Source organism: Actinoplanes sp. SE50/110, assembly GCF_900119315.1.
Taxonomy (GTDB): domain Bacteria; phylum Actinomycetota; class Actinomycetes; order Mycobacteriales; family Micromonosporaceae; genus Actinoplanes.
The window spans coordinates 6,786,965-6,902,307 of sequence record NZ_LT827010.1 but is presented as its reverse complement, the minus strand read 5'-3'; the positions used below and the strand labels follow the sequence as shown (position 1 = coordinate 6,902,307).

Annotated in this window: 105 protein-coding genes, 1 pseudogene and 1 riboswitch (2 of these 107 running past the window's edge); of the genes and pseudogenes, 49 read left to right on the top strand and 57 right to left on the bottom strand. The window is 69.0% G+C overall.

Annotation, left to right across the window (positions count from 1 at the left end):
- Window positions 1–18: the 3' end of a hypothetical protein gene (locus ACSP50_RS44335; RefSeq protein ID WP_043512514.1), read on the top strand. The gene continues 513 nt to the left of window position 1, outside the view; the window shows 18 of its 531 coding nt (coding positions 514–531); its start codon lies off the left edge, out of view; the stop codon is at window positions 16–18.
- Window positions 19–162: 144 nt separating this feature from the next.
- On the opposite strand, the gene ACSP50_RS42645 is transcribed toward ACSP50_RS44335, so the two are convergent.
- The 3 genes from ACSP50_RS42645 to ACSP50_RS30805 are packed head-to-tail and all read right to left on the bottom strand — an operon-like array spanning window position 163 to window position 1,389.
- Window positions 163–309: a hypothetical protein gene (locus ACSP50_RS42645; RefSeq protein WP_014693220.1), complete on the bottom strand. Its 147-nt coding sequence runs from the start codon at window positions 307–309 to the stop codon at window positions 163–165.
- Window positions 310–368: 59 nt separating this feature from the next.
- Complete coding sequence (locus ACSP50_RS30810) at window positions 369–707, bottom strand: hypothetical protein (RefSeq protein WP_014693219.1); 339 nt, start codon at window positions 705–707, stop codon at window positions 369–371.
- A gap of 22 nt (window positions 708–729) precedes the next feature.
- Window positions 730–1,389 (bottom strand): Panacea domain-containing protein, encoded by a 660-nt coding sequence (locus ACSP50_RS30805; protein WP_014693218.1) that lies wholly within the window; start codon window positions 1,387–1,389, stop codon window positions 730–732.
- Window positions 1,390–1,494: 105 nt separating this feature from the next.
- Between ACSP50_RS30805 and ACSP50_RS42640 the strand changes: the two genes are divergently transcribed.
- Window positions 1,495–1,770, top strand: a complete 276-nt coding sequence (locus ACSP50_RS42640; protein WP_155123685.1) for a hypothetical protein — start codon at window positions 1,495–1,497, stop codon at window positions 1,768–1,770.
- A 28-nt stretch (window positions 1,771–1,798) separates the two neighbouring features.
- Here the strand turns inward: ACSP50_RS42640 and ACSP50_RS30800 are convergent, their stop codons facing one another.
- The 5 genes from ACSP50_RS30800 to ACSP50_RS30785 form a co-directional block, all read right to left on the bottom strand.
- Window positions 1,799–2,161, bottom strand: coding sequence for a transposase (locus ACSP50_RS30800; RefSeq protein ID WP_231957059.1), 363 nt, complete (start codon window positions 2,159–2,161; stop codon window positions 1,799–1,801).
- Window positions 2,133–2,474: a hypothetical protein gene (locus ACSP50_RS43585; protein ID WP_014693216.1), complete on the bottom strand. Its 342-nt coding sequence runs from the start codon at window positions 2,472–2,474 to the stop codon at window positions 2,133–2,135. The genes ACSP50_RS30800 and ACSP50_RS43585 overlap by 29 nt, the downstream gene beginning before the upstream one ends.
- Window positions 2,384–2,734, bottom strand: coding sequence for a LysR family transcriptional regulator (locus ACSP50_RS45235; RefSeq protein ID WP_369793968.1), 351 nt, complete (start codon window positions 2,732–2,734; stop codon window positions 2,384–2,386). Before ACSP50_RS45235 ends, ACSP50_RS43585 begins: the two co-directional genes overlap by 91 nt.
- Entirely contained in the window at window positions 2,656–3,936 is a 1,281-nt protein-coding gene (locus ACSP50_RS45230; RefSeq protein WP_014693215.1) for a hypothetical protein, read from the bottom strand. Before ACSP50_RS45230 ends, ACSP50_RS45235 begins: the two co-directional genes overlap by 79 nt.
- A gap of 73 nt (window positions 3,937–4,009) precedes the next feature.
- Complete coding sequence (locus tag ACSP50_RS30785) at window positions 4,010–4,315, bottom strand: hypothetical protein (protein ID WP_014693214.1); 306 nt, start codon at window positions 4,313–4,315, stop codon at window positions 4,010–4,012.
- A 502-nt stretch (window positions 4,316–4,817) separates the two neighbouring features.
- On the opposite strand from ACSP50_RS30785, the pseudogene ACSP50_RS30775 reads away from it, so the two are divergent.
- Window positions 4,818–5,071, top strand: a pseudogene (locus ACSP50_RS30775) (transposase family protein); the annotation flags it as partial.
- Window positions 5,072–5,954: 883 nt separating this feature from the next.
- On the opposite strand, the gene ACSP50_RS30770 reads toward ACSP50_RS30775, so the two are convergent.
- Window positions 5,955–6,578 (bottom strand): hypothetical protein, encoded by a 624-nt coding sequence (locus ACSP50_RS30770; RefSeq protein ID WP_052311962.1) that lies wholly within the window; start codon window positions 6,576–6,578, stop codon window positions 5,955–5,957.
- A 333-nt stretch (window positions 6,579–6,911) separates the two neighbouring features.
- Here ACSP50_RS30770 and ACSP50_RS42630 point away from each other — a divergent pair, with 333 nt between their 5' ends.
- The gene (locus tag ACSP50_RS42630; protein ID WP_155123684.1) at window positions 6,912–7,160 is read left to right on the top strand and encodes a hypothetical protein; all 249 of its coding nucleotides are present in this window, start codon (window positions 6,912–6,914) and stop codon (window positions 7,158–7,160) included.
- 29 nt (window positions 7,161–7,189) lie between these two features.
- The gene (locus tag ACSP50_RS30765; RefSeq protein ID WP_155123683.1) at window positions 7,190–7,693 is read left to right on the top strand and encodes a hypothetical protein; all 504 of its coding nucleotides are present in this window, start codon (window positions 7,190–7,192) and stop codon (window positions 7,691–7,693) included.
- 249 nt (window positions 7,694–7,942) lie between these two features.
- Here ACSP50_RS30765 and ACSP50_RS30760 read toward each other — a convergent pair whose 3' ends face one another.
- Entirely contained in the window at window positions 7,943–8,467 is a 525-nt protein-coding gene (locus tag ACSP50_RS30760; RefSeq protein WP_014693208.1) for a CGNR zinc finger domain-containing protein, read from the bottom strand.
- 246 nt (window positions 8,468–8,713) lie between these two features.
- On the opposite strand from ACSP50_RS30760, the gene ACSP50_RS30755 reads away from it, so the two are divergent.
- Together ACSP50_RS30755 and ACSP50_RS30750 are read left to right on the top strand one after the other, a co-directional pair.
- Window positions 8,714–9,388: a pyridoxamine 5'-phosphate oxidase family protein gene (locus ACSP50_RS30755; protein WP_014693207.1), complete on the top strand. Its 675-nt coding sequence runs from the start codon at window positions 8,714–8,716 to the stop codon at window positions 9,386–9,388.
- The gene (locus tag ACSP50_RS30750; RefSeq protein WP_014693206.1) at window positions 9,385–9,867 is read left to right on the top strand and encodes a nuclear transport factor 2 family protein; all 483 of its coding nucleotides are present in this window, start codon (window positions 9,385–9,387) and stop codon (window positions 9,865–9,867) included. The genes ACSP50_RS30755 and ACSP50_RS30750 overlap by 4 nt, the downstream gene beginning before the upstream one ends.
- Before the next feature lie 123 nt (window positions 9,868–9,990).
- Here ACSP50_RS30750 and ACSP50_RS44330 read toward each other — a convergent pair whose 3' ends face one another.
- The 9 genes from ACSP50_RS44330 to ACSP50_RS30710 form a co-directional block, all read right to left on the bottom strand.
- A complete protein-coding gene (locus ACSP50_RS44330; protein ID WP_231956752.1) occupies window positions 9,991–10,518 on the bottom strand; it encodes a C40 family peptidase in 528 nt (175 codons plus the stop codon).
- A 69-nt stretch (window positions 10,519–10,587) separates the two neighbouring features.
- Window positions 10,588–10,764: riboswitch (cyclic di-AMP (ydaO/yuaA leader) on the bottom strand.
- 172 nt (window positions 10,765–10,936) lie between these two features.
- A protein-coding gene (locus tag ACSP50_RS30740) for an IS5 family transposase (RefSeq protein WP_085945659.1) occupies window positions 10,937–11,754 on the bottom strand; the annotation gives its coding sequence in 2 pieces (ribosomal slippage) (window positions 10,937–11,424 and window positions 11,424–11,754; 819 coding nt in all).
- Between the two features lie 471 nt (window positions 11,755–12,225).
- Window positions 12,226–13,320, bottom strand: coding sequence for a zinc-binding dehydrogenase (locus ACSP50_RS30735; RefSeq protein WP_014693204.1), 1,095 nt, complete (start codon window positions 13,318–13,320; stop codon window positions 12,226–12,228).
- On the bottom strand, window positions 13,317–14,111 hold the full coding sequence (locus tag ACSP50_RS30730) for a sedoheptulose 7-phosphate cyclase (RefSeq protein WP_014693203.1): 795 nt from the start codon (window positions 14,109–14,111) through the stop codon (window positions 13,317–13,319). The genes ACSP50_RS30735 and ACSP50_RS30730 overlap by 4 nt, the downstream gene beginning before the upstream one ends.
- A 330-nt stretch (window positions 14,112–14,441) precedes the next feature.
- Window positions 14,442–15,428 (bottom strand): ROK family protein, encoded by a 987-nt coding sequence (locus tag ACSP50_RS30725; protein WP_197688101.1) that lies wholly within the window; start codon window positions 15,426–15,428, stop codon window positions 14,442–14,444.
- Complete coding sequence (locus ACSP50_RS42620) at window positions 15,425–16,411, bottom strand: hypothetical protein (protein ID WP_014693201.1); 987 nt, start codon at window positions 16,409–16,411, stop codon at window positions 15,425–15,427. Before ACSP50_RS42620 ends, ACSP50_RS30725 begins: the two co-directional genes overlap by 4 nt.
- On the bottom strand, window positions 16,383–18,017 hold the full coding sequence (locus ACSP50_RS30720) for a hypothetical protein (RefSeq protein ID WP_043512502.1): 1,635 nt from the start codon (window positions 18,015–18,017) through the stop codon (window positions 16,383–16,385). Before ACSP50_RS30720 ends, ACSP50_RS42620 begins: the two co-directional genes overlap by 29 nt.
- A gap of 4 nt (window positions 18,018–18,021) precedes the next feature.
- Entirely contained in the window at window positions 18,022–19,311 is a 1,290-nt protein-coding gene (locus tag ACSP50_RS30715) for a DegT/DnrJ/EryC1/StrS aminotransferase family protein (protein ID WP_014693199.1), read from the bottom strand.
- Window positions 19,312–20,196: 885 nt separating this feature from the next.
- Window positions 20,197–20,691, bottom strand: a complete 495-nt coding sequence (locus tag ACSP50_RS30710; RefSeq protein ID WP_231956751.1) for a flavin reductase family protein — start codon at window positions 20,689–20,691, stop codon at window positions 20,197–20,199.
- Between the two features lie 656 nt (window positions 20,692–21,347).
- On the opposite strand from ACSP50_RS30710, the gene ACSP50_RS30705 reads away from it, so the two are divergent.
- The 7 genes from ACSP50_RS30705 (at window position 21,348) to ACSP50_RS30680 (ending at window position 29,315) form a co-directional block, all read left to right on the top strand.
- Entirely contained in the window at window positions 21,348–22,910 is a 1,563-nt protein-coding gene (locus ACSP50_RS30705) for a class I adenylate-forming enzyme family protein (protein ID WP_014693197.1), read from the top strand.
- Entirely contained in the window at window positions 22,907–24,148 is a 1,242-nt protein-coding gene (locus tag ACSP50_RS30700; protein WP_014693196.1) for a diaminopimelate decarboxylase, read from the top strand. Before ACSP50_RS30705 ends, ACSP50_RS30700 begins: the two co-directional genes overlap by 4 nt.
- Complete coding sequence (locus ACSP50_RS43205) at window positions 24,138–24,404, top strand: phosphopantetheine-binding protein (protein ID WP_014693195.1); 267 nt, start codon at window positions 24,138–24,140, stop codon at window positions 24,402–24,404. The genes ACSP50_RS30700 and ACSP50_RS43205 overlap by 11 nt, the downstream gene beginning before the upstream one ends.
- 17 nt (window positions 24,405–24,421) lie before the next feature.
- Window positions 24,422–25,609, top strand: a complete 1,188-nt coding sequence (locus ACSP50_RS30695; RefSeq protein ID WP_014693194.1) for an acyl-CoA dehydrogenase family protein — start codon at window positions 24,422–24,424, stop codon at window positions 25,607–25,609.
- A 32-nt stretch (window positions 25,610–25,641) separates the two neighbouring features.
- Window positions 25,642–26,577, top strand: a complete 936-nt coding sequence (locus tag ACSP50_RS30690) for a GNAT family N-acetyltransferase (RefSeq protein ID WP_157432810.1) — start codon at window positions 25,642–25,644, stop codon at window positions 26,575–26,577.
- 190 nt (window positions 26,578–26,767) lie between these two features.
- On the top strand, window positions 26,768–27,910 hold the full coding sequence (locus tag ACSP50_RS30685; RefSeq protein WP_014693192.1) for a nucleotidyltransferase family protein: 1,143 nt from the start codon (window positions 26,768–26,770) through the stop codon (window positions 27,908–27,910).
- Window positions 27,911–28,124: 214 nt separating this feature from the next.
- Window positions 28,125–29,315, top strand: coding sequence for a condensation domain-containing protein (locus ACSP50_RS30680; RefSeq protein ID WP_155123682.1), 1,191 nt, complete (start codon window positions 28,125–28,127; stop codon window positions 29,313–29,315).
- Between the two features lie 11 nt (window positions 29,316–29,326).
- On the opposite strand, the gene ACSP50_RS30675 is transcribed toward ACSP50_RS30680, so the two are convergent.
- Window positions 29,327–30,556 (bottom strand): ATP-grasp domain-containing protein, encoded by a 1,230-nt coding sequence (locus tag ACSP50_RS30675; RefSeq protein WP_014693190.1) that lies wholly within the window; start codon window positions 30,554–30,556, stop codon window positions 29,327–29,329.
- Between the two features lie 415 nt (window positions 30,557–30,971).
- Here ACSP50_RS30675 and ACSP50_RS30670 point away from each other — a divergent pair, with 415 nt between their 5' ends.
- The 17 genes from ACSP50_RS30670 to ACSP50_RS30595 all read left to right on the top strand — a co-directional run bounded on the left by ACSP50_RS30670 (window position 30,972) and on the right by ACSP50_RS30595 (window position 47,032).
- A complete protein-coding gene (locus ACSP50_RS30670) occupies window positions 30,972–32,231 on the top strand; it encodes an MFS transporter (RefSeq protein WP_080128087.1) in 1,260 nt (419 codons plus the stop codon).
- Window positions 32,232–32,338: 107 nt separating this feature from the next.
- Window positions 32,339–32,701 (top strand): hypothetical protein, encoded by a 363-nt coding sequence (locus tag ACSP50_RS42615; RefSeq protein WP_155123681.1) that lies wholly within the window; start codon window positions 32,339–32,341, stop codon window positions 32,699–32,701.
- A gap of 656 nt (window positions 32,702–33,357) precedes the next feature.
- The gene (gene asnB / locus ACSP50_RS30665) at window positions 33,358–35,583 is read left to right on the top strand and encodes an asparagine synthase (glutamine-hydrolyzing) (RefSeq protein WP_369793881.1); all 2,226 of its coding nucleotides are present in this window, start codon (window positions 33,358–33,360) and stop codon (window positions 35,581–35,583) included.
- Window positions 35,580–36,368 (top strand): type II CAAX prenyl endopeptidase Rce1 family protein, encoded by a 789-nt coding sequence (locus tag ACSP50_RS30660; RefSeq protein ID WP_014693187.1) that lies wholly within the window; start codon window positions 35,580–35,582, stop codon window positions 36,366–36,368. Before asnB ends, ACSP50_RS30660 begins: the two co-directional genes overlap by 4 nt.
- A complete protein-coding gene (locus tag ACSP50_RS30655) occupies window positions 36,365–37,147 on the top strand; it encodes a hypothetical protein (protein WP_014693186.1) in 783 nt (260 codons plus the stop codon). Before ACSP50_RS30660 ends, ACSP50_RS30655 begins: the two co-directional genes overlap by 4 nt.
- Complete coding sequence (locus tag ACSP50_RS30650; protein ID WP_014693185.1) at window positions 37,147–37,431, top strand: PqqD family protein; 285 nt, start codon at window positions 37,147–37,149, stop codon at window positions 37,429–37,431. The genes ACSP50_RS30655 and ACSP50_RS30650 overlap by 1 nt, the downstream gene beginning before the upstream one ends.
- 3 nt (window positions 37,432–37,434) lie before the next feature.
- A complete protein-coding gene (locus ACSP50_RS30645) occupies window positions 37,435–38,511 on the top strand; it encodes a diiron oxygenase (RefSeq protein WP_231956750.1) in 1,077 nt (358 codons plus the stop codon).
- 54 nt (window positions 38,512–38,565) lie between these two features.
- Window positions 38,566–39,684, top strand: coding sequence for a hypothetical protein (locus ACSP50_RS30640; protein WP_014693183.1), 1,119 nt, complete (start codon window positions 38,566–38,568; stop codon window positions 39,682–39,684).
- A gap of 82 nt (window positions 39,685–39,766) precedes the next feature.
- Window positions 39,767–40,444, top strand: coding sequence for a hypothetical protein (locus ACSP50_RS30635; protein WP_014693182.1), 678 nt, complete (start codon window positions 39,767–39,769; stop codon window positions 40,442–40,444).
- Window positions 40,444–41,142, top strand: a complete 699-nt coding sequence (locus tag ACSP50_RS30630; protein ID WP_014693181.1) for a hypothetical protein — start codon at window positions 40,444–40,446, stop codon at window positions 41,140–41,142. The genes ACSP50_RS30635 and ACSP50_RS30630 overlap by 1 nt, the downstream gene beginning before the upstream one ends.
- On the top strand, window positions 41,139–41,879 hold the full coding sequence (locus tag ACSP50_RS30625) for an alpha/beta hydrolase (protein ID WP_014693180.1): 741 nt from the start codon (window positions 41,139–41,141) through the stop codon (window positions 41,877–41,879). The genes ACSP50_RS30630 and ACSP50_RS30625 overlap by 4 nt, the downstream gene beginning before the upstream one ends.
- Window positions 41,876–42,697, top strand: coding sequence for a formyltransferase family protein (locus ACSP50_RS30620; RefSeq protein ID WP_014693179.1), 822 nt, complete (start codon window positions 41,876–41,878; stop codon window positions 42,695–42,697). Before ACSP50_RS30625 ends, ACSP50_RS30620 begins: the two co-directional genes overlap by 4 nt.
- Window positions 42,694–43,698: a nucleoside-diphosphate kinase gene (locus ACSP50_RS30615; protein WP_014693178.1), complete on the top strand. Its 1,005-nt coding sequence runs from the start codon at window positions 42,694–42,696 to the stop codon at window positions 43,696–43,698. The genes ACSP50_RS30620 and ACSP50_RS30615 overlap by 4 nt, the downstream gene beginning before the upstream one ends.
- The gene (locus tag ACSP50_RS30610; protein ID WP_014693177.1) at window positions 43,686–45,023 is read left to right on the top strand and encodes an aminotransferase class III-fold pyridoxal phosphate-dependent enzyme; all 1,338 of its coding nucleotides are present in this window, start codon (window positions 43,686–43,688) and stop codon (window positions 45,021–45,023) included. The genes ACSP50_RS30615 and ACSP50_RS30610 overlap by 13 nt, the downstream gene beginning before the upstream one ends.
- Window positions 45,020–45,232, top strand: coding sequence for a bacterioferritin-associated ferredoxin (locus ACSP50_RS30605; protein WP_014693176.1), 213 nt, complete (start codon window positions 45,020–45,022; stop codon window positions 45,230–45,232). The genes ACSP50_RS30610 and ACSP50_RS30605 overlap by 4 nt, the downstream gene beginning before the upstream one ends.
- Window positions 45,229–46,365: an insulinase family protein gene (locus ACSP50_RS30600; protein WP_014693175.1), complete on the top strand. Its 1,137-nt coding sequence runs from the start codon at window positions 45,229–45,231 to the stop codon at window positions 46,363–46,365. The genes ACSP50_RS30605 and ACSP50_RS30600 overlap by 4 nt, the downstream gene beginning before the upstream one ends.
- Window positions 46,366–46,381: 16 nt before the next feature.
- A complete protein-coding gene (locus ACSP50_RS30595; RefSeq protein ID WP_014693174.1) occupies window positions 46,382–47,032 on the top strand; it encodes a hypothetical protein in 651 nt (216 codons plus the stop codon).
- Window positions 47,033–47,095: 63 nt separating this feature from the next.
- On the opposite strand, the gene manA is transcribed toward ACSP50_RS30595, so the two are convergent.
- Window positions 47,096–48,289, bottom strand: a complete 1,194-nt coding sequence (manA, locus tag ACSP50_RS30590) for a mannose-6-phosphate isomerase, class I (RefSeq protein WP_014693173.1) — start codon at window positions 48,287–48,289, stop codon at window positions 47,096–47,098.
- Between the two features lie 31 nt (window positions 48,290–48,320).
- Window positions 48,321–49,565: an MFS transporter gene (locus ACSP50_RS30585; protein ID WP_014693172.1), complete on the bottom strand. Its 1,245-nt coding sequence runs from the start codon at window positions 49,563–49,565 to the stop codon at window positions 48,321–48,323.
- A gap of 212 nt (window positions 49,566–49,777) precedes the next feature.
- Between ACSP50_RS30585 and ACSP50_RS30580 the strand changes: the two genes are divergently transcribed.
- Together ACSP50_RS30580 and ACSP50_RS30575 are read left to right on the top strand one after the other, a co-directional pair.
- A complete protein-coding gene (locus ACSP50_RS30580; RefSeq protein WP_231956749.1) occupies window positions 49,778–50,272 on the top strand; it encodes a chromosome partitioning protein in 495 nt (164 codons plus the stop codon).
- A gap of 116 nt (window positions 50,273–50,388) precedes the next feature.
- On the top strand, window positions 50,389–53,805 hold the full coding sequence (locus ACSP50_RS30575; RefSeq protein WP_080128083.1) for a hypothetical protein: 3,417 nt from the start codon (window positions 50,389–50,391) through the stop codon (window positions 53,803–53,805).
- Between the two features lie 152 nt (window positions 53,806–53,957).
- Here ACSP50_RS30575 and ACSP50_RS30570 read toward each other — a convergent pair whose 3' ends face one another.
- The 3 genes from ACSP50_RS30570 to ACSP50_RS30560 form a co-directional block, all read right to left on the bottom strand.
- On the bottom strand, window positions 53,958–56,444 hold the full coding sequence (locus tag ACSP50_RS30570) for a sigma-70 family RNA polymerase sigma factor (RefSeq protein WP_014693169.1): 2,487 nt from the start codon (window positions 56,442–56,444) through the stop codon (window positions 53,958–53,960).
- Between the two features lie 149 nt (window positions 56,445–56,593).
- On the bottom strand, window positions 56,594–58,918 hold the full coding sequence (locus ACSP50_RS30565) for a sigma-70 family RNA polymerase sigma factor (protein ID WP_014693168.1): 2,325 nt from the start codon (window positions 58,916–58,918) through the stop codon (window positions 56,594–56,596).
- 143 nt (window positions 58,919–59,061) lie between these two features.
- Window positions 59,062–59,412 (bottom strand): LysR family transcriptional regulator, encoded by a 351-nt coding sequence (locus tag ACSP50_RS30560; RefSeq protein WP_014693167.1) that lies wholly within the window; start codon window positions 59,410–59,412, stop codon window positions 59,062–59,064.
- Window positions 59,413–59,828: 416 nt separating this feature from the next.
- Here ACSP50_RS30560 and ACSP50_RS30555 point away from each other — a divergent pair, with 416 nt between their 5' ends.
- The 4 genes from ACSP50_RS30555 to ACSP50_RS30540 all read left to right on the top strand — a co-directional run bounded on the left by ACSP50_RS30555 (window position 59,829) and on the right by ACSP50_RS30540 (window position 63,573).
- A complete protein-coding gene (locus ACSP50_RS30555; RefSeq protein WP_014693166.1) occupies window positions 59,829–61,643 on the top strand; it encodes a right-handed parallel beta-helix repeat-containing protein in 1,815 nt (604 codons plus the stop codon).
- Window positions 61,644–61,953: 310 nt separating this feature from the next.
- Complete coding sequence (locus tag ACSP50_RS30550) at window positions 61,954–62,340, top strand: TipAS antibiotic-recognition domain-containing protein (RefSeq protein WP_014693165.1); 387 nt, start codon at window positions 61,954–61,956, stop codon at window positions 62,338–62,340.
- Window positions 62,341–62,692: 352 nt separating this feature from the next.
- Window positions 62,693–63,106, top strand: coding sequence for an SRPBCC family protein (locus ACSP50_RS30545; RefSeq protein WP_014693164.1), 414 nt, complete (start codon window positions 62,693–62,695; stop codon window positions 63,104–63,106).
- The gene (locus tag ACSP50_RS30540) at window positions 63,106–63,573 is read left to right on the top strand and encodes a hypothetical protein (RefSeq protein WP_014693163.1); all 468 of its coding nucleotides are present in this window, start codon (window positions 63,106–63,108) and stop codon (window positions 63,571–63,573) included. Before ACSP50_RS30545 ends, ACSP50_RS30540 begins: the two co-directional genes overlap by 1 nt.
- A gap of 74 nt (window positions 63,574–63,647) precedes the next feature.
- On the opposite strand, the gene ACSP50_RS30535 is transcribed toward ACSP50_RS30540, so the two are convergent.
- Window positions 63,648–64,382, bottom strand: coding sequence for a CPBP family intramembrane glutamic endopeptidase (locus ACSP50_RS30535; protein WP_014693162.1), 735 nt, complete (start codon window positions 64,380–64,382; stop codon window positions 63,648–63,650).
- Between the two features lie 152 nt (window positions 64,383–64,534).
- Between ACSP50_RS30535 and ACSP50_RS30530 the strand changes: the two genes are divergently transcribed.
- Window positions 64,535–65,728: a serine hydrolase gene (locus ACSP50_RS30530; RefSeq protein ID WP_014693161.1), complete on the top strand. Its 1,194-nt coding sequence runs from the start codon at window positions 64,535–64,537 to the stop codon at window positions 65,726–65,728.
- Window positions 65,729–65,749: 21 nt separating this feature from the next.
- On the opposite strand, the gene ACSP50_RS30525 is transcribed toward ACSP50_RS30530, so the two are convergent.
- From ACSP50_RS30525 to ACSP50_RS30500, 5 genes are all read right to left on the bottom strand, one after another.
- Window positions 65,750–66,412, bottom strand: a complete 663-nt coding sequence (locus tag ACSP50_RS30525; RefSeq protein WP_014693160.1) for a response regulator transcription factor — start codon at window positions 66,410–66,412, stop codon at window positions 65,750–65,752.
- On the bottom strand, window positions 66,409–67,596 hold the full coding sequence (locus ACSP50_RS30520) for a sensor histidine kinase (protein WP_043512489.1): 1,188 nt from the start codon (window positions 67,594–67,596) through the stop codon (window positions 66,409–66,411). Before ACSP50_RS30520 ends, ACSP50_RS30525 begins: the two co-directional genes overlap by 4 nt.
- A gap of 148 nt (window positions 67,597–67,744) precedes the next feature.
- Window positions 67,745–69,313: a GGDEF domain-containing protein gene (locus ACSP50_RS30515; RefSeq protein ID WP_014693158.1), complete on the bottom strand. Its 1,569-nt coding sequence runs from the start codon at window positions 69,311–69,313 to the stop codon at window positions 67,745–67,747.
- A 411-nt stretch (window positions 69,314–69,724) separates the two neighbouring features.
- Window positions 69,725–70,129, bottom strand: coding sequence for a hypothetical protein (locus ACSP50_RS30505; protein ID WP_014693157.1), 405 nt, complete (start codon window positions 70,127–70,129; stop codon window positions 69,725–69,727).
- A gap of 180 nt (window positions 70,130–70,309) precedes the next feature.
- Window positions 70,310–72,595 (bottom strand): bifunctional diguanylate cyclase/phosphodiesterase, encoded by a 2,286-nt coding sequence (locus ACSP50_RS30500; RefSeq protein ID WP_014693156.1) that lies wholly within the window; start codon window positions 72,593–72,595, stop codon window positions 70,310–70,312.
- Window positions 72,596–73,007: 412 nt separating this feature from the next.
- Between ACSP50_RS30500 and ACSP50_RS30495 the strand changes: the two genes are divergently transcribed.
- Complete coding sequence (locus ACSP50_RS30495; protein ID WP_014693155.1) at window positions 73,008–73,535, top strand: winged helix-turn-helix domain-containing protein; 528 nt, start codon at window positions 73,008–73,010, stop codon at window positions 73,533–73,535.
- Between the two features lie 222 nt (window positions 73,536–73,757).
- Here ACSP50_RS30495 and rsgA read toward each other — a convergent pair whose 3' ends face one another.
- The 15 genes from rsgA to ACSP50_RS30420 all read right to left on the bottom strand — a co-directional run bounded on the left by rsgA (window position 73,758) and on the right by ACSP50_RS30420 (window position 91,858).
- Window positions 73,758–74,801: a ribosome small subunit-dependent GTPase A gene (gene rsgA, locus ACSP50_RS30490; RefSeq protein ID WP_014693154.1), complete on the bottom strand. Its 1,044-nt coding sequence runs from the start codon at window positions 74,799–74,801 to the stop codon at window positions 73,758–73,760.
- 31 nt (window positions 74,802–74,832) lie between these two features.
- On the bottom strand, window positions 74,833–75,573 hold the full coding sequence (locus tag ACSP50_RS30485; protein ID WP_014693153.1) for a GNAT family N-acetyltransferase: 741 nt from the start codon (window positions 75,571–75,573) through the stop codon (window positions 74,833–74,835).
- A complete protein-coding gene (locus ACSP50_RS30480; protein ID WP_014693152.1) occupies window positions 75,570–76,853 on the bottom strand; it encodes an MFS transporter in 1,284 nt (427 codons plus the stop codon). Before ACSP50_RS30480 ends, ACSP50_RS30485 begins: the two co-directional genes overlap by 4 nt.
- Window positions 76,847–77,881: a histidinol-phosphate transaminase gene (locus ACSP50_RS30475; RefSeq protein ID WP_014693151.1), complete on the bottom strand. Its 1,035-nt coding sequence runs from the start codon at window positions 77,879–77,881 to the stop codon at window positions 76,847–76,849. Before ACSP50_RS30475 ends, ACSP50_RS30480 begins: the two co-directional genes overlap by 7 nt.
- Window positions 77,878–78,249 carry a hypothetical protein gene (locus tag ACSP50_RS30470; protein WP_014693150.1) on the bottom strand — a complete coding sequence of 124 codons (372 nt, stop codon included), beginning with the start codon at window positions 78,247–78,249 and terminating at the stop codon, window positions 77,878–77,880. The genes ACSP50_RS30475 and ACSP50_RS30470 overlap by 4 nt, the downstream gene beginning before the upstream one ends.
- Window positions 78,250–78,292: 43 nt before the next feature.
- Complete coding sequence (locus tag ACSP50_RS30465) at window positions 78,293–79,333, bottom strand: class I SAM-dependent methyltransferase (protein ID WP_014693149.1); 1,041 nt, start codon at window positions 79,331–79,333, stop codon at window positions 78,293–78,295.
- Window positions 79,330–80,877 (bottom strand): polyketide synthase, encoded by a 1,548-nt coding sequence (locus ACSP50_RS30460; protein WP_014693148.1) that lies wholly within the window; start codon window positions 80,875–80,877, stop codon window positions 79,330–79,332. Before ACSP50_RS30460 ends, ACSP50_RS30465 begins: the two co-directional genes overlap by 4 nt.
- A 61-nt stretch (window positions 80,878–80,938) precedes the next feature.
- Window positions 80,939–85,324: a non-ribosomal peptide synthetase gene (locus ACSP50_RS30455; protein WP_014693147.1), complete on the bottom strand. Its 4,386-nt coding sequence runs from the start codon at window positions 85,322–85,324 to the stop codon at window positions 80,939–80,941.
- Window positions 85,318–85,587: a phosphopantetheine-binding protein gene (locus tag ACSP50_RS30450; protein WP_014693146.1), complete on the bottom strand. Its 270-nt coding sequence runs from the start codon at window positions 85,585–85,587 to the stop codon at window positions 85,318–85,320. The genes ACSP50_RS30455 and ACSP50_RS30450 overlap by 7 nt, the downstream gene beginning before the upstream one ends.
- A complete protein-coding gene (locus ACSP50_RS30445; protein ID WP_014693145.1) occupies window positions 85,584–87,344 on the bottom strand; it encodes an amino acid adenylation domain-containing protein in 1,761 nt (586 codons plus the stop codon). The genes ACSP50_RS30450 and ACSP50_RS30445 overlap by 4 nt, the downstream gene beginning before the upstream one ends.
- Window positions 87,337–88,029, bottom strand: coding sequence for a thioesterase II family protein (locus tag ACSP50_RS30440; RefSeq protein WP_014693144.1), 693 nt, complete (start codon window positions 88,027–88,029; stop codon window positions 87,337–87,339). Before ACSP50_RS30440 ends, ACSP50_RS30445 begins: the two co-directional genes overlap by 8 nt.
- Window positions 88,026–89,339 (bottom strand): acetyl-CoA carboxylase biotin carboxylase subunit family protein, encoded by a 1,314-nt coding sequence (locus tag ACSP50_RS30435; RefSeq protein WP_014693143.1) that lies wholly within the window; start codon window positions 89,337–89,339, stop codon window positions 88,026–88,028. Before ACSP50_RS30435 ends, ACSP50_RS30440 begins: the two co-directional genes overlap by 4 nt.
- Entirely contained in the window at window positions 89,336–89,860 is a 525-nt protein-coding gene (locus ACSP50_RS30430) for a GNAT family N-acetyltransferase (RefSeq protein WP_014693142.1), read from the bottom strand. Before ACSP50_RS30430 ends, ACSP50_RS30435 begins: the two co-directional genes overlap by 4 nt.
- Window positions 89,857–90,681 (bottom strand): hypothetical protein, encoded by an 825-nt coding sequence (locus ACSP50_RS30425; protein ID WP_014693141.1) that lies wholly within the window; start codon window positions 90,679–90,681, stop codon window positions 89,857–89,859. The genes ACSP50_RS30430 and ACSP50_RS30425 overlap by 4 nt, the downstream gene beginning before the upstream one ends.
- Window positions 90,665–91,858, bottom strand: coding sequence for a hypothetical protein (locus tag ACSP50_RS30420; protein ID WP_080128080.1), 1,194 nt, complete (start codon window positions 91,856–91,858; stop codon window positions 90,665–90,667). The genes ACSP50_RS30425 and ACSP50_RS30420 overlap by 17 nt, the downstream gene beginning before the upstream one ends.
- Window positions 91,859–91,919: 61 nt before the next feature.
- Between ACSP50_RS30420 and ACSP50_RS42610 the strand changes: the two genes are divergently transcribed.
- On the top strand, window positions 91,920–92,138 hold the full coding sequence (locus tag ACSP50_RS42610; protein WP_155123679.1) for a hypothetical protein: 219 nt from the start codon (window positions 91,920–91,922) through the stop codon (window positions 92,136–92,138).
- Complete coding sequence (locus ACSP50_RS30415) at window positions 92,125–93,141, top strand: helix-turn-helix transcriptional regulator (RefSeq protein WP_014693139.1); 1,017 nt, start codon at window positions 92,125–92,127, stop codon at window positions 93,139–93,141. Before ACSP50_RS42610 ends, ACSP50_RS30415 begins: the two co-directional genes overlap by 14 nt.
- A 15-nt stretch (window positions 93,142–93,156) precedes the next feature.
- Here the strand turns inward: ACSP50_RS30415 and ACSP50_RS30410 are convergent, their stop codons facing one another.
- Window positions 93,157–93,450: a hypothetical protein gene (locus tag ACSP50_RS30410; protein WP_014693138.1), complete on the bottom strand. Its 294-nt coding sequence runs from the start codon at window positions 93,448–93,450 to the stop codon at window positions 93,157–93,159.
- A gap of 3 nt (window positions 93,451–93,453) precedes the next feature.
- The gene (locus ACSP50_RS30405) at window positions 93,454–93,648 is read right to left on the bottom strand and encodes a hypothetical protein (protein ID WP_014693137.1); all 195 of its coding nucleotides are present in this window, start codon (window positions 93,646–93,648) and stop codon (window positions 93,454–93,456) included.
- 267 nt (window positions 93,649–93,915) lie between these two features.
- Between ACSP50_RS30405 and ACSP50_RS30400 the strand changes: the two genes are divergently transcribed.
- Together ACSP50_RS30400 and ACSP50_RS30395 are read left to right on the top strand one after the other, a co-directional pair.
- Window positions 93,916–95,445, top strand: a complete 1,530-nt coding sequence (locus tag ACSP50_RS30400) for a GGDEF domain-containing protein (RefSeq protein ID WP_043512479.1) — start codon at window positions 93,916–93,918, stop codon at window positions 95,443–95,445.
- Window positions 95,446–95,764: 319 nt separating this feature from the next.
- Window positions 95,765–96,277, top strand: a complete 513-nt coding sequence (locus ACSP50_RS30395) for a hypothetical protein (protein ID WP_014693135.1) — start codon at window positions 95,765–95,767, stop codon at window positions 96,275–96,277.
- 94 nt (window positions 96,278–96,371) lie between these two features.
- On the opposite strand, the gene ACSP50_RS30390 is transcribed toward ACSP50_RS30395, so the two are convergent.
- Both ACSP50_RS30390 and ACSP50_RS30385 read right to left on the bottom strand, forming a co-directional pair.
- Window positions 96,372–97,802, bottom strand: coding sequence for a GGDEF domain-containing protein (locus ACSP50_RS30390; protein ID WP_014693134.1), 1,431 nt, complete (start codon window positions 97,800–97,802; stop codon window positions 96,372–96,374).
- A 70-nt stretch (window positions 97,803–97,872) separates the two neighbouring features.
- The gene (locus tag ACSP50_RS30385) at window positions 97,873–98,388 is read right to left on the bottom strand and encodes a GNAT family N-acetyltransferase (protein WP_014693133.1); all 516 of its coding nucleotides are present in this window, start codon (window positions 98,386–98,388) and stop codon (window positions 97,873–97,875) included.
- A 144-nt stretch (window positions 98,389–98,532) separates the two neighbouring features.
- Between ACSP50_RS30385 and ACSP50_RS30380 the strand changes: the two genes are divergently transcribed.
- Entirely contained in the window at window positions 98,533–98,712 is a 180-nt protein-coding gene (locus tag ACSP50_RS30380) for a hypothetical protein (RefSeq protein ID WP_043512476.1), read from the top strand.
- A 24-nt stretch (window positions 98,713–98,736) separates the two neighbouring features.
- Here ACSP50_RS30380 and ACSP50_RS30375 read toward each other — a convergent pair whose 3' ends face one another.
- The gene (locus ACSP50_RS30375) at window positions 98,737–98,961 is read right to left on the bottom strand and encodes a MepB family protein (RefSeq protein ID WP_014693132.1); all 225 of its coding nucleotides are present in this window, start codon (window positions 98,959–98,961) and stop codon (window positions 98,737–98,739) included.
- Window positions 98,962–99,471: 510 nt separating this feature from the next.
- Between ACSP50_RS30375 and ACSP50_RS30370 the strand changes: the two genes are divergently transcribed.
- Window positions 99,472–100,059, top strand: a complete 588-nt coding sequence (locus ACSP50_RS30370; RefSeq protein ID WP_014693131.1) for a hypothetical protein — start codon at window positions 99,472–99,474, stop codon at window positions 100,057–100,059.
- A gap of 232 nt (window positions 100,060–100,291) precedes the next feature.
- Window positions 100,292–101,797 carry a glycoside hydrolase family 5 protein gene (locus ACSP50_RS30365; protein ID WP_014693130.1) on the top strand — a complete coding sequence of 502 codons (1,506 nt, stop codon included), beginning with the start codon at window positions 100,292–100,294 and terminating at the stop codon, window positions 101,795–101,797.
- A 195-nt stretch (window positions 101,798–101,992) separates the two neighbouring features.
- Here the strand turns inward: ACSP50_RS30365 and ACSP50_RS30360 are convergent, their stop codons facing one another.
- Window positions 101,993–104,413 carry a ricin-type beta-trefoil lectin domain protein gene (locus tag ACSP50_RS30360; RefSeq protein WP_014693128.1) on the bottom strand — a complete coding sequence of 807 codons (2,421 nt, stop codon included), beginning with the start codon at window positions 104,411–104,413 and terminating at the stop codon, window positions 101,993–101,995.
- A gap of 343 nt (window positions 104,414–104,756) precedes the next feature.
- Here ACSP50_RS30360 and ACSP50_RS30355 point away from each other — a divergent pair, with 343 nt between their 5' ends.
- Both ACSP50_RS30355 and ACSP50_RS30345 read left to right on the top strand, forming a co-directional pair.
- On the top strand, window positions 104,757–106,088 hold the full coding sequence (locus ACSP50_RS30355; RefSeq protein WP_014693127.1) for an RICIN domain-containing protein: 1,332 nt from the start codon (window positions 104,757–104,759) through the stop codon (window positions 106,086–106,088).
- A 607-nt stretch (window positions 106,089–106,695) separates the two neighbouring features.
- On the top strand, window positions 106,696–107,490 hold the full coding sequence (locus tag ACSP50_RS30345; RefSeq protein ID WP_014693126.1) for an RNA polymerase sigma factor SigF: 795 nt from the start codon (window positions 106,696–106,698) through the stop codon (window positions 107,488–107,490).
- Window positions 107,491–107,522: 32 nt separating this feature from the next.
- Here ACSP50_RS30345 and ACSP50_RS30340 read toward each other — a convergent pair whose 3' ends face one another.
- Window positions 107,523–108,521: a sensor histidine kinase gene (locus ACSP50_RS30340; protein WP_014693125.1), complete on the bottom strand. Its 999-nt coding sequence runs from the start codon at window positions 108,519–108,521 to the stop codon at window positions 107,523–107,525.
- 257 nt (window positions 108,522–108,778) lie between these two features.
- Between ACSP50_RS30340 and ACSP50_RS30335 the strand changes: the two genes are divergently transcribed.
- A complete protein-coding gene (locus tag ACSP50_RS30335) occupies window positions 108,779–110,032 on the top strand; it encodes a PP2C family protein-serine/threonine phosphatase (RefSeq protein ID WP_014693124.1) in 1,254 nt (417 codons plus the stop codon).
- Between the two features lie 14 nt (window positions 110,033–110,046).
- On the opposite strand, the gene ACSP50_RS30330 is transcribed toward ACSP50_RS30335, so the two are convergent.
- The 4 genes from ACSP50_RS30330 to ACSP50_RS30315 form a co-directional block, all read right to left on the bottom strand.
- Window positions 110,047–110,400: an STAS domain-containing protein gene (locus ACSP50_RS30330; protein ID WP_014693123.1), complete on the bottom strand. Its 354-nt coding sequence runs from the start codon at window positions 110,398–110,400 to the stop codon at window positions 110,047–110,049.
- 189 nt (window positions 110,401–110,589) lie between these two features.
- The gene (locus ACSP50_RS30325) at window positions 110,590–111,489 is read right to left on the bottom strand and encodes an SDR family oxidoreductase (RefSeq protein ID WP_014693122.1); all 900 of its coding nucleotides are present in this window, start codon (window positions 111,487–111,489) and stop codon (window positions 110,590–110,592) included.
- A 1,297-nt stretch (window positions 111,490–112,786) separates the two neighbouring features.
- Window positions 112,787–114,286 carry an ATP-binding protein gene (locus tag ACSP50_RS30320; protein WP_014693120.1) on the bottom strand — a complete coding sequence of 500 codons (1,500 nt, stop codon included), beginning with the start codon at window positions 114,284–114,286 and terminating at the stop codon, window positions 112,787–112,789.
- Window positions 114,286–115,343 carry the 3' end of a cold-shock protein, DNA-binding protein gene (locus ACSP50_RS30315; protein ID WP_014693119.1) on the bottom strand. 3,331 nt of this gene lie beyond the right edge of the window, so 1,058 of the gene's 4,389 nt are visible here — the last part of the coding sequence; its start codon lies off the right edge, out of view — the gene reads right to left on this strand; the stop codon is at window positions 114,286–114,288. The genes ACSP50_RS30320 and ACSP50_RS30315 overlap by 1 nt, the downstream gene beginning before the upstream one ends.

Sequence of the window (115,343 nt, the reverse complement as noted above, 5' to 3'; positions counted from 1 at the left end):
GAGCACACGGTCGATTGACGCCTTCAGCGGCTCCCGTCCTGACCAAAATCCTGCGAGTTACTTCATCTTCAACGGCGAACCGGACTCCGTTGCTTGCCACTCAAAATGAGGCAGCTCAGCTCAGCGGCCCGCCGCTGCCTCAACTGTCCTGGCAAAGGACAATTACGCGCCGGACCAGCGGTCTTTCACGGCGATGCCGTTGCGCGGGAGTTCGGGGCCGCGGGAGAACACGCTGACCTCGGTGATATCGGGGTGTTCGGCTGCTTCGATGAGGCGCTTAAGCACGTCGAGTACTTCGGTCAGCTGCACAAGCGCCTCCTTAGGGGGTGGTCGGAACCCGCCGAGTCTAGATCACTTAGAGGGAGTGCTTACCTCGTCCGCTCGCTGCGGAACTCGTCACAGACCAGGCGTGGAGGATCGTCTTTCTCGTACACGCGGAAGTAGCACGAAAGCCGGAACCCTCGTCCGTGCTCGTCCTCCCATTCGACGTCGGGTACCCACATCCACCACAGGTTGCCCTCGGGATTGTTCTCCGGGCGGACCGGGACAGCCTCGATACGGGCGTCGACGCGTTTCAGCAGCCGCCACCATCTTTCGACCTTGATGTAAATCTCTGCAGGGGGATGCACGGCGTCACGCCAGCGTGGGGCTTCAACCTTGAACTGTTCGAGGTCCCATTCGACCGGAGTGCCAGCTTGACCAGCCACGCATACCCCCTGCTGTCAGTGATTACTTCCGGGCGCGAGACGCCAGGTAGGCCTCGGCTGCGGCCACCTCGGCACGGTTGGGTCGCTCATCGTCCGGGTCGTCGGTCTCGTCCGGGCGCTGGAACCAGTCGCGCAGGAGCGCCCACTCGATGCGGGATTCGGAGCCCGGTTTGGTGGCTGTCTGCCACGGCTGCGATGCCTGGATGAGGGTGCGTAGGTCGGCTGGTGACAGTGCGCTGTACCGGGCGATGACGTACCCGATGGTGTTCAGGGCTGCTTCGTCCGTGATCTGAGGCTCAGCGCTGTCCGCGCTGGCGTCGATCTCAACGGCTCGTTCGGTGGCGTGCATGGGCTCGTCGAACAGGGCCCGGTCGCGCCAGGCAAGGTGGTGGCCCTGCATAAAAAACATCAGCATGTGCTGTTTTGCGGGCTTCAGGCCCGGCCGTCGGGTGTTGATGGCGGTGATGACAGAGCTGGCGCTGGTGGTCATCGGCGCAACGTACGGCGGCGCGAGGTCGCGGCTCAAGCCGTCCGAGGGTGAGGTAGTTGGCACATCCACGGACGTGGAAGAGTCCGCGTTGGTGGCTTCGCCGGTGGTCGGCGCTGAACTCTTCACACCACGAAACGTATCGATGTCGTCACTCGACTGTTGTCGGATCACGGACTTGTCACGAAAGGTCATCATTCCTCCATGTGCGAACCCGGTGGTGTCGGGCTATGCCGGAAATCGGGCTGAAATCTGTGGGTGCTCACGGACGCGCAGGCTGACTTCCCAGCGGGTCCAGTCGTGTCCGTTCTTGTCGGCTTTGCGATCGGCTCGTCGGCGTGGACCGTGTGCTGCGCCCATACCGAGCCGAGTTGCTTCAGGAAGGGTGCCGTCTCCGATTCGCGGCAGCGAGAGATCAGGTTTCGGATCCAGGGGATCTCGCCCTCACGGTGGATCATCGGTGCGTCCACGGTCACGCCCCAGCATGCTGGTTGCGGTGAGCTGGCAGATCTCGTCGCGGGCTGCTTTCGCTTTCGCCAGCGCATCCTGTCGGCGGCGCGTGAAAACTGGATCTGACCTACTTTTCGTGATCGGGATTGACCCGTTAGGCGAGAAGGATTCGTTTGCGTAGCAGATCGAGGTTGGCGCGACCGTACATCTGGCGCTTGATCATCTTGATGCGGTTGACGTGCCCTTCGACTACTCCGGAGCTGTAGGTCATGGTCAGCCCGTTCACGACGGCGTCGTGGTCACGGCGCAGGCCGGCGGTGAAGGATCGCAGGTCAGGCTGGTCGTCGGCTACGACCGCGGCGATCCAGTCGTTGAGCCTCTGCCCGTCTCGGGCGGTCAAGATCTCGGCGAACGCCGAGACGTGGGTGGCCAGGGCGTCCAGATGTGGGCAGGCACCGCGCGCTCGTGCGAGTTGTTCGCGGTCGTCTTCAGCGAGTCGGTCGGGGTGGGTGAGCAGCCAGCTGGTCAGCTGACGGGTTTCGGCGGCCGACGTGGCGCCGGTGGTCGGCCGACGGCGGCCCGCAGCGGCCGTAGGTAGGTGCGCAGGTCCATGGGGTGCCGGCGGTCGCCTCCTGTTGCTCGACCTCGCGCAGCGACTCCAGGGCCTCGGCGATCGTGTCCTCGGCGGCCGGGTCGTGGGCCCGGATCGACGCGGTGACCGCCGCGGCGTGCGGGCCGCTCATCCACGGCAGGGTGCGCACCAGGGTCGGCACGGATCCGGAGGCCAGCACCACGGCGCGGCCTTTGGGCAGCGCGCCCAGGTCGGCCACATCGAGGATGTCGAGAAATTCGACGTCGTAGCTGGTGGAACGGCCATGCCGGGAATGCGACTGACGAAGACCCCACCGATGGTGGTGGGGGCTTTCGACGCGCGGCCAGCACTCGGTTGGGGCACCGAGGCGACGGCGCTACCATCTCCGCCGACAGGCATTACCACCGCGCCGGCCTTGGTCAGCCGGGCGCCGTGGTGGTCGCGGTCGAGCAGGGTGACGCCGAGCCGCCGTTCGAGCCGGCTGGTCGCGCGGGACAGGGGTGGCTGGGCGATCCCGAGGCGCTGGGGAGTGCTACGGCGTCGAGGGCCATCGTCTGCTCACCGGGCGCGGGCAGCGCTTGGCGGGGAGGGCTGAGTTGTCGGGTACGTTCTCGCAGCTCGCCGATGAAAGCGAGGTCGATATCGATGGCGGCCAGGGCCTGCTCCGGCTGCTCGCCCGCCTGAGCCGAACGTCGCGACGCCTCGGCGACTGCGAGCAGCCGCTGGGACTGGTCGGTCACCGCCTCGCTCAACCCGGCCTGCATCTGCCGCTCGATGGCGCGGATCCCGTCGCGTGCCCGCTTGCCGACGGCCATCCGGAAGGTGTCGATGAGCGACCTCAGCTCGGCGGCGCTCTCGCTGTTGCGCCGGCTGCGCTGCCGCTGCTTCTCCCCGGCTAGGGCGGTCCCGCCCAAGGCGATCGCACCGGACGCCGCAACGGCCGTGGACAGCCAGTACGGCATCGCGAGGCCGAGGAACCGGGGAACGATGAGGGCGATCATGATGCCGCTGTAGGCTGGCATGAGTACGCCGACCAGACGGGTGGCCATCGTCTGCCGCTCAGACAGCACCCGTGGGCCGCGGCGGATGTGGGCGACCAGCTCCGCCGGCGGTTCGAGGTCGAGATGCACCGGCGGCACGGCCTCGCTCACCCCGATCGAGGCGGCGACCCGCTCGCCGATCTCGCGCGCGGCCACGTGCAACGCCCGATGTACCGCTTCGGTCTCGACCACGAGGCGCTGTCGCAGCCAGCCGTCGAGGTCGGCGCCGGCCAGCCCTTGTGACTCGATCACCGCGATGCCCTCATCGAGCAGGGCTCGCAACCAGTTGTGCACGGCGAACTCGATGTCCGACATGGTCGCCGACAACGCGTCGCTGAGTGCCCGTGGCCATTTGCCGGCTTGTGCCTGAAACGCGCGAAGGCGGCCCTCGTCGTCACGCGCCTCGAAGGCGAGGCACGCCCGGCGGCGGGGGTCGGCCATCGCCGCACGCCGGCTCCGAAGATCGACTTCCAGCAACTGCAGGGCGTCCATCACCGCTTCCGCGACGATCATCGTGGAGCCCCCGCCGGCCAGCTCCGCGGCGGCCAGGCGCATCCGGCGTTCCAGATCGGGGCGTAGGTTGGCGGCGGCTCCCTGCAGCACCTTCTGGATCACGTCCAGAAGGTCGTCCTGAATGCTCAGGCCGCTCGGCGGGGTCATCGCAGCCTCCGTCAAGTGCCGGTGCCCGGCCGGCAGCCGGCGGCCCGTTGCCGCCGGCTGTCAGCGCACGTCGTCAGTGGCAGAACGGGATCATGTGGTGGTCGTGGCCCATCGAACCGTTGCCGCCCCGGCCCGGGTCGCAGTCGTCGGAGCTGCCCCGGCCCGGGTCGCAGTCGTCGAAGCTGCCCTGGCCCGGGTGGCCGCCGTGACCGACCCAGCCGTGGTCGCCGTCGGCGTCGTCGCCGCAGTCATCGGCGCCACCCCATCCTCCGTTGTGCTGCTGCCCGGGGCCGATGCTCGTGTCCCCGCCGCCGAACAAACCGCGACCGAGGTCGAGACATCCGCTGCCGCCTTCGAGGGAACTCTGCCAAATGCTCATTTCACGTCCTTGCTATCGGGGGGGTCTGACGTCTACGCCAACGACGGAACCGGCCCCAGGACACCGAGTCCATGCGGGCGACAAACCTCACCACCGGGGATCTCGCCCACCGGACATCAAGGGCCACCTGCCCAAAGCCGACCTCGTCGTCGACGCGCTGCCCTGGAAGCTCTGCGACACCGAAGCGCAGCGCAAGCGCGCCCGCGGCCGCGTCGCGTCCCTCGCTCACTAGGTCGCCGGGATGCTGGCCTCCGACGGCTGGACCGTCGAGGAGCTCCGGGAAGCCCTCGAAGCATCACCGGCTGCCGCCAACGCCTCGGACCCGGCCGCCCAGGATTCAGTACGGCCCCGGACCAAGAGGTGTTGGAGCAGCTGTGGCGGGAGCTGGCAGGCGTCTCCGTTCAGCGGGCCGCGGACCAGCTGGCGTCTCGGGCGCCCGAGACGGTGATCGCCCTGATGGAGCAGCTGAATCCCATGCTCCTGGCCGCTCTGACTCCATTAGGGCTATCAGAGCGCTCGCGGCAGCGTGCGCACTCCGTTCAAGCGGCGCCGATTCCGGCCGAAGCTGTCACGCCGGCAGAAGGCGGTCAACCGGGCACACGCGAAGATCCGCGCCCGCGGCGAGCGGGCGATCGCCACGCTCAAGACCTGGAAGATCTTGGCCAAGCTGCGCTGCTGCCCGCGCCGCGCGACCGCGATTGTGCAGGCCATCCTCGCGTCCTGCACCATGTCGAAGCCGGCCGCTACGCACGATGAAAAAGGCTCACTGATCCACTCAACGCGGACCCATTCGATGCGGCCGCCTTTGCCGTGCACCTTGGCGCGTTTGTTGGGCAGTTCGAGGTCGCCGATGTCGAGGGGTGAGGATCTCCTCGGCGCGGACGGCGGCGCCGTAGAGCACTCGCCACAGGATCTTCTCGAGCAGCTGCACGTCGAGGCGGAACAGGGCGGCGCCAGGGCGCTGAACCACCGGGTAAGGGCCCCTGCAGCTGGTCGGCGCCCGCCTCGCTGTCGAGGGCGGCAGTTCCATGCCGGCGGGCAGCACCCGCAGCAGGCCGTCGAGGGTCTGCGGGTATTTGACCGCGATGCCCGGCGACCAGGCGACGAGCCGTTCGCGTGGTGGTCCAGCTCGCCGAAGACGCGGGCGAGCGCCTGAGGTGTCGACGTCATCCCACGCCTTGTCTGCGGCATCGGTACGGCTACGCACCCATCGTGGTGTCGGACGCGAACGCGGCATCCGACGCCGTCTTGAAGTCGCCGCCCCCACCCTTACCCCTCAGGTCACCACGGGCGGCCTTACGACGGCGACGGTCCAACGCGCGGATGGCCTTGTCCCCGCGTCGGGCGCTGACCTCTTCGGCCGGCCGTGTTCCCGCGGCTCGCCGTCGCAGCAATAACAGGCTGAGCGGCCACCGCGATCAATGACGGCAGCGCGACCGCAACTACGATCCAGACGCCGTCGGTCATACGGTCAGCATGCACTCATCAAGCAAGCGTGCCAGGAGCGCTGAGGGCACATCGGTGGAAAGTCCCGAGCATCTGGTGCTCGAACTCAGCTCTCGCGCGACTGTGTGACGGCAGATGTACGAGAGGCTCGATTCGGCCTGCTCCGCCGAGGCGTCCCGTTGGGTGGTCGAGTTCAGGCGACTGGCGGCCGCTCCCTCGTCCAGACGGTGATGTCGCTGCTGGTGGCGACCACCAAGGTGCTACCGGAGGGCGAGAAGCCGGCCGCTCGAAGCTCCGAAAATCTCGAGTGGAAAATGTGCCACCACGTGGCGCCCTCCTCGCCGCTGAAGGGGTCACTCCTGTAGGAGAGCAGAACACGCTGGTTCGGCCAGTCGGGACTGACGACGTCGATCAGCCAGCCGTCACGGGTGCCGGTGTGCAACCCGCCGCCGTGCAATCCGGCGATCCGCACAGACGTCGCCGCGATCGGACCCAGCCCAGGACAGCACAGGTCTCCGTCCGGGCAGGGCACGCCGGGGTCGAGGTCCCGGTCTCGAGCCAGCTTCTGCCCGCTGACGGCATCGAACAAGCCGTGCCCGTCGGAGGAGGTCACCAGCAATAGATCCCTGCGGCTGGCCGGGTCCGCGGCGAAGCCGACGCCCTGCAGGCCCCCGACCGAGGTGCACGGCGTCTTCGCGGGCCGCCACGGTTGAGGCACGGAAACAACCCGTGACTGCAGGAAGCGTCTTCGTAGTCTTCGCTGGTGATCCGTGAGTTCCGCGAGCTGCGGCTCAGCGTCCGCCAAGTGATCACCCATCCACGTAGTCTGGACCATCCACCCACAGCGCGGCGAACGCAGCACGGGAAGTGGTGGCGAGGTGCCACGGATACTGAACTCCTAGATCAATCACGCTTTCGGCGCCAGAGCCGAGTCTTGGCCCACCCCGCGGCGGAGCGGTGAGGGGATCGGTTTGCTCCGACGTGAGCGAGCCTGCCATGGGCCGCGGCCGTCCGCCCGGACTCGCGGCTGGAAGGGCTGTCGATCCGGTCGCTCGCGGCCAAACACGGCGGGCACCGGCGGACAGTTCGCGAAGCGCCGAGTTCGGCCTGGCCGGCACCGCGGAGAAAGTTGCCGCCGCGTAAGTCGCGGTTGGACCCGTTCAAACCGGCGATCGACGTCATGCCGTTGACCGAATTCGATGCACCGCGCAAACAACGGCGCACGGTGAAGCGGATCTATGATCGGCTGCTGGCCGAGGAGGAGATGGAAGGCATCTCGTATGCCGCTGTCTGCGACTACGTGCACTGGCGACGCCCGCGGATCCGGGTCGAGGCCGGCCGGGACCCACCACAAATGTTCGTGCCTCCAAGTCGTAAGGGAAGGCCTTCATGCCGATGAGACGTCGCCCTAAGTCTTACGTCCGGACCATGCTCACGGTTGGCTCTGCGGCCGCGTTGTCCGCCGCCTGCGGGCAGGCCGGTGGCCCGGTAGCAACCTTGGCCGGCGCACCTCACGGCATCGTGGTGAACCGTGGTGGTGTCGTCGAGGTGCTCGATGACACCACCACCGGCACCGTCCGACAGGTCACCGAGCAAGACACGGGCGGTACCAGCGCGGACCCGCTCGCCATGACCAAGGTGCGGCAGCTCGCCGCACACACCATCGCCGGTCTGCGCGCAGGACGGTTGGTTGCCTTGGACCCCGCGCATGCCGACCGACCGCGGACCGTCGCGCCGGCCAGCGATTGGTTCCCCGACACTGCGCTGACCGGCGGCTGGGCCGTCACCGAATCGCTGAACCAGCCGCCGTGTCCCGCGATCGACGGCACCGCCGCAGGCACAACCCGCTACCGGCTGGAACGCCACGACCTGTCCACCGGCAAGACACTCAGGACGACATGCCGGCCGTGTGGTCCGGATCCCGGCTTCTGATCACCAACCCGCAGACCGGAACCCTCACCACCTATCAGGCCACCAACGGCAGCGTTCTCACTCGCAGCGGCCTGGACACTGGCGGCAGCCTGCAGGTCTGGGGCGCTGAAAGCTAGCTTCCTCGTCATGCGGCCTTGCGCGGGTACTCCAGGCGGTGAATCTTGGACCCGGTCGCGTATCCGTCGGGGGGCAGGTTGAGGTCTTGTCCAAGACGTGGCATGGCGTTATCCGGAGGGCGTGGCCGAGGGGTCAGCCGGGTGTTGTCCGGTGGCGTTGGTAGTGACGGGCGGCTTTGGCGCGGCTGCCGCAGCCGTCCATGGAGCACCAGCGGCGGGTGCCGTTGCGGGAGATGTCAAAGAAGTAGAGGACACAGGCGGGGTGGGCGCAGCGCCGGATCCGGGTGGGATCCTGGCGTATCAGGTCTAGGTAATTACGGACGGCGTGCCAGGCGGCAGACCAGTCGGCGTCGACGTCCGAGCCCTCACGCACGGCGCCCTGGTGCAGCGTGTACCGCACGACGCCGCGCGCCAGGATCGCGTTGAGCTGCTGTTCGGCGTGCTCGTCGGGTTGTTCAAGAGCTTGCCGCAGCGCCGATCGGGCCTGTCGCAGGGGTGCCGCGACGGTGGTGTGGTTGCCGGTCAGGTGCTGCTCGTGGAGCCATGCCAGCAGTCCGCCGGGCTCGTCGAAGAGGTCCACCGTGCGGCCATGGTCGACCCACTCAGTGTTCACCAGGTCCAGGGCCAGCGGTTCGCCGGTCAATGGTCGTGCCGTCACTCATCCATCTTACCGGCGTAGTGCAGTTGACAGGTAAGACGAAAGCGATCTAGCTTCTAACCACTAAAACCTATTTCAGTGGTTAGGGGTGGAGGATGCCGGACAGCTGGCCGGACCGCGGATGGTGACCGTGTCGGTGCCTCCTCCTCACCCGCACCCTGATCTGACCGGACGCGCCGCGCCGGCACGACCCGCTCCGCGGCTGCCGGGCGCCGCGTATCTGAACGGCCCGAGGGGACGCCGACGATGCCGCACCACTACCTTCAGCACCTGACGACCGCGCCGGTTGCCGCCGCCCAACAGCGCTACGGCAGCCGTGCCGCCATCGAGCGCATGATCGCCGGCTGGGACACCGACGCCCTGCTCGGCGCCGACGAGATCACGTTCATCACCGCCCGCGACGGCTTCTACCTCGCCACCGTCAACACCGACGGCTGGCCCTACCTGCAGTACCGCGGCGGCCCACCGGGCTTCCTGCACCCGCTTGACCCGGTCGCCGGGCACAGCGTCCTGGCCTGGGCCGACGTTCGCGGTAACCGGCAGTACCTGTCCGTCGGCAACCTGGGCTGCTCACCGCGGGTGTCCCTGTTCCTGATGGACTACGCCCACCGTCGACGACTCAAGATCCTGGGAACGGCAACCGTCCACGACATCCGCGACGGCATGCCGGCCCACCTCGCCGGCAGGTTCGGCACCCTCCGCACGCCCGGCGTGGTGGAACGGCTCATCACCGTCGAGGTCCACAGCTACGACTGGAACTGCCCGCAACACATCACGCCACGCTGGAACGAAGCCGAACTGCACGACGCTCTCGCGCCGATCCGTGACCAGCTCACCCAGCTCCAGGCGGAGAATGACGCCCTGCGCGACATGGTTCGCCGAAACCGCTTCCAGCAGCACCCGTCCCAGGAGACCTCATGACCAGAGACCCATCCAGCACGCCGCAACCCCCACGGCATCCGCTGCCACCCTTCACTGTCGACACCGCCCGCGCCAAAGTCCAGGCCGCCGAGGACGCCTGGAACACCCGTGACCCCCGACGCGTCGCCGCCGCGTACACCCCCGACAGCATGTGGCGCAACCGCGACACCTTTCTGACCGGCCGCGCCGAGATTGAAGCGTTCCTGACCCATAAGTGGAGACGCGAACTGGACTACGCCCTGCGCAAGCAACTTTGGGCCTTCCACGACAACCGCATCGCCGTGCGGTTCCAGTACGAATGGCACGACCCCAGCGGCCAATGGTGGCGCAGCTACGGCAACGAACAGTGGGAATTCGACGAGCATGGATACATGAGTCGTCGCGAAGCCAGCATCAACGACGTGGCGATCAACCCCGACCAGCGACGCATCCACGGCCCCAGGCCGGCCCACGACACCACCGACATCCCCTTGCGCTGAGCGCGGACTCACCAGCATCACGAATCAGGTCGTACGACAGCGCCGCCTGCGCCCGACCGAGACGGGTGCAGGCGGCGCTGTGTGATGCCCGGACGCGAAGCGCAGGCAGCCGGGTGGACCGACTCAGACCAGGCGCCGGACCACGTAGTTCCTACTCCAGATCTTCTGCTTGGTGACCGTCTTGCCGGCCCGCGGGGCGGCCCACATCATGCCGCCACCGGCGTAGATGCCGGCGTGCGTGCCGTACGAGCCGTCACGGATGATGATCAGGTCACCGGGGCGGGCCCGGGACTTGGCGATGGCCTTGCCGTACCGCTGCTGCAGGTTCGCCTTGTGCGGCAGCTTCTTGCCCGCCGCCTTCTTGTAGACGTACATGGTGTAGCCCGAGCAGTCGAACCGCTTGGGCCCGGCGGCGCCGAACTTGTACAGCTTGCCCTTGTGCTTGGCCGCTTCGATCATGATCCGGTTCGCGGCCGCCCGGGACACTGCCGCCTTGGACTGGGACGCCACCGCCTTGAGGGTGAGGCCGCTCTGGCTGAATGGCACGCTTGTCTGTGAGAACACCTGCGTGGTGGTGACGGCCGGCGACCTGGTCGCGGCGGAGGCCGACTGCGGTGTGTCGAGGAGACCGGTGAGAAGACCGAGACCCACGGACAGGGCGATAGTGCCGGCTCCCAGGGTACGGGCGGGTCGGCTCGAAGTGCTTACGCGCACGGTGAAGGAATCCCTCCGGCACGCCTGCGAGGTTAGCTGTCGGATTCGGGCGCGAAGGTTGCCCGGCCGCACACTGGCGGCTTCACCCCAAGGTCCTCACGTCCCGGGCGCCGCAGTACGGCGTGCCGGTCGAGGACCGATGATGGTTCCCCCGTCCCTGCCCCCGATTGCCTCATGACTCGTCATGCGGGTTCGTGCGGCCGGACCGGGGCAGGGCTCGGCGTGGTCCGATCGACACGACCGGCGAGCACGTGCCCGCCGCTCTTCCTTAATAGCCCAGCCCACCGGGTTGTTCCGGAATCCGGTCGGTCACGTTGAGTGAATGTTGCGGTCATGGCTGCCTGATTTAAAACTCCTAACACGATCTCTGATCGGTCCAATTGATCAATCTGCGCCAGCAGATCAGGACGCAGGCAAGGCTGACGAAGCCGTCGTGGATGTCGAGGCGGCGCTCCCAGCGAACAGCCAATCGGCGGAACTGATGCAGCAGAGCGAAGGTCTGCTCGACGACGTACCGGAGCTTGCCGAGGCCCTTGATCCCGGTGGCCTTCGGTTTGGGGATGAGGGGTTCGGTGCCACGTTCACGGCAGGCCTGGCGGAACGCCGCACTGCTGTAGGCCTTGTCAGCCAGCAGCGCCGCGAACCGGCGCCGAGGCCGGCCCAGCCTGCCGGCGATCGGCGGGTAGCAGTCGAGCAGATCCAGGGCACGTTTGATGTCAGGTACGTTCGCGCCGCTGGTCAGCACGTAGATCGGGGTGCCGTTGCCGTCGCAGATCAGGTGGTGCTTGGAGCCGGGCTTGCCCCGGTTGACCGGCGACGGGCCTGTCCCGGCACCCCCTTTTTAGCGTCGATGTGACTGGCGTCAATCGCCGCTCTCGACCAGTCGATCCGGTTCGCCGCGTTCAGCTTGTCCAGCAGTATCTGGTGGACCTGGTCGAACACGCCTGCCTCGGTCCACCGCTGCAGCCTGCGCCAGCAGGTCATCCCCGAGCCGAACCCGAGCTCCTGCGGCAGGTCCTCCCAGCCGATCCCGGTGTGCAGGACGAACAGGATGCCCTGCAAGCACAGCCGGTCCGGCACCGGCCGCGGTCCCGGCGCCCTCGCTGGCCAAGCAGGCAGCACCGGCTCGATCAGCTTCCACAACTCGTCATCGACGACCCAGGCCTTGCTCACGAAGACCGGAACGAGACTGATCCTCACTCCGCAACGCTGATGAACATCGATTCAACAGATCGTGTTAGGTGCTTTTAGAAGGCCGGTGCCGGAATATCCAACGCCCGCTGTGTACATACAGTAACGGAAAGCTGATATTGATCTGTGAAAGGGAACACGAGGAAATTTGAGCCGCTGGTCTGCGTCACCTCGTAGCGATCCTCCGGTCCGCTACGACAGGCCAACCGCCGGTCCGGCGATTTCGGCCGATCGGCCGGTCGCCGTCGCCCTAACCGGGGCCGCCCGGGTGGCGACCTGACGACCGCCCGCCGGAAGACACATAGGCCCGCGGCGATTGCAAGCACAGCAGCGACACCGAACATGTCCACGGTGAGCAACCCGGCGCTCAGGCCGAACGCGCTGTACTCAGATGTCACCTATCGGTGCAGCAGAGCCGTTCGCTCGGCTTACTGGCAGGTGTCGTCATGCCACCTACTTCAAATCCTCGATGGTCGTTGTCCAGTCTGGCCTCCGACGAGAGCCGTCGGGCATCGTCGGATCAATTGCCACCTTGATGTACTCGGCGCGGCCGCTTGGGCGCGTCCCGCCACGAGCCATGCGCTCGACTTCGAGGCCTGCGACGTCCAGTGCGAGCACGTGTGTAATCAATGCGCCGAACCGTTCGGCGTGTTCGATGAGCAGGTCCTGAGCCTCAGCCATGTGTGCCGCTGACGTTCCTCGATGGCCGGTAAGCGACACCTGCTTACCACCACGAGTCCGTGCAGGGGTCACAGCGCCGAGTACCGGCGAGCCACACACGTTGGATCGGCGGATCTGACCCAGATCCACACCGGGCAGGTCGGGGTGCCGGTCGTTGGTGCCGAACCCGCCCAGTAGGTCAATCGTGGCGTTGTCCCCGACAGCGTCCAATGCGTCGGCCAGCGCGCCGTGAGCACCTTCTCTCGGTAGGCAGATGAACGCACCGTCAAGGCGGGCCGCACGACGTTGATCCAACTTCGTCGACGTCTGTGTGGACAGCAGCTGCACAGTGGAGCGCAGAAAGGCCAGCCGGTCGGTACGGCGATGAATTAGGTGAGCACGGACGCCACGAATCTCTGCGACCAGGGCGACAAGCACTCCGGTCGTGCCAGCGCCCCAGATCCCTACCGAGGAGCGGGGTGCCGCGAGTTCCCACCCATAAAGCACTGCCGCCAGCGGTTCCACGAGGACGGCTAGATCGGCAGGCAGGTTCGGCGCAGCCGACACCAGAGGCGGCCTCCCCGGGGCATCGAGATAACGCTGGTGGATACCATCGTAGCTGTGCCCGAGGATGCGATCCTGGTCATCGGGGTCAACCGGATTGAACAAGACGTAGCGTCGCTCGTCCGGGAGTATTCCGAGCCCTTCATGACCAAGGATCCGGGCAGCGTCGGGCCGCGCATTCCGTAGTATCTGCAGGTCTGTTCCGCATACGCCGGCTCGGAGGATCTGAATCGCTTCAGGATTGCACGAGCCAGCGAATCGCAGGGTTAAGCCTCCGTTTTCGCGGACAAGCGCTGCGTTCTCATGCCGTCCGTCGCCGGTCATACCTGGGCCTCTTCCGCCTGGGCGAACATGGCGAGCAACTCGCCCGCGCGCGCGAGCTCGGCATTGGTCACACCCTCAACGAATTCGGCGGCGCCGATGCCGACGGGAAGCGGGCAGTACTGATTACCGTTTCGGTGCCGGGTCGACTCTTCAAGACCTTCCTGAAGTAGGTCGACATCGCATGTCGGGTGCGTGATCGGAAGGGAGTACCGGTGCAGCAGGTTCAGTATGCGCTTCACGTCGGTGGCCGAGATCAGACCGCGTCCGTATGCCAGTGCGCAGCAAAGTGCCATGTCGATGGCAACAGCTTCGCCGTGCAGCAGTGGAGGTTTGGCGCACATCTCCAGCCGCGGGCTGAAGGTATGACCGAAATCGACGAGTCGTCGCAGCTCGTTCTCCCAGAGATTCGGCTCGAGCTCCTCCAGCATACTGGTGATGGCTCGGTTCATGATCTCTTGGCCGTCATCGCTGACCAACTGCGCGGCGATCAAACCCTCTGGATCGCTTTCGAGAAGCTTGAACAGGACGGGCTCCTTCACGATCGCCATCTTGATGATCTCGGCCATGCCATTGCGCACATGCCGAGCCGGCAACGTTCGGAGGAACTGGGGGTCTACCAACGTGTTCGTAGCCGGGTAGTACGTTCCGAGGCGATTCTTGTGCTCACCCACGTTGATGCCGGTCTTCGCTCCGATGGCAGCGTCGATCATCCCGACCAGCGTGGTCGGAATCCGGACATATGGGGTTCCTCGGCGGTAGAGGCTCGCCGCCAGACCCACGGTGTCGGTCACGACCCCCCCCACCGACCGCGATGATGGGATCCCGACGCCTGATGCCGACCTCGTCCGCGGCCGCTGCGACGGCAAGTGCCGTCGCGCTGGTCTTCGCATCCTCTCCCGCCTGCATGCGGAAGACCGTGGCAGCAACTCCTCGCGCGGAGAAATATGCCCGGATCTGCTCTCCCCAAAGGTCTTGCACATTCGCGTCAACCACAACGAGTCGGCGCGCGTCGCCGCGGAGGCCGGCGGCGTCCGCCAAGGCCTCGTTGCGCGGCGAGAACACGTCGCTCGTGACGGCCACCCGATAGCTCACCTCATGGGTGTACTTGACGTCCCAGGTTTTCATTGAATCGCCCTCCCGTTCCTTCGGGCGTATAACCCCGCCCCTTTCAATGCCTCGAGTCCGTCGCCATTTCCGATTTTGATACGTCGATCAAAATATCCAGAGTCACGGGACGTGACCTCGTACAACCCCAGCCGTGCAAGGTTCTTCAGAACGCTGTCCCGGTAGATTTCGCCGAGTTCGTCGACTACGCCGCCGAGCAGTACCGTGTGCCGAACCTGTGGATTCAGCGTGGCCTGATACAGCAGGACCGTGCTGAGCGGGAGAGTGAAGGCGTCAAGCAGCTCCAGGGCCAGTGCGTCACCGCTTCGACACGCTTCCCCGAAGGCGGCGATGTTCCAGTCGGGTCCAGCCAGTCGAGGCAACAACTGCTCGATCGCCCGGCCGGAGGAAAACGCGCTCACATGGTCCTGAACGCCGCATTCGCACACGGCGCTGAGATAGGTCCCACGCCAAGGGAAAGCGCTCGGCAGGTGCCCGATCTCGCCTTGAACCCCGTGGTCGGGATCGAGAGGGATATGGCCGGAGGCGAGATCTATCGTGCGGTATGCGATGCCGGAGCTGACGGTGAGCGCTGCCGCCATGGAGTCACTTGAGGCCGTTTCGTCCAGCAGCGACAGTGCCTGTGCCGAAACGTCGTTGACCACCGAGTACCGAACCGCGGGAAGCGCTTCACACAGCTTCTGCGTCAGCGGCAGCTCCCAGGTACCGGGCCCCCACAGGGGCGCGCTGCTCAGGACCAGGCCGGTGTGACCGTTGACTGCGGCGCCGATGGAGATTCCCACGTCAGTCGACGCATGTCGGACACATTCGTCGACGATGAACGAGACCATTCGTTGCTGCAGTTCGGCCACCGGCAGTTCCGGATGTGTCGCACGACTGATGGCAGGATACCTGCCCAGCAGAGTGACGCTTCCGTCGATGTGCGAAAGGCCGACTCGAAACCACGTTCCGCCTAGATCGAAGACAAGCACCGGTGTTGTCAACGCTGATCCGTCCCATCCCCCAGGGCAGTTGCTGTCAGCCACTTGTCCCGATCTGCGAGCAGCCCGACACGGTTCCACCATCCGTCAGAGCCTGCCTGCCAGATGGTGGGCCGACCTGGTCCGCTGTACATCTCGCACGCGGCGCCGAAATGCCTGATGATCTGCCAGGTGTCGACTCGCCGGCTTTTGGCAAGGTCGATCTCCACGAGGGGATCTGGATCTACGATGCCGGGCGAGACGGTCGCGTCGGATGTGGCCTCCGCCGCACGAGCATCGGTGGCGATCGTCGAGGCGAGGCGGGCGATGGCGCCTGCGACGTCGCGCGCTTCATCGCAGGGTTCGGCCAGCATTTCTGCGAACCTTCGCGCGCCGAGGAGAAGTCCGCCGTCGCGCACCACGTCCGCCGGTTCGTCGGCGGTGTGGAAGTAGGTCTCCACCCGACTGGGGCTGGCAAGGTGTGCGCGGAGTTCCCAGCCTTCGCGGTTCACCGGATCCGCAGGCCCCTTGACGTCTGCCATCAGCACGGTGACCGGTACGTCTATCACCGCCGCGGTGCGGCGGAACTGGACCAGGATGGACTGCGACCACGAGAACATCAGATCGAGTAGCGCCAGTCGCTCACCGGATGCCACGTTGAGCTGGTATCTCCAGATCTCCTCGTACTCCTTCGCGGTGATCTGAACCGGGAAGTATGCGTACGGGTGGCAGTCGAACCGACGCAGATACTCGAGAGTGGGTACGGCCTTCCCGGCGGCGATCGCGTCTGGCCGGAACATGCCGAGGCCGACTTGACGGATCTGCATACCCAGCCCGCTGTCGTCGGCATGGGTGGCTTGGGCGCAGGCGTAAAGCGTCTGACGGAAGCGAGCCTCTACGGCATAAGCGTCAGCCTTACCATCAACGGTGGTCAGCTCTTCACGAAGGAACCGGCGTGTATAGGCCGCATCAAAGAACCTACGGCTGTCCAGTCTGCCGGGCGACATACACCACTCCTCTCATGAAGTCCGGGACATACAGGAAGTCCGCCGTGGCGAACAGCGCCCGTGGCGGTTCTGCCATGTGGACCGGCCGGGGCGAGTCCGCGGGGTGGACCGCGAGCTGGGCACGGTGCCGCCATTTCGAGTCAAAGGTCGAAAGGCAACCCGGACTTTCTGAGGAAAGAAGCCAGCCATCGGGGATGGGGAGCAGGAAACGAGGGTATTCGATCGCCTCTTCTGCGTCGTCTCCGAGCACTGCCCGGAACGCCCCCGTGCTCGGTGCAGCCTGGAGCACCCGATGGTTCAGCGAGTCGACGACGAGTATTTCGTCCGTTCCCGTCAGCGGGAGGGTCTGGTGCGGGTCGGACAGTGGCGCCAGGTCTGCCAACGGGCTTTCGGTCCAGCGCCATGACACGGTGCCGTCAAGCGTGATCAACAACACGTCATTGAGGGAGCTGTCCGTCAACCAGAAGCTGTTCGCGTCGTGGTGAGCAAGATGGTGTGGATCAGCCAGAGCGACGGGACGACCCTGCCGATCGCGCACCTCCAGAGGGATCCCCGGCGTGTCCGCTGACAGGTGTCGCGGATGTTTACGAAGGACGCTGCCGAGGCCGTCGGCAACCAGCACGGCGTCGTCCACCACGATGGCGGAACGGGGCCAGCCGGGCACGGGCAGCGCCAGCGGCGGATCACCGGGAAAGCACAGAAGGCGGCTGTTGTTCGTGTCCGCGATCAGCAGCCGCTCGTCGACGGACAGGATTGCACGAGGGAACGAGAATTCGCCGGTGGCAGGCGTCGGCTCCGGGTGGGCGACGTTCTCGAGCGTCCACCTGTCCCTGTTCGCGGTCAGCAGGTGGAGGCTGCCCGCATACGCATCGGAGATCAGGGCATGTTTGTCATCCAAGGCTGTCATCGCACTCGCCGAACGCACGTGCGCGCCGGGAATGCTCGCCTGAATGACGTTTCCATCGAGATCGAGCGTGATCAGGTCTGAGGACCGCCGATTGGCGATCACGATCGTGCCGTCGAGAGCACAGCAGGCGATCGGCGTGAACAGCGCTGCTATGTCGGCACCCGGCTTGCCGCGTTCGCCTCGGCGCCAGAGGATCCTGCCGGAGAGGTCGAGACACTGAACCAGATGAAGATAGTCGTCGGTGACGACTATGCGCTCTGGTGAGGCGAAACAGGCGTCGCCCACGTGTGCCGCGTACTCTCGGTCGAGGGTCACCACGTGGCTGATCCGGTCGCCGATGAAAAGGACCAGGCTCGGTGGGTCGACCTCGTCATAGTCGTTCAGCGCGACAAGGCTGAGGTTCTCCGTCCACGCGGCGACCGCACTCACCCGCGTCCGAGCCCCGTTCGGCAGGCCGGCCAGGTGACGTTGAAGGTGCGCGGCGCGCGTCCGTCCCAGCTGCAGCGCCCACCAAGCTTCCTGCGAGTGCCAGTGACCGAACCGGAGCACAGGCTCGTCGCCGTGCGCGAGGTGTGCCTCGTGGACGCCGTCCGTAGCCTGGTCATGAAGAAAGACACTGGGGCCTTGGGACCAGAGCCTGTCCGGCGTCCACAACGGCGCGGCGCCGCCGGCCGGACGCACCGTGGCATCGAGTAGCACGACCTCAGGACCCCGTCGCCACCGAAGAGAGCACGGCGCCGTTGCGAAGGACCTTGGCGAACGCCGCGGCAATGTCGTGCATATCCGCCTCGTCGCCGAGCAATGCGGCGTGGTGGAAGGTAAGCACACGGCCGTTCGCCGCGTCACATTCGGGCAGCTCGAACCGGGATGTGTCCAACCTGCGGAGGTGGTCTGCGCCTAGTGCGAAACGACGCCTCGTCTCTGGACGGTAGAGCTTGCTTCGCGACAGCGTCAGGTAAGGCGGCTTCACCGGGAAACCCAGCTCAGCACTGATCGCCTCGCCTACCAGCTCACGCGGCACGCCCGGCAGCGCACCCTCCGGAAGCGAAACAGCGTACGCGTAATAGGTACGCGCCGTCGTACCTGAAGAAGTCTGCTGAGGGCGGCAACCGTCGTCGGCGAGAAGCTTGTCGAGCAGCATCGCGTTGCGTGCTCGAGTCGCGTTCTGTGCATCCAGCGCAGTGAGCTGTGCGACCAGAACGGCAGCCTGAAATTCCGAAAGGCAACGATTGCTGCCCATCTGCTCGCCGACCTGCTCCAGCTCCATCCATCCCGGCCTCGGAGGGACTTTTGCCAAGCACCGACCGTCGGCACGCAGTTGCTCCATCCGCCGGGCGAGTCCTCCGTCGGAGGTAATCGTCGCTCCGCCTTCGCCGCTGGTCAGGACCTTGCTGTGCTGCATGCTGAACGCCCCGACGGCACCGATCGTGCCGACCTTGCGGTCGCGATGGGCAGCGCCGTGAGCCTGCGCCGCATCCTCGATCAGGGTGATGTCGTACTTGTCCGCGATCGCGCTCAAGCGGTCCAGGTCGGCAACCGCGCTATATAGATGTACGGCGATAATCGCCTTCGTCCGGGGTGTTATCGCGGCCTCGACCGCGTCCGGGTCGATACACAGCGTGTCAGGGTTCACGTCGACGATGACCGGGATCGCGTTGACCGCCGTGATGGTGGACAGCGACGCCACCCACGAGATGCCTGGCGTAATGACCTCATCGCCGGCGCCGACACCGCAGGCCTCCAGCGCGATCATCAGGCTCGCCGTGCCGCTGGCTGTTGGAATGCAGTGCGCTGAGTCGTTATAGGCCGCAAACGCGCGAGCGAACTGCCGCTCAAACGACTCCGTGCCACGGTACGGGCCGCTGATGGCCCATCGGCCGGAGTGGAGCACGGTTTCCAGCGCCTGACTCGCGCCTTCTGCGGGACGTGGCCACACCGGCCAGGGCGCAGTTCGGACGGCCTCTCCGCCCCTGATGGCGAGCCTGTTCATCATTACCTCTCCTCACCAACGCACGCGCGGTACAGAAATGCCGCGCCGTCAAGACATGAAGGTGCATTAGCACCTGATCGCACGATTCGTAGATCGGCAGAATTTCGCAATCCGGCAGCGGAGTCCGACGCATCGGCCGCACGCCGGCGAATTGCATGCCGAAGGACACGCGATTCGCGCTGCGTTAGCGCTCAGTCAGACAGGCGACTGGCGCTGCAAAACCCCCGGCGCGTCGCCCCTTGGGCATACCGCCAAGGTTCTAACGCAATCTCGACAGAGCGAGAGCGTCGCCCTGCGCTTGGCCCGAAAGAGAATGCTCGCCATGGCCGTACACGGACGGTGACACGCTGCACTGCTTTGGCTCGCTCGGCGGACATGGGGGAGGCCAGAGACGGCCTGTACCGTTGCGATGAGTTTATGTTCGGGATCCCCGACCGCATTCTCCGGCCGTGCGGGGAAGCACGCGACGACGCCCTGGGCTCGCGACGTGACTCTGTTCCTGACGACGGCGACATTCACGTCCACCGAATGATAGCCCCGTGGTGACGCACACAAGCAAGAGCCCCCCGTTACGGAATACCGAATCCACGCCCGACTGATCCAGGCGCTCGGAGCAACCTACAGCAGAGATCAACCATCCTCCACCCGGTGGGGCCAAAGGGCGATAGGTGCGCCTCGGCCTGGACCACTGTGGAGGCCGGACCTGGATCGGTCTCGGCCGCCCGAGCCTCCTGCATCCTGCAGGGACTGGACACAAGAACCGTTGCGCCGCAATGACCCTCTACGGTGTACGCCGATGCCTGCCGCACCTGCTCGGCACCTGCCCGACCTGCCAAGCCCACCGCACGCAACCGAAATGCAGACGCCGTCGAAGACCGTGACAAGGCACTAGTAGGCAAGTGCCGTGTAGGTGCCGCCGTGCCGCATCAGCGGGCGCCCCTCCCGCCAGGCGAGACTGGTGGGCGTGGCCAGCACGATCGCGTGTCGGCCGGCCTCCACATAATGGGCGACCTTGCACTCCAGGTGCGCCAGGACTGACCCCAGCAACGGGCATCCCTGTTCACCCGGTCGCCAGTCGCCATGGATGGCAAGCCTGTCGATGCCGGGTGTGGCGAAGAGTCGAGCCACATCCTCCTGATCTTCAGAGAGAACATTGACGGCGATGTGCGAGGCGTCCCGTAAGGTCGGCCATGCTGATCCATCTTGACTCACACACACGGAAATCAGCGGTGGATCGATCTCCACAGAAGTGAACGACGTTGCGGTGAAGGCACGCGGTGAGTGCCCGGCAACAGTGACTACGCTCACAGAAAATGCCACCTGGCGCATAAGGTCGCGCAACTCACGCGTGCTGCCGTCGTGGTGAGGCTCGCTTCCGGACAACGTCGCATCGTCTCCTTGGTGTCGATGGCTGGGAGCATGGGCTTCGAGGCGTCCGGCCGGCACGGCGAGCGTGCTCTTCAGTGGACGGCGGCCGGCGATGCGGCCGGCGGGTCGACACACGACTGTCGTCGTAGGTCACCGGAACGGGTGCCATTCAAGCATCCCGGCGCGAGTGACGGCGCCCAGAGGGGTCGCGGTCGCGAGGCGACCGAGCTCAACGCCGACGGGCCCGGCGCCGATTCAAGCGACGTTTCGCCGGGATCTGCCGGCTTCCGCGGAGAGATGCGCCTGTGTCGGCCGCGCCGCGGTGGTGAACTTCAGCCGGCCGCGTTGACCGCATGTCGCGACGAAGGCCATCAAGCCCGCTGGGACCTCGGCGAACGGACCTCCCGCGCCCGGGCCGCTCGACACCGGCGCTCGGGAATCGATCCGTCGGGATTGGAGCGTGGTCGATGCGCCGCTGAGTCTTTTGTGTCGGGCGGGCGGCACCGGCTGGCCCGTGGTTGATATGATCTATATCGGTGCGAGCTCGCTGCGCCATTCGTCCGGCCCCACATTCATCATCGCGATGACGGCCCGTCCCCACGGACCGGCGGGTCGACCGACGATTCCGGTGACGGGGTCACCGGTACGCATATCCGATAGTCAGGACGGTTGTGGGGAACATACAGATCGATGAACACGCTGACCTCGGCTGCCCGCCGGGCCGCAGCGGGGACAATGGCGAGGACGCCTTATTGCACAGCGCTCTCGATGCGGCGGTCGCCAATAACGCTGAAGCTTCCGCCATCAACAACGGCACGGAGCGCTGGAGCTACTCGGAGCTGCAGCGGCAGAGCTTTCGCTTCGCGAACTGGCTGATCCAGCTCGGCGTGCAGCGCGGCGACCGCGTATTGGTACGGTTGACAAATACGCGCGAGTTCGCGGCGATCCTTTTTGGTTGCTCCCGCATCGGGGCTGTCATGGTGCCGATCAGCACAGAAATGAGACAGTTCCATCTGCGCGCGGTGATCGGGGACGCGGACCCGCGACTCGTGGTCACCACGGATTCCGATGTGCCGCTGATGAGCCAGGTCACCGAGCGACCGGTTCACGCGCTCAGCGCGGTCGTCGAGCAGATGCGGAAGCTCCCGATGACGGCGCCCGCGGTACCGACACCCGCACCGAATGACCTTGCGCTGCTCATCTACACGTCCGGTAGCACCGCGTTGCCGAAGGCAGTGGTGTGCCCGCACGCGCAGGTCGCCTTCGCCGCACATGCCATCGCAGCGGAGCTGGGCTACCAGACAGACGATGTCGTCCTGTGCCGCCTCCCGTTCTCCTTCGATTACGGCCTCTACCAACTCCTCCTGGCTTCCATAGCCGGGTGTGAGGTGTTCGTGCCGCCGGCGGACAGCCCGGACCTCCAGCTCCTGCAGTGGATCCGCCGACACGGGGTGACGGTCGTCCCCATCGTCCCGTCGCTCGGTCAGATGCTGGTCCGGCTTGCCGGACGGACCTCAGACCAGACGAGCCTTCGCATGATCACCAACACCGGCGCCGCCCTGAACGAGGACCTCATTCGACAGCTTCAAAAGGCGTTCCCGAACGTCACGATCAGGTTGATGTTCGGTATCACCGAGTGCAAGCGCGTCTCGATCCTGGAGGGCGACGGAGTGCTGCTCCGGCCGACCTCCGTAGGTCGCCCGCTCGGCGGTACGAGCGTCACGATCGTCGACGACGACGACCAGCCCCTGCCGCCTGGGCGGACGGGGCAGATCGTCGTCCGGGGGCCCCATGTCATGGCCGGCTACTGGAACGCGCCGGAGCTCACCATGCAGCGCTTCCGTCTCGACCGCGAGACCGGCACGGTCGCCCTTTACACCGGGGACTACGGGTACCTGGACGCGGAGGGATATCTCTACTTCGCGGGTCGGCGCGACGACCTCTTCAAACGTCGGGGTACCCGAGTCAGCGTTCTCGAGATCGAGGCCGCTGCGGTGGACATCCCGGGCGTGCGCGCGGCAGCGGTCCTGCCGCCCACCGCCGATGGTGACCTGGTCATGTTCGTGGACGCCGCACTGACGGGCCCGGAGGTCCTCCGGGAGATGTCGGTCCGGTTGGAGCCCGCGAAGGTGCCGTCGCACTGCCACGTCGTCGCCTCGCTGCCGTTGACCCCCAATGGCAAGACCGACAAGAAGTCGCTGGCTGACCACCTGCTGAAGGGCGCGACATCGTGAACCGTCGTGAGTTTGTCGAGCGGTTCGGCAGTCCGCTCTACGTCTACGACCTCGACCGGGTCGACGCTGCACTCGTGGATCTGCGGGCGAGCGTTCCTGAGCAGGCGACGCTGTTCTTCTCGCAGAAGGCGAACCCACATCCCGCTGTCGTCGAACGGCTCATCGCCGCCGGCTGCCGGGCCGAGGTGAGCTCCTCCGGCGAGCTGGCCACCGCGCTGGGTGTGGGCGCCGATCCGCGCGAGTGTCTTTACACCGGCCCCGGGAAGACGGCGTCAGAGATCGCCAACGCTCTGGGAAGCGGGGTGCGCCGCTTCTCCGTCGAATCCGAGGCGGACCTTGAGCGCGTGGCGTCAGTCGCGCTGGCGCACGGCGTGACCGCGGAGTGCATCGTACGGATCAACGGCCTGAGCCCCGCCGGAGCAAGCGGCCTGCGGATGACCGGCATGCCGTCGCAGTTCGGATTCGATCTGGCGACGTCGCCGCCGGACTGGAACCGCCTGCTCGCCACCCCGGGCGCCCGCATCGTCGGACTGCACTTCTTTCCGCTGACCAACGCCGTCGACCAGGAGAGCCTCTTCCGCGAGTTCGCCGCCAGCATCGACATGGCGGCGCAGCTACGCGACGAGCACCAGTTGGCGCTGGAGTTCCTCGACATCGGTGGAGGCTTCGGTTGCCCGTATGCCCAGCCGGGTGAACGCCCTACGTTCCCGGACCTGCGAGCCCAGCTCATCGAAGTCCTGGACGAGCGCATGCGCGGTTGGCGGGACGGTAGGCCGGAGGTCGCGTTCGAATCCGGACGGTACCTCGTGGGCGATGCCGGCACTCTCTTGTGCACGGTCACGGACGTCAAGGTGAGTAAGGGAAAGACGTATGCGGTGCTGGACGCCGGCATCAACCATCTGGGTGGGCTGTCCGGTATCGGTCGGGTGCTGCCCATGGCCCGCCCAGAGGTGGTCGACGGCAGCCAGGGCGGTCGACCGGAGAGAGCCGTCAACCTGGTCGGGCCGCTGTGCACGTCGGCGGACCTCATCGGCCGCGAAGTTCGAACCGCGGTACCGGAGCCGGGCGACATCCTGGCCATCCCGAACGTCGGCGCGTACGGCCTCACCGCGAGCCTCATGGGATTCCTGAGCCGGCCGGTCGCCACCGAGGTGGTGGTGCGGCGCGGCCATGAGCCGACTGCCTCACGTCTCGAGCTGCGCCGCACATCTATAGAGGAAGAGAACAATGACGCCTGACCTTGACCCGTCTTTCGTGCGGCTCCTACAACGCAGTCTCGGCGGTGCCGCCGAAGCGGAGCCGCTCCACCCGGACGCCGACCTCCGTGCGCTCGGACTGGACTCGATGGGAATCATCGGCCTCCTGGTCGACCTCGAGGAGGAGTTCGGCGTCAGCTTCCCGGATCACGCACTGACGTTCGCGACGTTCGCGACGCCGCGCACGCTGTGGAGTGCCCTCGCCGAACTCCGGTCACCCGTCGACGGGCTGGCGTAGACATGGCGACGCCTACCATGGAGCACACCCTGCGGTCCGACGTACGGCAGCGAGCCGAAGCGGTCCTGCCGACCCTCGCCGCGCACGCGACCCGGATCGACGCCGAGGCGTTGTTTCCGGTGGAGAGTCTGGACTGCCTCCGGTCGAGCGGTCTCATGGGTCTCCTCGTGCCCGTGGAACACGGCGGACTGGGCGGTGGCATTCCCGACCTCATCGAGGTGGCCGGCCTACTCGCCTCCCGGTGCCTGTCCACGGCCATGATCTGGGCGATGCACTGCCAACAGGTGGATGCCGTCGTCCAGTTCGCGGGCCCGCAGCTGCGCGCCGAGCTGCTGCCGCGGATCGCGGGTGGTGAGGTCTATCTGGGTTCCATCACTTCAGAGCGGACCAAAGGCGGCCATCTGTTCACCAGCGCGTCCCCGCTGGAGCCGGCAGGTGATGACTTCCTGCTGGACAGGGACGCGCCCATTGTCACCGGCGGCGCGTACGCGGACGGCTTCCTCACCACGATGCTCGCCGCGCCGGACGCGCCACCAACCGAGGTGACGCTCGTCTATGCCGATCGTTCACAGATGGCCATCGACCAACGCGGCACATGGAATCCACTGGGCATGCGTGGAACGCACAGCGTCGGCCTTCACCTCCGGGGACAGGTACCCGGCACCCAGGTGGTGGGGGAGCCTGGGGGGTTCCGCCACGTAGCGGCCAACAGCCTGGTGCCCCTCGCGCACCTCGGGTGGTCGGCCTGCTGGCTGGGCACGGCAAAGGGGGCTCTCCGGGAGCTGCTCGCGCTCCGAGCCCCCCACCGACCGCGTGGCCTCGATCCGAAGTCGGAACTCGTGGCCGCGCGCGTCGCCCGGGTCCGGATGGAGCTCGAGGTGGTGAGCACGTACCTCACCCGGGTGTGCCAGGAGGTGATGGAGCGTCGAGCAAACAGCCGAGACCTCGACGAGCCCGCCACGCAGATCCACCTCAATACCCTCAAGGTCATAGCGTCGGAGTCCTGCTTCCGCGCCATCGACGGCATCGTCGAGATCGCGGGCCTGGCCCAAGGGTACCGGCGCGATGCAGCAGTGCCTTTCGAGCGCTACTTCCGAGACCTCCGCTCGGCGAGCCTCAACTACGCCAACGACCGACTCCTGGTGGCCACCGGGGTACTGAGTATGCTGGACCGCTCGGTGCGCCTCAGCGGAGAGCAGACATGAGGGCGCAGTCCGAGGTACGGCATGGGCTGTCGATGCTCCTCGTCGACGTCGATACCGCCATCGAGACCGACTGGCACGGGTACGAGGGCCACGAGGACCTTGTACGGGTCGAGGATCCACCGGTCGAGGCGTGGGAGGCACTCGCCGGTGCGGGTCTCCTGCCCAAGCCTGAGTGGCTGACCTGGGTTGCCGACTGCCAGTCGAGCGAGGACGAGTTCCTCGGACGCATGCCGCGCAAGGAACGGCAAAGCATAGCCGCGGCCCGCCGGCGCGCCGCCGCCGACGGAGTGCGGCTCAGGCTCGGCGACCTCGACTCCACCTATCTGGATGCCTTTCTGCCTCTCTACGAGGCGAGGACTGCCGAGAAGCGCCATGGCTGGTCCGTCGTCAGCGACATCAGAGGCGACCTGTTGGCCGACGCGGCCGACTACTTCGTGGTCTCTGCGTGGAGGGGCGATGAGTTCGTGGGCGGATGCATCAACCTGGCACCTTCCGAGGGAGCCATGCGGATCCGGTTCTCCGCGGTCGACCAGTCCGGCCGGTATGCCAGTCTGGCTCGGGCGCTGTACCTGGAAGCCATTCGGGAAGCGCGCGTGCGCGGCTACCGGTCGGTCAGTCTCGGTACCGACCCGAACCTCTACGGGCACGTGGTCGAGCCCGGCCTGCTGCGCTTCAAGTCTCGGCTGGGCTTCGAGCCCAAGCCGTCGCATCAGGTAACCGGCAAGCCCGCCAGTGACTGCGCCGACCTGGTGCTCGGGTTCGCCGCGCTCATGGACCCGACGATCATGTTCAGTTACCGCACCAACGCGGTATCGTCCACGGCATCGGAGCTGCAGGCGGAGATCTACAGCTACAGCGCGGACGTCGCCGTGGACCAGCACACGGCAGCGTTGTCGTTCCCGGTTCGTAGACACGTGGTCGACAGGCGCCCGACCGCGTGCGCGACCGGCAATACGGCGCCCAGGTAACAACCGAATCGGCGGAAAGTGCCGCGTCACATTTTGGCTCACTCGGTCTCGCAAGCGACTGAGGGGCGTGGACCCACGCGCTTTCGCGGAGGTTCCTCCAACGAACGGCACTGAGAAATGCGCTGGGGGTATCGCCTCGGCCGACCCTTTGCGGGCCAGTCGCGCCTCGCTGACATGAAGTGGAGTAGAAGTGGTGCTTGCCCCCGTTCATCAACGCGCGCAGGAGTGGTCATTCCTGCAGGCTCTGTCGGTACTCGACGGGCGCCCCGGCGCACACGACGCCGCCCGTGCGCTCGCGGAGACCGAGCTGGACTTCGATTACCTGACCGTGCAGGCGCTCCGGCACCACCTTGCTCCCGCCATGTGGCGGTTTCTCGTCGACAACGGGATCGAGAACCGGTTGAGCGATCCGGTACTCGCGTCGTTCGGGAGCCTCGCGCAGATCTGCGACTACCGGACGGAGGAGCTGATCGACGAGGCGTCTCGCGTCGCGGACGCGATGGCCGCCGCCGGCGCTCGCCTCGCGTTCACCAAGGGCGTCGTGAACCAGTCCACCCTGTATGACAACTCCGGCACGCGGGTCATGGCCGACATCGATCTGATGATCCCGCCGGACAGCACCGCGATCATCACGGAAACCCTTACGAGCCTCGGGTACTCCGTCGCGAAGGAGTACGACGCGCGTACGAACAGCCTCGTGGACCTGCCCCGGTCCCGCCGCATGGTGTATCGGATGTACCCCGACCACCTGCCGCACTTCACGAAGCTGACGGGCAATCGGGCGCAGCCGCTGATCGAGATCGACGTCGCGTTCAGCCTCACCTGGTTCTCCAGCGCGTGGCAGATCCCGATGGACGCGGTACTACGCGATCTGGACTCGGTGTTGGTACGGCCGGGACGGTCCGACCGCACCCTTCCGACACTGACGCCGGCATATTCACTGCTGTTCATCGTGCTGCATCTCTTCCGCGAGGCGTGGTTCATCACGAAGAAGCCCGTGCGGCTGAACCAGTTCGCGGATGTCGTGCGCCTCTGGCGTCGGATCGGGGCGAACCACGCCTCCGAGATCATCAAGGTGGTGGAGGACAACGGCGTCGGCCCGGCGGTGGGCTGGGTCTGCCACCACGTCGACGCGATGTTCGATACCGATATGGCGGCGACGTTGGGTACGGAGCGGTATGCCGAACCGCGCTGGCTGACCAGCGGCGTCGCGGAGGACGGCAGCTTCGTGCAATGGCACGGCGACATGCGCGCGAGGCTCGCCGGCGGTGAGCCCGTCATCTTCACGCCGGCCGGGGAGCCGCCGTTCGGGGCGGCGGCGCGCGGGCGTTAGCGGTGCCCCTTCCACGTGGCGGGCGCCGTGCCGCCCGCCACGTGAACCCACCGGAGCGCCGTGGGGCAGCCCCACGGCCACCAACCACAATGCTCATCTGAGTCGGGTGTTCGGTGCGGACCGGACGGCGAATACACCGGGAGAAGCAGTGCGTGAGGTTGCGGTCGCCCCGCTGACACTGGGCCAGCTGTCGTGTCTGCGCACCCTCGAGCGGATGCCTGCCGGCTCCCCCGATGGCCTCAACCTGGTGCGGTCGTGGGACGTCCCGCCGGGCCAGACGGTCACCAGCGTGCTGAACGCACTGGACCTGCTCGAGGCCCGACACGAGTCGCTTCGGACGATCTTCCCGGACACCCCTTCACTCGCGGTACGTCAGGTGATCCTCGCGCCGCGGGGCGTATCGGTCGAGGTGCTGGAGGTGACCGACGCCGCAGACGCCGACCGGCACGCGCAGGAGCTTCGTCGACGCACCTTCTCGCTGGACTCGGAGAAACCCCTGCGCGGCATGGTGTTCACCATCGGCGGCGTGCCCGTGCGGGCGGCGCTGTGCTGGCACCACATCGCCGTGGACGGTTGGGCGATCCAGCGGCTGCACCGCGAGTTCGCCGACATTCTGGCCGGCCGCACTCTGACGGACCCCGCGGTGAGCTGTCGTGAACTGGCATGGGAGGAGCAGTCGGACCCGGCAGTCGAGCGGACCGCGCGGGCGGTGGAGTACTGGACACGAACCGTTGGTGACGTGCCCAGCGGCCGAGCGGCCTCGCTGGGCACCCTCCGTACCCGGTGGGCGACGCTGCGCTCGTCCACGATGCGCGAGGCGGCGAGGCTACTCGCGGCAGAGTGTGGGGCGTCGTTGCACAGCGTTGTCCTGGCCGCCTACTGCCATGCGATCGCCGAGCGGGACGACACCGATTCACCGTTGGTGGCGCTGATCTCCGGCAACCGGGCCGGCACCCGCATGAAGCAGGTGGTGGGCACGGTGGAGCAGGTATCGCCGGTGCGCGTGCAAGTCGATCCGGCGGAGAGCTTCTCGGCCCTGGTGCGGCGGGTGCACTGGGACACGATCACGGCGTATCGCCACGGAAGGCACAATGTGGATGTCGTGTCGCGCGAGGTGGGATCGCTGGGGTACGAGGGGTCCGGTTTCGGTTTCACGTATTTCTACAACTACATGCCGCGCCCCGCGCGGAGTACCGTCGCCGCACCAGCACACCCGCCGACACGGATAACGACGCGGGACGCGGGCCGGGACAACGGCTATCCCGTCTACCTCGTCGTCGATGACGACACTGAGCTGACCTGCGACCTGCGCGATGCGCCACCCACCCCGGGGTACGAACCGCTGGAGCGGCTCCTGTCCTGCATCCAGCAGGTCGTCGCAGCCGAGGCGGACGGCGGAAGCTGACCCTCGGCCGCCTACTCGACGACGGCGGAGATGCCCCGCGCCGCAGCCATGGCAGCATTGAACGACAGATTGCTGGATTCGGCGACGGTGCGAATCTGGCAGAGAGCGCCGCGGTAGTCGGTCGGCGGTTGGACCCAATCCCCTGGGGCGGCGGAGGGCAGCGCCTGCACGACGAACGGTGCCGCACCCACCTCGTCCAAGCCGCGCATCTGAACGAGTCGACCGGCCACCTGCGGATACACGGTGACCGTTGTCGACGCCTTTCCGTTGTGGCTGAGATCCGGCAGCGGCATCTGCAACGCGGACAAGCTCAGGATTTCCGAGACGGAACTGTTCAGGCAGTCGCTCATCATCATCGTCAGCAGTCCACCCGGATGGCGCACATTCAGCTCCACGATGGCCGCGCCGTGGCTTGTCACGATGAATTCCGTGTGCAGCATTCCCTGCCTGATGCCGTACGCCTGGACGCACGCCTCGACGGCCCGCCGCATCTCATTCTCGTACTGCCACGGCACCTGGACGGGGAAAGTGTAAGAAACCTCGCAGAAACCCGGGTTGGGGCCGATCTGACGGTCGGTCACTCCCAGGTGGTGACACGTTCCGTCGGAGACAATCGTTTCGAGACTGTATAGCGGCCCGGTGAGGTATTCCTCGGCCATCAGATCGCCGTCGAGGTACCGCTCAGCGTTGCTGAGCTCGAGGTACCGCTCGCGCGCCTCGGTGGACGACTCCACCAGTCGCACATCCATACTGCCGGTGCCGCGGCAGTTCTTGAGTACGACCGGGCCGCCAATCTCCTCGGTGAACGCCACGAATTCGTCGGCGTCTGCCGGCGCCGCCCATCGGGCAGAGGTAATCCCGAGTTTGTCGTACAGGCGGCGTGCCGCCCGCTTGTCACGGAAAGTCTGCATGGCCGGCACAGACGGGTATGGGGCGCCCACCGCCTCCGCCAGCGCGGCCGCGAAAGGCAGACTGCGGTCCAGTCCGCACACCACGCCGGACGGGCCGGCGGCCTGCTCGATGCTGCTGACGAGCCACGCGGGCACCTCGGTGACCTCGGAGGACGGCACCTTGAAGACACGACCACGACTTTCGAGCGTTTCCATCACCTCGCCCCCCAGGCGCTCCGGCGCCCACTCGGGGTTGGCGCTCACATATGCGGCGTCGAAGCCGTGATCGACGGCCCACCGAACATGTGACATTCCGGCTCCGGTGGGGGCCGACTCAACGAAGAGAAGCATGGTGTACTCCCGGTTGCGTTTGGTGCTGGCCGAACTGCAGCGGCCGTGATGTTATCTTGCGCGGAGATCGGTGGCGCCTCGGATCGACGATCGCCGACAGGCCGACGGTCCGAAGTGAAGAGTGCCACGTGGTAGCCTGAACGCGGCTCCCACCCGGCGCAGTCGGGCTGCGGCGAATGGTTCCCACCATTCTGCCGGATCGCAACGCACTCCACCCGCTCCCGCGGACGGCGAGCGGTCGGAAAGCCCTTGGTCCCCCCGCTCCGGCGACCATTATGGAGCTTCGCCGACGCTCTCGCGCATGCGCGAGTGGCGCAGGCCGCCGGGGCCGTGCCGGGGCCACGTCTCACGAGTCCGAACTAGCGGAGGCAGCCGCTGCCTGTGCTTCCAACTGGCGATGGTGCGGTGACAGATCATGTCGAGTAACGGTCGATTCGGCGCGCTGGTGGAGCGTCCATTCCGACTGTTGTGGAGCGGACGCACCGCATCGGCGGTCGGTGATTCGCTAATGCCGGTCACGGTGACGTTCACCGTGCTGTCCGTCGGCGGATCCGCCAGTGATATCGGATTGGTTCTGGCCACCACGATGGTGGCCCGCATGGTGCTTCTGATCTTCGGCGGGGTTCTTGCCGACCGGCTACCGCGGCGGCTGCTGCTCATGGGCAGCGACGTGTTCCTGTTCTGCGTGCAGACGGTAGTCGGAATCCTTCTCCTGCAAGGCCACAAAAGCGTCGGGATGCTCCTGGTGGCGGCGCTCTGTTATGGCGCGGCGTCGGCGATCTCGAAGCCGGCACTCATCGGTATCGTGCCGCAGACCGTCAGCAATGCGCGGCTGCAGCAGGCAAACGCGCTCATGGAGCTGTCCAAGAGCGGTGCGGAGATCCTCGGCCCCGCCGTCGCGGGTGCCACGGTCGCCCTGGCCTCGCCGGGGTGGGTTTACCTGCTCGACGCCGCCACGTTCCTGGTCAGCGCGGTGACCGTCATCGGTCTCCAACTCGCGCCCATGGCGGACAGGGAGCCGGAGAGCTTCCTCAAGAACATCGTCGGCGGCTGGCGAGAGATGGCCGCGCGCACCTGGTACTGGGGTGCGGTGTGCTGCCACGGGGTGTGGAACGTCGGCTCCTGCGCGTTCTACGTGCTGGGGCCGGCCATCGTGGCAACCCAGACCGGCGGTGCCGCAAGCTGGGGTCTCGTCAGCGCCAGCATGGCTGGTGGCGCCGTGGTCGGCTCGGCGGTGGCGCTGCGAGTCCAGCCCCGGCGGCCCCTCGTGGCGGCACATGTCGCTCTCCTGCTGGTAGTGCTGCAGTTGTCCGCACTCATCGGCCCCTCTCCGACCGGTGTGATCATGGCAGCGGGGTTCGTGAGCGCCGCGGGCATCGCCTACGCCAACAATCTGTGGACGACCTCCGTTCAGCGGTTGATTCCCGAGAAGGTGCTGTCGCGGGTGAACTCCTACGACTGGCTCGTCTCCTTCGCGGTGGCGCCGCTGGGGTACGGCGCAGTCGGACCGCTCTCGGAGAAGATCGGCAACGCGGCGACTCTCGAGATCGCGCTCGTCATCGTCATCGCCGCCGCCACCGCGATCATGTTGGTACCCGGCATTCGGGCACTACAGCAGACCCGAAGCGGCGCGTTGGAGGGATGGCCCGAGCTCGCGGCGCGAGGCGATGCCTGACGGGATGTTCCTTCGCCCGGATGAGGTTCGGACGGGTCGGCTTCAGCCCACGGGTTCTCCCCTCCGGCCTCTCGCGGTTCGCTGTGTCACCCGCGGTGGAGTGGGACGTGGACGGTCTGTCGGCCGCAATGTTCCCTCGGGGGAGGGGAATGCCGTTGCGGAAGGCTGATGCCGAGGCGTTGCGCGGTATCGGGCGGGACGTGGCGAAGGCCGCCACGACGTTGCAGGAAGCGGCGAAGGCGGTCGGCTCCGGTCTGGTGCCCGCGCCGCGTCATGGCCGGAATTGCCTGATTGCCAACCGTGAACGTGATTCTCACAGGGCTTGCCGCGGAAACGAGTGCGGGCGGGAGCATTTTTCTTGCTCGGGAAATCCGCTGCAAGGCGGCGGGCGCCGGAACCTCTTAAGTCTGTTTTCATTTGCGACGGCAGGTTGGTCGGTCCCAGAAGAAATTGTGCGCGCAAGCAATTAGCCGTCGATGGCGTGCGTCCGTGCCGCGAGTGTCTGTTGTGAAGGTTGCCACGATCTATCGGGATCGACCGCCGGCGAAGCTGTGTCGGAGACGCCCACCGCGCCTGAACGTCCTGTCAGGAACCGCTGTGAGCTGCTCATATGACGTCAAGGCGCGACGACTTCTCCGGTTTCGCCGGTCCACTGTGTAGGATCTGAGGCGACAGCATGTTGCAATAGATGATCTTGACAGGCTGCCGACCTGGTGATCTAATCTGGATCTATTACGGGGTTGCAACAACGGGGATAACACGTTTCTGTGCCATTCCGGGTGTCGTCTTCGCCATACGACGGGCGATTTTCGTGCACCTGGGATGCCGTGCATAGTCGCGTGGAAAGACTGAGCAGTTCGGCATTGTAGAGTGTTCGGCGCTGAGTTTTGCTTCCATCTTCGTGTCGCGTATCCCGACCCAAGGAAGGAGGCGATCTACATGCGCAAGTACACCAAGCCCGTGGCTAAGAAGGTTGTGTTCGGCACCGTTCTCTCGAACGTCTGCTGATTGACGAGGATATGCCGCGTAGTCGTATGCGCGGCATATCCTCTCCAGTTCTTCTGGCCGTCGCCCGCACCCGGGCGCGGGCCCGACGTCACGTGACCACGAGTCTCTCGTCTCATCAATGTCGTACGCCAGTGAGGGAAACATGTGTGGATTGGCCGGATGCGCCGCTCTGGGTGGAGCATCGCTCGGCGGCGATGCCGAGGCCCTGCTCCAGCGGATGACCGCAGCGGTCTCCCATCGAGGTCCGGACGGGCGTGCGTTCCACCGCTCGGAGTCCGTCAATCTGGGGTTCACCCGGCTCTCCCTGGTCGACCCGGTCGGTGGCGGACAGCCGCTGAGCACCGACGACGGATCACTGGTGCTGATCGCCAACGGTGAGGTCTACAACCATCGTGAGCTGATCGCCGGCCTGCCGACCGGGACCAAGATGCGTACCGGCTCGGACTGTGAGGTGCTGCTGCATCTCTACCGCCGCGACGGGCTGAACTTCCTTGACGCCGTACGCGGCATGTTCGCGGTGGTGCTCTGGGACCGCAACCGGAATCGGCTGATTTTCGCGCGGGACCGCTTCGGCATCAAGCCGCTCTACTACCACCGCAACCAGGAACGGATCATCTTCGCCTCCGAGATCAAGGCGCTGTTCGAGGATCCGTCCTGTCCCCGCGAGATTGACTGGCTGGGCGCGCTCTCCGACCAGATGATGACCGGTGCCATGGTGCTGGACGACAGCCAGCCGAGGTCCTGGTTCAAGGAGATCGAACTTGCTCCGGCTGCCTCCATCGTCACCATCGACTTGCTCACCGGCGACACGAAGACCCATCAGTACTGGTCGTTCCCGACCTTCGACGGCGCCCGGACCGGCTCAGAGGCCGAACTGATCGACCGCTACCGGGATGCCCTCGCGTCCTCGGTGGCCGAGTGCGGTGTGGCGGACGTCGAGGTCGGCCTGTTCCTCAGCGGCGGCATCGACTCCGCCGCCGTTGCCGCGTTCGCGCCTGAGAAGCCTCGGACATTCACCGCCCTCAACGGCAGCACGCTGCTCAACGGGGACGCCGAATACGGTGACCGCATCGCACGCCACGTCGGCCTGGTCAATCATCAGGTGCTCTTCGACACCACCGTCACGCCCAGCGCGGATGAATGGAAGCGGCTGCTCTGGCTGCTCGAGACGCCGCTGGCCGGGCCCGAAGCCTTCTACAAGTATGAGCTCTACCGGTACGTCGGCGCGTATGCGCCGGAAATCAAGGCGATGCTGCTGGGCGGCGGCGCGGACGAGTTCAACGGCGGATACTCGGTGTCCTTCGCGGGTGGAGGAGACTGGACCGACTTCGAGTCCAACGTCCGCCGGATGGAGCTGCGTACGGCCCAGTGGACCCGGCCCGACCTGGGCACCTGGTGGGAGCAGTCGGACCGGTCGCTGGTCCGGGAGTCCGTCCTGCGTGACGCCGCCGGCGGAACCGGCCGGGACGCCTACGACATGTTGTTCCGATGGAAGTACCGGGACGTGCAGCAGTACAACTGCTGGCACGAGGACCGTACGGCCGCGGGCAACGGCATCGAGGCCCGGGTCCCGTTCCTCGATCACCGGCTTGTCGAACTGGTCGCCGCGGTTCCGAAGCAACTGCGCCCGGCGCTCGTCTGGGACAAACAAATCTTGCGGCGCGCCATGGCGGGCCTGCTTCCGCAAGACGTCGTCAACCGGCCCAAGGTTCCGTTCTTCTACGGCGACGGTGTGCTGCACACCTACCGGACGTTCGTCCGGATGCTCGCGCAGAACGGTGGCGTCCTGCTCGACGAGGCCTTGAGCGGCGCCGGAGCCAGGCAATTCCTCGACGCGGACAACATTCGGACGGCTCTGCACGGGCTGCAGCAGGATCCCGCCTCAGGCCACGTCGAGTTTCTGCTGCACGCGGTGAACCTTGGTCTGCTGGAGCAGATGACGCACAGCCTTCCGGCCCGGCCCGCCGAGGCGGTCACCGCAGCGGTGCCCGAGAGCATCACCGTCCACGATTGGGACGAGCAGCGGAGCTCGATCGAGGAGGCGGTGCTTCAGCGCCCGGCCATCGACGACGAGACGGTTGTCGGTCTCGCGGACGGGGCGCTGCTGCTGCATTCCCCCGACGACCCGGCGACCTGGTACGTAGTCGTCGACGGCGCCATCGAGTATGTGATCGACGAGGATGACAACCCGCACTGGCCGGCTCTGCTCCGTGCACTGGGCGAGGAGACACCGCTGGGTGTGGTCCGAGAGACTCTCGGCATCACCCTCGCCGTCGCACGTGACCTGGTGGTCGAAGGTCTGGAGTCCGGTGTGCTCACGCTGTCCGCCGAGGTCGTGGGATGACCGTCACCAACGTGCGCGCTGGTCGAGTCCGTCGGCCGTACGCCACCTCATTCGATCGACCGGGTTGGACGCTGGACTCACGGCGGCTCATCGCCATGTCCTGTGTGGCGGCGTTCAGTGTCGGCTTGTGGAGCGTCGGCGGCGACTGGGCCAGAGTGATGGCCATCGTCGTGATCGTCGAGGCTCTGCTGATGTGTCTGCCGTGGCGGGTACCGCGCACCATGCGCAGTGGTGTGAGCTTCTGGGCGGAGACGCTGTGCGGTCTCCTCGCCCCGATCGTGGCGGTCACCATGACGGTCGTCACCCGGCCGGCCTGGCTGACCGCAGGAGCCGACTGGTGGTGGTTCGGGGCCGCCGTTGCGGTGGCGGCCGGACTCATCGCCCTCAGTGACCTGCGTCTGCCGTCACTGCTGTCCGGAGAGTTGGCCTTCGTCTTCGGCCCGACGCCGCGGGCACACGGCGCGGCGCGCGCGTTCGCCACCACGGTCTGCGCGGTGGGTGAGGAGGCGGTGTTCCGGGTGCCGGCGTTGCTGGTCAGCCCAGCCGCGCCCGTCGGCCTGCTGGGTGCGATCGCGTTCGTCGCGAGGCACCACATTCAGCCCGGCACGAACCGGCGCGGCACGATCCGCTCAACCATGGTGGAGATTGCCGCGGGAGTGCTGCTCCTCGGTTTGACAGTGGCGTCCGGGTCGATCTATCCGGCGCTCCTCGCGCACATTCTCAACAACATTCCCAACGTGATCCTGGAGCTTCAGCGGGAGAACGACGACAGGGGCTGGACATGATCATCGATCGCGAGCACATCTTGGCCGAGATGAAGGTTCGTGCCCTGGTGCCCGACGACTGCCTCGCTGTTTTCGCGGTGGGCTCGATCGCCCGCGGCTGGGCAAATCCGGGCAGCGACTTCGACTTCATCGCGATCACCGCGCGGCCGTGGTCGGTGCAGGGCGCCCGAAGTGTTCCGGTGCCGCTGGAACCCAATGCGGTTCAGGCGCTGGAACTCCAGGTGGGGGAGCGTCGGTGGGAGATCGCCTACTGGCTCGACGGACAGATCGACCAGATGTTGGCCAAGGCGAGTTGGCAACAGTTCGACGCCGGGATCTCCTCGCTGAAGGTGCTGACCGATCCCGAGGAACTGCTGTTGGGCCGCTTCCCCACCGCGGTGCCGCTGCTCGGCGCGGACTGGCTCGAACGCCGCCGCGCGCAGCTCGCGGAGTCGGCATACAAGGCGTTCATGACCACCCGCTCGCTTGCCGAGGCCGACGGCAATGTGGAGGACGTTTTCGGGATGCTGGCCGCGGGTGACGCGCACAGCGCCGTGCTGGCGGCCCGCAAGGCGTTCGGGCACATCGTTGATGCCCTACTGGAGAGCAACAACGACTTCGCATCGCGGTCACCGAAGTGGCGCGCCCGCCGGATGCGCGACGCCGGCCTGCCCGTTCTCCCGTTCGAGCGGTACTGGGCGGTCGAGACCATGGCCGACTTCGACGAGCAGGACCCGGCGGCATGGGCCGCGCGGGTCGCCCACCTGTGCAAAGACCTTTCCGTGGAGATCGAGATCTGATGGCTACCGCCGGCACCCTCACCGCCCAGTCCGTTGTCCAGCGTGCCTCCGGCGCCCGGTTTCGGAAATTCCGCGGCAAGCTGTTCGTCGCCAACGCCTCGCTGGCCTTCGAGCTGGACGAGATCGCCGAGTTCATCTTCCGGCAGGTCGACGGCGAGTCGTCGGTGGAAGCGATCGGTGCGAAGGTAGCCGCCGAGTACGACGTCGACGTGGCCGAAGCCGTCGCCGACAGCCTCGAACTACTCAGCCAGTTGGCCCAGAACGACATGGTGCATTCCGTGTGAGGGGTGGTCATCGCGCCAGATCGTCATGCGTCCATCGGGGTTAGCGTTCAGGAGGCTCGTATGTGTGGAACCGTTGGCCTGTTCATCGGCTGTGCCGCGCTGTCGTACTGCCCCAAAGAACTGCTGCTACAGACCGCACAGCAGGCGGTCGGCAACGAGCCCGAATATCGCAGTCCGTTTCGCAACTGGCACGAGCGCGCGAGCGTCCGTCAGGCACCGCGTCGTCTCCTCACCGAGGGGGCCATCCGGCCGTACTTCCCGGCCGAACTCGTACCGGTGACCCGCCATCCCCTGATCAAGGGGCTGGCCCCGGAAACCTTCGATGAGGTGCTCATCCAGCACCTGTATCGATATCTGAACTTCACCGCACGCTTGGAATATTCGGTGGTGAACCGCACGGTCCTCGGCATCGCGTCCGGCTCGGTGGGTGTCACCCTGCCCGAAGAGATGCGGTTCGACGCCTACAAGATGTACTGCGACGAGGCCTACCACACGCTCTTCTCCGTCGACCTCGCGCGCCAGGTTCAGCAGCGTTCCGGCGTGGTCGCCCGGCTACCGGATGAGCCGTACTTCATCGTCCGGCTCAAACAGCTGATAGCGGAACTCCCCGAGCGTGATCGAGCGCTTGCCGAGCTCTTGTTCGTCATCGTTTCCGAGACTCTCATCTCGGCAACGTTGGCGGACGTTCCGGAATGGGACGGGGTCTCCGCGGCGGTCCGCGGCACAGTTCGGGACCACGCCGCCGATGAGGGCCGGCATCACGCCTATTTCGCGGCTTTCCTGAGATTCCTCTGGGGCCAGCTGTCATCCGACGATCGTCGTCGGGCAGCCGTGCTGGTGCCCCGGCTGATCGACATCTTCCTCAGACCGGATGTGCCGGCGCTGCGGGCAGAGATGGTCGGCTACGGGCTCACCGCGGAGGAGGCCGAGTGTGTCGTCGATGAAACCTACACGCCGGATGTCGTCCGAGAGCACGTAGCGGCGACCTCACGACAAACCGTCCGTTACTTCGAGTCTCTCGGGGCATTCGACGACCCGCTTGCCGCGGACGAATTGCACCGTTACGGGATGGCATCTTGAACCCGTCGCAGCCCGGGTGACAGGCCCTGCGGCGGCAGCAGTGAAAGGCTGACATTGAACACGTACACCGACCAGCTAGCACTTCCGATCGAAGTGCACTGCCACGGTTTCGGCCGGGTGGATTTCTCCGAGTTCGCCACACTTGACCTCGAAGAGCTAGACCGCCAGTGCGCCGAGGAGGGCGTGCTGAGCATCCCGACGCTTTACCTGCACCGGGACCGGTTGACCGACTTCGAGCAGTTCATGCACCGCTATCACGCGTTGCGCCGGGCCGGTCGGTTGCCCCATGTCGCGGGGGTCGCTCTGGAAGGCCCGCTGCTGGCCAGCCACGGTGGCACGCCGAAGGCCACGGTGTGGGCGCCGACCCGGCACGAGTGGGAGCGGCTGGCGAAGCTGGGCTCGCTAGGCCTCGTCTACACCGTCGTGTCGCCCGATGCCTTCACCGCGGCCTCCGGTCTCTACGAGGCTCTCGACGATCGGCACCCGCGCCTGGACTGGATCGTCCCCCTGCTCATGGAGCACGGAGTTCGTCCCGCACTGGGACACTTCACCCGGGCCGACGAGCTGGCCAGCGCCGAATTGGTACATGACATCGTGGAAATGGCCTGGCAGAGCGAGTGGACCGGGCAGGGGGCCCGGGTGGTCACCGATCACCTCTTCAACGACATGCCGTTGCGCATCCGGCACGCTTTCCGGACCTCGGCGGCCCGCAAAGTCAGAGACAGTACGCTCGCCGCGTACGACCTGCCGAACTGGACTTTGGCGGACATGGGCGAGATCGCCGGCCCGGTTCCCGCGGTGATCATGCGGGAAGCGGCCGCGGGTCGGCTGTCGGCCTGTATCAATTTCGATGGCGAGCACGTCGATCTGGCGATCGCCACCCGCGCGGTCGAACTGATGGGTTACTCCAACGCGATGATGATGACCGATCGCTGCGACTCGGCTCGCATCGGCGGCCAGGCTCTGCATCAGACCGAGGAGAACGGACTGTGGTACCAGGACGGCGGTATTGTCGCCGCGGGTTCCCAGCCGCTCGCCAAGCAGATGCGTAACGCGCAGGTCAACGGCATCAGCGACGCCGATCTTTGGCAGCTCGCCACGTCGACCGCGCACCGGGCGTTCGGCACCGGCGTGCGGACCGACCTGGCCGCCCTCAGCGTCGATTCGCAGTGAGCTCTGACCACGACAAGGAATTCGGCATGCGGGGCTGTCGCGCCGCTGTGCCTGCCATTGACGAAACGCGGAGGAACGACGGATGTTGGACGCGCTGAATCGCCTGACAGTGGACTGGTCCGACCTGCCCAAGGCGCGGCAGCAGACCAAGGAGATCCTCACCGCCCTGGCCGAGGACAAGAACGCGCTTGAGGAGCTGCTGGCCCGGGCTCGGGAGGAGGAAGACCTCTTCGACAAGTGCGAGCACCATCGGCTGCTCGACAAGTTGGTGATCTACGATGCGCTGGACCGCGGGTTCCGCATCCGGGTCCACGTCTCGACCGAGGACCACCGGGACCGGCCGCACGACCACCGATTCTCCTTCACCTCGCTGATTCTGCGAGGCAACTACCGGCACGTGCGTCACGAGTTGGTGGGCAACCTGGGAGACGTGCCGAACGACGTTCAGGACGACTTCGACGCGCGCGAGTCCGACCTGCGTGTGGTCCCGCGCTTCGTGACGACTGAGCGGGCCGGCAACTGCTACACCCTGCACCACAGCGAGATCCACACCACCTACACCACCCCGAAGACGGTGTCGCTGTTCCTCCGGGGTCCGGCGGAGAAGGAACGCTCGCTGATCACCGAACGGGAGACCGGCCGGGTGTGGTGGCGGTTCGGCGAAGACCAGGAGAAGGCGTCGCGCCGGGGAAGTAAACGGATCAGCAAGCAGTACTTCGATGACCTGACCGGCCGGCTGCGAGCCATGGAGGTGCTCTGATGACCGAAACGATGACGAGTGGTGCGGTGATCAGTGCGCAGGAGCGGGCCGCCGTGGAATTCATGGCGTCGCTGCCGACCGTGCGGTGGGATGACATCGAGGCCGCGGCTGAGGTGACCGAGCGGATCGCGCGTCGTCTCGGCGACGACCGGGAGATGCTGGGCGCCCTCGTCGACCGGGTCCGCCGGACGCCGGAGCTGCGTAAGAAGTGTGAATGCCACGCCCTCGACGACAAGATTGTGATCTGGGACGATCCGGAGAAGGGTCTGCGGATCCGGTTGCGGCTGGCGAATACCAATCAGTACGAACGGGTGCACAATCACCGGTACAGCTTCACCGCATACATCCTGCGCGGGGCCTACCAGCACACGCTGTACGCGACCGACCAACCGTTGGACGACACCGCGGACGTCGACCGGTTCTGGCCGCACTTCATCCGTGAGGAGCCGGCGGGCCGCTGCATCACGCTGCACCATGATCAGCTGCACACCACGATCACCGAGCCCGAGACCATCTCGCTGATGATCCAAAGTCCGGCTCAGAAGCGCCGCGCTTTCATGATCCGGCGCTCGGACGGTCACGTCTGGTGGCGTGAGGGGGCCGCCGACGAAACGGCGGAGCGGCGGGCCGAGGTTCAGATGTCGGACGAGCGTTTCGAGCACTGGGTCACTCGGCTGAAGGCGTTCGGCGTGCTGTGAGCATCACTCAGAAGGTTCTCCGCTACGGCGACTCGTCGTGGCAGCGCATCGACATCTACGAACCGGGTGACAGCGCACCGCGCTGCCGGGCGGTACTGATCCACGGTGGTTTCTGGCGGCACGACCGCACCGCGCTCGACCTGGAGCCACTCGCGTGTGCTCTGGTCGCCCGCGGATGCGGCGTGGCGGTCCTGGAGTACCGCCCGGTGTGGGACGGCGGCGCGTTCCCGGCCTCCGTGCAGGATTGCGTCGCGGCCATGGCCGCGCTCGAGGGGAGCGACGAGCGGTGGCGGGACGCCGTCGTGACCGGCCACTCCGCCGGCGGGCACCTCGCCCTGAGCGCGTTGGCCGGACGAGCCGGAAAGCGCCGGGTCGTGCTGCTCGCTCCGGTGACCGATCTGGAGTCGGCTGCCGAACTGGAGGTGGGCGACGGCGCGATCGGCCACTTTTTGGCGAAGCATCATGCTGTCGGCGGCCGTACCGTCGAGGCGGTTCCGGTGATCGGATCCGCCGACGTCACGGAACTGGTGGTCGTTCAGGCCGAGAACGATCAAGCGGTCCCGTCCGCGCTGATGGACCGTCAGGTCGCCCGGTGGCGGCACGACGGTCTGCCGGTGACCCACCACCTGGTCGCGGGGGCCCGGCACATGCACCTGGTCAACCCGCAGCGAGGCGGTAGCGATGTGACCATGGCCTTGCTGACCGGCGCCGAGTTGTCGACAGGGAATCCGCGGTGACCGATGCCGTGACGGTTCGTACGGTCGGGTTGGATCAGGCGACGACTCCGCTCCGGATCGGGGTGCTGGTCTCGGCGACCGGCGCCAATCTGCGCACCTTGCTGGACATGGCGGCGGCTGACCCGGATACGTACGAGGTGGCGCTGGTCGCATCACACGCGCCAGGGGTGCCCGCCATCGACGTTGCCCGCAGCGCCGGAGTACCGGCGTGGCCCGGCGACTTCGACGACTACTGTGGGCTGTCCTCCCAGGCGAGCACCGACGCGGACCGTGCGCGGTACCGCACTCGCGCACGGGAGTGGCATGACCGGCTGAACGCACGCATCGGCGCATGGGAGGCCGTCCACGGACGCCTGGACCTGATCGTCCTGGCTTACCACCGATGGATCGAGGGCGATCTGCTTCAGCGTTTCGCCGGCCGCATGATCAATCAGCATCCCGGGGATCTGAGTCTGCTCGGCTCCGCCGGCGAGCGGTTGTTGATCGGCAAGGACCCGGTGCGCCTGGCCATGAAACTCGGACATCGGTCGACGCGTACCTCGTGCTTCCTGGTCGACGGCACCCGCGACGGCGGCGCCGTGCTCTGCCTCGGGCCGTCGGTACCCGTGGAAGATCGTCGTCCCACGGCGGCCGAGGCGCACGAGCAGGAGATGCGGCAGAAAGCGGCGAGCGATCAGGTGGCGCTGCGCTGGACCGTACGGGCCATCGCAGAAAAGCGCCTGGCGATCGACACGGCCGCGACGCACCGGGACGGCAGCCCGGTGGTGCTCATCGATGGAACGCCCACGCCGCTGGGCGGAAGGAGATTCGGGCTATGAGCCACCCGGCGACCGAGACGGTTCGGCGGTCTGCGGTGCCCGCCACGGCCCTCCAACGGCTGACCGTCGATGCGGCGAAGGATGCGGCATACCGCCACGACACCTACTTCCGGGAGGGGCTGTGGTCCTTCGAGCGGCATGCCCGCCCGGAGCGCCACCACGACGTCACGTTCGTCGTGCTCAAGCCCGACGCCATCGCCGGCCGTCGTGGTGAGCAGGTACTCGGCATTCTGCGGGAGCGTGGTTGGGCGGCGGTCGCGGCGACGACCGTCCGCTTCGATCCCCTGCTCACCCGGGAGATCTGGCGTTACCAGTTCAACGCGGCATCGGCCCAGCGGATCGCGGTCGTCGACCACCTCCTGGGCTCCGGCCCGTCGTTGCTCGTTCTGCTGTACGACACCAGTTCCGCGGACCTGCCGGCCAGTGTGCGCCTGACGGCGGCGAAGGGGTCGGCGGAACCGCGTGCCGCCCGTGAGGGCGACCTGCGTACCCGGATCGGCCGGGTCAACGGCCTGTTCAACTTCATGCACACCGCCGATGAGCCGGCCGACGTGGTGCGGGAACTACAGCTCTTCTCCTACCAGGCAGGCTGGGACTGGTGCCGGGACGCACTGCGGGACCCTGCGGCCGTACTCGCCTCGGCGAATCCGGCAGCGTCGATGCGTGCGCTGCTGAACCAGGTGACGACCGAAATTCCGGCTCACGACCTCGATCTGCCGGCCGCGCTGCGCCGGCTCGCCGCCGGTCAGGATCGATGGTCGGAGCTGGCGCTCGATCACGCACGCGTGGACGAGGTCGACCTGTGGCTGGCTGAGCTTCGTCGCACGCCGCTGCCCTCCGGCACCGGCCGATGGGACGTGTTGACCGTGCTGACCGGCTGGATCGAGTGCAACGAGCCCGATGTCGCCGCGCTGCTGGACACCCCTCTGCCAGCACGGTGGGCCGCCATCACCGGCCACCGGCCGGTCGACATGCCGAGGAGTGCGAGATGCCCCAGCTGAATGCGACCGTGCCGGTACCGCCATTTGTGGGCACCGGGAATCTGATCTATCGGTCGGCGGTGGTGCCCCGATTCGTCGGCGCGGCCGGCTGCTTCCTGGAGGCTGAAGACGGCCGCCGATACCTCGACGCGGAGGCCGCGAACGGCACCGCTGCCTGGGGATATGACAAGTCCCTGTTGGCTGAGGCGTTGCTGCGCTGCGCCGAGTTGCCGGCCCTGCCGTCATTCTGCGAGTCGTCGCTGCGAGTGCGTGTCCTGAGCCGCCTGGAGCGGCTGTTCTCCGAGGTCATCGGTGCACCCGGACGCGTTGAGCTGGACCTTGGTGGGGCTCAGGGCATGGAGACCGCGCTGCGGATCGCCTTCAGCTCCCGGGGACCCGGCACGGTCATCGTCTTCGAAGGAGCGTTCCACGGCCGCTCCGGTGTGACCAGCATGCTCAGCTCCAGCCCGCGCTATCGTGAGTTGCTGGCGGCCTGGGGGCTGGAAGTCGTCCGGCTGCCGAGTCCGGACTGCCGGAGCTGTCCGCACAACATCACGGCAGACTCCTGCACGCCCGGGTGCATCACGGCGGTCTCGCGATGGGGATCGGAGCTGTCCGGCGTGGGCGGACCAGGCTTCCGGCGGAAGGCCTCGGCGTTCATCTTCGAGGCGGTCCAGAATGTCGGTGGCATGGTCCAGCCGGATCCCGTCCTGCTGCGAGCCGCCGCCGAGCACGCCCGGAGCCAGGGTGCCTTGGTCATCGCTGACGAGATCTTCACCGGCATGCACCGGGTCGGGCCACGCTGGGGCTTTCAGCTGGCCGGCATCGAGCCGGACATCGTGGTCACCAGCAAGGGACTGACCAACGGCGCGGCGGCACTGAGTGCGGTGTGGGCTCGCGAGCCGCTGGCAGACGCGGCCCACTACCCGCCGGGAAGCCACTCGTCCACCTATGTCGGCATCCCGCATGCGCTCGCGGTGGTCGACACCATGCTCGACCGCTGGGAGGCGTGGGCCGAGGTCGAGCACGACGTCGCGAACCTGGAATTGGCCATGCGCGGCCGCCTCGAGGAACTGGCGAAGCGGCACCCGTGGGCGATCGATCAGGTGGACGCCCTCGGCGCGACCGCGCGAATCGTGCTCACCGGACCCCATGCCGCCGACCTCCGGCGACTGTGCGGAACGGTCCACCCTCAGCACGGCTTGCTGGTGGCCTCCACGGGAATGGCTCCCGACGTCATCAACATCCACCCGCCGTTGGTGTTCGGCGCTGCCGAACTGGACCTGATGGCCGAAATCCTCGACCTGGCCCTCGACGCGTTGCGGACCGAGGGAGAGCCGGCATGAACGAAATGGACGACCCGCTGATCTGCATCTGCCAGCAGGTGAGTGAGAAGGAGATCGAAGCGGCACTGGCTCAGGGCCACTGTTCGCTTGAGGCGATTCGCGCGGCGACCGGGGCCAACACCGGATGTGGCGACTGCGCACCGGATATCGAAGAGCTGCTGTTGGCCGCGCGGGCCGATCTGGGACACGAAGAGGTGCGGTGCACATGACCGACAGTCAGCCCGTTCTGGTGGGCGCGATCCTGGAGAACGGCATTCCCCTCGTTCTCGAGCCGACCGCAGCGTCCGAGGCGCTGGTCGCCGTCGTGTTTCCGGTAGCGGGCGACGATCTTGCGGAACGGGTGGTCGCTCAGCAACTGGCCGACGCGTTCCACCGGGCGGTCCGGGCGGACGGGTCATCCGGTGTCGTGCTGGCTGACGGACTTCTGACCGCGTGGTGCCGGACACCGCCGGAGCGGGTAGCCGAGATGCTGCCCCGCTTTGCCGACGCGCTGCTGCGACCAGACTGGGACGCGGAGGCCTGCCGATCGGCCGGCGCCGCGGCTGCGAAGAAGCCGCACGACACCCGGGACCGGGCGGTGAATCAGCTCCGGAGCCTGCTGTTCCCCGACAATCTGGCCGCCCCGGGCAACGCTGGGCAGTGTTGCGATCTAGAAACCCTGGTTGAACGGCACCAGAAAATGCTGACCCGCCGGCCCGTGATCGTGGCCTCTGGTCCGTCGGTGGCGCTGGACGCGCTCCCCGCGGCACTCGGCCTTCTCGGCGAGCCGCGACAGTTCGGCCACGGACCCGGCCGGGCCCCGGGGTGGGCGGCGGTGTCCGTCGGTGGCGTGAACCTGGGATCCGGGACCGGCGACACTCCCACCTGGCTGGTGCTCGGCGCCCGCAGCGTCGACGCCGAAGGAGTCCGGCCGGATGCGTTGATCGTGCTTGCCGAGCTCTTCGGCTCCGGTCCGGCATCGCTGCTGCGGCGGACGTTGACCGACATCGGCATCACCGGCCAGCTCCACAGTGCCTACGTTGCCGGCGATGCGCCCTGGTGGTACGTCGCGCTGGAAGTCCCGGCCGGCCAGGTCGCCGAGCTGGAGTCGATCGTTCGGGAGACCTTCGAGGTCATCATCGATCGGCGCCTGTCCGAATCCGCCTTCGAGGCGGCGCGCCGGGCCGCATGGGCTCCCCGGCCGGACCACGTCCGCGAACTCACCCGCCTGATTCATCGGGCCGCCGCCGAGCTGGACCAGCCGGGCGCTGCTGCGGCGCCAACCCCGGAAACGCTGACCGCGCACGATGTCGCGGTGGCGGCCCGCCGGGTCCTGGCCGGCTACGCCGTTACCGTCGCCTGACATTGAGGAGTGTTGGATGGACCGCGTTCTTGACCGCCTGCAGAGACTTGACTGGTCACGGATCGAGGTTGCCGAACGGGTTGCCGGTCAGGTCACCGATGTCGTCACGACTCCGGGCGCGTTACGCGAACTGATCGACAATGCGCTCGGCGACAAAGATCTGCTGACCATGTCAGAATGTCAATGGTGGGGCGACCGCATTGTGTTGTTCGACGACCCGGACAGCATGGTTCGCATTCGTTTGCATCGTTTCGACCAGGGTACCCATTTTCCGCACAGTCACCGTTGGCCCTTTCACACGAAAGTGTTGAAAGGCAAGTACATTCATCGCCTTTACGGTCCTGAATCGTATGTCAGGCAGCAGGTGGAATCCGGGGTGACCACGCTGACGCCCAGCACGATCCGTACGGAGACCGAAGGCTGCTCCTATGCGATCGATCAGCACATGGTGCATTCAGTGACGTCGGCGACAAATACGTTTTCCTTGGTGGTGCAGGGGCCACGGCTCAAGGAACAGTCGTTGCGTACGGCGCAGGACGGGTCGCTCATCTGGAAGGGCGGCCGGGCGACCGAGACCACAGCCGCGGTGAAGCAGGTATTGATGGGCGCGGACCGGCTGCAGGAGGTTCGCGAGCTGGCGCTCCGTTCCGGACTGATCGACAAGTAGGCGAGATGGACTGAAGCCGTGGCGGCCCGATGGCCGCCACGGCTTCATCTGTCAGAACAGCGGTTATCCGACGCTCGCCATGACCACCCGGGCGTCACCGGTCACGGTGACCGCACCATCGCGGGCCGCCACAAAGCAGCTCTCGCCGCGATGGAGCTCCACGGAGTCACCGGCGGCGACACGCACGACCGCCCGGCCCTCGAGACACAGCAGGATGCGCGGGCCAATGGCGGACGGCTCGCTCCGGCCGCCGCGCGGCTCGATCACGTACAGGCGGAATTCCGGCGCCGGGACGTCGTACGCGGTCACGCCCGGACTCACCGTGGTCGCCTGAACCTGCGGAATCGGCACGCTGGGCTGGGCGATCCGGGCCAGCTCGGCCACGTCGATGTGCTTACCGGTCAGCCCGGCGCGTAGGACATTGTCGGAGTTCGCCAGCACTTCCACGCCGACACCCTTGAGATAGGCGTGCACCCCGCCGGCCGGCATGTAGAGGGCCGCACCCGGCGGCAACTCCACGTACTCCAGCAGGAGCCCGGCGACCAGACCGAGGTCGCCGGGATGGTCCACGGCCACCTGCGCCATCGCCGCGCACGCCGGCGCGTATCGGCCGCCGCCCGCGGCGACCCGCCCAAAAGCCGCCACCACCGCGTCGAGCAGGGCGGCTCGCTCCTCAGTCGGCCAGGTGAGGATCCGCACGAGTGCATCGCTGCGGGCATCGCCGGCCGGGCTCTGCCGAAGCGTCTCAGCGATCGGCGCGAGCTGGGGCACGCCCAGTTCATCGAGCAGGGCGGCGGCGTCCGGCGCGGACCGGAAACCAGCCAGTGCCTGGAACGGCGTCAGGGAGTAGACGATCTCGGGTTTGGGCCAGTCGTCGACATAGGTGCGGGTCGACGTCGCGCCGGCGAGGATCCTCTCATTCTCCTCCCGGAATCCGGCCTCGGCCTGCTGGCGGTCCGGGTGCACCTGAATCGACAGGGCCTTTTCCGCCGCGATCACCTTGAGCAGGAAGGGCAGCCGGGGGCCGAATTGTTTGACCGCCGACTCACCGATCTCACCTTCCGGGTCGGCGGCCACGACCTTTTCCAAATCAGTGACCGCGCCGTCGCGATCGAGGCCCGATGGACCACCGGGATGCGCACCCATCCATAATTCCGCTTCCGGGCCCAGGCTCGGGGTCGACCGGCCCTGAAGCTCGGCGACAGCGTATCGCGAACCCCACTCATACGGCTTCACGACTGGCTTGAGAAGATCCATGTGCGTATCCTAATAACTCGTCAAAACCAGGTTAGGCGAGGTCACGCTTTCCGCGCAGCGAACTGCCCCACAACACCGCCGGGGTGAGGAAGGCCGCGCCCACGATGACCCAGAGCGCCTCCCGGTTACCGAACGAGGTGGCGAGCACGCCCGCGGTCACCGCACCGACCGGGACCGCACCCCAGGAGATGAAACGGACCGTCGCCATGACCCGGGCCAGCAACTCGGGCGGCGTGGTTGCCTGCCGATGGGTCCGGGTGAGGATGCTGAGGACGACGATCCCGATCGCGAATCCGATGTTGCCGACGGCGAAGAGCACCAGTCCCCACTTGGCGGTGGCAAGCGGCAGGAGGAGCGCGAAACAGGCACCGACCAGAGTGGCCCACCGGATCGCCGGCGAACTGCCGAGCACCTTGGACAGCCGGGTCGTCACGGCGGCGCCGATCAGGCTGCCGACCCCTTCCGCGGCGAAGAGCAGGCCCACCACACCGACCGGCGCCCCCAGCGTCCGGACCAGAAACACCGGGGTGAGAGCCATCAACCCGCCCGCGACAAAGTTGATCGTCGTGGCGGCGGCCACGCATGGCCGGACGACCTCGTGATGGACGACGTACCGCCAGCCGTCCCTGATCATTCGCCCGGCGGACGCGTTGCGGGTGACGGGCGCTGCCGCCTGCGGGCGGGGCAGGCTCGCCAGGAGCACCGCCGACGCGAGGTAGCTGATGACGTCGACCACCAAGCTGGTCACCGCACCCAGAAGCTGCACCAGGATGCCGCCGAGGGACGGGCCGGCCACCTGGGTCACCGCCTGGGAACCGGAGGTGAGGCTGTTGCGGGAGGTGAGTTCCTCCTTGGTCACGATGGCCGGGAGGAAGGTGGAGTTGCCGACATCGAAGATGACGCCCGCAAAACTGATCACCAAGGCCACCGCGACGACCTGTGCCAGGGTGAGTATCCCGGCCAGATGTGCGAGCGGGATGGATAGCAGTGCGGCGGCCCGGGCGACATCCATGGCGATCTGCGTGCCGCGCAGCGGGAATCGATGCACGATGACACCAGCGGGCAGTCCGATCACGATCCAGGCGATGAAGCTGGCGGCGGTGATCAGGCTGATCTCGAACGTCGAAGCGTGCAGCACCTGCACCGCGACCAGTGGCAACGCCATCGCGGTAACCGCATCGCCGGCCGAACTGACCGTTGATGCCGTCCAATAGCGCCAAAACAGACTGGATTGTCGTCCGCCGACCGGTGTGGTCTTCTCATCGGTCGAAGTCATGGACAAGCCTCCACAAATGCGTGTCAGGTCGATGGATGTGGATCACCATACACACCGATAGACGGCGGCCGGTCCATCGAATCGGGCTACCCGGCGGCGGCTCCTTCCGCGGGCGTACGGTCCGCTCGGGCGAGGGTGGCGTACGGGTGGAGCGTTACGGTGGTGTGGGCGGTGTCCACACTGGTGGGCTCCCGGGGGAGGTGGCAGGACTCGTGCCGGTGGTGGAGGCGTCGGTGGTCGCCGGGATGGTGATCGCGTGGGCGGTGCGCAAGGCTCGTAAGGCTGCTGGCCGCGCGGATGAGACGGTGGACGCGGCGATCGACGCGGGCGCGGGCCGGTTGCATGATCTTGTCTTGTCGCGGCTTGGTGGTCCGGTGCAGGAGGATTTGGCCGAGGAAGCGGCGAGTGAGTCGGGGCAGGTCAGTGAGTTGACTCGGCAGCAGGTCGAGTTGGCGGTGGCTGCGGCGGCGCGCCGGGACGAGACGTTCGCCGAGACGGTGACTGATCTGTTGGAGCAGCTGCGTCAGGCGGACCGGGCGGCGGGTACGCACATTTCGGCGGCGCCGGGGTCGGCGGTGTTCATCGGTGACGTGACCGCGACCGCGTACGACGATGCGACGGCGATCGGGCAGGCCGGCACCGTGAACATCGGTGATCGGCTCGGGGAGCGGCCGGACCCTACCCAGCCGGGTCCGTCCGGCCACTGACCGGGCTCGGTGACGGTGGCGCCCTGACCGGGGCGCCGGGGTGGCGCAGCATGCCGGGAGCGGGAGTGCTCGGGCATGGTCAGCAGGGCGGGGTCAGGGTCGGTACGGCCACGACGGTGAACGTGTTCCTGTCCGCGGCAGGCCCGTTGGTGACAGCACGGTCGGCGTATCTGGCGCAGTTGCGCCGGATCGCGCCGCCGGTGTTGGAGGGCCGCGAAGCCGAGTTGGCGGAACTGGCCCGGTTCTGCGTGGAGCCTGGGCGGGGTTCGTATGTGTGGTGGCAGGCGGACGCGTGGGCAGGCAAGTCGGCGTTGTTGTCGACATTCGTGCTCAATCCGCCGGATGAGCTCAGTGCGCGGGTGCAGGTGGTGGCCTTCTTCATCACCGCCCGGCTGGCCGGGCAGGACACGCGGGAGGCGTTCGTTGCGGCGGTGACCGAGCAGATGGGCGGGTTGACCGGCCGGCAGCCGCCGACCGTGCCCGACGAGGGGCTACGGGAGGCGTGGCTGCTGGATCTGCTCGACCAGGCCGCCGCTGCCTGCACCGCGCGGGGGGTGCGCCTGGTGTTGCTGGTCGACGGCCTGGATGAGGACCGCAGCAGCGCCGCCGGCGTCCACGCGCACAGCATCGCCGGGCTATTGCCCGGCGACCCGCCGGCGGGGATGCGGGTGATCGTGGCGGGGCGGCCGAACCCGCCGGTGCCCGACGACGTGCCGGACTGGCACCCGCTGCGGGATCCCGGCATCGTGCGCCGGCTGTCCCCGTCGCAGCATGCACGCGATCTGCGGCGGCTCGGCCAGGCAGAACTCAAACGCCTGATCAAAGGCACCGCAGTCGAGCAGGACCTGCTCGGCCTGCTCACCGCGGCGCGTGGTGGCCTGTCCGGGCCCGATCTGCGGGAGTTGACCGGCGCCGGGCTGGCCGAGATCGAGGACGTGTTGCACACCGTGGCCGGGCGGACCTTCACCCGCCGCACCGCCGAATGGGATCCCGACAGCGGACCCGAGGTGTATCTGCTCGGCCACGAGGAACTGCAGCATGCCGCTACCGCCTACCTCGGCGAACCCCGGCTGGCCGGCTACCGTGCCCGCCTGCACGCCTGGGCCGACACCTACCGCACCACCACCACCACCGACGGCCGCCCGCCGTGGCCGGCAGGCACCCCGGAATACCTGCTGCGCGGCTACCCTCGCATGCTGACCACCACCGGGGATGTGCCGAGACTGGTCGCGTTGGCCACCGATCCGGAGCGCCACGACCGGATGCGGGATGTCAGTGGCGGCGACAACGCCGCTTTGACCGAGCTGGCTGCGGCCGCCGCGCTGCTGCGACGGGAGGCCCATCCCGATCTGCGTGCGTTGCTGCGCCTGGCCGTGCACCGCGACCGCCTGCTCCGCCGCAACGAGCGGATGCCGGATGAGCTCCCAGCAGTGTGGGCGGCGCTCGGCAACCGCAACCGCGCCGAGGCGCTGGCCCGCGCGATCCTCCGTAGCGACCGCGGCGCGGACGAGGCCCTGACCCTGCTGGCGGAGGAGGTCGCGCGGAACGGCGACTACGACGAGGCACGGCAGCTCGTGGCAGAGACCCATCTGTACGCACGCGCCGGAGCGTTCTGCCGCTTGGCCATGCTGGCCCATACGGGCGGAGGCGACGAGCAGCCCGAGGGGCTGTTGGCGGCCGCCGAGAGGGCCGCCGCGGCTGTGACGACCGACGTGGAGGTTCGCAGTTTCGCGTTCGGGCACGTCGCGGTCGTGCGCGCCGCAGTCGGCGACCTCGCCGGCGCGCTCGAGACGATCGACAGGATCGAAGTCCTGGATCGCGGCTTCGGTGAAGTACTGATTCGCGTCGCGGAGCTCGCCGCGGCCATGGACGACGAGCCGGCCGTCCGCGCGATCGTCGATTACTGGCGACCGGACGGCTTCGAAGACCCGCCGCAGTGGTTGCTCGCGCAGTCGGTGATGCTGGCGGAGCTGGTCGGTGATCTCGAGCGAGCCGAGGCCAAATCAGCCCTGATCACGTCGGAGACAAGCCGGTGTGCGGCACTTGCGTTCCGGGTACGCGCGGCCGAGGCTCAGCTTGCCGCGGACTACGCCCGCTCGGCGGGGGACATCGCTCTGTCAGCGCCGGACGAGAATCGCGTCACGGCGCAACTCCACGTCGTGCGCGCCTGGATCGCGGCACGGGACCTCGAGGCGAGCGTCCAGACGCTGCACGAGATGTCGGTCCGCGAGGACCACCATTTTCCTGATCGATCCGCACTCGAGCGTGCCCTTGAGGCGGTCGCGGAACAGGCGTTGGCGAACGGCGAGGTGGAGCTGGCGGCGGGCCTCGCGGTGGTCGCCGCGGAGCGTGGTCTGCGCCGGGCGAACGCTGACATGATCCTGATCCGTGCCCTCGTGGACCACGGGGAGTTGTCACGGGCCGAGCGCATCGCGCGGGCGGGCACGGACTTCGCGGCGAACGCGAACGCCTTGGCGGTCGTCGCATACGCCCGCGCCCGCGCGGGCGACCACGAACGGGCGGCCGAAATCGCCATCGAGATCGAGCAGTCGGTCCGCACCGCCGCCGGCCTCGATTCGCCGGTCGCGCTCGCCGAACTCGCCCTCGTCCTGCTGAAAACGGGCTCACACGAGCATGTCGGCCGGCTTGTCGCACAGATCCTCGGCGGCATCATGTCCGATGCGCAGGACGACTACGACCGCGAACTGGTGGCGGTGAGACTTGTCGGCGAACTGGTTCGGTGCGAGCGGTTCGCCGAGGCGCAGGCGCTGACGAACGCGCTGGACCCGGACGGCGACTCGTGGATCACCGACGTGTACACCTACGCCCGGCGCAACGACGGTCAACGCGGGCAGGTCATCGCCGAGCCGGAGGCTGCGGAGCCGGTCGAGGTCCGTATCGGCGTGTCGATCCAGGGAAGCAGTGACCAAGAGATCCGCGACCTGTTCGAGGCGGCGGAGCGAAGGGAGCGGCCGTACTACACGGCGGCCTTGGCCGAGGCCGGACGCGTCGAACTCGCGGAGTCGCTGGCCCTCGGTCTCGACGATCTCAACGAGCGGACCGGGGCGCTGGCGCCGATCGTGCGGCCGGCCTGCGAGCGTGGCGACGTCGAACTCGCCGAACGGGTCAGCTTGGCGATCCCGCAGGACCATGAGCGCGCGAAGGCACTGGCGACGATCGCTGGGCAGGTGCCGGACGATAAGGAGCGGGCGGATCGCGCGGAGGCGGAAGCGCGCGGCGTGCGATTTGCGGAGGAACGGTCCGAGGCGCTGGCGGCGTTCTCGGCCGCGATGTTCGCCGTCGGCGACGTCGACCGGGCGCTGTCGGTCGCCCGCAGCATCGACCGTCCGCCCGAACGGGCCAAGGCTCTCCTGGCGATCGCAGATCAGCTGTCGCCACCGGCCCGGCGGCGATTGATCGCGGAGGCGCTGTCCTTCGCCGCCTGGGACGTCGTCCTACCGTGGCTCGTCGCGCATGAGCCGGCTGCGTTGGACGTCGTGGTCGAGGAGCTCGGCGTGACCGGCGACGCCTGATCGGCAGCGCTGGCGGGGTTTGCCGGTCAGCCTGAAGCGCTTCCCCGGTCATCACCGAAGTGCCGGCAGTCACGCCGGCGACGCCGCGCCCGGCACCGGGGCGGCCGCGCTACGGCAGAACCGATCAGCCGGCCGGCGTGCGTCCGCCGGCGTCAACCGACCTCGAAGGGGACGTCCGCACCGACCGGCCGGCCCCCGACTCCGGCTCGGGCGGCTACTCCCGACCCGGCCACCCGGTACGGGCTCAGGTCCGCCGCCCGGCGGGGAAGTTGGACGTCGGCCCGGCTCGGGAAGGGGTCGCCGGTCGACACCCGGGTACCCACCGGCCCGACGTTCGTGAAGAGATTGTGGTCGGCGGTCACTTGGAGACCCGGACCGTCAAGGCCGAGCGACGGCCGCTGGGCGGCACTGCGCGAGAGGAAGATGTTGTCCCGCAGGGTGATCGAGGACTTCCTCGTATCGCCCAGGTTGAAAATGCGAATCTTCGAGATGACCGTGTTGCCGGTGAAGGTGGCATTCTCCATGCCCTGTGGCATCCAGAAGACGCCAGGCCCGCTGGCGCCGTCGATGACGTTGTTCTCGATCCGGAAGCGTTGCGAGATGTCGCGGCCTTCCTCGCTGTAGAGGGTGTACAGCCCGCAGTAGACGTAGTTGTCGTGGAAGTAGAGACCGTTCATGCCGGCTTCGACGGCGTACATGTTGCGCCGGCTGTCACAGGGCAGGTCGAAAAAGGAGTTCGAGACCTCGAACGTTGAGTCGAATGATCCCAGCTGTCCCAGGGAGAGCGGCGCGTTGATGCGTAGCCGGGTCATTTTCGTGCCGATCGAGCGGACGTTCCAGAACTCCGCGCCGAGCGTGTTCCATTTGGCGCACCGGGCTTGACTGACGGCGATGTCGATGTCGGCCCACACCACGTTGGTCATCGTGACGCGACTGTTGCGCAGATCGCCGCTGGTGTTGCCGGCTCCGTCGTCGATGGGCGACGCCTTGATGCCGTAGCCGATGTTGTCCCTGGCTGTCAGGTTGGTGATCGTCGTGTCGGTCAGGTTGCCGACCGTGAAGTTGCCGGAGCAACCGTTGCCCCGGTCTTCGGCGTTGTTGTTCAAGGTCAGATCGTGGAACTTCGACCCGACGATGTCCGCCAGCTTGATGCCGTTGGCGCGAAAATTCTGGACCGTCAGGTGATGGACATCCAGACCGTACAGGCGATTGAGCCATAGCCCCGTTTCGGCCGGGCCGCGTTGCGTGGCCGAGACGCCCCCGCGCAACGCGAACCGGGCGATCTGCTGCCGGTTGGTCCTCTCGGTGGCATTCTGCACCCGGATCAGAATCGGGGCGCTGCCGGTGATCGTCGATCCTCCGGCATTCTGCCCCGCACCGATCAGGCTTGCCCCCTTGGCGAGGTCACACGTCTTGTCACCCAGGTCGTAAGCCCCTGCTGCGAGGCGCAGAGTGCCGTTCACCGGCACCGCGGCACAGGCCTGGGACAGGGAGTTGAAGGGGCGGCCGAAGGAACCGTTCCCGCCGTTCGGCGCCTTGGCGGACACATAGCGGGTCAGTGGCGAGTCGGCGGGGCTGCTGACGGGTGGCGCGGACACCGACCCGACCGGCGACGGGCCCAAGCTGGTCGTCGGTGCTGCCACGACCGTCTGCGACGTGGTGCTCTCCCGGGGCGCGGGGGCCTGCGCCCGGGAGTACGCGTACACCGAACTCAATGTCAGGATGGTTGCCGTGGCGGCCGCCACGGCGGCGGGCTTACCGGCAAGCACCTTGCCCACGTGGCCCGGCTTGGGGCGGGCACCGATGGAAGCCTTCGAAGCGGCCATCTGCGCCGTCGCGGTGCCGACCGCGTCGGCGAGGGCCGGCGGCGCTACCAGCAACGGAACCCCACTGAGCAGCCGGTCGGCCGGCACCAAACCGTGCCGGGCGCGACCGCAGCCCTCACACTCATCAAGGTGCCGGGCCAGTCGCTTGCGCCACAGCGGCGCTGCGGTTCCGTTCCAGCCGGCCGCCACGTCGGCCAATACGGCGCACCCGTGTGCGGTGCCTTGGAGCCGAAGGACACGAATGATGGCACGGGACAGGTCCAAGCGTTCCCGTAGCCGCTGCAGCCGGACCCGCAGGTGGCCAGGGGCGAGCTCGGCAGCCGCGGCAAGCTGTTCGCGATCGAGCTCACCTGCCAGTTCCAACCACCAGAGAGCGAGCAGATCCCGATCGTCAGAGTCCAGCCAGCCGGTCGCCTCGGCGATCTCGCGGCGCTGTTCGCTCAGTGCCATCCGGGCCAGGATCCGCCTCTCCTGGTCAACCGTATCCGCGACGCCCTCGATGTCCTCGTCCACCGACTGGTCGAACTCCCAGCTGTGCATGCAATGGCGCCGGTTGCTCTCGCGTACCGCGATGGCCAGAACCCAGGACCGGAACCTGGCCGGGTCCTGCACGGAGCTGATGTGGCGAACGGCCCGGAGAAACGTCTCCTGCACGACGTCGTCCGCATCGGGCCCTGAGGTTCGCCGGCGCACGACCGAATACACCACGGGCAGGCACCGGCGGATCAGTTCGCTGAGCGCGGCACGGTCGCCACGCTTCGCCGCCTCGGCGAGGGTGGCCTCGTCGGCCGCCCTTACGGCTCGTTGTTCCACCGGTTAAGCCCCTTCTGTAGCGCCAGCAGGGCCTGTGTCTCAGCCCGTCGCCAAGTGGACCCTGCCGACGGCGGCGCGTAACACAAATCCGATCTGCGCTGTGCAGGACACCCTGTCGTCGAAACGCCGTTCATGGTCGACCTGGCCGCCTACCGCACCTCGTACGCTCCGCGATCCACTGGTCGAGTCCGAGGCATGCGGTCCGCGTCGATGCCGGGAGCAGCCTTCGCGGTACCGCTGTCGATGGCCGGATCGCCCGCGCGCAGCCGGAAGTCGCCGTCCGCCGCATCCCGAAAATGCGGAGCCGACGTCAGCAGGTTCGGATCCGGCGGGGTGGAGCGACTGCCGGCAAGCAGATTGTGGTCGAACGAGACCCGGGAGGAGCCGGACACCTCGGCGGCGGGGACACCCCGGCCCGCGACCACGATGTTGTTGACCACACGAACGTCGTCGGCGAGGGTGATCGCAAGATCGGTGGTGATGGCCGGATGGGTGGCGTCGTGGTAGAGAGTGTTGTTCACGATGTCTATGTGGGCACCCTTGAAGACATTGATGCCGCGTCCGCCGTTGTTGTAGGAAACGTTGTTCTCCACCAGGACCCGGCCGGTGTAAGGAGCTTGGAACAGCGGTGCGCCGTGCACGTCCTCGTTGGTCAATGACTCGATGATGATGCCGTTGCCGTCGGTGATTTTGCGGGTGGTGCCGCTGCATAGGCATGGGACGAGGTTCTGATTTTCCGAACTCACGTTTCCCCGTACGACCATCTTCACATCGGTCCGGCCGTCGGAGTTCCAGAGGTTCGAGAACGAGATCCCGCTGCCGCCGTACGGTGAGTACCAGCCGTTACGGCGGGTCACGTTGTACGCCGCTGTCACATGGTCGGCGTACTGCACGGAGATCCCGGCCAGGGTGCAGTCGGTGAGAGTGTTACCCCATACCACCACGTGCGTGGGCCGCCGGGGCGGATCCGCGCGGGCCTGCTCGGTGACCGCGATGCAACTGTTGGACACGGCCGGATCGGAGACGTCACCGTTCTTCGCCGCCGCGATCTGTTGCGGACTCAGTTTCGCGCGCATCCCGGTCACCGTGAGGCCGGCGACGGTGATGTAGGAGGCGTGTACCCAGATGCCCTGCCACTGCGCGGCGTGGACCACCGGGTGGGCACCGGGGAACGCAGCCCAGGTGATCCACCGGTCCGGCGTACCGGAGCGCTCGATCGTCACCACGCTGTTGCGGCCCGGGTCGCTGTACTCGCCGTCGTCGACCAGCACCGTGTCACCCGGCTCGGTCAGCTCGCCGGCCCGGCGCAGCGTCCGCAGTGCCTCGTCACGTGTCCGACCCGAGTTGCCGTCGTCGCCCCGACCCGAGACGTAGAGGTAGCGGCCACCGTCGGTGGGCGGCAGCTGTCGCGCCGACCAGGAGGGCCCACCGGAACCGGCACCCGCGCCAATGGCCACCGTCGATGTCGGGGCCGGCGGCGACGGCGAGGGACCGGCCGAGTGGGCCGGTGCCGAGGTGGCCGGCGGCGGTGCGGTGACGACCACGGGCGCCGGCGAACGGTCGACGACGAACAGACCCACCGCCAGCGCGACGGCGAGTACAGCCGCGGCGGCGACGACACCGCGCCGTCCGCGTCCGCGGTGCTGCGGCCCGTCAGCCGAGGACGGCACCATCTCGTGACCGGCGACGATCGTGTCGAACAGGCGCTCGGGCGGCACCAGCAACGGCACGGTGAGCAGCAGCCGCTCCGGCGGCAACAAGGCCGGGAAGGGCGCGCCACACCGAGCACAATCGTCGACGTGCCTGGTCAGCCGTTTGCGCCAGACAGGCGCAGGGCTGCCGTCCCAACCCTTGACGAGGGCCCGCAAATCGTCGCACTTGTGCGGTGTGTCCAGCGCGGCGACCGCCTCGGCGATCAGGCGGCCGGCATGCAGCCGGGTACGCAATCGTTGCAGCCGGACGCGGGCATGGGCCGCGGAGATGCCCAGCGCTGAGGCCATCTCAGCGCTCGACATCGTGCCGACCTGCGTCAGCCACCACAGGCCCAGCAGTTCCCGGTCATCCGGGTCGAGCCAGGAGGTGGCGGCGGTGAGCATGCGGCGCTGCCGGGCGACGTCCACCCGGTGTACCACGTGGTCCTCGACGCCGGCCTCGACGGCGACCAGGTCATCGGTGTCGGCGAAGGTGATCCGCTGCTGATCGGCGCCGAGCCGATTGCCGCGACGCCGGGTCTCGCGTACCGCGATGGCTACCAGCCAGGACCGGAAGCTGTTGGGGTCGCGCAGACCGGGCAGGCCGGCCACCGCTCGGATCATGGTCTCCTGGGTGACGTCATCGGCATCAGCCCGGGGGAGCGTACGGGCGGCGATGTTGAAGACCAGGCCCAGATGATCACGTATCAGCCGGTCGAGCGCCGACTGGTCGCCACCCCGTGCCGCCAGGATCAGATCAGCGGCGACGCTTGGCGGGGTCAACGGCGTACTCCCTTCAGAACGACCGGGTGGAATCGTCACCGTGCCGTCGGCGGCATGTGCGGGCCAACCTGACCATGAGCCATCCCGTCGTCGCCGTGCTGTCGTCGCCCTGCCCGGGACTGACCGATCGTGTTGATGATCTTTCATACGGCACGGCAGGGCAGCCGGTTCACCGCTGTGGCGGTACCGGAAGCAGGTTCCGGCGGGTCCACCATCATCTTCTGGACCTCCGTCCAGCTGCGGGCGGCGTGATCGGTCCAGGCTTTGAGCAAGCGACCCGCCGTCGTCAACCGCACCACCCGGGTACTGCGGTCGAGCAGCCGAGCTCCGACGCTCTGCTCCAGCCGACGTATCCGTACCGACAGGGCCGGCTGGGTGATGCTCAGGCGGGCTGCCGCGCGAGTGAAGTTGAGCTCCGCGGCGAGCCTCTGGAAGGCCATCAGATCGCCCCAGTTCAGCGCGACATGCTCGGGCTCGCCACCATCCGGTCGCATCACAGTTCTCCCTTCCGCCAGCACGAGGTACTGGACTTTGCGGCGGAGACCCGTGGGGGTCAGCGGGGGTAACAGGATTCGAGGAAATTTCTGCCCCGCTCTCGAGGAGCACGCGGACCACGACGCGACCCGGCGAGCCAGTCGCGCGCCGTGCATCTCCGGAGACCTCACCGAACGGGTCGGCGTAACACGAAATCCGGAGCGGAATATTTTTCGTAGAAAATCGCAAACGTCGATTCATAAGCAATTCGATATTACTGCGGCATCAGCACCTGGAGATCGAGCTCTTTCACCCTTAAGTTTTCTTGAAATGACTGATGCGGGTTCGCATTAGAAAGGTGCTGTGGCTAGTTTGGGGGAGCCGCCGAACGAATCCTGGCGAGCATTCTGTGAACGAACAATCCCTCGGAGTAGTCGTGCCTCAGTCCTTGCATGTCGCCTGGCCCGCCGCCGGGTCGCGCCGCCGCCGGACACTTCTCATCGCCGTTTCCGCCGCGGTCACTGTCGCGGCAGTCGGCGTCACCGCCCGTATCGGAGCCTTCGCCGACGACAAACCGGCGATCCGCGATCTGACCCTGCTCGACGCCGTCGGCAATCGACCGGTGTCCGGCCGGAAGCCGCTGAGCGGTGATGAGACCGTGGACCTGGCGGCGTTGGGCACCCGCGAGCTGAGTGTTCAAGCGAATCCCGTGGGGAAGGTCGGCAGTATTCGGTTCCAGGTCGACGGCCGGACCACCAGGGTCGAGAATCACCAGCCATACCTGCTCAGCGGGGACGCCGAGAACGGTAAGGACGTCCTCCCGTGGACGCCCGCCGCCGGCAAGCACACCGTGGTGGTCACTCCGTACAGCCGCGCCGACGGCAAGGGGACCACCGGGGTCCCGATCCGGATCACCCTCACCGTGATCGACTCCGCGGGCACCGGAGCGCCGGCGCGATCGGCCGGGCGCACCGCCGGAGCGGGAATCGGTGGACCTACGTGGGCGGCCGGCACTCTCGCACCTACCCAGGGCGGCCGTCATCTGTACGTCAGCGCCACCGGCGACGACAAGCAGTCGGGTCTCACCGCCGCCACCGCCCTGCGCACTCTGCAGCGAGCAGCCGACATGACCCGGCCGGGCGACACCGTGGTGATCGGCAACGGAACCTACTCCGCCCCCGGAAGACAGTTCGTTCTCGGCATCAGGCACTCCGGCACGCCGGACAAATGGATCACGTACGCGAGTGCGCCGGGAGCCGATCCGCGGATCGAGGCCGCCGGCTGGCAAGGCGTCGCCGTGAACGCCCGGTACATCATCGTCACCGGGCTCACCGTGCACGGTGCCACGGACCGGCTGACCGCAAAACAGAAAGACGCGGCCCGCAACGGCGACGAGAAAGACCCGATGATCAACACCAGCTGCATCGCCGTGTCCGAGCCGTTCGGCGGCGGCGAGTCGACGTACCCACACCACGTGCGCATCCACGGCAACACCGTCTACGGCTGCCCGCTCGTCGGCATCAGTGCCATGCACTCCGACTACGTCCAGGTGACGAATAATCTGAGCTTCGGCAACAGCAACTGGTCGCCGTTCGGCGGCAGCGGCATCTCCCTCTTCGAGGCCTGGAACAGCGACGGCACCACCGGCGCCAAGCTCGTCGTCCACGGCAACGTGGTGCGGGACAATGCCTCGTTCGTGAAGTGTGGCTGCAGCGGCTTCAAGACCATCACAGACGGCGGCGGCATCATCGTCGACTCGTTCGACAACCGGGACGCCAGGATCAAAACTCCGTACCAAGGCCGCACCTTGGTGGAGAACAACCTGTCCTATGACAATGGCGCCCGTGGGATCAACGTCTTCCGCAGCGCCCACGTCGACGTCGTCAACAACACCGTCTACCACAACGGCGCACAGCCGTCGATCCAGGACAACATGAGCGTTATCCGGGCCACCGACGTACGTGTCACCAACAACATCCTGGTCAGCCGGGGCGCTGTCACCGCGGCCACCCGATCGGCGGTCACCGACGTGACTTTCGACTCCAACCTCATCGTCGGCACAAGCACCGTCAGCGACCCGCACCGGCGCACCGGCGACCCTCAGTTCGTCGACCCGGCCAACGGCGACTTCCGACTCGAGAGCGCCAGCCCCGCCATCAACTCCGCGGTGGGCTTCCCCGTCGCGCCGGTGGACGCCACCGGAGCGGCGCGCACCGGCAAACGGGATCTGGGAGCTTTGGAGACCCATTGATCGCGATCCCGGAGATTCCGGTGGCCCGGCCGTAGGACCGGACCACCGCGTCCTGAATCGATGGGTGGCGCCACAGTGGCGGCCATCATGGTCTTGTCCGCAGCCGGAGGTCCTGCGGCGGCGTACGCGGCCGTCGGTGCGATCGGCGCCGGCGCGACGGCCGCAGTGGGCGTCTACTTCCGCAAGAATTGATCCGGGTACGGAAAACCGCTTGCCGGGGCCGGGTGGACGTGCGACGGTTCGCTGCCGTTCGCGCCCACCGGCCGGGCGGCGGGTCCGTACCCCCTCACGACAGGGCATGACACCACAGATGAGCATTTCCACGATCGACACCGAGGATGCCGACCGCTGCCGGCGCGCGCTCGCCGAGGAGCAGGCCGCCAGCCTCGCCGCGACCGCCAACTGGGCGCACGTCGACAAGGACCGGGTCCATCGCGACTGGCACGACCTGTACGGCGAGATCGCCGCCGCCATCACCGCAGGCGCCCAGCCGCGGGACGAGGCGGTCCAGGAACTGATCGCCCGGCACCACGCCGTCGTCAGCCGGTTCTACACCCCCAGCATGGACGCCTACCTCGGGATGGCACTGCTCTACGCCGAGGATGAGGACATGCGCACCTGGCACACCTCCTACCACCCCCGGATGGTCGAGTTCCTCGGCGCGGCGATCCGGCACTACACCGACACGCGCCGCTGATCCGATGCGGCGTCGTCGCTTCCGGGGTGGGAAGCTCCGGGCGGCGTCCTCTTGAGGATCGGATGGGGCAGGACCTGGCGTACCTGGTTCGGTGTCCTGCCATCAGCGTCGGCCAGAACACCGCCACCTGTGCCGATGATCCGTCGGCGCGTACCGTGATGGACGGATCCGGCGAGGGCCGAAAGGACGCCGCTCGGAGGGAATCGTGTTCGCGGACAGCCGCCGGGCGAGTCCCACGCGCAGGATTTCCGGGACCGCGCTGCAGAAACGACGAAGCCGCCTGATCACGGCTGCCGGGGTTGCTGACGCTGTCATGACCAGAGCCACCGGGCCGGGAGAGAGGCGGGGGACTGTGCTGGATCGGTTGTCCGTGCGCCGCACCGTGGTGGTGTACGGGCCGCGCGCCGCGGACCACGTGTGGGACAGCTACGTACGGCCGCAGCGCTGGCCGGAGTGGTCGCCGCAGATCCGGTCGGTGGATTACCCCGCCGAGACACTCCGCCCGCACACCGGCGGCGTCGTGCACGGGCCGGTCGGGCTCCGGGCCGGATTCCGGATCACCGGCGTCGACCCGGCCGGTCCGGTGCGCAGCTGGACGTGGTCGGTGTCGATGCTCGGCGTCCGGCTCGTTCTGCGGCACACCGTCGAGCCGGTCGCCGGCGGCACCCGGACCGGGCTCACCGTGGACGGACCCGCTCCGCTGGTGATCGGTTACCTGCCGGTCGCCCGGTCGGCGCTGCGTCGCCTGGTCAGCCGGGACCGGTGATGGCGCAACGGCGATACAACTGCGGGTGCGGCAAGAAGCGGTACCGCGACGAGCCGGCCGCGCTGGCCGCCGCGGCCGCCGACGAGCGGGCCCATCAGGTCCCGGCCACCACCTACCGGTGCCCCGGCGGACTCGCCTGGCATGTGACCGCGCACGGTTTCCTGCCGGAGGCGTTGCGGTCGGTGGGGCGGCGGCTGGCGTACGAACTGGCCGAGCACGGCCGGGTCGACCTGGACGACTTCGGCACGCGGGTGCTTCGGCTGGACACGCGCCCGGACCAGCGGCAGCGCGACCGGGTCCGGCAGTGCGCGGAACAGATGGCCGGGCTCGGCCTGGCCCGGCCGGACGACGGCAGGCCGGCGCCGGGCAGTCACCTGGTGGCCGTGAACCTGCCCGGGTTGCGCCGGGTCGTTCAGGTCGGACTCGACGCGTACCGGCAGGAGCGGACCCCGCCCGGGCAACCCTGAGCCCCACCGTTCCGGTCGCCTTGGCGACGACGGACAACCAGGTCCTGCACCGGTGTCCATGAATGGCGATGCGTTCAGCTCGCCGCCGGCGGCGTGGCGCTTCCGGGCTGCCTCAGCAACCAACCGCCGTAGCCGACGAAGACCAGGACCACGGCGGCCTGCCACCACAGGGGCGCCGCCCCCGGGCTGCGCAACTGGAAGAAGTCGTCCATGGCGTGCAGCACCACCAACGGCCAGATCGAACCCAGGTGCCAGCGCAGCGCGGCATAGGCGAAGCCGAATGCCGTGGTGGTCACCACCTGGACGACCGAGTCATCCCAGGGCCGGCTGAACCACACCGCGCTCAGCGCGTGGCCGAGGCCGAACAGCACAGCGACGCCCACCGTGGCGCGGGTCCGGCCGAGCGGCCACAGCATGCGCTGCACCACCCCGCGGCTGAGCATCTCCTCGCTGACCCCGACGGCCAGGCACAGCGACGCGGTGGCGGCGTACCGCGCCGCACCGCCGGTGAGTCCGGGAGCGGCATAGGTCAGGTTCACCAGCAGGACCGGCACCGTCAGCCGGAGGCGACGGGTCACCGGCCGGCCGAGGCCGGCCTGCCGCCACCAGCGCAGCAGCGCCACCGCGGCCAGGGGCACCCCGGCCGCGACGAGGTTCGCGACGGTCGCGACGAGGTCGGCCGACGGCTCCGGCACGGTGCGGGGCAGCACTTGCACCGCGGCGTAGAGCGCCGCGTGCCACAGCACCGTCACCACCACGGCGGAGAGGACCGGATGAGCGCGCACGACAGCCTTCACATCGAGAATCATGGATCACCTCAGCTGCCTCCGGTATATCCCTGCGGGCGCATTCCTCCCTGCCCCCATGCCTACGGGCAGAGGGACGCCTGGTCCTCGGCGGCGATGACGACGGGGCCCGGCAACCGACACGCTGTCGTCGAACCCGTCGATCAGGAGGACACGTGAGATCACATCAGGGGAAGCGGCGTCTGCTTTTGCTCGCATCGGTCGTCGCGCTGACCGCGAGTCTGCTCGCCGGCACGCCCGGCGCCGCCGCACCGGCCGGTCACTCCGCCCAGGCCACTCTGGACAGCGTGCTGGCCGCTCAATATGCCAAGTCGCCACTGGTGCCGGGAATCGGCGCCCGGGTCGACGCGCCGGGCCTGCACTGGACGGCGGCGGTCGGCCACGACGATCGGGCGGCCGGCACCCCGCTGCGCACCGACGTCACCTTCCGGATCGCCTCGGTCACCAAGACCTTCACCGCGGCGGCCGTCCTCGCTCTGGCCGACCGGCACCGGCTGGACCTCGACGCACCCGTCGCCAGGTATCTGCCCCGCCCGTATCCGCAGCTGCTGCGCCGCGGGGGCTACCGCCCGGACCTGATCACGGTGCGGCACCTGCTCGCCCACACCAGCGGCCTCTACGACTACGGCGAGGACGCCGGCTACCAGGAGGCCGTGCTGAGCGACCTGCACCGCCACTGGACCCCGGCCGAGCAGATCCGATGGGCGATGGACCACGGCGCACCGTACGGCCGCCCGGGCGAGCGTTACCACTACGCGGACACCGGCTACGTTCTCCTGGCCCGCATCATCGAGTCCGTCACCGGCATGGCTCAGGCCACCGCGTACCGCCACCTGCTGCCCTTCTCCCGGCTCGGCCTGACGGCGACCTGGTTCGAGACGCTGGAGCCGGCCCCCGGCCACGCTGCGGACCGGCGCGAGCACCAGTACTACATCGACCCCACCTCCGGCACCGCCCTGGACGCCTACTCCGCCGACCCGTCCTTCGACCTGTACGGCGGTGGCGGGCTGGTCTCCAGCCTGGCGGATCTCGACCGTTTCTACCGCGGGCTGCTGGAGGGCCGGGTCATCAGCCGGTCCTCGCTGGCCACCATGCTGGCCGTCACGCCGGGCGCTGAGGGTGACCGGGCGGGCATGGGCATCTTCTCCCGCACCCTCGACGGCGTCACCTGCTGGTGGCACAACGGGTTCTGGGGCGCCGCCGCACTGTACTGCCCGCGATACCGGCTGGCCGTGTCCGTCACCACCGGCGCCTTCGTCGCCGATCCCGAGCACGCGACACCCGGCGCCATCACCGACGCGGCCGCCCTCGCGGACGCGGCGATCGGCCTGCTGCGGGCCAAGGGCTGACCGACGGACCGCGCTTCGCCGTCACCGCAGCGGCACCAGGCCGCCGCGATAGGCCAGGACGACCAGCTGGACGCGGTCACGGGCGTCCAGTTTGGTCAGCAGGCTTCCGACGTGTGTCTTCGCGGTGCCCGCCGTGATGTGCAGGCGGGCCCCGATCTCGGCGTTGGACAAGCCCTCAGCGACCAGCGCCAGCACCTGTCGTTCCCGGCCGGTGACCGCAGCCCACCCGGGCGGGACCCCGGCGCCCGGCGCCACCGGGCCGGGCCGGGCCGCGAACTCGGCGATGAGGCGGCGGGTGACACCGGGAGCGAGCAGCGCGTCGCCCGCCGCGACCACGCGGATGGCCGTGTGCAGGTCAGCCGGCGCGGTGTCCTTGAGAAGGAAGCCGCTGGCACCCGCCCGGAGCGCGGCGTACACGTACTCGTCGAGGTCGAAGGTGGTCAGCACCAGCACCCGCGCGGGGGTGTCCCCGGTGATGACGCGCGTGGCCTCGATCCCGTCCAGCTCCGGCATCCGGATGTCCATCAGCACGACGTCCGGGCAGTGGCGCCGGGCCAGGGTCACGGCCTGCAGTCCGTTCGCCGCCTCCGCCACGACGGTCAGACCGGCGGCGGCGTCGACGATCCCGCGCAGTCCCGCCCGCATCAGATGCTGGTCGTCGGCGACGAGGACCCGGATCGTCACGCGCCGCCCCCGGCGGACAGCGGCAGCCGGGCCACGACTCGGAAGCCCCGGCCGGGCAGCGGCTGAGCGCTGCACTCGCCGCCGTACACCGCCGCCCGTTCCCGCATGCCGGCCAGCCCCAACCCGCCGGCCGGGTTGCCCGCCGCGGCCGCGCCGACGCCCTCGTCGATCACCTCGACGGCCACGTCGTCCCGGCCGTACCGGACGACGACCCGCGCCACGTCGGTGCCGGCGTGCCGGACCACGTTCGTCAGCGCCTCCTGAATGATCCGGTACGCCGAGAGGTCCACGCCGGGCGCCAGCGTCCGTATCGGGCCCTCGACGCGCACCTCGACCCGGACACCTGCCTGCGCGGTCCGGGCCACGAGCCCGTCCAGATCCGCGAGCCCCGGCATCGGCGACACAGCCACCGCGCCGTCGTCCGTCTCGTCGCTGCGCAGCACCTTGAGCAGCCGGCGCAGATCGGCGAGCGCCTCACGTCCGGTGCGCTGGATGACGCCGAGCGCGGCGCCGGCCTCGGCGGGCCGCTCGGCGATGACGAGCTCGCCGAGAGCCGCCTGCACCGTGATCACGCTCATGCTGTGGGCCACCACGTCGTGCAGCTCCCGCGCGATCCGCATCCGCTCCCGGGCGGCCGCACGCCGGGCCCGGTCCGCCTCGACCTCACCGAGCAGGGCGTGGTAGCGCACCAGTTCCCTGTCGTAGCGCCGCTGCCGGCCCACCGCGAGCCCGACGGCCCACGCCGTGCAGAAGAGCAGCGCGTACACCAGAACCCCGCCGCGCAGGCCCGGCCGCGGCTGCGCGGTGCCCGCGGCGCCGGCCAGCGCCAGCAGCAGACTCCCGGCGACGACCACGCGCCCGCCCCGGAGCGCGGAGCTGAAGAGCAGGAACAGCATCGGAACGGCGGCGAGCATGGCCAGGGTGCCGGCGGCCGGCCGGAAGGCCGAGCTGAGCCAGCACCCGGTTGCCAGAAGCCCCAGCGCCACCAAGGGAAGACGCCGGCCGAGGACGATCGCCACCACGCCGAGCGAGCCGGCGCCGAGCGACGCGACGCCGGAACGGGCCGGGTGAGTCGCCACGGCCCCGATGATCAGGCCGTAGCAGGCGGCGAGGCCGCAGTCGATCACCACGCGGTGTCCCGGGCGCAGGGCCCGGGGCGCGGGTGGACGCGTTGGTGCGGTCACCGGCCCAGGCTACGACGACAGAACACGGCCGTCGCCGGTCGCCTTCACGAGTTTTCCGCCGCCGACCACCCCGATGGTGACCGGCGAATCGCGGCAGAGGTCTTCGCGCACGGGGCCGTCGTCCCGGCCGGTCGTCAGGATCCCGGGGTCACCTCAGGTCGCTGCCCTGGTCCGCGAAGGCCGTCAGGTTCGGCTCGGGGTCCGGGACGTGCAGGGACCAGGCGTTCGCCGGCTTCTGCAGTTTCGCGGCGTACATCGCGAGGTCCGCGTCGTACAGCAGCTTCCGGATCGCTTCGGCGTTGCTGTCCGGCAGCGCCGTCGCTTCCATGACGGCGACCCCGATGCTGGCCCCCGGCCGGCGCGGCTGGCCGGCGATCATGACCGGCTCGGCCATCGCATCGATGATCCGCTGGGCCACCGTGACCGCGCCGGCACTGCCGCCACAGTTGTTCATCACCACCGCGAACTCGTCGCCGCCGAGCCGGGCCACGGTGTCCGACCCGAGAACGCTGTCCTTCAAGACCTTGGCGAACGCGACCAGCATGGCGTCGCCGGCCTCGTGGCCGAGCGTGTCATTGATCTGCTTGAAGCCGTTCATGTCGATTTGCAGCACACCGATCGGGGTGTCCAGGCGGCGGCTGCGCTCCAGAGCGCGCGCCAGGCTGGCATGCAGCTGTCTGCGGTTCGCCAGGCCGGTGAGATTGTCCGTCACGACCAGCTGGTGGTTCTCCCGGAGCGCCACCAGCTGCCGGGCGGCGACCGCCCCGGTGACCAGGGCGGCTCCGGCCACCAGACCGGCCCACGGGTAGAGACCGGCCAGCCAGGCCGCCCAGAACAGCACCAGGTACGCCACCCCGGTCGCGAGGTACGGCAGGGAGCTCACCCGCCGCAGCGGCTCCTCCTGGCGCTCGGCGAGATGCTGCCGGCTCGCCTGGTGGCACTGCAGGGCGGCGGCGAAGGCCATCAGGTACCAGGCGGTCAGCCAGCAGCCCAGCTGCCACGTCGGGGTGCCGCCGGCGTGCGGGTGGCTCTTGATGTAACCGAGATAGGCGTCGCCGACGATCAGGAAGGACAGCGCGGTGATCAGGAACAACACCGGCTTGCGGTCGGCTGTGGTGCCCCGCACCAGCACGATGACGGCACCCAGCAGCAACGCCAGATCGCCGAGCGGGTAGCCCATCGCGGTGGCCAACTGCAGGGCGGACAGGCCACCGGCGGCGACCGTGGGCCCGATGACCAGGAACCAGAGGATCATGAACCCGCAGCCCACCACGGTCAGCACGTCCAGCAGGTTCTTCGTCGCCTCCCGGCGGCTGCGGCCGGTGGTGGGGAAGGTGAGCAGACCGGCCAGCATCGCCGGGGGGAAGAGCGCGTGCGCCAGATCACCGAGCGACGGCACGACGGCCGTGTTCCCGGCCTGGCCCGTCGCGGCGTAGCCGACGATCGACAGGATGAGGGCGGCCGAGCTCACCGCGATCAGCGCCCATGCCCGTCGCGACCGGCCCGGCAACCCCCGGTGACGGGCGGCGCGGACACCGAAACCCAGAGCGATGATGTTGCCGGACAGGAAGCCCACCGGAATCACGGTCGCGAAGAAGGCGGCGCTGCCCCGGGTCGCCAGGAATGCGCCGGCGAGCACCAGGTAGCAGCCGGCTATCACGATCAGGCCCCACGGCGGACGCGGTCTCTGCCGGCCGAGTGTCGTGCTTCGCTGCATCACCGCTCCGCTCTCACCGATCGTCGTCGGGCACATCGGCCGGATTCCGGTGCAGTTGAGCGCCGCCGCACCGTGACCTCACCATCCCCGGAACCGGACACTTCCCGGCGGAGGCGATGATCAGTGAGGAATCGGCGCAGGGGCTGGTTCGCAGTGGCAGGTGTGACGGTCAGCGTTCCGCTCACGGTGATGTCGATCGGGTCGTCGCCGTGCGGGTGTCGGTGCAGCTGCCATCGGGCCTGCTGGACCGCCGCGGCATCGGTCACCACCTCGACCGGGTCAGCCGCGCCGGACGTCGCCTTGAACCCGTTCATCATCCGGGTTCACGACGCACACGACGCGGCTCGCCGTAAGGGGACCTGATCGGCCTTCCGGAAATATGCTCGCCGGCGAGCGCCCAGGCGGGCGGTCTTACTCCTGTGCCGGCTTCGCTGTCTTGGCCGCGGCCAGATCAGCGCGCAGCTTGGCCAGGTCCTCCTTCACCGCCTGGTGAGCGGGGTTGGCGGCGATGACGCCGGCCTTCGTGGTCGCCGAGTCGACCTGCTTACGCCAGGCCGCGGTGTCGGACACCGTCTTGGTGATGTCAGCCAGCAGGATCGTCTTCGAAGCCGCAAAGTGCGGCTTGCTCGCGACTTTTGCCTGCACCGTCTGCATCTTGGCGGCGATGTGCTGGGCCTTGGTGTCCACCGCCGCCTGCATGCTGGACAGGGTACGGGCGGGCTTCGACGACGGCGTCGCCGCGAACACCGGACCAGCGGCAGCAACAGCTGCAGCGGCGGTGGCTCCGATGAGAGCCAATCCCCAGGCAATCCTCATAAAAACCTCAAATCGGTCGTAGTGTGCTTTTCCGGCGACAATAATCTGTCAGCCGTAGGTGTCCCAACACGAAGCGGCCGATTCACCGGATCGCGGTCGTCCACCCGGCGGCCAGACCGGTGCACCGCTCGATCAACGAGCGCGACCGACACCGACGAGGCGGTCCGCGGTGTTGCCGGGTCAGGCAGCCGCGTCCTGCCGCTGCAGAACCAGCAGGCCCGTGATCTGTGCGGCCTCCATCGGCCGGCCCAGGTGGTATCCCTGCCCGGCGGTGTAGCCGAGCCTCTGCAACCGCACCGCCTGCGCTTCGTTCTCGATGCCCTCGGCGACCGCCTCCAGCCCCAGGGCATCCGCCAGCTGCATGACCGCGCGGGCCACCGCCTGCCGGGCGTCGGCCCGCGCGGTACCCGGCTCGTCCAGTTCGATGCCGTCGACGAACGACTTGTCGAGCTTGACCATCGCGACGGGAAAGGACCGCAGCAGACTCAGCGACGACTCACCCGTGCCGAAGTCGTCCAGCGCCAACCGCACCCCGAGCTCGTTGACCTCGTGGAGCACCCGCGACACCCGAGGCCCGCGCAGGACCGACGATTCGGTCAGTTCCAGGACCAGCTTCTCGGCGGGCAGTCCGCTGTCGGCCAGCGCGGCCCGGACGTCATCGACGAAATCGGGGTCGTGCAGTTGACGTACCGAGACATTGGGTTCGACCTTCTGCAGGGCATCGGGCCCGAACTCGGCCAGCCAGGCGGCGGCCTGCCGGCAGGTCTCCCGCAGGACCCAGCGGCCCAGCGGCACGATCAACCCGGTGCGTTCGGCGGTCGTGATGAAGTCCAGTGGCGGCACCAGGCCACGCTGCGGGTGATGCCAGCGTACGAGCGCTTCGACCCCGATCATCCGGCGGTCGGCAAGATCGACGACGGGTTGGTAGAGCAGCCGGAATTCGTCGGCGTCCAGGGCCCGGCGCAGGTCGGCTCCCAGCTGCGCGTCGGCGAACACCGGCTGCTGCAGGTCGGCGGTGTAGCGGATCCAGTTGCCCTTGCCGCGTTGTTTGGCGGTGTGCAGCGCGATGTCGGCGTCACGCAGCAGACCGCTCGCCGTCGTCCCGGGCTTCGCCCCGGCGATGCCGATGCTGGCGTGAACCAACAGCCGGTGCGCGCTGATCGGCGCGTCGAACGCGGTCATGAGCCGCCGGGCCACCGAGTCGCCGACCGCAGCGGGCCCATTGATCAAAACCGCGAATTCATCACCGCCGAGACGCACTGCCCGCCCGTCGTCACCCACCGTGGTCTGCAAGGTCAGGGCGAACGCCGCCAGCAACTCGTCACCGACATCGTGGCCGAGGGAGTCGTTGACGGTCTTGAAGTCGTCGAGATCGGCCAGCAGCACGGTGGTGTCACCGGATGGCAGAGCCGTGTCCAGCCACGAGCGGAACAGCGCCCGGTTCGCCAGCCCGGTCAGCGGGTCGTGGGTCGCCTCGTAGAGCAGCCGCCGCTCGGACTCCTTCCGTTCACCCAGCAATCGGACGTTTTCTCGCATGACCAGGTACTGCCGGGCCATGACCAGCCCGATGACGAGGGTCGCCATGACGGCCACCACCTGGCCCCGGTCGCCGGTCCGGCGCAGCAGCACATCGGTCATCGTCACCTGAACCGCGGCGACCGCCAGGTACGGCAGCCAGGTATTCGACCGCCGTGGCGGCGCCGCCGTGGAGACCTGCTGCCGGTGGGCCGCCAGCGTGATCAGCACCGGCACGAACGGCAGGACCAGCGCCTGAGCCAGCAGCGGCCAGTCCGTGCCGCGGTCGACCACGAGGATGGCCACCACGGCGGCGACCAGGCCCGTCCCGGCGAGCAGCCGGATGGCGACCCGGTCGACAGGGCCGCCGTTGATGTGGGAGACCTTGGTGATGCTGGCCGCCGCCAGCAGGAACGCCAGCATCATCATCGCGGTCAGGGGCAGATCCCTGGGGCGCGGGGAGTAGACCAGCGGCACGAGGCCGAAGTGAAACAGCACCGCCGTGCACCCGAGAAACGCAATGGTCCGGTCCAGCCACTGCCGTCCCCGTTCGTACCCGCTGGTGACACCCAGCGGGACCCGGGCAACGGCGTAGATCGCGACGAGCACGCCACCGCAGACCCCGACGGTCGCAACGGCCGGCATCGGCGGAAAGGCCGGGCGGCTGCGGAACGCCGCGACCGCCAACACCCCGTACCCGACTGCCAGCAGCAGGCAGCCTGCGGACAACTGAAGCCAGAACCGTCGACCGGCCGGCGCCGGCGCGACGGCGCGCACCATCGCCCGGATGGCCAGCACCGCCGAGAGCAGGCCGGCCGGCATGAACAGATACGCCACCGCCATCGAGCCGATCCCGGTCGACGACCACCAGAGGAACCACAGCACACCGGCTGCCGCGATTCCGGACGTGACGGCCGAATGCCACCACGGTCGTCGACGCAGACTCCCCATACCGGCACGGTCGGCAGCTTCAGGCAAATCTGTAGAATTGTCCCGAGAGTAGTTGTAACCGGCCGAGCCGTCGGCGCGGTGAAGCCTGACTTTTCAGCTGTCCCATGATCGCTGCCTCCCCACCGAAAAAGCCGAAAGAGGCCCCGAGCCGATCCGGGTTACGGGCCCGTCAGCGCAGTCGCGCCGAGGGCTTCTACCAGTGGATATACGGTCCACTTCGCGGAGGGACCGAGCACCCGTGCGACTGCCTGAGTTCTGCGGGCGTGGGAGCAGCATGCCGCCCAGTGCTGAAAGTTGTCGCAAAGTTACGTAGGGTGTCTCCTCGTGTAGTGAAAGTGGAGGATCCATCCGGGTTCGATCCGTTCCAACGGATCGCACGGGGGAACGGCATGGACTAAACCAGGGAGACCTGATGCGGACACTGGCCGACCACCCCTTGACTGCTGGCCCGGAGCTGACGCCACCGGCGGAGCCGGCACAGGTCACCGTGACGGTGATGCTGCCGGATCTCGATCACCTCCCCGCCTGGGCGACCGTCTTGCAGGACTGGCTGCGACAGAGCTCCGGCGACCAGGCCGATGAACCACGTGACGCCGCCGGCACCGACCAGCCGCAGACCGCATCGGCACCGGCTTCGGTACCCGAACTGGTGGTGAACCCGACCGCTCGCACCGCCCATGTGGTCGGCCGCGCGCTGCGGCTGACCCGGCAGGAGTTCGACCTGCTGCTGTTTCTCACCACCCACAGCGGACGGGTGTTCACCCGCCTGCAGCTGATGCAACAAGCGTGGAAAGGACCCGCTGACCGCAACGAACGCTGTGTCGACGTCTACGTTCGGCGGCTGCGGGTCCACCTTGCCGGCCGGGGCCCGAAGATCACCACCGTGTACGGCGTCGGCTACCGCCTCGACGACAGCCACCACGCCACCGTTACCACGTAACGCGCATCGGCGTGTGATCAGGGAGCGGGTGCGTACCAGGATCGGTGGTTTCCGGCTCTCGGTTGGTAGGTCTCGGCCGCCGGTAGGCAGCATGGGCCAGAACAACGCCGTACGCCCGCCGCGGCGCGGCGACGGGAGCATGGCGCGCCGCGGGAGGCCACGGATCTGCCGGGCGGCGTCGCCCCGGCCGGCTTGCGGCCGGGGCGATCGGGTGTCGCCGGGTCAGCGGCGCTTGGCCTCCTTGCACATCTGCTTCCAGACCTTGCGCTGCTCGGCCATCGCGGCCGGGTCGTTGCGTCGGTCCTGGTACGCCTGCTCCCGCTGGATCCTGCGCCAGCTCTCCAGCCGTCGCTCCGGCAGCGAGCCGTCCCGGACCGCCTCCTCGACGGCGCAGCCGCGGTCACCGGCGTGCCCGCAGTCGCGGAACCGGCAGTGCCGGGCCGCCTCGGTGATGTCGGCGAACGTCTCGCCGACGCCCTCGTCGGTGGTGAGCAGGTCCAGCGAGCGGATCCCGGGCACGTCGAGCAGCACTCCGCCGGCGGAGGTACGGAACAGCCGGCGCGTGGTGGTGGTGTGCCGGCCGGCCCCACCGGCCCCCACCTGCTGGACCTGCTCGTTGCGGCCCTCCAACGCGTTGAGCAGCGACGTCTTGCCGACTCCGGAGGCGCCGAGCATGGTGGTGGTGGTACCGGGGCCCAGATGGCTGCGCAGCTCCTCCAGGCCCTGCCGATCGAGGGCGCTGGTCACCAGCACCGGGACGCCGGGCGCGGCCTGGCCGGCCTGGTCCAGCGCCGCGCCGATGTCGGGGCAGCCGTCGGACTTCGTCAGGACCAGCACCGGTGCGGCGCCGCTGTCCCAGGCCATCACCTGCAGCCGCTCGATCGCCTCCAGGTTCAGCGGCCGGTCGATCGGCTGCACGATCATGATGGTGTCGATGTTGGCCGCGAGGACCTGGGTGTCCTTGCCGTTCGGGTCCGGCCGTTGCAGCGCGGTGCGCCGCGGGCCGACCTCGACCACCCGCCCGTCCTGGACGGCCACCCAGTCGCCGGCGACCGGCCGCAGGTTCAGGTCCCGGCCGAGCTCGAACGTGTCGTGCACGGCCGGGCCGTCGCCGGGGAACCAGGCCAGTTCCAGCGCCCGGCCGTGCATGATCACCACCCGGCCCGGGCGCCGGCCATCCGGAGTGTCGGCGAACCGCAGGTCGTCGGCCGGTGACCAGCCGAGCTCACGCAGGTCGTCCGGGTGGACCGAACGGGGCGAGTCCATACGTGCGTACCTTCCGCTGTGCGACGTCGTCTCAGTGATCGTAGGTGTCGGCTTCGTCGATGTATCGGATGCCGGAGAGCACCGAAGCCCGCGGCGTCACGGTCAGCACCCCGGCGGCCGCCGGCTCGTCGTCGGCCAGCCCGAACATCGGCAGCGCGGGAGCCAGGCCCTCGATCGTCACCGGCAAGCGGTGGTTGCTGCGCCACGAGTCCCGGTCCAGCCGCAGCCGGTTGCTGTGCACCTGCTCGCCGCGGACCACGTTGGTCTGGACGCCGTCGGCGGCGAAACCGAGCTTCTTGCTGACCGCCAGCGACGGCAGGTTGTTCTGCCGGACCACGGACAGCACGTAGTCGGCGCCGAGACCCTCGAACGCGAGCGCCAGCATGGCGGCGCGCGCCTCGGTGCCGAAGCCCTGACCCTGATAGCGGCGGCCCAGCCACGCGGTGACCAGGGCCTCGCGGCCGTGAGCGAAGTCGCGGGCACCGAGGCTCTGGGTGCCGACCACCGTGCCGTCGTGCACGACCACCAGGTACAGCGTCCAGTCGTCGGCTGTCCAGCTGGCGTTGGCGTGCCACTGCCGCTGCAGCAGCCGCCGGGCGACCACCGTCGGTTCGCCGTCGGTCCACTGCGAGAAGAACGGCATGAACCCGGGCTCGTGGACGCCCTCGGTGGCGCGGTCGGCCAGCGCGTTCAGATCGTCGTTGTCGGGCCAACGCAGCTCCAGCCGGGGCGTACGCAGGCGCAGGTCGGAAAGCGGCCAGTGGTTGATCATGCGAGTTCCATTTCTTCGGTCGGGGTGGAGGGGGAGCGTTCGAAGTCGACGTCGTCGGAGATCCGGCCGCGCAGCACCCAGACCAGGGCGCTGGTGAGCAGGCTGACGGCGATGAGCAGGCCCATCAGGGGCAGGCCGCGGTGCGGTGGCAGCAGCAGGGCGGCCAGGGCCGGGCCGAGCACGCTGCCGGTCGACAGCATCGTGGAGAACAGGGCGTTCGCCCGGCCGCGGACGTGGTCGCCGACCACGTCGTTGAGCAGCGCGCCGAGCACCGGGACGACGAGCACCTCGCCGATCGACAGGCACGTCACCCCGGCCGCGGCGAAGGCGATCGCCGTGGTGCCGGTGTGGGTGCCGGCGGCCAGCACCAGCACCCAGCAGGCGGCGAAGAGCAGGCCGCTGAGCCCGACCAGGGTGGTGCGCCGCACCCGGTGCAGCGCCGGCATGACCACGAACTGGGTCACCACCGCCACCACGATGTTGAGGGTGAAGGCGAACGACAGCCCACCGGCGCCCACCGCGCCGGTGCCGGTCAGGTAGCCGGGCAGGCCGGAGCGGAACTGGCCGTAGCAGACCACCGAGGTCAGCAGCATCACGGCGAGCAGGGCCAGCAGCCGCGGGTCGCGCAGCACGCTCAGGTAGCCGCCGGCCGGTTTCCCGGCGGCCTTTCCCGGCTCGTTCCTGCCGCCGGGCAGCAGGGCGGCGGTGACGGCGGCGGCGAGAAGGAAGGTGAGGCCGTCGATGAGGTACAGGGCGCCGAAGCGGTCGACCGCGGTGCCGAAGTGGGCGACCGTGACCAGGCCGCCGACCGCGACGCCGACCCCGGTCATCGCGTTGAACACGGCGAAGTCGACGGAGAAGGCCAGGGTGCGCTGGGTGCCCTCGGTGACCGCGGCGTACATCGAGCGCAGCACCGTGCCGACGCCGCTGATCCCGATGCCGTAGCCGACCGCGGTGGCCAGGGCGGCGGCCGGGGTGCCGGCCACGGCGTACGCGGCGGTACCCAGGCCGGCGATGACCAGGACCGTCGGCACCACGATCCGGTACGGCAGCCGGTCCAGCAGCGCGCCCCAGATCAGGCCGCCGACCACCGCGGTGCCGGCCTGCACGGCCAGCGTCGCGGCGGGCACCCAGACCGGCAGGCCGCGCACCTCACTGAGGTAGATCCAGAGGAACGGCAGCACCAGACCGCCGCCGAACGAGCTGACCGCGTTGGTCCACAGCAGGATCTTGGCCCGGCCGGGCAGTGCCCGCAGCCGGGTCCAGGTGGCGCTCAGCATGCCGGATCCAGGGTGTCCAGCGCGGTCAGCAGCGCGACGAGCTCGGTCTCGGCGCCGAGCGACACCCGTAGGTATCCGGTGAGACCGAACCGGCCGGCGTCGCGGACCAGGATCCCGTACCGCTGCTCGAGCTCGCGTTCCAGCTCGGCACTGTCGCGGCGGACTGCCACGGCGACGAAGTTGGTCACCGAGGGCAGCGCGGTGCGCCCGGTGTCACGCAGCCGTTCGACGAACCACTCGCGGCGGTCGGCGATCGTTTCCCGTACGTCGTGAAGATGCTTCTGATCGGTCAGCGCCGCGATGGCGGCGGCCTGGCCCACCCGGTTCACCGAGAACGGCATCGTGCCCTGCGCCGAGCGCAACCGGCCGATCAGCTCGGCGGTGCCGACGGCGTACCCGATCCGCACCCCGGCCAGCGCGTACGCCTTGGAGAACGTCCGCAGCGACAGCAGCGGCGCCCCACGGTCGAGATAGTCCCGCACACACGGCGTTCCGGCCGGGGCGAACTCCTGGTACGCCTCGTCCACGATCAGCGGCGTTCCGGTCCGTGCCGCCGCCTCGACCAGCACCTCCCACTCGGCGCCGGTCAGCGCGGTGCCGCTCGGATTGTGCGGGTTGCACACGTAGCCGACCCCGGCGCCGGCGAGCCCGGCCGCGAACGCCGCCACGTCGAGCCGCCCGTCGCGCAGGGCGAGCTCCCGGTGCCCGCGCCCGACCGTGTCCAGGCAGATCCGGTAGCCGGGGAACGTCGCCGCGGTCACCAGGCCGGGCCGGTCGCGGTCACCGATGGTGAGCGTGGACAGCAGCACCAGCTCGTCGCTGCCGTTGGCGACCGCGACCTGCGCGGGGTCGACCTTCGCGTGCTCGGCGAGCGCGCTGGTGAGCTCGACGCGGGCCGGGTCGGGGTAGATGTGCAGGTCGTCCAGGGCGGCATGGGCCGCCGACCGGGCCAGCGGGCTGGGCCCGATCGGGTTCTCGCTCAGGTGCAACCGGATCGGCGCGGCGGCCGACCGGACCGGGGCGCTCACGCGTCCTCACCCAGCAGGACGCCGAAGCAGTAGCTGCCCGGTTCGGCCGCCAGGGTCACGAACCGGTGCTCGGCGCCGGCCGGGATGTACAGCGTCGCCGGCGAGCTCAGCTCATGCTCGTCGCCGTCGAGCAGCACGGAGATCCGCGCCCCGCCCGGGTTCGGCGACACCAGCAGGTAGATCTCCGGCACCGGGTGGGTGTGCGGGTCGGCGACCGGCTTGCCGACCTTGTCGCTGAGCTCCCCACCGGCCAGCTGCACCGGCAGGCCGCCGAACATGTCGGAGGTGAGGTAGAACGGCGCGGGCTGGTGGTGGCCGGCGACGGCTTTGAACAGCGGGAGGTCCGTACGGATCTGGGCGGTTGTCATCGCGGTTGCGGTCCGTTCCTGAAGAAGAGGCGAGGGGGGCGGGTCACTCGGCGTCCAGCACGTAGAGCCACGAGTGCGGGGTGCCGAACGCCTCGACCCGGCGCGGCCGCAGCCCGGCGGCGGCGAACAACGTCTCGTACTCGTCGCGGGTGTGCAGCGGGACACCCATCAGCGCGTGCGCCAGTTCGTACCCGGTCGAGAAGATCGGCAGCGACGACTCGTCCTGGGCGGGCCGCAGCATCGTGTCGGCCAGCACGAACGTCGTCGCCGCGGGGAACGCCTCGCGCATCCGCGGCAGCACCTGGGACCGGCTGGCCGGGTCGGCGAGCAGGTCGTGCATCAGGAAGAAGCTCATCACGGTGTCCACCTCGGCCAGGGCGGCCCGGTGTTCCTGGCGCAGCACGACGTCGAGCACGTTGCACTGGATCGCCTCGACCCGGCCGGTCAGCCCGGCCTGCCCGATGGTCTGCTGGGCCAGCTGGGTGGCGGGGCCGCTGATGTCCAGGCCCAGCCCCCGGGCGCCGGCCCGGTCGCCGAGCACCCGGCAGACCCGGGCCGAGACTCCGCTGCCCAGGTCGGCGAGGACGTCGAAGTTCAGCTCGCCGAGCACGTCGTCGAGGATCCGGGCCATGAACGAGCCGTCGTTCTGCGCCGACCCGGTGGCCACCATCGCCTCGTCACGGTGGATGTCCACGCCGAACCGGCGGTCACCGGCGGTGATCCCGGCGGCGCCGGCGAACACCTCGTTGTAGCCGCCGACCGCCCAGGTGAAGTAGCCACGCATCGCGGCCATCTCGACACCGGCCGGGGTGAGGCGCACGGTATCGGCGTCACCGGTCAGGTAGCCGAACGTGGCGGCGGCGCGCAGCAGCTCCCGGAACATCCGCTCGTCCACGTGCAGGTCGCCGGCGAACGCGGTCACCCGCAGCGGACCCTCGACGAGCCGCGCCCACACGCCGAGCCGGTCCAGGGCGAAGACCACGTTCGCGGCCACGTACCCGTTGAAGACCTGGTCGGCGTCGATCGGGACGGTGGCGGTGCCGTGCCAGTCGGTGGGCAGGGAGCGGGCGGGGGACAGGGTCATGACGGGCTCCTTGTGGTTGCGGTGTCGAGCAGTTCGGCGGCCAGCTGGTGGATGTCCAGGTGGTCGGCGAGTGCCTGGTGCAGCGCCACGACGAGATCGGTGCGATCGTCGTACGGGCGCAGGGCTACGTGCAGCAGGGGCGCGTCGACCGGCTGGAAGGCGTGGTCGGCGGCCTCGGCCCCGGGTGCGGATCGGGTCAACGTGACCAGCGGGTGGGGCATCTCCGCGGCGACCCAGCGGTCGTCACGGCGGCGGAAGACGGTGCGTAGCAGCGGGCGGGCCAACTGGGCGTCGCGCAGCGCGGCGTCCAGGGCGTCCGGGTCGGGTTCCCGCTCCAGCGGGATGCTGAGCTGCACGGTGTGTTCGGCGCTGCTGCTGCCGGCGCGTACCGCGTCGTGGAAGACGAGGCGCTGCTCGCGGGCGGTCAGCGGTCGTTCCCGCCGGGTGGACCCGGACTCGGCGGTCGCGATCTCGGTCAGGTCGGCCAGCACCTGCCGGTCATCCGGTGCCGCCGCGAGCTGGGGCAGCGTCGGCGCGTAGCCCCATCGTGCCGCGATGGCCCGGCGCAGGGTGACCAGGGGGCCGAGCTCGGTCCCGGGCGTCGACGTGCCGAACACCTCGCGCCAGGCGTTGGTGACGGCCTGTGCGGCCGCCGGCCGCGGGTCGGCGTCGGCGGCCCGCTCGAACGGGTAGCCGGGCAGGTGCACCCGGTCGCCGGGAGCGGACAGCACCACGTCGGCGCCCAGGCACCACACTTCGGCCGCCGCGGCGGCGAGCGCGGCCACCTCGTCCTCGCCGGGCAGGACGGCGACGACGATGTCCCCGGCCGGTGACAAGCCGGGCCGCGGGCCGATCTCCACCGACAGCACGTCGGGGGCGGCCGGCTGAGTGTCCGGGCCCGACGGGGAGGGCTCGGCCGTCCCGGGAGCCGGCGAGTGCGGCTCGCCGGCCCAGGCCTGGGCCACCGCGGTGGTGATGTCGAGCTCACCGGCCAGCACCGCGGCGGTGCGGGCGCCGACCCCGGCGCCGGTGCAGGTGTCGGCGGTGACGCCCCACTCCCGCAGCTGCTCGGCGATGGCGTACCCCACGGCGACCGTCACGGCGGCGGCCCGATCGCCGGGGGCGGCCGGGGTGCCGCCGGCCGCCGCGTCGAGCAGCCGGACCGGGGCGCCGAACCGTTCGGTCAGGGCGGCATCCAGGTCGTCGATGACCCGCCGCACCGTGGCGAGCCGGTCGTAGGCGTCCCGCCCGAACCCGTCCCGCGCACCGTCGCCGAAGCGGAACACCAACCGGGGTGCCCGGCCGGCCGGTGCGGCGCCGCGGATCGTCGGGCGCTCGCCGCGCAGGGCCGCGACCGTGCCGTCCCGGTCGCCGGCGACCACCACGCACCGGTACCGGAACGGTTCGCGTCCACGGGACAGGGTGGCGGCCACGTCGTCGAGTGCCACCCGTGGGTGCGCGACCAGGTGGTCCGCGATCCGTTCCCGCAGCCGGGTCAGGGTGGCCGCGCTGCGCGCGGAGAGCGGCAGGAACCTGATGCTCATGCTGTCACCTGCGCCGCGTCGTGGTGAGGCCGTGCGTGGGTGACGGAGCTGACCGTCTCGCTCATGCGGTTTCTCCCGCCGGTACGAACTGCTGGACGATGACGTGTGCGTTGGTGCCACCGACACCGAACGAGCTGACCCCGGCGGTCCGCGGCCGGTCGTGCCGGGGCCAGTCCCGCCCGGTGGGCAGCACGGTGAACCGGTCGCCGTGCCGGCGCAGCTCGTCGATCGGTTCGCTGACGTGCGGGGTGGCCGGCAGGAAACCCTCCCGGACCGCGAGCACCGTCTTGATCAGGCCGGCCACTCCGGCAGCGGTGTTGGTGTGCCCGATCGACGCCTTGGCCGAGCCGACCGCCACCGGTGGCCCGTCCGCGCCGAGCGCCTCGGTCAGCGCGGCCACCTCGATGGTGTCGCCGAGCCGCGTGCCGGTCCCGTGACCCTCCACGTAGTCGATGTCGGCGCCGCTCAGGCCCGCGGACGTCAGGGCCTGCCGGATCACCCGGGCCTGCCCGTCGACCCCGGGCGCGGTGTAACCGACCTTGGCCCGGCCGTCGTTGTTCACCGCACTGCCGCGGATGACCGCGTGGATCGGGTCGCCGTCGCGGATCGCGTCGCCGAGCCGGCGCAGCAGCACCGCTCCGGCCCCGTCCGCGCCGACCGTGCCGCTGGCCAGCTGGTCGAACGGGCGGCAGAAGCCGTCCCGGGCGTACAGGTGGCCGGGCACGTAGGTGTAGCTGCCGTCCGCCGGGTGACTGACCGAGACGCCGCCGGCGAGGGCGTAGTCGCTGGCGCCGCGGCGCAGGCTCTCGCAGGCCAGGTGCACGGCCACCAACGAGGTGGAGCACGCGGTGTCCAGCAGCAGGCTCTCGCCGAACAGATCGAACCAGTAGGAGAACCGGCTCGGCATGAACGTGGCGTCGCTGCCGACCACCTCGTCGGCCCGGGTCGACTCGTCGCGGTCCGGCAGGGCGCGGGGGCCGGGGCCGGTCGCACGTCCGGCGTACAGGCTGGTGCGCTGGTGGATGTCGGCCATGCGCAGCGCGGCGTTCTCGACCGCGCCCCACAGGCACTCGTAGAGGATGCCGTGCTGCGGGTCCATCGTGGCGGCCTGCTCGGGGTCGAAGCCGAACAGCCCGGCGTCGAAGCCCAGACCGTCGGCGAGCATGCCCCAGCGGGCTACCCGGCGGCGGCCGTCGGCGTACTCGTGGGCGACCGGGTCGGCGGCGTTGGGCAGGCAGTCGCGGCCGGCCACCAGGTTCCGCCAGAACGCGTCGAGGTCGGGGGTGCCGGCGAACCGGCAGGCCATGCCGACCACGGCGATGTCGTCACCGGGGTCGGTCACGGCGACCGCGGCGGCCGTCGTGGCCGGGGCGTCGCCGATCAGCAGCCGGGTCTGCGCGGTCACCGTGGTGGCCCGGAACAGGTCGGCGATGGTCGGCCTGGCCGCGGTGTGCCGGTGCAGCGCGGCGGCGAGCTGTACGACAAGCAGCGAGTGACCGCCGACGTCGAAGAAGTTGTCGTCGTCGCGGAACCCGTCGGTGCCGAGCACCTCGGCCCACGCCGCCCGGACCGGAGCCGTCACACCACCGGTGAGCCGGCGTCCGGTGCGCGCGGGCGCGGGCGCCGGCGCGGGTCCGTCGGACGGCGCCGGGAGCCGGGCCCGATCGATCTTGCCGTTCGGTTTCAGCGGCAGCCGCTCGATCGGCACCAGATGCCGTGGTACGGCGAACCCGGGCAGCCGCGCCCGCAGGTGCTGGCGCAGCCCCGCCAGCTCGTCCGGGTCGGTCAGCACCGCGTACCCGACGATCTCCTTGTCGCCGCGGGGGCCGACCCGGCAGGTCACGAACGCCGACTCGACCGCGTCGTGGGCGAGCAGCGCGGCCTCCACCTCGCCGAGCTCGATCCGCTGGCTGCGGATCTTGACCTGGTTGTCGGTGCGCCCGATGAACTCCAGCTCACCGGTGGCGTCCCAGCGGACCCGGTCGCCGGTGCGGTACAGCCTGGCGTCCGGCCGCGGGTCGAACGGGTCGGCGACGAACTTCTCCGCGGAGCGTGCCGGGTCGCCGAGGTAGCCGTCCGCCACACCGGTCCCGCCGAGCACCAACTCGCCGGGAACCCCGGGCGGGGTCGGCCGCAGAGTGCCCTCGAACACCACGTACGCGCTGGTGCCCGGCACCGGCCGGCCGATCGGGACGCTGCGGGCGCCCTCGGCCACCGCGGCGATCGGGTGCCAGGTCGAGGTGAACGAGTTCTCGGTCGGCCCGTAGCTGTGCAGCAGTGTGCCCGGCCCGCACCAGCGCAGCGCCCGCCGGATGTGCGGCACGGAGATCAGCTCTCCGCCGAAGTAGACCCGGCGCAGCGACTGCAGCAGGTCCGGTGCGTCCTCGATGATCCGGTTGAGCAGGGGAGTGGTGACCAGCAGGGTGGTGACACCGTGCTCGCGCAGCGCGGTGCGCAACGCACGCGGGTCGAGGACCAGCTCCTTGTCCAGCACGACCAGGCGGGCGCCGTGCGCCAGGGCACCCCAGATCTCGTACGTGGCGCCGTCGAAGTTCAGCGGCGACAGGTGACTGAGGACGTCGTCGGCGCCGAGCGGCAGGAACTCGGGCCGGCCGACCAGCCGCGCGACACCCGCGTGCGGCAGCACCACGCCCTTGGGGCGGCCGGTGGAGCCGGAGGTGTAGAGCACATTGAGCGTGGTGGCGCCGTCGATCGGCACCTGCGGCGGGTGTGCCGGCAGGCCGGCGGCGGCGGCCAGGACGTCGCTCAGGTCGTACACCGTGGTGGGGAGACCGTGGCAGCGGTCTCGCTGCGCGGGGTCGGCCAGCAGCAGCACCGGCGCCGCGTCGGCGACCACCAGCTCCAGCTGGGCGTCCGGGTAGGCCGGGTCGAGCGGCAGGTACGCGGCACCGGCCAGCGAGCAGGCCAGCATGGCCACGACCGTGTCGACGCCGGCCGGCAGCAGCAGCGCGACGATGTCGCCGGGCCGGACCGCCTGCCCGGTCAGCCAGTGCGCGAGAGCGCCGGCTCGGGCCACCAGGTCGCCGTAGCTCAGCGACGTGGCGCCGTGCTGGACGGCGATCGCACCGGGGCGGCGTGCCGCGTGCTCCAGCACCCGGTGCGGCACCAGCACCGACGCGTCCGCATCGGACAGTTCGGCGCCGTGCTGATGCTCGTGCGGGCGCCGTTCGGCCAGCACCGTGAGCAGGTCCAGGCAGCTTCGGTCGGGGTCGGCGGCGGCCGCGCCGAGCAGCGCGCACAGCTGGTCGCCGAGTTCACCGATGCTGGCGGCGGTGTAGACGGCCGCGTCGTAGTCGAGGCGCAGCACGGTCTCGTCGGACCCCTCCGCGACGGCCAGGGCCAGGTCGTACTTGGCGGATTCCAGCTCGTGCTCGACGATGCGCAGCTCAGTTCCGCCGACCGTCCAGTGCCGCTGGCCACGGCCCTGATAAGCGAAAACGGTCCGCAGCTCCGGGGCGCCGACGGCCGCGCGCAGCGCCTCGGTGTCCACCTCGGAGGCGAACAGCGAGTCGAGCACCTGCCCGCTCAGGTCGGTCAGCACCGCGCGGAACGGGCGCTGCGCTTCGAACCGGCTGCGCACCGGCAGGACCCGGGTGAACAGGCCGATCTCGGCGTGTGTCGCCGGGTCCAGCCGGCCGGCGAACGGCATGCCCAGCACGCCGTCGGGTTCACCGCTCCAGGCGTGCAGCAGCAGCGTCCACACGCCGAGCGCCGCGACCGCGGCCGAGACCTGCCCGCGCTCGGCGAGCCCGGCCAGGCCGGCGCGGCCGCTCGCGTCGAGGGTCCAGGTGCGGTGGGCGGCCGGGCCGGGCCCGTCGCCGGTGCGGACCAGGTCGGGGATCGGGGCGAGCGGCCCGCACTCGTCGTCGAGCAGCTGCTGCCAGTAGCGGGCGTCGGCCTCCGAGGCGGCCGGGACCGTGGGTTCCGGCATCGGGGACACGGCACCGGCGCCGCCGGTACGGGCCTGGTAGAACCGTACGAAATCCTCGGCCAGCACCCCGCACGACCAGCCGTCGGTCACCAGGTGGTGTGCGGTCAGCACCAGTAACGCGGCGTCGTCGGCCCGCAGCAGGTCGGCCCGCAGCAGCGGCGCCTCGGTGAGGTCGAACGGCCGCGCACCGGCCTCGGCTGCCCAGGCCAGGGCCGGTTCCGGCCGGTACGGGCCGGGGCGGTGCTCCTCGCGCAGCGCCACCGTGACCGCGTCGGGGAAGTACTGGCGCAGCTCGCCGTCGTCGGCGCGGAACGCGCTGCGCAGCTGCGGGTGGCGGGCGAGCAGGTCGGCCAGCGCGCCGTGCAGCGCGTCGGCGTCGAGCGGCCCGTTGATCAGCAGGTCGATCGGGACGTTGAACCGGCCGGACTCGGGTTCACGCTGCACCGCCAGCCACAGGTGGGACTGCTCGGCGGTGGCCGGGCGCCCGGTCAGCACGGTGTCCCGCTGCCGCTGGGCACGAGGGCGCGCACCGCGCTGGTCAGCTCCGTGACGCTCTGGTTGTCGAAGAGCAGCCGCAGCGGGAGCGGGGCGCCGAGGGTGGTCCGCAGCCGGCCCATCATCGCGATGGCGAGCAGGGAGTGCCCTCCGGCGGCGAAGAAGTTCGGGTCACCGGTGACGTCGTCGTGCCCGAGGGTGGTGGCCCACTCCCGGCGGATCGTGGCGGCCAGGTCCGTGTCGGAGATGGCAGGTGTGGTCATGACGCGATTTCCCTCGGAGCTGGGGCCGTGGCGGCCAGGTGGCCGGCGAGACGGCGTACGGTCGGGTTCTCGTACAGGGCCCGGACGGTGACGCCCGGGAAGTCGCCGGCGCGCAGCGCGCCGGCCAGCCGGGCGAGCAGCAGCGAGTTGCCGCCGGCGTCGAAGAAGTTGTCGTCCGGGCGCAGGGCGGGGGTGAGCACCGACCGGCAGGCCGACAGCAGGCCGTCGGCGGGACCGTCGTCGGCGCCGGTGGCCCCGGTGCGGTGCGGTTCCGGCAGCGCGCCCGGGTCGAGCTTGCCGTTGGCTGTCAGCGGCAGCGCCGGCACGGCGGTGACCGTGGCCGGCACCATGTAGTCGGGCAGCATCCGGGCCGCCCGCCGCCGGATCGCGGCGAGCTGCTCCGGGCCGGTGCCGGCGGTCAGCACCAGGTACGCGTCGAGACGGGCGTCCCCGCCCGGCCCGGTCCGCGGCACCACGGCGGCGGCGACCACGACCGGGTCCTCCAGCAGCACAGCCCGGATCTCGTCCGGTTCGATCCGGTGCCCGCGCAGCTGCACCTGAGCGTCGGTGCGGCCGAGGTGTTCGAGCCGCCCGTCGGACAGCAGCCGGCCCCGGTCCCCGCTGAGGTACCAGCGTCGGCCCGTGTCCGGATCGGTCACGAAACGCTGTGCGGTCAGCTCCGGCCGGCCCAGGTATCCGGTGGCGAGGCCCGCGCCGGCCACCGCGATCTCACCGATCTCACCGCGCGGCAGCGGCTGACCGGCCGGGCCGACGATCCGGACCGCCCAGCCGGCGATCGGCCTGCCGACACTGCGCGAGCCGGTCCGTACCTGCTCGTGGCCGATGGTCTCCGCGGTCACGTGCACGGTGGTCTCGGTGATGCCGAACATGTTGACCAGCCGGCACCGCTGCGGTGGGTACCGGTCCAGCCACGGGCGCAGCGCGCGGGTGTCCAGCGGTTCCCCGCCGAAGATCACCAGACGCAGCGGCAGCGGTGCGGCGTCGTGGCGCTCCAGCTCCAGCAGCCCGGCGAACGCGGACGGCGTCTGGCTGAGCACGGTCACCGCCTGCTCGGCGAGCAGCCGCCGGAAGTCCTCGGGCGTGCGGCGGGTCCAGCGGGGCACGACCACGAGGCGGCCGCCGGTCAGCAGGCACCCGAAGATCTCCCAGACCGAGAAGTCGAACGCGGCGGAGTGGAACCAGGTCCAGGTGTCGCCGGCGTGCAGGGCGAAGTCCTCGCGGACCGCGTCGATCAGCGCGACGACGTTGTGGTGCGGCACCACGACGCCCTTGGGACGCCCGGTGGAGCCGGAGGTGTAGATGACGTACGCGGTGCCGGCCGGTCCGGTGCCGACGGTACCGTCCACCGCCGTCAGAGCGGACCAGGCGAGCACCGTGCCGACGGCGGGCAGCCGGGCGGCGCCGTACTCGTCCGCGATCACGTGGGTCAGCCCGGCGTCCTCGATCACGTAGGCGAGCCGGCCGGCCGGATGGTCGGGGTCGAGCGGCACGTAGGCGGCGCCGGCCTTGAGTACCGCGAGCAGCGCCACCGGTAGGTCGACGCCGCGGTCCAGGCAGACACCGACCCGGTCACCGGCCCGGACCCCGGCCGCGAGCAGGGCCGCCGCCGCCCGGTCACTGTGCGCGTCGACCTGGGCGTACGTCAGCGCGGTGCCGCCGTCGTGGAGGGCGATCGCGGCCGGGTCGCCGGCGACCACCCGCCGGAACCGTTCGTGGATCAGATCCGGTTCACCCACGGGACCGCTCCACCAGGGCGAGCACCACGGGGGCGGCGTCGACCAGGTACATGTGGCCGCCGGGCAGCTCCGCGCCGATGAACCGGCCGTCGGTCACCTCGGACCAGCGGGCCGCGTCGGTCGCCGTGACCAGGTCGTCGGCGGCGCCGCGGAGTGCCACGACCGGCACGGCGAGCCGGGGCAGCGGGGCGGGTCGGTACTGCTCCTGACAGGTGACGTCGGCGCGCAGCGCGGGCAGCAGCAACTCGCGCAGTTCCGGGTCGTCCAGGGCCGGGTGCCGGTAGCCGGCGATCCGGCGTACCCCGGCCACGAACTCGTCGTCGGGCAGGCCGGTGATCGCGGGCCGGGTGCCGGTGCCCGGTGCGGCGGCGCCGCTGACGATCAGGGTCAGCCCGGTGCGGCCGGCCGCGGTGAGGGCGCGTACCACCTCGTAGGCCACCGACGCGCCGAAGCTGTGCCCGAAGAAGACCACCTCGGGGCGGTCCGCGGTCTGGTCGAGGATGCCCGGTACGAGGTCGTCGACCAGCGCGGTCATCGCGGTGAGCGGCGGCTCGGCGAACCGCTTCTCCCGGCCGGGCAGCTCGACGCCGTGCACGTCGAGGCCGGGCCGTACGCCGCGCCAGTCGTGGTAGAAGCCGGCGCCGGCGCCCGCGGGCGGGAAACAGAGCAGGGGTACGGGAGTCATGAGGCCATTTCCAGGTCGGTCGCCGGACGGCGGTAGCGGTAGCGGTTGCCGGCCGCCAGCACCTCGCACACCCGCAGGTACGACGTGTGCAGGTCGGTCACGGTCGCGGCGGCGAGCCACACGGTCTGCACCCGGCCGAGCGTGCCGGTGCGGTAGTCGACCGCCTCGCCGGGCATGACCCCGGTGTCGACGCGGGAGACGCCGGGCACCGCGCGCAGCTCGGCCAGGTCGGCGGCCTGTTCCAGACGCACCGCGTCCGGTGGCGGCTGGACGACCAGGACCAGGGCGTACCCCGTGGGATCGCGGTGGTCCCCGGCGGTGGTGTCGCCGACAGCGGCGCGCAGGGCCAGACGAACCGGGTCCTCGCCGTTGACCCGGCCGAGCAGGCCGGCGACGAAGCCGCCGAGCCGGCCGTTGACCTCGATCACCCGCGGCCCGTCCGGAGTCAGCTTGATCTCGGTGTGTGTCACGCCGTGCTCGACGCCGAGCGCGGCCAGCGCCGCCCCGGCCAGCGCCAGGACGCGGTCCAGCAGGTCGGCCGGCAGCTGTGTCGGGGAGACCATGCCGGTCTCGCGCAGCGGCCAGGTCAGCGGCAGCCGGTCGGTGACCGCGAAGTGCCGGTACCGGCCTGCGCCGAGCGCCACGCTCTCGACCGACACGTAGTCGCCGAGCCAGCCGCCGCCCGGGTGGGCGCCGTCGCGCAGCCGTTCCTCGAGCTGCCACGTGCCGGCGGCGCCGAAGCCGAACGCGTCACCGGCGATGGCCGGCAGGTTGAGGTCCTCCCCGGCGCGCCGGCATGCCAGGTGCAGCGACGCCAGGTCGTCGACCGGCGTGACGTGCGCGCTGGCGTTGCCGACCACCGGCTTGAGCACTGCCGGGAAACCGACGTGGGCGACGGCGGCGGTCAGCGACGCCGGGTCGTCGAACGTGGCGCAGCGCATCGTCTCGACCCCGGCGGCGCGGAGCCGGTGGCGTTGTACGTCCTTGCGCAGCAGTGCCTCAGCGGTGACCGGGTCGTGGTACGGCAGATCGAGCGCCTGCGCCACCGCCGCGACCCGGGGCAGCAGGTCGTCGCTGAACGCGACCAGGCCGGTGACGCCGTACCGGCGCAGGGCCGTGGCCAGGGCGTCGGGGTCGAGGTCGCGGACGTCGACGTAGTGGGCCAGGCTGGTCAGGGCGGCCACCTCGGCCGGTCCCCACGGCCGGTTACCGGTGTTGACGACGACCAGCTCGCACCAGCCCTCGGCGACGTCGAGCAGGTCGGCGAGCCCGGCCGACCCGGCCGCCGCGAAGTAGGCGACGGTGGTCACGCCGACGTCGCCGGTCGCGTCCGCAGGTAGCGGTGCTCGCCGTCCTGCACGCCGGTGTAGGTGAAGCCGGCCCGGGTCAGCACCCGCTGCGACGGGGTGTGGTCCGGCTCGGTGCCGGCCTGCAACTCCCGGACGTCCGGCTGGGTGAACGCCCACTGTGCCAGCGACCGCAGCGACTCGGACACCAGGCCCCGGCCGCGGAAGGCCGGCACGATGCCGTAGCCGATCTCCGCGGCGCCGTCGGTGTCCGGGGCGCCGTGGAAGCCGATGTCGCCGACCACCTGGCCGGACTCGCGCTCGATGATCTGGTACATGCCGAAGCCGGGCCGGTGCAGGCCGGCCGCGGCTGCCCGCAGGAACGCGCCACCGGCGGCCAGGGTGCCGTCGAGGGGATAGCCCGGCGCCCACGACTGCCCGGCGGGCGCCCGCCCGCCGACGACCTCCGCGGCCTCGGCGGCGGACAGTTCGCGAAGCCGCAGGCGGGCAGACTCGATGGTGTTCGCGGGGGTCGGGTCGGTCATGGGGTGTCCTCTCGGGTCATCCGGTGGAAAACGGTGGTGCTGTGCTGCCAGAGGAGCGGGAACATGGGGCTGGCTGCCATCCGCTCGAGGTCGCTGATGGACCTGCCGCGCAGGCTGCTGGGTTTGTCCGCGTCGCCGGGGTCGGTCTCGGCCTGCGGCTGGCCGCCGAGCAGCAGCCAGACCATGTTCAGGTGGACCTGCTTCCACTCCAGGATCCGGGCGTCGAAGCGGTGCAGCCCGATCATCACGTCGGCCAGCAGCAACGGCCCGGTGTCGCCGGTGTACCGGGGTTCGGCGGCCGCGGACAGCGCGTCTAGGTCCAGCCCGGCGCGGGCCAGTGCCCCCTCGAACGCGGTCCACACCGCCCGCGACGCCCGGCGCAGATTGCGGGCTCCCGGCGAGTCGAGCCCGGTGGTGTTGGGCGGGAACGCGGCCCGCATGGCGAGCAGGCTCAGCTGCGGCAGCGAGTCGCTGAGCAGCCGGATCGCCTGCACCGGCAGCACACCCAGCCCGGTGGCCCGGTCGAGCAGCCGGGCGGCCGGCACCGGACGGTCGTCGTCGAGCGCCGCGGCCAGGTCGCACAGCACCTGGTGGATGGCGACCCAGCTGTACTCGGTGACCAGGTGCAGCACCTGGAAGAACCGGTGGTCGGGATGGTGCAGCTCGGCCTCCGGCACCAGCGCGGCCAGCGCGGTGGTCAGGCGGGTGTCCTGTTCGTAGTTGCTGCCCCGGTCGTACTCGTAGCGCAGCAGTGGATCGGGCTGGGCCGGGTTGAGCAGCCGCTGGGCCTCGCCCGGCCGCCCGTCACGCGACGTGCGCACCACTCACCTCCGCGGCGGTCACCGTCAGGTCCACGCCGAGACCCCAGAACAACCGGTTGTCCAGGCAGTCCTTCAGGTACGGGACCCCGGCGGTGTAGCCGGAACCGGTCGCGTCGCCGAGCATCCGGGTGGCCAGGCTGTGATGGGTCGACTTCCACCGCTGGTGGGCCCGTTCCAGCCGGGTCAGCCCGGCGTCGACGGCGAGCTGCTCACCGGTGCCGAACCGGCGGTCCCGGCGCGCGTCCAGGTATGCCCGGGTGATCGTGTCCGGCCCGCGCCGGGCCTGGTCGAGTACGTCCGGCACGTTGCCGAACGCCGGTGACATCAGCCGCTCGTCGCGGGGCGTGCCGCAGGTCAGCTCGAAGCGCTTGTAATGCTCGGACTGGATCGCGCTGGCCCCTTCGGTGAAGTCCCGGAAGTGCCGGAACGCGTCCGGGTCCATGGTGGCCAGCAGGGTGAACAGCAGCCCGGCGCGCTCCAGCGCGGTGGCGGCGTCGTCGAGATGTGCACAGGTGGCGCCCGCGTCGGCGGCGCGCAGCCCGGTCAGCGCGTGCCCGGCCGACCCGACCAGTCCCGTGAAGATCGTCTCGTAGCTCTGCAGCACCCGGATGAACAGGTACTCGTCGTGCAGCACGTGCACGGGGTGAACCGTCATGGCCAACCGTTCCCGGACCAGCGGGCAGGGGCTGACCGGCAGCGAGGCCAGCAGCTCGTCGGCCTGCTCCGGCGCTGCCGGGTCGAGGTGCCGGGCGGCCGGGACCCGGTCGCTGTGCCGGTCCAGGTGGCCGAGGCCGTGGTGCAACCGCTTCTTGACGGTCCGCAGCGGCGGGCGGCCGTGGGGCAGCAGGTCGTGGCGCCCGTGCAGCGCCTCCAGCTCGAAACGCATCACGTCGGCGATCAGCAGGCCGGCCAGGTCACGGGCGCTGAGCACCGCGTCCGGCCCGTCGACCAGGCCGCGCAGCACCGGCAACGACAGATAGGTCGCATACCGGTACGTGCCGTCGTGTTTGTCGAGCAGGCAGTCGAGGAAGCGCAGCCGCACCCCGCCGCCGGCCCGGCAGAACTGCCGGGTCCGGTCCAGCTCTTCGATCAGCGGTGCGGCCAGGTGATGCTTCCCGGTACGCTGGACGTGCTGGGTGACGACTTCATACGGGAACTCCGCGGGCTGACCGGTCACGCGGCTCGTCCGCCACGAGCGAAGCCGGCGGACGACGTCGGCAGAGCTGGGATCGAGCCAGGTGGAACAGGTCACGACCGACCTCCTTTCAGTCTTGGCAGTTCGTCCGGCGCGGCAGTTCGCCGCCGGTATGGAGATCGTCTCGTCGGTGGCCGCCGCTCGACAGTGGGCTGTTCCGGCCAGCGGCGGCGGTGTCCCGATGTGGCCGCCGCCCGGCGACCAGCACCACCAACGCAAAGTGGATCAATACGTGTATTTTCCTACGCGTGATCCGAAGTGAAGACAGCCTTCTGGGGCTCGACCCGGTGGCCGGTGCCGTCTACCGGACGCTCCTGGCGAACCCCGATGCACGGCTCCACCAGCTCGGTACGACCGTGGGCATCACCGATGAGCAGGCGCGCGACGCGCTGGACCGGCTCGCCGAGTTGGCCCTCGTGCGACGCTCGGAGGACGACGACCAAGCCCTGCCGCTGCTGAACGACCCGCCGGCCGCGCTGTCCACACTGCTGGCCCGCCAGCAGGTGCGGATGGCCGAGCAGCAGCTGGAGTTCGAGCGCAACAAGGCCGCGGTCGCCGAACTGCTCGCGGCGAGCAGCGCAGCCGGCGCTGACCTGGAGCCCAACGAGGTCGAGCGGGTGCTGGGCCTGGACGCGATCCGCCGGCGGATCAGTGAGCTGGCCAGCTGCTGCCGCGAAGAGGTGTGGACCTTCAACCCGGACGGGGCGCAGTCGGCGCAGAACCGCAGCAGCGCGCGGCCGATCAACGAGCAGACCCTGCAGCGTGGGGTGCAGATGCGGTCGATCTACCTGGACAGCATTCGCAACGACCAGCCGACCTTCGACCACGTGCAGGATCTGATCGACCTGGGTGCGGAGGTGCGGACCACCTCGACGCTGCCGATCCGGATGACGATCGTGGACCGGACCACCGCGGTCGTGCCCATCGACGACCGCAGCAGCGGCCGGGGTGCGTTGATCATTACGGGCCGGGGGATGGTGGCCGGTCTGGCCGCACTGTTCGTCTCGACCTGGCAGGCGGCCCGCCCGCTGGCACACCGTAAGACCCGCGAGCCGGGCCAGCCGAGCGAGCAGGAACGCGCGGCGCTGCGCCTGTGGGCGCAGGGCGCGACCGATGCGAGTGTCGCCCGTACGCTCGGGGTCTCCCCACGGACCGTGCGCCGGATGAGCGAGAACCTGGCCGAGCGGCTGCGGGCCAAGAGCCGGTTCGAGGCGGGCGCGCGGGCCATGGAAGTGGGCTGGCTGACCGCCGCCGACTTCATCTGAGGGGCCGGACCGGCCCTACAACGATCCGGCGACCGCCGACGGCAACGGCACGATCTCCGCCAGCACGATCGTCGGGTCGGATCCCACGACGGAGGCGATGGCCTGCCGCACCCGTTCCACGACGGTGTGCTCCGGGTCATCGGCCGGCGAGCCGTCGAGAAACATCCCGATCACTCGCCAGCCGTCGCGTTCGCCGAGCCAGAGGTGCACGATGCCGGCCTCGGGCAGGCGCCGCTCGAGCACCTGGGCCACCCGGTCACGCGTCAGTTCACCGTGAGCGGGGAAGGCCCAGGCCGCGATCAGATACATGGGTTACTGCCAGCCCCAGTCGCCGGTGACGGTCAGGCCGGCCCGGAGCACCTGCCAGCCCCAGTCGCCGGTGAGCTTCATGCCGGCGCCGAGCACCTGCCAGCCCCAGTCGCCGGTGAGCTTCACGCCCGCGCCGAGCACCTGCCAGCCCCAGTCGTCGCTGACCATCGACGCGACGACGACACGAATGAGTTCCATGCTTTTTCTCCCCGGCTTGTGTGTCACCGAGTCTGTGGCCGCCGTCCGACGCCGGGTAGCGGTCTGTTGAGGACATGGCCGTTTTCGACCTGCCGCCCCCGCGCCGGCCGCCCCGGGCCCGGCGCGCTGCGGTGACCCCCCGGACATCGCGAGAGAAGCGCTCCGTCAGGCCGGCGCCGGGGATCAGGGTGTGCGGTCGCCCTCCGACATCGGCGGAGGCGACCCGGACACCGTAAGCCGGCGCCGCATCCGGTCGATAAGACCGGTGTGGCACAGGTGCAACAGCTCGTCGGCATACCGATGTCCCGGGTCGCCGCGCGGGTGGGCGCCGCGACGATAGTTCTCACTGCGACGGTGGCGGTCGTCACCGCCGTCGCGGCCCTGCTCGGCCCCGGCGTCCCGATCGGCCGGGACAGCTCGTTGTACGTCCTGTACACCCTGTCCGTCATGCTCGCGAGCGCCGCCTGCCTGTGCAGAGCCGTGGTGACCCGTCTGGAACGCCCGGCCTGGATCCTGCTCGGCGCCGCGCTCCTGCTGTGGGCCTGCGGAAACGTCTACGCCCAGGTCTGGCTGCGGCACCTGGACAGCTACCCGCTGTTGAGCTGGGGCGACGCTGCCTGGCTGTCCTGGTATCCGCTTGTCGGCGCTGCCCTGATCATGCTCATGCGCACCCGGATCTCCGCAGTGCCCCGCAACCTGTGGTTCGACGGCGTCATGGTCGGCTGCGCCAGCGGAGCCGTGTACGCCGTCGTGGTCTTCGGCGGACGGTCGACCGCTACGAAAGGTTGGATCGACCTGCTCGCCGGGTTCGCCTATCCCACCGGTGACATCGTGCTGCTGGCCATGGTCACCAGCGTGCTGATCGTTCACGGCTGGCGACTGCACGGGGGATGGGGCTGGCTGGTGGTCGGCCTCGCCGGAAGCACCGTGATCGACGGCGGATACCTGGCCGAGCAGGTCTCGGACCGGCTCCTCTACGGCACCTGGCCGGTGGTGGCGTTCGCGTTGGCCCGTTCGGCCTGGCAGCCCATGCCCCGGGTGGAGCAGGTGAAACTCACCGGTCGGCGGATGTTCGCCGCGCCGGCCCTGTGCGCGCTCGTGGTGCTGGCCGTCCTGCTGCACGCGGTGTATGCCCACACCAACCCGGTCGCGGTGTCTCTGGTGACGGTCAGTTACCTCACGCTGATGGCCCGGGTAGGTCTTCTCTTCGCCGACGTGCGACGCGCGCAGACGTTGCTGGAAGCGGCACACGCGGCGGCCGATCAGCTGTCCCGCACCGACCCGCTGACCGGTCTCGCGAACCGGAGGGCCGTCGGCGCCGTTTTCGACCAGACGCGCGGAAGCGGGCACGGCGTGGGTGTCCTGCTGGTCGACATCGACCACTTCAAGCAGGTCAACGACCGGTACGGCCATGAGGCCGGCGATGCCGTCATCGTCGCGGTGACCGGCCGGATGACCCGCGCGGTTCGCCGCGGGGATGTGGTCGGCCGCTGGGGCGGCGAAGAGTTCTGCGCCCTGCTCGACGCCATCCCGGATCTGGAAGTGCTGCGCCAGGTGGCGGAGAAGGTTCGCACCGCGGTGTGCGGCGAGCCGGTGCTGCTGCCGGACGGCCACCGTGTCGACGTGACCGTGTCGGTCGGCGCCATCCTGATCGATGACCTGACCCCCCTCGACTTCGCCATCAGCGCCGCCGACGAACGGCTCTACGCCGCCAAGAACGCCGGCCGCAACCGGGTGCGCGCCAGTGTCGCGGCGCCGTACGACGCCCCGGCGTCGCAGGCGAACTCACCGGCGTAAGCGCGCGCGTCTCCACGAGTACTGTGCTCGCGCCGGCGCTATCGGGGCGACCCGGAAGCGTCCTCCCAGCGAATGCGTGCCCGCGGCTGCCAGCCGTGGTGTCGCGCCGGTCAGCCGCCCTTTCCTCGGACGGTCACTGTCCGGCGGCCGGGACTCGACCGGCGCTGCCGCTTGCCGGAGAGCCGGCGGTCCGCTCGAAGATCAGCGGAGGATGCGGGCAACGTTTTCGATCTTGCGGCGCACTACAGGCTGAGCGCTCGCTCCGGCGCGATGGCGTTTCCTGCCATCCCGCCCGAAGTCCTACCGTGAGGAACCTGTCGTGGCCAGCAACCAGCCGGATCGAGACCCGGTCCGGACTGCACGTCCGGTGACCCCCGCCGAACTGCGTGACCTGGCAGCCCGTGCCGAACAGCTGGGCGCCGACATCGAGGAGGCGTTGTCCCGGCTGACGGCTGCCGGCGACGAAGCCGTCCACCGGTCCGGGATTCGTCTGCACTACGCCACCAAATGGGCTCGCCGGGCCGGTGCCGGACTGCATGCCGCCGCCGGCGAGGTGGCGCGCATCCGCGGACGCAGCGCCTGCCCCCATGACACGGGTGTCTGCCCCGATCACGGCGCCACCCTGCGCGGTGCCGACGGCGTCAGCTGGTGCGGCCACCAGGGCTGTGGCCGGCGCTGGTCCTACAGCCGCCAGTCATTGCCCTGCACCGAACCGGTCATGTTCCTGGTGGGCACCCCTGACGGAGCAGAGCAACCGACATGCGTCGGGCACGCCCGCGCCGCGCGCCTGCAGCTGTGCGAGGTGAAGATTCTTCCACTGCGGATCCGCTGAACCGGGCATGACGGACGATGGCCGATCTCCCGGCGGTCGCGGCGAAGGAGGTGTCGAAGGATCCGCAACCGGCTCGCCACCCGCGATGCCTCGGTCAGGCGGCCTTCGGCGTGACGGCCGCCACCCGGGCCCGGCTGCGTCCGTGCGCCTTCGCCTCGTACAGCGCAGCGTCGGCCCGGGCGACCAGTTCCTCCACGGTCTCCGTGCCGTGCAGCGCGGCGACACCGGCGGAGAAGCTCTGGCCGTCCGGGACCACCTCCCGCAGCCGCTCGGTCAGCTTCACCGCGTCACCGGGCGACGCGCCCGGCAGGATCAGGCCGAACTCCTCACCGCCGTAGCGGTACAGCACGTCATCGCGGCGCAGCACGTCCCGCCAGGCCGCGGCGGCGCCCTTGAGCAGCCGGTCGCCGGCCTGATGACCATGAGTGTCGTTGTAGCGCTTGAAGTGGTCCAGATCGAGCAGGGCGATCACCAGCGTTCCCCCGGCGTCGTGCGCGGCGGTGACCGCGTCGTGCAGCCGCGCGTCCCAGGAGCGGCGGTTGCCGACGCCGGTCAGCGCGTCCCGGCTCGCCAGGTCCGACAGTTCCCGTGCCTGCCGTTCGACCTCACGGGTCAGGCCCACCATGCGGGCGACCACGAGCAGGAACAGCACGACGCACGCCACCCCGATCGGCACGGCCTGCACCTGCCGGCCGGTGAACGCCTGGCCGAGCAGCAGGGCCGGCGGGAGCAGCGACAGCCCGGCCAACACCGTCAGGCGGCCGGTGGTCAACCGCGGCGCGGGCGCCGAGCCGGTCGTCGCGAGGGCCGGCATCGAGGGGTGCAGGGCCGCCGCGCCGAAGGCGGTGTAGCCGAGGCAGTACAGCACTCCGCCCCAGTAGCTCGCCAGCGTGCCGCGCTCGGCCAGCACCGCGTTGGCCACGTCCCCGGCCAGCCAGCAGCAGACCGCGGCCAGCAGCAGGTACAGCGACATGCTGCGGCCGCTGCCGCTGACCAACAGGCGGGCCAGCAGGGTGAGCAGCACCGCGTCGCCGATCGGGAAGGCGAGCCGGAACACCAGGATGGCCACCGGCTGAGCCGGCTCGTCGAGCACCGGCGTGACGGCCACCAACCACAGGGGCAGCGCCAGGGAGCACGCGACGATGGCCGAATCGATGGTCGCACCCCGGTCCCGGCCGGCTGAGCGGTTGTGCACGATCACCGTCAGACCGGCGGCCAGCGCCAGGTACGACATCAGGTAGACGGTGCTCTCGAGCAGGACCAGGGCCGCGGAGTCCGGGAAGACCCACACCCGCAGGCCCAGCACGGCATCACCGGTCAGGTTGATCTGCACCGAGGCCCAGACCAGCCACCATGCCCGCGCCGGCCGCGGCCGTTGCCGGCGCAGCCCGGTCAGCAGCGCCGCCGAGGCGGCGGCGCCGGCCATCCCGTACAGCACGCTCTGCGACACCGGGCCGGTGAGTAGAAAACCCAGCGCGAGCACCAGCCCGGCCGCTACAAAACCACGGCACGCCCAAGGCCCCATATGCTTCTCATCGACTTCGGCGTCGCTCGGATGAGCGCCGGCGGTAGGACATTTCCCACCGCGCCGTCCCTCAGACGTCCGTCGCGCCGGACCCCGGTCCGGCGGCGGACGCCAGGCGGGCGAGACCCTCCAGGGCGTCACCGCTGAGCCGGCACACCGTCCAGTCGTCCAGAAGCTCGGCGCCGAGCGCACGGTAGAAGCCGATCGCCGGCTCGTTCCAGGTCAGCACCCACCACTCGAAACGCTCGTAGCCGTGCCGCAGGCAGATGTCGGCGAGCGCGGCGAGCAACGCCTTGCCGTGGCCGCCGCCGCGCGCGTGCGGCCGTACGTAGAGATCCTCCAGGTGCATGCCCCGCGTCCCGGTCCAGGTCGAGAAGCGCGGGAACCACAGTGCGAAACCCACGACCTCACCGGTGTCGTCGTCCTCGGCCATCAGCGAGTACGCCGCGGGATGCGCGCCGAACAGCGCCTGCCGCAACTGCTCCGGGGTGGCCTTGGCCTCGGCGGCGGCCCGTTCGTATGCGGCGAGCTCCCGGACCATCGCGTGGATCTCGGCGACGTCCTGCACGGCGGCGAACCTGATCATGAAGGTGATCGTCAGTCACCGGCGAGGCCCTGTCCAGCCGCATCGCGTACTCGGAGCCGGGTGAACGTCGGCTCCGGCGGCTACCGCATGCAGTAGGTGCCGCGGGCGTCACCCGCCCCACGGATGGATCAGTAGCCTCGAGAGGTGGCATTGCACGTGCAGACGGACCTGGATGAGGCGATAGCGACGTTCGACCGCCGTGCGGTCGAGTCCCGGGTGGCGGCAGCCGATCAGCGGGCGGAGGAGATCCGAACGTCGTTTCCGGCGACCGAGTGGCCGTCGCTCGCCGCAGAGCGGTACCTTCGGCTGGGGGCACACGGCTGAGTGCCCTACCGTCGGATCGAGCGGTCACTGTCTGCGGGCAGCTTGATTCGCCAGGTGGTACAGATCCCTCGCCCGGTTGATGTCGAGCGACATGCCGTCGTTCACGGACAGGAAGTAGCCGAGTTGCCATCCTTGCGAGTTGATGGCTTGACGACTTGTCGTGATCACCCAGGGCGGATATACGCGGAAGCCGCGCTTGCCTCCGGAATGGTTGTTCCCGGCGATGCCGCGTTCGCAGAGGGCGTCCATCGGAAAGACGAATAGGCCGAAGTGCCGCTCGGGTCGTACACCAGTGTTTTCGCGGCGCGAAGATCATCGTGCACAGGGTCGGTGATGATCCACTCGTCGGTCGCTGTCGGTTGGCCGTGGATTGTCGTGGCCCGCCGCAATGGTGCACTCATGACCGGAGAATAACGGCCAGCCGGCCGGCGGATGGGCCGGCGAACCCTGAGCGACGGGGCGGCACCGACCGCCATGTCGGCGATCCTCGCGTCAATCGGCGGCTGCGTCGCTGATGACGTCGGCGTAGAGCGGGAACAGGCGGAGCCGCTAGCCGGTGAGGGTCCGGTCCACGATCGAGCAGGCGTGTCCAGCACCGGGCGGCGAGGCGCCGGGCGTGGGTGCCGGTCCACGGCTGGGGGAGCGGTCCGGACGGCAGGAGGTTCGGATGCTTGGCGTGGGTGGACTGAGCGGCCCATCGACGTCGGCGGTTCCCCGGCATCGATGGGCCGTTGGCGTCTGCTTCATATGGTGGAGCGCATGCGGAACTATCTCCGGTGGATGGTGCTCGGTACCGTTGTGGCGATATCTGCGCTGGCTGGCCACTGGATCTTGGGTGCCGGCACCAAAGCGCGGTATGAGCCCGAGCCCCTTCCGACGAACGTCAGTGCGATCATGGCTTCGTACGGCTACAAGAAAAGCGGGGACAACTCGGAGAGTTATACCGGCCGCATATTGGGCGCGGAGCATTATTTCTACTGTCCCACTGACCAGGATTGCAACACGGCAGCCGGCAATGCCGCACATCCTCCCGTCGACATCTACGGTGCTACGGCTGTGGGTGTGGAAGTCTGGTGGCCGCCGGCGCTTCCCGCCAAGGACAGCCCGCTGGCGGGCAAACGCCTGACCATCTGCACGTATACGCCGGAGGCGATCTCTTCGGCACGTATCACCAGCGATGAGTGGGCCAAGAACATCGCCTCGCTGTCCCAGGCGGCGCGAGGTCTGGTCACCGAGAAGATGGCGGCAAGCCCGCAACGCCTGCCGGCGGCTCCGGAAGATGTGCAAGCCATTCCCGTGAACGGGTGGCAATGCCTGGTGCCGGCGGGGGTGCGGCCGTTTCGGTGAGCTTCCGGATTCGCCGGGGGTACATCGCCGGCCGTGGCTCGATCGGCGTCGACGTGCCCGGGGCCATGGTGGCTCCCGGCCGGAGCCGGCACCCTCGACGGGCGGCTCAGCAGTGGCGGATCTTCTGCTGACGACCGGCGCGGAGCAGGATCAAATAAGTCTTAAGTGGTGAACCTTCCTGGGAGCGCTCCCGTAATGCCTGTCGTAGGCGTGATCGAGAGGCTGCAGGTTCATGGACAGATCAAGGATTACATCCGGGCTCAGCCGGTTCAAGGGCCGCTGGCAGGTCGGTGCCGTCGCCGCGGTCGCCGTGGCGGTGGCCGGCGTCGGGTTGGGGGTGGCCTTCGCCGGCGAGACCGTGCCGACCGTCAACTGCCCGCAGGTCCGGCTCACCGTCGCCGTGCCCGCCCAGCAGCAGGCCGACGTGCAGCGCAATCTCGTCCTGCTCAACACGCAGATCGATGAGGCGAACCAGCGGCTGCGCACCTCGGCGGGGCAGGGCGGCCCCAACTTCATCCAGAACGCCATCCTGGGCCCGCTGCGGGACAAGCGGTTCGCCACGATCAACCGGATCGAGACCGCGATCGGCCGGAACGCCCCGAAGCCGGATTTGAACGCCGAGGGCCTCTCGGGCTGCTCGCTGAACAAGGGCGGCGGTGCGTCGAAGAAGCAGAACACCGCGCCCCCACAAGCCCCGGCCGCAAAGCCGACCACCGCGCCGGCCAGCAAACCGGCGGCCGCCAAGCCGGCGGCCACCAAGCCGGCCACGAAGGCACCCACGCCGGACGTGCAGACACCCGGCGGATCGCCCGTGGCGATCAACGGCCAGCTGAGCGTCTGCGGGGTGCACCTGTGCAACCGCGCGGGCAAGCCGATCCAGCTGCGCGGCATGAGCAGCCACGGTCTGCAGTTCTTCCCCAACTGTGTCAACGCCGACTCGCTGGCCGCCCTGCGCAACGACTGGAACGCCGACTTCATCCGCCTGTCCATGTACGTGCAGGAGGGCGGCCTGGAAAGCGACCCGACCGACTTCACGAACAAGGTCAACGGCCTGGTCGACCAGGCCACGAAACTCGGCCTCTACGCGATCGTCGACTTCCACATCCTCACGCCGGGCGACCCCAACTTCAATCTGGCCCGGGCCAAGACCTTCTTCGCCGATGTCACGGCCAGGCACGCCGGCAACACCAATGTGCTCTACGAGGTCGCCAACGAGCCGAACGGCGTCAGCTGGACCGCGATCAAGTCGTACGCCGAGCAGGTCATCCCGGTGATCCGGAAGAACGCGCCGAACAGCGTCGTGCTCGTCGGCACCCGTGGCTTCTCCTCGCTCGGCCTCTCCGACGGCAGCGACGAGAAGGAGATCCTCGCCGACCCGGTCGCCTTCAAGAACGTCATGTACACCTTCCACTTCTACGCCGCTTCGCACGGGGCGGACCGCCGCGCTGTGGTGGCCCGGGCAGCCACCGAGCTTCCGTTGTTCGTCAGCGAATTCGGCAGCCAGACGTTCACCGGGGATGGCAGGAACGACTTCGCCAGCACCACCGCCTGGCTCGATCTGCTGAAAGCCAACAAGATTTCGTACGGGATGTGGAGTCTTTCCGACGGACGGGAGAGCAACTCGGTCTTCAAACAGGGCACCTGCGCCGGCACCACCTTCGCGGGCACCGGTGTGCTGACCGAGGCCGGACGCTACCTGCGCAGCCGCATCCGCACCGGGGTGGGCGATCCCCACTGAGCACGGCAGCGGTGATGCCGGGAAGCTCGGCGGGGTACGTCCCGGCCGAACTTCCCGGCACACCGGCATTCGCCGGGCGGGTCGGCGCTCAGCGGTAGCCGGCCGCCGCGGGGCCCGGACCGGTGCCGAGGATGCCGGCGGCGAGCAGCACGCCCGTCGCGGTGGCGAGAGCGGGGCGAGGCGATCGGCGGGTCATCAGCTCCGTGTCCATTTCTGGTTGTCGCCGCTGTTGCAGGTCCAGACGATGACCGCGGTGCCGTTGGCCGTCCCGGCGCTGCTGGCGTCCAGGCAGAGACCGGACTGCACGTTGGTGACGGTGTTGTCGGCGTTGAGATTCCACTGCTGCCCGGTCGCCCCGCTGCAGTCCGCGATGACGGTGCGGCTGCCCGAGGTGCCCGCGTCCAGGCACTTGTTGCCGTACACCTGAAGTTGTCTTCCGGTGGTGCGGGTCCACTGCTGGTTGACGCCGCCGTTGCAGTCCCACAACGCCAGTTGCGTGCCGCTGGTCTGCGCGTTGTCGGGCACGTCGAGGCACCGTCCGGCGTTGACGTTGCGCAGCGCCAGGGACGTGCCGGAGCCGGGGCCGGCGGTGATCCGCAGGTTGTCGAACTGGGCGGTCTGGCCTTGGCCGGTGCCGATCCCGGCGAGCCCCGTGCCGAACGTGGCGTCATCGGCCGTGCCGACCACGGTGCCGTCGACGGTGGCGGTCAGCGTGCTGCCGGAGAATCCCAGGGCGACGGTGTGCCAGCGGCCGGTGCCGAGCGTGGCGGTGGTGCCGCTGCGGACCGTGGTCGTCTGCGCCGAGGTGTTGGTGCGCAGGATCGACCAGGCGCCGCTGTCGCTGACCCGCAGGTGGTACGCGTTGAGCGCGCCCGGGTTCATCAGGTCCTGCCCGCCGACGCGGCCCAGCAGTTCGACGTGTCCGGAGCGTTCCAGCATGACGTCGGACTGGACGGTGTAGTTGCTCCAGGCGGTGTTGCCGAGTTCGGCGTACGGGTCGCTGAGCGTCTTCCAGGTGATCGGCGCCTGGGTGCCGGTCTGCCGGACGCAGGTCCCGGAACGTCCGCCACCGCACGCGGCCGCCTCGAACGCGCCCTGCATGTCCATCAGGTACCGGGCTTCCCGCCCGGCGGGGTAACCCTCGAAGTCGTCGGTGTACGGCAACGCCAGTGACCCCTGCCCGGGGCTGGCCGCCGTGCCCTTACCGCCCCCGGTCGTGGTGGTGACGGTGTACTGGTAGCCCGGCTGCACGGTCAGCGAGTAGCGCCCGCCGGACGGCGTGATGTCGACCTGGCGGACGAAGAGGTCGGCCGGGTTGTTCGAGTTGAGGTTGGACGCCCAGACGTGCACCGGGCCGGTGGACAGCCCGCCGGTGACGGTGAGATCGAGTGTCTGGGCGCCGGAGGCGTCCATGGTCTCGATGACGGTGCTGTAGTCGGTGGTGCTCGGCGACCTCAACGTGACGTAGCTGCCGTTGGTGCGGTTCCCGCCGAGGTAGCCCGAGGAGGTGTCCAGGTACTTCCAGCCCGGCGCGGTGAACTGCGTGGTGTGCGCGATCGCCCAGACGTCCTTGCCGACCGCGTAGTACCCCGACCACGGCTGGTTGGCCAGGACCAGGCCCACCGTCGACCAGAGGTTGTTCGGGGTGGTGGCGGCGACCAGGTCCCAGTTCAGGTAGCCGGTCATCCTGGCGTCCAGGTAGACCCGGTTGATGCCGCGGGCCAGGGGCTTGGCGCCACCGTTGTAGTCCTGGGAGCCGTTCTCGCTGGACCACAGGGACTTGCCGGAGTTGATCGCGGTGCCCGAGGAATTGCAGGTCGTCTGATCCGCGAGGTAGCCGCAGGAGTAGTGCACGCCGATCGCGTCGACGGCGTCGCGCAGGGCCGTGTTGCCGGCGAACTGGTCGGCCGGTGAGTAGGTCCAGTCCTCGGCGACCTCGAGCTTGACGGCGCCGTAGCCGTTGGCGTTGAGCGCGTTGCGCACGGCGATCGTCGTGGCCGCGTTCCACTGCCTTTCGTTCTGCGCGGGCACCAGGTAGTCGATGGTCAGGTTGTGCTGCTTCGCGCAGCCCAGCCAGGACAGCAGGTAACCGGTCAGGTCGCCGGAGAGGAACGTGCCGTTGCCGATCCAGCCGGGCGCGCCCCACGGCAGGCCCATCAGCTTGATCGAGGGATTGCGGCGTTTGGCTTCCTCCATGATCCACCACTCGTAGCCGCGGTTGCAGTCCAGATCGCCCCGGGAGTGCGCGTGGCTGGGCTCGGCGCCGCTGGTGGAGTTGGTGTCACCGCCGATCTCGACCTTGAGGACCTGCAGGGCGGCGCCGTAGCCGGGCTTGAACAGGTAGTCGAGAACCTGTCCGCGCTGCGGCTCGGGATAGTCGATCAGCAGACGGCTGTTGCCGCCTCCGCCACTGACCGCACCGACACCGTCGAACGTCCGGCCCGCGGACGCGCCGTTCAGCGTGATCGCGGTGGCGGCCTCGGCGGGTCGTGCGAACCCGCCGACGACGCCGGTCGCCGCCAGCGTGCAGCACACGGCCAGCAGTGCCCGGGGGAGCAGTCGTCGGGGCGGGGGCGGGACGGTGGACACACGGCGCCGACCGGTTTCAGTGCGCATGGGGTACTCCCGGGGATGGGGCGGATGCCCTGGGGGCGGGCTACACAATACGTCGTACGTTAGGACGTCAATAGTCCGAGGTCAATGGATCAATAATGGAGGAAGAACTGTCCCGAACGCCTTCTCATTTACTTACCCGACGTCGCCGACTTGGCAGTGAGGTGGCATATAACACTTTCTTGAGAAACGTTTTTAAATGAAACTTTTCGATGTCCGGACTGTTGCATCCGGGAAGAATCGGTGATGATACGTCACACCAATCCAGGGTCGTCGAGGCGTCGATCACCGGTTCGCCCGGAACCATCCGCCTCGCCCCGGGCACCATGGCAAAAGGAGTCGTGTAATGGTGCGGAAAAGACTCGCCGTCCTGGCCGCCGTGATCAGTGGGGCACTGGGCCTCGCCCTTGCCGGCGCCTTGCCGAGCGACGCGTTCGCCACCAGCGCCGCGGCGCCGACGGCCGGCTGCGGCCAGGCTCCCACGCTGGCCGGCGGCACCCACACGATCAGCAGCGGCGGTCAGAACCGCAGCTACATCCTGCGGATTCCGGCCGGCTACGACGGTAACCACCCGTACCGGCTGGTCTTCGGCTTCCACTGGAACGGCGGTACCGCCGGGGACGTCGACTCCGGTGGCACCGACGGCTACAACTGGTCGTACTACGGGCTGCGGCGGCTCGCCGACGCCGCCGGCAACGGCACCATCTTCGTGGCCCCGCAGGGCATCGGCAACGGCTGGGCCAACTCCGGCGGCCGGGACCTCACCTTCGTCGACGACATGCTCCGCCAGATCGAGGGCGGCCTGTGCGTCGACACCTCGCAGATCTTCTCCTCGGGCTTCAGCTACGGCGGCGCCATGAGCTACGCGCTGGCGTGCGCCCGGCCGACCGTGTTCCGCGCCGTCGCGGTCTACTCCGGCGGCAACCTCAGCGGCTGCATCAGCGGCACCCAGGCGGTGGCCTACATCGGACTGCACGGCCTGCGCGACAACGTGCTTCCCATCTCCAGCGGCCGAGCCCTGCGCGACACCTTCGTCCGCAACAACGGCTGCACCCCGCAGAACCCGCCGGAGCCGGCCAACGGCAGCCTCACCCACATCGTCACCACCTACTCCGGATGCCGCGCCGGCTACCCGGTGGTCTGGGCGGCCTTCGACGGCGCGGGCCACGATCCCGGTCCTCGTGACGGCTGCACCTGCGACGGCTGGCAGACCTGGACCTCCGGTGTGGTTTGGACCTTCTTCGCCCAGTTCGGCGGCGGCACCCCGCCCAGTTCGCCGGCACCCGGCGGCGCCCGGCAGTTGGTGGGCGAACAGTCCGGCCGGTGCGCCGACGTGCCGAACTCCTCGACCGCCAACGGCACCCAGGTCCAGCTCTGGGACTGCTCCGGCACCGCCGGTCAGCGCTGGACCTGGACCTCCGGTCGGCAGCTGCAGGTGTACGGCACCAAGTGCCTCGACGCGAACGGTCAGGGCACCGCCAACGGCACCGCCGTGATCATCTGGGACTGCAACGGCCAGGCGAACCAGCAGTGGAACGTCACCGCGAACGGCACCGTCACCGGCCAGCAGTCCGGACTGTGCCTGGACGCCAACGGCGCCGGCACCGCCAACGGCACCCGGCTGATCCTGTGGGCCTGCAACGGCGGCGCCAATCAACGGTGGAGCCTGCGCGGCTGAGCGATCGGCGTCCCCCATCCCCCGGTGAGGAAAGGTACGTGTCACGACCCGGAGTGTCCTCATCGCCCAGGCGGTTCCTGGCCCTGAGCGCGGCGACGGCGCTGGCCGCGGCTCTCGGAGCGGTGTCCGCGGCAGCACCCACCCTGGCCGCCCCCACGACCGTGTACGCCTCGCCCACCGGCACCGGCACGAGTTGCTCCAGCGACCAGCCGTGCTCACTGGCCGGTGCGCGGGCCGCCGTCCGATCGCTGAACGACGCGATGTCCGACGACATCGTGGTGCAGCCGGCCGACGGCACGTACCGCCTCTCTCCTGCCGCATCTCCCGCATCGCGTCCAGCACGTGCTCGATGCGCGCCAGCTCCTCCGGGGTGTGGTGGGCGGCCACCGCGCCGGCCATGGCCGACTCGAGGTTGCCCCGGTGTCGTCCTGGACGAGTGACTCCCGGCTGTCTGCCGGCGCGGTACCGAGCGATACAACCCCTGCTTCGCCATTACTTGACAGCCGAACGGGTGGTTTCCGCATCCCCCTCTGGTGGGGATGTAGGGGCTACGCCCGGCGATCATCGGATCGTCCGGGCGCAGTAGCCGACCACAGGGAGTACCCGGATGACTGTCATCGTTGACACCGCTGCCCGCGCCGACGCGTCGGCGAGCACCGACCGGGCCAGCGAGTTGATCAACGCCATGGCGGTCCTGCCGGCCGGTCACCCGTCCCGGCCCGGTCTGCGGGAGCGCGCCATCGAGGCATGGCTGCCCCTGGCCCGGCACCTGTCGCAGCGGTACGCCAACCGGGGCGAGCCGCGCGACGATCTGTACCAGGTCGCCGTCATGGGACTGATCAAGGCGGTCGACCGGTTCGAGACCGATCGTGGCGTCGACTTCGCCGGTTTCGCGATCCCGACCATCGTCGGTGAACTCAAGCGGTACTTCCGGGACAAGACCTGGTCCGTCCGGGTTCCGCGGCGTCTGCAGGAACTCAGGCTGGCCATCACCGCGGCCAACAACACCCTGTCGCACACCCTGGGGCGCGCCCCGACGGTCACCGACATCGCCGGCTACCTCGACGTCAGCGAGGACGAGGTCATCGAGGGCCTCGAAGGGGCCCGTGCCTACAACTCGACGAGCCTGTCGACACCGATGAGCGAGAGCGGCACCGAGCTCGGCGACACCCTCGGCGGCCCCGACACCGGGTACGAGGAAGTCGAGCGACGCGTCATGCTCGGCCCGGCCATGGCCCATCTCGACGAGCGCGAGCAGAAGATCGTCACCCTGCGCTTCTACGGCAACCTGACGCAGCAGCAGATCGCCGAGCAGATCGGTATCTCCCAGATGCACGTCTCCCGGCTGCTGACCAAGGCCCTGGCCAAACTGCGCCGCAACCTCGACGGCGCCACGCGCTGACCACCGCACTCGTGCCGGGCGGAGGCCGGGCCTCAGTGGTGCATGACGGCGTGCGGGAACTGTAGCCGTACCGAGGTCCCGGCGGGCGTCGCGTCGATGAGCACGACGTCGGCCAGCTGCCGGGCCAGCCACAGGCCACGGCCGCCGGGTGCGGCGCTGCCGGGGTCGGGACGGTGATATCCCGCGGTGGCGGGCACCGGAAGGCCGGCGGAGTCGTCGCACTGGACGATCAGGGTGCTGCCCCGGTGCCAGGCTCGGACCCGGACCGCGGTGCCCGCATGGCGGAGCCCGTTGCTGGCGACCTCGACCACGGCGACGACGAGATCCTCGGCGGGATCGGTGGCGAGACCGAGGTCGGATGCCCAGCCGTGCAGGGCCGAGCGCAGGCTGCCGAGGTCGGCCGCCGTGGCCAGGGTCAGGTCGTGGTCCACCCGCTGCGGCACCTCGGGGAGCGGCAGTGGCCGCCGGCCCAGCAGGTAGTCGTCCGCGGAACGGAAGTGCGGGCTGGGCTGCCGGCCGTGCGGGGTGAGCAGGTAGCGGTGGGTGGCCCGGGCGCCGTCGAGGATGCCCGCCGGGTGGTGCCGGCTGTCCCAGATGCAGGTGACGGCGCAGCCGTACGGTGCGTAGGTGTCGTTGCAGACCGCCTCGTACGCCAGGTAGGCGTCGGCCCGGACCGGAGCGGCGCCCGGGTCGAGATGGTCGGTCAGGTCCGGTTCGGCGATGACATGGACCCGGCGTCCGGTGGCCGCCCGTTCGGCCAGGTGCCGGCGGAAGTCCTCGTAGGCGGATCCGAGCCGCTGGTAGTACGCGGCGGGGTCACCCCAGGTCAGCAGGTCGGTCAGCGGCCGCAACGGCCCGGTCAGCAGTTGCCGGGTGCGGTCGCTGACGACAAGCAGCACCTCATCGAGGCGGTGCGCGGACCGGTGCAGTTCTCTCACCAGGGTGGTCGTCAGCTCCTCGTCGCTACCCGGAATCAGCGCGCTGTGCAGGAACGTGCCGCCTGCATGGTCGTCCCGGTGGTGCGCGATCATGGCGTGAGGGTATTCATGATCATCCAGTAGGCGCGGCTCGGTGGAGCAATCGTGCGAGAAGACATCACCACAGGGGCAGGCGATACCCGCCAGGCGGCAAGCTATGCGCCGGTACGACGCGGTCGGTGACAGGGCCTTGACCCATGGTGACCTGATGCCGGTGCGGTACCGTTTCCCAGCAGGCCTACCGGATCACCGTCGACGGGCGCAGCGAGGTCGAACGCGGTGGCCGACCCGGACGTCAATATGCTGCCGGTATGGATCCGTCGGTAGAGGTGGCGCTGTCCGGGATGCTGGCGGCCGCCGAGGACGCAACCCCGGTGAACGCGGTGGAGGCCGTCACCCGGGAACTCGGGACGGCGCTGCATGCCAGCAGCGTTTCCTTCCTGATCGCTGACCTCAGCGGCCGGGCCCTGGTCCGGCTGGCACACGTCCCGCTCGGCCCGGCGGGCGGCCGCCGTGACGGCGGCGAGGTGGCGACGGTGCTGCCGTTCGACGGCGGCCCGCAGGAGGAGGCGCTACGCACCCAGGCAGTGCAGGTCAACGGCGGCGACCCGGAATGGACCGTGCTGGCACCGGTCACCGAACGCGGCGAGGTGATCGGCCTGCTGGAGATCGTCGTGCCCGCCGAGCCCGCACCCCAGGCGCTCGCGGAGATCGAACGGACCGCACACGCCCTCGCGTTCGTGGTGATCGCCAATCGCCGCCACACCGACCTGTTCGAGTGGGGGCAGCGCACCACCCCGTTCAACCTCTCCGCCGAGATCCAGCGACGACTGCTGCCGGCCGCCTTCACCTGCGAAGGTGGCTCCTTCACCCTGTCCGGCTGGCTCGAGCCGGCGGCGAGCGTCGGCGGGGACACCTTCGACTACAGTCTGGCCCGCGACACCCTGCACTTCAGCGTCACCGACGCCATGGGCCACGGCGTGACCAGCGCACTGATCGCCACCCTCGGCGTGGCCAGCCTGCGTAACTCCCGGCGTGCCGGGCACAGCCTCACCGAGCAGGCCGACCGGGCCGGTGCCGCGGTCGCGGAGCACGCCCCGGCCCGCGGTGCCTTCATCACCGCGGTCCTCGGACGCCTCGACCTCACCAGCGGCCGGTGCGACCTGGTCAATGCCGGGCACGTACCGCCGATCCTGATCCGCGGCGGCCACCCGGAGGAGCTGACGCTGCCCCGCAACCTGGCCCTGGGCATGTTCCCGAATCGCCGAGTCAGCGCCGGCGCGGTGACCCTGGAACCCGGCGACCGCCTGGTCATCGTCACCGACGGCATGCGCGAACGCAGAGCCGCCGCCCTCGACCTGACGGCCCGGCTCCGATCGCTCGCCGCCCTGCACCCCCGCGAAGCCGTACGCGCCCTGGCCGACGGAGTCCTCGACGTCGCCGGCCCGACCCTCGAGGATGACGCCACCCTGCTGATCATCGACTGGCACGGACACCACGGCAGGCAACGCCGCACCCGCGCCGGCGCCGACGTGTCCGCCGCCACCTCAGCCGACGGCCGCTGACCGCGCAGCGGCGCTCACGCCGTCAACGGCGGCATGCCGGCCTCGGCGGCCTCGACCGTGTCATACACGTCGAGCACCTGATCCACCACCGCCACCCGCAGCACGAACGCGACGATGTCCTGCACCGCGGCGACGCACAACCGTCCGCCCCTGCCGTCAAGCTCCTTGAACCACACCATCACGACGCCCACACCGCTGGAATCGAGGAACGACACGTCGCCGAGGTCCAGCACCACCTGGACGGCACCGCCGTCGGTGACCTGCTGAAGGAAGTCGTCCAGCTGCGGGCTGGTCGCCATGTCCATCTCGCCGCCGACCTTCACCACGGTGCAGGCCCGGCCATCCCGCGCTGACAACTGCAGATCCACGACAGCCTCCGCAAACCGATGCGCCCTCTGGCAACCCGTCACCCCGATAACCGGCAGCGGTGCCTGTCAACCCACAGCGCTCTCCGCCTGGCACCCGAGCCCGGCCGCTGTACCGTATCCGCGGATACCAGGAACGCAAGCGCGCCCCCACAGGTCGGGACTCGCTCGATGCACGTCGGCGGCGGTCGCTCATGCCAGGGGTTTGCCGCCGGTGACCCCGAGCACCTCGCCGGTGATGTAGCTGGATTCCTGCGAGGCGAAGAAGACGTACGCGGGCGCCAGTTCGGCGGGTTGTCCGGCACGAGCGAGCGGGGTGTCCTCGCCGAACGACTCGACTTTCTCCTTGGGCATGGTGGCCGGGATCAGTGGTGTCCAGATCGGTCCGGGGGCCACAGCGTTGACCCGGATGCCCTTGTCGGCCAGGTTGGCGCCGAGGGCTTTGGTGAAGGCGACGATGCCGGCTTTGGTGGTGGCGTAGTCGAGCAGGTTCGGCGACGGGTTGTACGCCTGGATCGACGCGGTGTTGATGATCGTGGAACCCGGTCGCATGTGCGGAACGGCCGCCTTGCTCAGCCAGAAAATGGCGTACAGGTTGGTCTTCATCACCCGATCGAACTGCTCGGTGGTGATGTCCAGCAGGCCGTCGTCCTGCGACATCTGGTACGCGGCGTTGTTGACCAGGATGTCGAGGCCGCCGAGGTCGTTGACCGCCTTCGCCACGATGGTCGCGCAGTGCTGTTCGTCGCGGATGTCGCCGGGTGCGGTGACCGCCTTGCGACCGGCCTTCTCGATGAGCTGTGCGGTCTCCCGCGCGTCGTCCTCCTCCTCGGGCAGGTAGGAGATCAGCACGTCGGCGCCCTCGCGGGCGAAGGCGATGGCCACGGCCCGGCCGATTCCGGAGTCCCCGCCGGTGATGACGGCCCGCTTGCCGTCGAGCCGGCCGGTTCCGTGGTAGCTGTCCTCGCCGTGATCCGGCACGACGTCCATCTCACCGGTGATGCCGGGGTGCGAGATCCGGTCGCTGTCCTGCGCGTCCGGCGTGCGGTACTGATCCTGGGGGTGCTGAGGTTCGTACTGGTTGTCGGGCACGGGGTGCCGCCTTCCTGGTCGATGAGAAAGATGGCTTCCCGCAACGGGCCGAAGTAGTCCTCAGATCACGATTTATCGTATTTGCTGGTTCGTTTGGCCCGCCCATGACGCCGCAGGTGTCATGGGCGGCGCCGTGATGAACAGGATGCCGCCAAGAACGGTCATCTCCAGGAGAGGCCGCGAGCCCCGGGCCCGGGGCCGGCGACACGTCACCACCGACGGACGACGTCCTCCGCCTCAATGGCCAGCGAGTTGCCGTGCACCGCGGCGCGCTCGCACAGGATCGTATAGGCCTCGCCGATGCTGTGGTATGCCTGAAAGGCCCGCGCCACACCCAGGCCCTGCTGCGGCTGTACGCGCTACAGGACATCTGCGGGCGCGATCGTGTCGCCCGTTGCCCTGGATCAGGCGCCCATGATCTCGACTACCCGCCGACGCGATTCGTCATCACCGCGGTGCCATGTCATGGACATCGACGGCCACGTTCTTGGGCCCACCGAGAGCTCGGCACCAGGTCGAGCGGGCGCACGCCTACACCCCGATGTGTCGATGACGCAGGACTGGCAGCCACTCGCATGCGGGCGATGCTCGACTGTCGGGGACCACCCGGCGGTACTGACCCGGTCCGGGGGCGCGCTTGCCCCATATGAAGAGGACACCCTTGCCGATCTGATTTCCCGCACCGCTACGGTGACCAATGCATTCGTCAATCTACCCGCCGTTGACGGCGTGCAGAGGCGATCACGCTAGCCGATCGCACTTTCCGTAGAGCCAGCAACGCAGGGTCCGGGCTTCAATCGGATAATGCCTCATCTGGGCGCCGTTCTCGAAAGTTGAGGGGTGGGCCATGTCCGATACCAGCGTGATCGTGAGAGACCAGATGACCGGGACGTTCAGATTCCGTCTGGAGCTCGGTCGCGACAGCAACGAGGTCCGGATGCAGCCGCGGCGGTTCGGATTCGTCACGGAGAAGGCCGCGAAGATGGTGTATGACCGGTTGTGCCCCAGCGTGATGCCCGGCAAGCGCGGCCGCGGAATAGATGCACCACGCAGGTGGTCAGTGCGGGGTGGCTGCTGTCGTGGGAGCAGGAACTGGAGCCGAACAGCAGTTAGAGCAACGGTGGTTGCTGGGTTTGCTCTACCCGTACGTCGGCCGGGTTCGGTCTTTCCGGCTCCGTGCGCGGATGGTGAAGCGCGCCTATCGGGACCTGGAGGCCGACCACTTCTCCCGGACCATCTTGCGTAGCGATGTCGTTCTGTCCGGATCTGCATTTGAAACGACACGGCTTGATGTTGCTTAGCCCGATTGGTTGATCACGCCTAGGGTGGAGACCGAACGCAAGTGCCCCAGCCCGCGGAGAGTCGTCACGATTGCGGTGACCGCCGTCTCGGCCAGCAGTCGGATTTCGCCTGGAATCGGTCGAATGTGCATGACCTCATTACGGGCTCGAATGACTGCCTCGCTGCGGCGTTGCCAGGCGCCTCTCGTTTCCCCGAGGACCGCCTCGAACAGATCCCATCGCACCACGATAATCTGGAAAAGGTCGTTCGGGTTCAGGTAGTCGATGGTGTCCAGTGAGCAGTCGACGACGGGTCTGTAGCGACCTTGCCGGGATCGGGCGTCGCTGACGATCTTACTGAAGGAAGCGGGCAGCAGGCCGAGACTGTCGCCGTCCGGAGCGGCCTCTGAAAGGACTGATCGAATGAGGCGCCGCAAACCCACTTCGCAGTCGAGCCACAAGCTACGGAAATCGCGACCATCGGCGATCGAGAGCAGATAACGACCGAATTCGGCAGAGAACGGCACCAGCGACTGGTCGTCCGTCTCGACGACGAGACCGTAGCGGATCAGCGCAAGGGCGTCGTCGATAGAGACGTCGAGGCCGATACCGTCAATGACCTGATAGAGCTTGTCGACACCCGAACCATCCAGGTCGGCATCGATGATTCGAATAAGGCGAGCGAAGAAGTCGGCGTACGCGGAGCGCACGTTCCGGTACGCCAAGTCGGTGTCGCCCGAGCTTTCCACCAGCTCGTAGCAGAGAAGCTCTAGGAGGTACGGATGACGACCGGCCACGCTTGTGATCCACTCATTGTGTCGCTCAAGGTCGACCCCCGCCGCGCGAGCCCGCCGAACCATCGCATTTTGTTCGACAGGCTCGAACAGATTGGTGTACGTGCGAACAGCCAACACCTGGTCGAGACAGGACCCATTGGTCGAGCCGAGCTCCAGTGTCTTGACACGCTGACGGGAGACGGTGACGAGACCGGTCGAGGACCAATCCTCGGTGCACAGGTCACGCAACAATTGGAAATGCGCAGTCTGAACGCCGGCCAGGTTGATTCGATCAAATTCGTCGAGGACGACCAGCACCTTCAGGCGGCGTTGATGAATGGTGCTGAAAAGCTTGATGAACTGACTCATGATGCCGTACCAACTGGACTCGGCCTCGAGCGCGTTCAGGGTGGCCGTAAACCCGGCCAGGTCGCGTGCCGGCAGGCCGTCGAGCGCCTCCACAGTGGCGCGTCCGATCAGCCGGAAGACATCCTCAATCCGTCCGACCTTGCCGATCCCGATTAGTACGACGGCGAGATCTGGCCGGACCGCCGGGATGTCGATCAGGCTACGGTAGATCAAGCTGGTCTTACCGGTCCGATGGTTGCCGATGATCGACATGTTCGACGGCCGATCGCCTTCGACGATGCCGCGCACTCGGGCGACCAGATCCTCGCGCCCGACGAAGCGGTCGCCCCGAGCCGGCTGGCCGACATTCTGAAAGGGGTTGCCGCCGGTCATCAGGCCACCCTTCGGCGGAGCCAGTCGTGGTAGAGACGTACCAGGATCCGGTAGGCGCCCGCTTCCTGGACGACGACTTCACGCGCCTCGAGATCCTTGAGGATCGAGACCACGTTCGGTACGGAACACCTCCGTTCCACATCTTCGATCGTCGCTCGGCCGTCGTTGGCAGCGACCGCCACCGCGGTGAGGACTTCGCGGACCGCCTCCGTCGCGATGGCGGTGGTGGATGGCTCGCCGCTGGTCTCCAGGTTGTCGAAGTCGCCCGGGCCAAATTCGTTGAGCAGCCATTCCCGGACAAGTTCGACGTCGGCCTCAGTCACCAGCGGCGCCTTCGAGCTGTTCATGTGTTCCACCAGCTGATAGCAGAATCGCTGGATGTAGAACGGGTTGCCGCCGGTGAGACTTAGAATCTGTTCCTGCGCCCGCTCCCGGTACCGTGACTCGCCGTCGGGACCGCCGATCCGGATTGGTCGGTCCATGAGCTCCAAAGCGTACCGTGGTTCGAGGTAGTTGACCCGGCGTTTGTCGAACACGCCGAACTCGTTGGCGTACTTGTCGATGAATGATTGCATGGCGTCGAGGCCGACCACCACAAGGTGGAACAATCGCTGCTCCAAGACCGCCTTGAGCGCCTGAACGAAAGTGGACGAGACTCGCCCTTCGGCAATCCAGGTTGCTATGAATTGGAACTCGTCCATCAGCACGATAAATGCCCGATCACGCCACTCGCTGTGGCGCGCGGCCTCAGCGTTGAAGCGCTCGAACACGGTGATGAAGTCGCCGACCGGGACCCTGCTCGTGAGGAACTCGTCCCGGGGCAGGTCGGCCGGCAGGAATTCGATCGGATCGCCCAGCGCAGCGGACCGCTGCCGAACGACGGCGTCGGCCTTGGTGAGAATCGTCCACAGCAGGATCTGTAGGGTAGCGTTTGCTTCGCCGACACTGACCGGTGCCAATTGCCCGATGTTGGCAACATCGACTACCAGGAACCGGTCGCTCTTCTCGAGCCGCCGGGACAGGTGCAGACGAATCGATGACTTACCAGCCCGCTTCT

Coding starts and splice junctions, on each gene's coding strand:
- ACSP50_RS30805 (WP_014693218.1), bottom strand. CDS start 1,389: ATGACCTTTCGTGACAAGTCCGTGATCCGACAACAGTCGAGTGACGAC.
- ACSP50_RS45230 (WP_014693215.1), bottom strand. CDS start 3,936: ATGACCCCGCCGAGCGGCCTGAGCATTCAGGACGACCTTCTGGACGTG.
- ACSP50_RS30785 (WP_014693214.1), bottom strand. CDS start 4,315: ATGAGCATTTGGCAGAGTTCCCTCGAAGGCGGCAGCGGATGTCTCGAC.
- ACSP50_RS30770 (WP_052311962.1), bottom strand. CDS start 6,578: ATGGGTGATCACTTGGCGGACGCTGAGCCGCAGCTCGCGGAACTCACG.
- ACSP50_RS30765 (WP_155123683.1), top strand. CDS start 7,190: ATGCTCACGGTTGGCTCTGCGGCCGCGTTGTCCGCCGCCTGCGGGCAG.
- ACSP50_RS30755 (WP_014693207.1), top strand. CDS start 8,714: ATGCCGCACCACTACCTTCAGCACCTGACGACCGCGCCGGTTGCCGCC.
- ACSP50_RS30750 (WP_014693206.1), top strand. CDS start 9,385: ATGACCAGAGACCCATCCAGCACGCCGCAACCCCCACGGCATCCGCTG.
- ACSP50_RS30735 (WP_014693204.1), bottom strand. CDS start 13,320: ATGACCGGCGACGGACGGCATGAGAACGCAGCGCTTGTCCGCGAAAAC.
- ACSP50_RS42620 (WP_014693201.1), bottom strand. CDS start 16,411: ATGTCGCCCGGCAGACTGGACAGCCGTAGGTTCTTTGATGCGGCCTAT.
- ACSP50_RS30715 (WP_014693199.1), bottom strand. CDS start 19,311: ATGATGAACAGGCTCGCCATCAGGGGCGGAGAGGCCGTCCGAACTGCG.
- ACSP50_RS43205 (WP_014693195.1), top strand. CDS start 24,138: ATGACGCCTGACCTTGACCCGTCTTTCGTGCGGCTCCTACAACGCAGT.
- ACSP50_RS30695 (WP_014693194.1), top strand. CDS start 24,422: ATGGAGCACACCCTGCGGTCCGACGTACGGCAGCGAGCCGAAGCGGTC.
- ACSP50_RS30690 (WP_157432810.1), top strand. CDS start 25,642: ATGCTCCTCGTCGACGTCGATACCGCCATCGAGACCGACTGGCACGGG.
- ACSP50_RS30680 (WP_155123682.1), top strand. CDS start 28,125: ATGCCTGCCGGCTCCCCCGATGGCCTCAACCTGGTGCGGTCGTGGGAC.
- ACSP50_RS30675 (WP_014693190.1), bottom strand. CDS start 30,556: ATGCTTCTCTTCGTTGAGTCGGCCCCCACCGGAGCCGGAATGTCACAT.
- ACSP50_RS30670 (WP_080128087.1), top strand. CDS start 30,972: ATGTCGAGTAACGGTCGATTCGGCGCGCTGGTGGAGCGTCCATTCCGA.
- asnB (WP_369793881.1), top strand. CDS start 33,358: ATGTCGTACGCCAGTGAGGGAAACATGTGTGGATTGGCCGGATGCGCC.
- ACSP50_RS30660 (WP_014693187.1), top strand. CDS start 35,580: ATGACCGTCACCAACGTGCGCGCTGGTCGAGTCCGTCGGCCGTACGCC.
- ACSP50_RS30655 (WP_014693186.1), top strand. CDS start 36,365: ATGATCATCGATCGCGAGCACATCTTGGCCGAGATGAAGGTTCGTGCC.
- ACSP50_RS30650 (WP_014693185.1), top strand. CDS start 37,147: ATGGCTACCGCCGGCACCCTCACCGCCCAGTCCGTTGTCCAGCGTGCC.
- ACSP50_RS30635 (WP_014693182.1), top strand. CDS start 39,767: ATGTTGGACGCGCTGAATCGCCTGACAGTGGACTGGTCCGACCTGCCC.
- ACSP50_RS30630 (WP_014693181.1), top strand. CDS start 40,444: ATGACCGAAACGATGACGAGTGGTGCGGTGATCAGTGCGCAGGAGCGG.
- ACSP50_RS30615 (WP_014693178.1), top strand. CDS start 42,694: ATGAGCCACCCGGCGACCGAGACGGTTCGGCGGTCTGCGGTGCCCGCC.
- ACSP50_RS30610 (WP_014693177.1), top strand. CDS start 43,686: ATGCCCCAGCTGAATGCGACCGTGCCGGTACCGCCATTTGTGGGCACC.
- ACSP50_RS30605 (WP_014693176.1), top strand. CDS start 45,020: ATGAACGAAATGGACGACCCGCTGATCTGCATCTGCCAGCAGGTGAGT.
- ACSP50_RS30600 (WP_014693175.1), top strand. CDS start 45,229: ATGACCGACAGTCAGCCCGTTCTGGTGGGCGCGATCCTGGAGAACGGC.
- ACSP50_RS30595 (WP_014693174.1), top strand. CDS start 46,382: ATGGACCGCGTTCTTGACCGCCTGCAGAGACTTGACTGGTCACGGATC.
- manA (WP_014693173.1), bottom strand. CDS start 48,289: ATGGATCTTCTCAAGCCAGTCGTGAAGCCGTATGAGTGGGGTTCGCGA.
- ACSP50_RS30585 (WP_014693172.1), bottom strand. CDS start 49,565: ATGACTTCGACCGATGAGAAGACCACACCGGTCGGCGGACGACAATCC.
- ACSP50_RS30560 (WP_014693167.1), bottom strand. CDS start 59,412: ATGCGACCGGATGGTGGCGAGCCCGAGCATGTCGCGCTGAACTGGGGC.
- ACSP50_RS30550 (WP_014693165.1), top strand. CDS start 61,954: ATGAGCATTTCCACGATCGACACCGAGGATGCCGACCGCTGCCGGCGC.
- ACSP50_RS30540 (WP_014693163.1), top strand. CDS start 63,106: ATGGCGCAACGGCGATACAACTGCGGGTGCGGCAAGAAGCGGTACCGC.
- ACSP50_RS30535 (WP_014693162.1), bottom strand. CDS start 64,382: ATGATTCTCGATGTGAAGGCTGTCGTGCGCGCTCATCCGGTCCTCTCC.
- ACSP50_RS30515 (WP_014693158.1), bottom strand. CDS start 69,313: ATGCAGCGAAGCACGACACTCGGCCGGCAGAGACCGCGTCCGCCGTGG.
- ACSP50_RS30505 (WP_014693157.1), bottom strand. CDS start 70,129: ATGAGGATTGCCTGGGGATTGGCTCTCATCGGAGCCACCGCCGCTGCA.
- ACSP50_RS30500 (WP_014693156.1), bottom strand. CDS start 72,595: ATGGGGAGTCTGCGTCGACGACCGTGGTGGCATTCGGCCGTCACGTCC.
- ACSP50_RS30495 (WP_014693155.1), top strand. CDS start 73,008: ATGCGGACACTGGCCGACCACCCCTTGACTGCTGGCCCGGAGCTGACG.
- rsgA (WP_014693154.1), bottom strand. CDS start 74,801: ATGGACTCGCCCCGTTCGGTCCACCCGGACGACCTGCGTGAGCTCGGC.
- ACSP50_RS30485 (WP_014693153.1), bottom strand. CDS start 75,573: ATGATCAACCACTGGCCGCTTTCCGACCTGCGCCTGCGTACGCCCCGG.
- ACSP50_RS30480 (WP_014693152.1), bottom strand. CDS start 76,853: ATGCTGAGCGCCACCTGGACCCGGCTGCGGGCACTGCCCGGCCGGGCC.
- ACSP50_RS30470 (WP_014693150.1), bottom strand. CDS start 78,249: ATGACAACCGCCCAGATCCGTACGGACCTCCCGCTGTTCAAAGCCGTC.
- ACSP50_RS30465 (WP_014693149.1), bottom strand. CDS start 79,333: ATGACCCTGTCCCCCGCCCGCTCCCTGCCCACCGACTGGCACGGCACC.
- ACSP50_RS30460 (WP_014693148.1), bottom strand. CDS start 80,877: ATGAGCATCAGGTTCCTGCCGCTCTCCGCGCGCAGCGCGGCCACCCTG.
- ACSP50_RS30450 (WP_014693146.1), bottom strand. CDS start 85,587: ATGACCACACCTGCCATCTCCGACACGGACCTGGCCGCCACGATCCGC.
- ACSP50_RS30440 (WP_014693144.1), bottom strand. CDS start 88,029: ATGACTCCCGTACCCCTGCTCTGTTTCCCGCCCGCGGGCGCCGGCGCC.
- ACSP50_RS30430 (WP_014693142.1), bottom strand. CDS start 89,860: ATGACCGACCCGACCCCCGCGAACACCATCGAGTCTGCCCGCCTGCGG.
- ACSP50_RS30410 (WP_014693138.1), bottom strand. CDS start 93,450: ATGTATCTGATCGCGGCCTGGGCCTTCCCCGCTCACGGTGAACTGACG.
- ACSP50_RS30405 (WP_014693137.1), bottom strand. CDS start 93,648: ATGGAACTCATTCGTGTCGTCGTCGCGTCGATGGTCAGCGACGACTGG.
- ACSP50_RS30390 (WP_014693134.1), bottom strand. CDS start 97,802: ATGGGGCCTTGGGCGTGCCGTGGTTTTGTAGCGGCCGGGCTGGTGCTC.
- ACSP50_RS30385 (WP_014693133.1), bottom strand. CDS start 98,388: ATGATCAGGTTCGCCGCCGTGCAGGACGTCGCCGAGATCCACGCGATG.
- ACSP50_RS30375 (WP_014693132.1), bottom strand. CDS start 98,961: ATGGACGCCCTCTGCGAACGCGGCATCGCCGGGAACAACCATTCCGGA.
- ACSP50_RS30370 (WP_014693131.1), top strand. CDS start 99,472: ATGCGGAACTATCTCCGGTGGATGGTGCTCGGTACCGTTGTGGCGATA.
- ACSP50_RS30365 (WP_014693130.1), top strand. CDS start 100,292: ATGGACAGATCAAGGATTACATCCGGGCTCAGCCGGTTCAAGGGCCGC.
- ACSP50_RS30360 (WP_014693128.1), bottom strand. CDS start 104,413: ATGCGCACTGAAACCGGTCGGCGCCGTGTGTCCACCGTCCCGCCCCCG.
- ACSP50_RS30355 (WP_014693127.1), top strand. CDS start 104,757: ATGGTGCGGAAAAGACTCGCCGTCCTGGCCGCCGTGATCAGTGGGGCA.
- ACSP50_RS30345 (WP_014693126.1), top strand. CDS start 106,696: ATGACTGTCATCGTTGACACCGCTGCCCGCGCCGACGCGTCGGCGAGC.
- ACSP50_RS30340 (WP_014693125.1), bottom strand. CDS start 108,521: ATGATCGCGCACCACCGGGACGACCATGCAGGCGGCACGTTCCTGCAC.
- ACSP50_RS30335 (WP_014693124.1), top strand. CDS start 108,779: ATGGATCCGTCGGTAGAGGTGGCGCTGTCCGGGATGCTGGCGGCCGCC.
- ACSP50_RS30320 (WP_014693120.1), bottom strand. CDS start 114,286: ATGACCGGCGGCAACCCCTTTCAGAATGTCGGCCAGCCGGCTCGGGGC.